Annotated in this window: 130 protein-coding genes, 1 tRNA gene, 4 pseudogenes, 1 riboswitch and 1 other annotated feature (2 of these 137 running past the window's edge); of the genes and pseudogenes, 24 read left to right on the top strand and 111 right to left on the bottom strand. The window is 42.9% G+C overall.

Going from position 1 to position 112,808, the window contains the following annotated elements:
• From QA442_RS09645 to QA442_RS09610, 8 genes are all read right to left on the bottom strand, one after another.
• A protein-coding gene (locus QA442_RS09645; RefSeq protein ID WP_095431660.1) for a bifunctional 2-methylcitrate dehydratase/aconitate hydratase crosses the window boundary here: on the bottom strand, positions 1-202 show its 5' end (the start). Its footprint begins 1,214 nt before the window's first position; the window shows 202 of its 1,416 coding nt (coding positions 1-202); it begins with the start codon at positions 200-202; its stop codon lies off the left edge, out of view.
• A 14-nt stretch (positions 203-216) separates the two neighbouring features.
• Positions 217-1,335 (bottom strand): citrate synthase, encoded by a 1,119-nt coding sequence (mmgD, locus tag QA442_RS09640; protein ID WP_095431661.1) that lies wholly within the window; start codon positions 1,333-1,335, stop codon positions 217-219.
• Between the two features lie 34 nt (positions 1,336-1,369).
• Positions 1,370-2,509 (bottom strand): acyl-CoA dehydrogenase, encoded by a 1,140-nt coding sequence (locus tag QA442_RS09635; protein WP_095431662.1) that lies wholly within the window; start codon positions 2,507-2,509, stop codon positions 1,370-1,372.
• A 26-nt stretch (positions 2,510-2,535) separates the two neighbouring features.
• Positions 2,536-3,399 (bottom strand): 3-hydroxybutyryl-CoA dehydrogenase, encoded by an 864-nt coding sequence (locus tag QA442_RS09630; protein WP_095431663.1) that lies wholly within the window; start codon positions 3,397-3,399, stop codon positions 2,536-2,538.
• A 24-nt stretch (positions 3,400-3,423) separates the two neighbouring features.
• A complete protein-coding gene (locus tag QA442_RS09625; protein ID WP_095431664.1) occupies positions 3,424-4,605 on the bottom strand; it encodes an acetyl-CoA C-acetyltransferase in 1,182 nt (393 codons plus the stop codon).
• A 127-nt stretch (positions 4,606-4,732) separates the two neighbouring features.
• Complete coding sequence (locus QA442_RS09620) at positions 4,733-5,464, bottom strand: glycerophosphodiester phosphodiesterase (RefSeq protein WP_095431665.1); 732 nt, start codon at positions 5,462-5,464, stop codon at positions 4,733-4,735.
• 77 nt (positions 5,465-5,541) lie between these two features.
• Positions 5,542-6,162: an N-acetylmuramoyl-L-alanine amidase family protein gene (locus tag QA442_RS09615; RefSeq protein WP_095431666.1), complete on the bottom strand. Its 621-nt coding sequence runs from the start codon at positions 6,160-6,162 to the stop codon at positions 5,542-5,544.
• A gap of 19 nt (positions 6,163-6,181) precedes the next feature.
• On the bottom strand, positions 6,182-6,478 hold the full coding sequence (locus QA442_RS09610; RefSeq protein WP_069150774.1) for a hypothetical protein: 297 nt from the start codon (positions 6,476-6,478) through the stop codon (positions 6,182-6,184).
• A gap of 307 nt (positions 6,479-6,785) precedes the next feature.
• Between QA442_RS09610 and QA442_RS09605 the strand changes: the two genes are divergently transcribed.
• Together QA442_RS09605 and QA442_RS09600 are read left to right on the top strand one after the other, a co-directional pair.
• Complete coding sequence (locus tag QA442_RS09605) at positions 6,786-6,938, top strand: hypothetical protein (RefSeq protein ID WP_141237718.1); 153 nt, start codon at positions 6,786-6,788, stop codon at positions 6,936-6,938.
• Positions 6,939-7,010: 72 nt separating this feature from the next.
• Positions 7,011-8,129, top strand: a complete 1,119-nt coding sequence (locus QA442_RS09600; protein ID WP_095431667.1) for an NADH-dependent flavin oxidoreductase — start codon at positions 7,011-7,013, stop codon at positions 8,127-8,129.
• A 215-nt stretch (positions 8,130-8,344) separates the two neighbouring features.
• Here the strand turns inward: QA442_RS09600 and QA442_RS09595 are convergent, their stop codons facing one another.
• The 28 genes and pseudogenes from QA442_RS09595 to QA442_RS09460 form a co-directional block, all read right to left on the bottom strand.
• Positions 8,345-8,524 (bottom strand): hypothetical protein, encoded by a 180-nt coding sequence (locus QA442_RS09595; protein ID WP_014664554.1) that lies wholly within the window; start codon positions 8,522-8,524, stop codon positions 8,345-8,347.
• A gap of 145 nt (positions 8,525-8,669) precedes the next feature.
• The gene (spo0A, locus tag QA442_RS09590; RefSeq protein ID WP_003226427.1) at positions 8,670-9,473 is read right to left on the bottom strand and encodes a sporulation transcription factor Spo0A; all 804 of its coding nucleotides are present in this window, start codon (positions 9,471-9,473) and stop codon (positions 8,670-8,672) included.
• Positions 9,474-9,748: 275 nt separating this feature from the next.
• Positions 9,749-11,029, bottom strand: a complete 1,281-nt coding sequence (gene spoIVB, locus QA442_RS09585; protein WP_069149849.1) for a SpoIVB peptidase — start codon at positions 11,027-11,029, stop codon at positions 9,749-9,751.
• Positions 11,030-11,203: 174 nt separating this feature from the next.
• Positions 11,204-12,934 carry a DNA repair protein RecN gene (gene recN, locus QA442_RS09580; RefSeq protein WP_095431668.1) on the bottom strand — a complete coding sequence of 577 codons (1,731 nt, stop codon included), beginning with the start codon at positions 12,932-12,934 and terminating at the stop codon, positions 11,204-11,206.
• Positions 12,935-12,970: 36 nt separating this feature from the next.
• A complete protein-coding gene (argR, locus tag QA442_RS09575; protein WP_003230265.1) occupies positions 12,971-13,420 on the bottom strand; it encodes an arginine repressor ArgR in 450 nt (149 codons plus the stop codon).
• Between the two features lie 96 nt (positions 13,421-13,516).
• Entirely contained in the window at positions 13,517-14,362 is an 846-nt protein-coding gene (locus QA442_RS09570; protein ID WP_095431669.1) for a TlyA family RNA methyltransferase, read from the bottom strand.
• The gene (gene dxs / locus QA442_RS09565) at positions 14,359-16,260 is read right to left on the bottom strand and encodes a 1-deoxy-D-xylulose-5-phosphate synthase (RefSeq protein ID WP_069839471.1); all 1,902 of its coding nucleotides are present in this window, start codon (positions 16,258-16,260) and stop codon (positions 14,359-14,361) included. The genes QA442_RS09570 and dxs overlap by 4 nt, the downstream gene beginning before the upstream one ends.
• Positions 16,261-16,435: 175 nt before the next feature.
• Complete coding sequence (locus QA442_RS09560) at positions 16,436-17,326, bottom strand: polyprenyl synthetase family protein (protein WP_095431670.1); 891 nt, start codon at positions 17,324-17,326, stop codon at positions 16,436-16,438.
• Positions 17,316-17,570 (bottom strand): exodeoxyribonuclease VII small subunit, encoded by a 255-nt coding sequence (locus QA442_RS09555; RefSeq protein ID WP_095431671.1) that lies wholly within the window; start codon positions 17,568-17,570, stop codon positions 17,316-17,318. The genes QA442_RS09560 and QA442_RS09555 overlap by 11 nt, the downstream gene beginning before the upstream one ends.
• The gene (gene xseA, locus QA442_RS09550) at positions 17,567-18,913 is read right to left on the bottom strand and encodes an exodeoxyribonuclease VII large subunit (RefSeq protein WP_041521376.1); all 1,347 of its coding nucleotides are present in this window, start codon (positions 18,911-18,913) and stop codon (positions 17,567-17,569) included. Before xseA ends, QA442_RS09555 begins: the two co-directional genes overlap by 4 nt.
• A gap of 138 nt (positions 18,914-19,051) precedes the next feature.
• The gene (gene folD / locus QA442_RS09545) at positions 19,052-19,903 is read right to left on the bottom strand and encodes a bifunctional methylenetetrahydrofolate dehydrogenase/methenyltetrahydrofolate cyclohydrolase FolD (RefSeq protein ID WP_003226403.1); all 852 of its coding nucleotides are present in this window, start codon (positions 19,901-19,903) and stop codon (positions 19,052-19,054) included.
• Positions 19,904-19,914: 11 nt separating this feature from the next.
• A complete protein-coding gene (gene nusB, locus QA442_RS09540; protein WP_003230256.1) occupies positions 19,915-20,310 on the bottom strand; it encodes a transcription antitermination factor NusB in 396 nt (131 codons plus the stop codon).
• 262 nt (positions 20,311-20,572) lie between these two features.
• The gene (gene yqhY / locus QA442_RS09535; protein ID WP_003230254.1) at positions 20,573-20,980 is read right to left on the bottom strand and encodes a fatty acid biosynthesis protein YqhY; all 408 of its coding nucleotides are present in this window, start codon (positions 20,978-20,980) and stop codon (positions 20,573-20,575) included.
• A gap of 20 nt (positions 20,981-21,000) precedes the next feature.
• Positions 21,001-22,353 (bottom strand): acetyl-CoA carboxylase biotin carboxylase subunit, encoded by a 1,353-nt coding sequence (accC, locus tag QA442_RS09530; protein WP_003230253.1) that lies wholly within the window; start codon positions 22,351-22,353, stop codon positions 21,001-21,003.
• An 11-nt stretch (positions 22,354-22,364) separates the two neighbouring features.
• Positions 22,365-22,847 (bottom strand): acetyl-CoA carboxylase biotin carboxyl carrier protein, encoded by a 483-nt coding sequence (gene accB / locus QA442_RS09525; protein ID WP_095431672.1) that lies wholly within the window; start codon positions 22,845-22,847, stop codon positions 22,365-22,367.
• A gap of 156 nt (positions 22,848-23,003) precedes the next feature.
• Positions 23,004-23,660 carry a stage III sporulation ratchet engulfment protein SpoIIIAH gene (gene spoIIIAH / locus QA442_RS09520; protein WP_003230250.1) on the bottom strand — a complete coding sequence of 219 codons (657 nt, stop codon included), beginning with the start codon at positions 23,658-23,660 and terminating at the stop codon, positions 23,004-23,006.
• A complete protein-coding gene (spoIIIAG, locus tag QA442_RS09515; RefSeq protein ID WP_095431673.1) occupies positions 23,661-24,350 on the bottom strand; it encodes a stage III sporulation protein AG in 690 nt (229 codons plus the stop codon).
• Positions 24,343-24,963, bottom strand: a complete 621-nt coding sequence (gene spoIIIAF, locus QA442_RS09510) for a stage III sporulation protein AF (protein ID WP_069839475.1) — start codon at positions 24,961-24,963, stop codon at positions 24,343-24,345. Before spoIIIAF ends, spoIIIAG begins: the two co-directional genes overlap by 8 nt.
• 13 nt (positions 24,964-24,976) lie before the next feature.
• On the bottom strand, positions 24,977-26,176 hold the full coding sequence (gene spoIIIAE / locus QA442_RS09505) for a stage III sporulation protein AE (protein WP_095431674.1): 1,200 nt from the start codon (positions 26,174-26,176) through the stop codon (positions 24,977-24,979).
• 18 nt (positions 26,177-26,194) lie between these two features.
• Positions 26,195-26,597, bottom strand: a pseudogene (gene spoIIIAD, locus QA442_RS09500) (stage III sporulation protein AD).
• A 6-nt stretch (positions 26,598-26,603) separates the two neighbouring features.
• Positions 26,604-26,810: a stage III sporulation protein AC gene (gene spoIIIAC / locus QA442_RS09495; protein ID WP_003153142.1), complete on the bottom strand. Its 207-nt coding sequence runs from the start codon at positions 26,808-26,810 to the stop codon at positions 26,604-26,606.
• A 22-nt stretch (positions 26,811-26,832) separates the two neighbouring features.
• Positions 26,833-27,348: a stage III sporulation protein SpoIIIAB gene (spoIIIAB, locus tag QA442_RS09490; RefSeq protein ID WP_014664569.1), complete on the bottom strand. Its 516-nt coding sequence runs from the start codon at positions 27,346-27,348 to the stop codon at positions 26,833-26,835.
• Complete coding sequence (gene spoIIIAA, locus QA442_RS09485) at positions 27,342-28,265, bottom strand: stage III sporulation protein AA (RefSeq protein ID WP_040082660.1); 924 nt, start codon at positions 28,263-28,265, stop codon at positions 27,342-27,344. The genes spoIIIAB and spoIIIAA overlap by 7 nt, the downstream gene beginning before the upstream one ends.
• A gap of 75 nt (positions 28,266-28,340) precedes the next feature.
• Positions 28,341-28,622 carry a YqhV family protein gene (locus QA442_RS09480; RefSeq protein ID WP_014664571.1) on the bottom strand — a complete coding sequence of 94 codons (282 nt, stop codon included), beginning with the start codon at positions 28,620-28,622 and terminating at the stop codon, positions 28,341-28,343.
• Positions 28,623-28,767: 145 nt separating this feature from the next.
• Positions 28,768-29,325, bottom strand: coding sequence for an elongation factor P (efp, locus tag QA442_RS09475; RefSeq protein ID WP_003226377.1), 558 nt, complete (start codon positions 29,323-29,325; stop codon positions 28,768-28,770).
• Positions 29,326-29,349: 24 nt separating this feature from the next.
• On the bottom strand, positions 29,350-30,411 hold the full coding sequence (gene papA, locus QA442_RS09470) for an aminopeptidase PapA (RefSeq protein ID WP_014664572.1): 1,062 nt from the start codon (positions 30,409-30,411) through the stop codon (positions 29,350-29,352).
• 2 nt (positions 30,412-30,413) lie between these two features.
• Positions 30,414-30,854 carry a type II 3-dehydroquinate dehydratase gene (gene aroQ / locus QA442_RS09465; RefSeq protein WP_014664573.1) on the bottom strand — a complete coding sequence of 147 codons (441 nt, stop codon included), beginning with the start codon at positions 30,852-30,854 and terminating at the stop codon, positions 30,414-30,416.
• 86 nt (positions 30,855-30,940) lie between these two features.
• Positions 30,941-31,477, bottom strand: a complete 537-nt coding sequence (locus QA442_RS09460) for a YqhR family membrane protein (RefSeq protein ID WP_279474208.1) — start codon at positions 31,475-31,477, stop codon at positions 30,941-30,943.
• A 225-nt stretch (positions 31,478-31,702) separates the two neighbouring features.
• On the opposite strand from QA442_RS09460, the gene QA442_RS09455 reads away from it, so the two are divergent.
• Positions 31,703-32,659, top strand: a complete 957-nt coding sequence (locus QA442_RS09455) for a DUF1385 domain-containing protein (RefSeq protein WP_279474207.1) — start codon at positions 31,703-31,705, stop codon at positions 32,657-32,659.
• 39 nt (positions 32,660-32,698) lie between these two features.
• Positions 32,699-33,094: an SA1362 family protein gene (locus QA442_RS09450; RefSeq protein WP_014664576.1), complete on the top strand. Its 396-nt coding sequence runs from the start codon at positions 32,699-32,701 to the stop codon at positions 33,092-33,094.
• On the opposite strand, the gene QA442_RS09445 is transcribed toward QA442_RS09450, so the two are convergent.
• The 3 genes from QA442_RS09445 to lipM all read right to left on the bottom strand — a co-directional run bounded on the left by QA442_RS09445 (position 33,091) and on the right by lipM (position 35,456).
• Complete coding sequence (locus QA442_RS09445; protein ID WP_279474206.1) at positions 33,091-33,966, bottom strand: patatin-like phospholipase family protein; 876 nt, start codon at positions 33,964-33,966, stop codon at positions 33,091-33,093. The two genes, QA442_RS09450 and QA442_RS09445, sit on opposite strands and share 4 nt — an antisense overlap.
• A gap of 125 nt (positions 33,967-34,091) precedes the next feature.
• Positions 34,092-34,520: a transcriptional regulator MntR gene (gene mntR, locus QA442_RS09440; RefSeq protein ID WP_014664578.1), complete on the bottom strand. Its 429-nt coding sequence runs from the start codon at positions 34,518-34,520 to the stop codon at positions 34,092-34,094.
• Between the two features lie 99 nt (positions 34,521-34,619).
• Positions 34,620-35,456: an octanoyltransferase LipM gene (gene lipM, locus QA442_RS09435; protein ID WP_014664579.1), complete on the bottom strand. Its 837-nt coding sequence runs from the start codon at positions 35,454-35,456 to the stop codon at positions 34,620-34,622.
• Between the two features lie 190 nt (positions 35,457-35,646).
• On the opposite strand from lipM, the gene QA442_RS09430 reads away from it, so the two are divergent.
• Entirely contained in the window at positions 35,647-36,027 is a 381-nt protein-coding gene (locus QA442_RS09430) for a rhodanese-like domain-containing protein (RefSeq protein WP_014664580.1), read from the top strand.
• Between the two features lie 35 nt (positions 36,028-36,062).
• Here the strand turns inward: QA442_RS09430 and gcvPB are convergent, their stop codons facing one another.
• From gcvPB to gcvT, 3 genes are read right to left on the bottom strand one after another with little or no spacing between them, the layout of a single operon-like run.
• Positions 36,063-37,529: an aminomethyl-transferring glycine dehydrogenase subunit GcvPB gene (gcvPB, locus tag QA442_RS09425; protein WP_095431679.1), complete on the bottom strand. Its 1,467-nt coding sequence runs from the start codon at positions 37,527-37,529 to the stop codon at positions 36,063-36,065.
• Entirely contained in the window at positions 37,522-38,868 is a 1,347-nt protein-coding gene (gene gcvPA / locus QA442_RS09420) for an aminomethyl-transferring glycine dehydrogenase subunit GcvPA (RefSeq protein ID WP_069149858.1), read from the bottom strand. The genes gcvPB and gcvPA overlap by 8 nt, the downstream gene beginning before the upstream one ends.
• Positions 38,869-38,896: 28 nt before the next feature.
• Complete coding sequence (gene gcvT / locus QA442_RS09415) at positions 38,897-39,985, bottom strand: glycine cleavage system aminomethyltransferase GcvT (protein WP_279474201.1); 1,089 nt, start codon at positions 39,983-39,985, stop codon at positions 38,897-38,899.
• Between the two features lie 171 nt (positions 39,986-40,156).
• Positions 40,157-40,258, bottom strand: a riboswitch (glycine riboswitch).
• Between the two features lie 168 nt (positions 40,259-40,426).
• Between gcvT and QA442_RS09410 the strand changes: the two genes are divergently transcribed.
• The 4 genes from QA442_RS09410 (at position 40,427) to sinR (ending at position 43,641) form a co-directional block, all read left to right on the top strand.
• Positions 40,427-42,100, top strand: coding sequence for a DEAD/DEAH box helicase (locus tag QA442_RS09410; RefSeq protein ID WP_069149860.1), 1,674 nt, complete (start codon positions 40,427-40,429; stop codon positions 42,098-42,100).
• Positions 42,101-42,120: 20 nt separating this feature from the next.
• A complete protein-coding gene (locus tag QA442_RS09405; RefSeq protein WP_095431681.1) occupies positions 42,121-42,915 on the top strand; it encodes a YqhG family protein in 795 nt (264 codons plus the stop codon).
• Positions 42,916-43,098: 183 nt separating this feature from the next.
• A complete protein-coding gene (gene sinI, locus QA442_RS09400) occupies positions 43,099-43,272 on the top strand; it encodes an anti-repressor SinI (protein ID WP_003230187.1) in 174 nt (57 codons plus the stop codon).
• Between the two features lie 33 nt (positions 43,273-43,305).
• Positions 43,306-43,641 carry a transcriptional regulator SinR gene (gene sinR, locus QA442_RS09395; RefSeq protein ID WP_003226345.1) on the top strand — a complete coding sequence of 112 codons (336 nt, stop codon included), beginning with the start codon at positions 43,306-43,308 and terminating at the stop codon, positions 43,639-43,641.
• Positions 43,642-43,733: 92 nt separating this feature from the next.
• Here sinR and tasA read toward each other — a convergent pair whose 3' ends face one another.
• The 3 genes from tasA to tapA all read right to left on the bottom strand — a co-directional run bounded on the left by tasA (position 43,734) and on the right by tapA (position 45,894).
• Positions 43,734-44,519: a biofilm matrix protein TasA gene (gene tasA / locus QA442_RS09390; protein WP_095431682.1), complete on the bottom strand. Its 786-nt coding sequence runs from the start codon at positions 44,517-44,519 to the stop codon at positions 43,734-43,736.
• Positions 44,520-44,582: 63 nt separating this feature from the next.
• A complete protein-coding gene (gene sipW, locus QA442_RS09385) occupies positions 44,583-45,155 on the bottom strand; it encodes a signal peptidase I SipW (RefSeq protein WP_014664587.1) in 573 nt (190 codons plus the stop codon).
• Positions 45,139-45,894, bottom strand: coding sequence for an amyloid fiber anchoring/assembly protein TapA (gene tapA, locus QA442_RS09380; protein ID WP_095431683.1), 756 nt, complete (start codon positions 45,892-45,894; stop codon positions 45,139-45,141). The genes sipW and tapA overlap by 17 nt, the downstream gene beginning before the upstream one ends.
• Positions 45,895-46,165: 271 nt before the next feature.
• Here tapA and QA442_RS09375 point away from each other — a divergent pair, with 271 nt between their 5' ends.
• A complete protein-coding gene (locus QA442_RS09375) occupies positions 46,166-46,492 on the top strand; it encodes a YqzG/YhdC family protein (protein WP_014664589.1) in 327 nt (108 codons plus the stop codon).
• A gap of 40 nt (positions 46,493-46,532) precedes the next feature.
• Here QA442_RS09375 and QA442_RS09370 read toward each other — a convergent pair whose 3' ends face one another.
• The 10 genes and pseudogenes from QA442_RS09370 to corA form a co-directional block, all read right to left on the bottom strand.
• Positions 46,533-46,712 carry a YqzE family protein gene (locus QA442_RS09370; protein ID WP_014480252.1) on the bottom strand — a complete coding sequence of 60 codons (180 nt, stop codon included), beginning with the start codon at positions 46,710-46,712 and terminating at the stop codon, positions 46,533-46,535.
• Between the two features lie 71 nt (positions 46,713-46,783).
• Positions 46,784-47,158, bottom strand: a complete 375-nt coding sequence (comGG, locus tag QA442_RS09365) for a competence type IV pilus minor pilin ComGG (RefSeq protein WP_040082643.1) — start codon at positions 47,156-47,158, stop codon at positions 46,784-46,786.
• Complete coding sequence (locus QA442_RS09360) at positions 47,159-47,539, bottom strand: competence type IV pilus minor pilin ComGF (RefSeq protein WP_095431684.1); 381 nt, start codon at positions 47,537-47,539, stop codon at positions 47,159-47,161.
• A 25-nt stretch (positions 47,540-47,564) separates the two neighbouring features.
• Entirely contained in the window at positions 47,565-47,906 is a 342-nt protein-coding gene (gene comGE / locus QA442_RS09355; protein ID WP_095431685.1) for a competence type IV pilus minor pilin ComGE, read from the bottom strand.
• Positions 47,890-48,321, bottom strand: coding sequence for a competence type IV pilus minor pilin ComGD (comGD, locus tag QA442_RS09350; RefSeq protein WP_095431686.1), 432 nt, complete (start codon positions 48,319-48,321; stop codon positions 47,890-47,892). The genes comGE and comGD overlap by 17 nt, the downstream gene beginning before the upstream one ends.
• Positions 48,311-48,607, bottom strand: a complete 297-nt coding sequence (comGC, locus tag QA442_RS09345; protein ID WP_003230162.1) for a comG operon protein ComGC — start codon at positions 48,605-48,607, stop codon at positions 48,311-48,313. The genes comGD and comGC overlap by 11 nt, the downstream gene beginning before the upstream one ends.
• 13 nt (positions 48,608-48,620) lie before the next feature.
• The gene (gene comGB, locus QA442_RS09340; RefSeq protein ID WP_095431687.1) at positions 48,621-49,658 is read right to left on the bottom strand and encodes a competence type IV pilus assembly protein ComGB; all 1,038 of its coding nucleotides are present in this window, start codon (positions 49,656-49,658) and stop codon (positions 48,621-48,623) included.
• On the bottom strand, positions 49,645-50,715 hold the full coding sequence (comGA, locus tag QA442_RS09335) for a competence protein ComGA (RefSeq protein WP_095431688.1): 1,071 nt from the start codon (positions 50,713-50,715) through the stop codon (positions 49,645-49,647). Before comGA ends, comGB begins: the two co-directional genes overlap by 14 nt.
• 212 nt (positions 50,716-50,927) lie before the next feature.
• A pseudogene (locus tag QA442_RS09330) lies at positions 50,928-51,346 on the bottom strand (CBS domain-containing protein).
• 62 nt (positions 51,347-51,408) lie between these two features.
• The gene (gene corA, locus QA442_RS09325; RefSeq protein WP_279474190.1) at positions 51,409-52,362 is read right to left on the bottom strand and encodes a magnesium transporter CorA; all 954 of its coding nucleotides are present in this window, start codon (positions 52,360-52,362) and stop codon (positions 51,409-51,411) included.
• 142 nt (positions 52,363-52,504) lie between these two features.
• On the opposite strand from corA, the gene QA442_RS09320 reads away from it, so the two are divergent.
• Positions 52,505-53,833: a hemolysin family protein gene (locus QA442_RS09320; RefSeq protein ID WP_095431740.1), complete on the top strand. Its 1,329-nt coding sequence runs from the start codon at positions 52,505-52,507 to the stop codon at positions 53,831-53,833.
• A 49-nt stretch (positions 53,834-53,882) separates the two neighbouring features.
• On the opposite strand, the gene QA442_RS09315 is transcribed toward QA442_RS09320, so the two are convergent.
• Positions 53,883-54,719, bottom strand: coding sequence for an STAS domain-containing protein (locus QA442_RS09315; protein ID WP_095431691.1), 837 nt, complete (start codon positions 54,717-54,719; stop codon positions 53,883-53,885).
• An 84-nt stretch (positions 54,720-54,803) separates the two neighbouring features.
• Here QA442_RS09315 and QA442_RS09310 point away from each other — a divergent pair.
• Positions 54,804-54,874 (top strand) — tRNA-Gln (locus QA442_RS09310).
• A gap of 66 nt (positions 54,875-54,940) precedes the next feature.
• On the opposite strand, the gene mgsR is transcribed toward QA442_RS09310, so the two are convergent.
• A complete protein-coding gene (mgsR, locus tag QA442_RS09305) occupies positions 54,941-55,321 on the bottom strand; it encodes a transcriptional regulator MgsR (RefSeq protein WP_014664601.1) in 381 nt (126 codons plus the stop codon).
• Positions 55,322-55,554: 233 nt separating this feature from the next.
• Here mgsR and QA442_RS09300 point away from each other — a divergent pair, with 233 nt between their 5' ends.
• Positions 55,555-55,800: a DUF2626 domain-containing protein gene (locus tag QA442_RS09300; protein WP_003226300.1), complete on the top strand. Its 246-nt coding sequence runs from the start codon at positions 55,555-55,557 to the stop codon at positions 55,798-55,800.
• Positions 55,801-55,839: 39 nt separating this feature from the next.
• Here QA442_RS09300 and QA442_RS09295 read toward each other — a convergent pair whose 3' ends face one another.
• Entirely contained in the window at positions 55,840-56,475 is a 636-nt protein-coding gene (locus QA442_RS09295) for an MBL fold metallo-hydrolase (protein WP_014480263.1), read from the bottom strand.
• A gap of 156 nt (positions 56,476-56,631) precedes the next feature.
• Here QA442_RS09295 and QA442_RS09290 point away from each other — a divergent pair, with 156 nt between their 5' ends.
• Positions 56,632-56,805, top strand: a complete 174-nt coding sequence (locus QA442_RS09290; RefSeq protein ID WP_003230141.1) for a DUF2759 domain-containing protein — start codon at positions 56,632-56,634, stop codon at positions 56,803-56,805.
• 31 nt (positions 56,806-56,836) lie between these two features.
• Here the strand turns inward: QA442_RS09290 and QA442_RS09285 are convergent, their stop codons facing one another.
• The 12 genes and pseudogenes from QA442_RS09285 to QA442_RS09230 form a co-directional block, all read right to left on the bottom strand.
• Positions 56,837-57,151, bottom strand: coding sequence for an MTH1187 family thiamine-binding protein (locus QA442_RS09285; protein ID WP_095431692.1), 315 nt, complete (start codon positions 57,149-57,151; stop codon positions 56,837-56,839).
• A gap of 2 nt (positions 57,152-57,153) precedes the next feature.
• Positions 57,154-58,209: a YqgU-like beta propeller domain-containing protein gene (locus QA442_RS09280; RefSeq protein ID WP_095431693.1), complete on the bottom strand. Its 1,056-nt coding sequence runs from the start codon at positions 58,207-58,209 to the stop codon at positions 57,154-57,156.
• Positions 58,210-58,276: 67 nt separating this feature from the next.
• Positions 58,277-59,407, bottom strand: coding sequence for a M14 family metallopeptidase (locus QA442_RS09275; RefSeq protein WP_095431694.1), 1,131 nt, complete (start codon positions 59,405-59,407; stop codon positions 58,277-58,279).
• 82 nt (positions 59,408-59,489) lie between these two features.
• Complete coding sequence (locus QA442_RS09270; RefSeq protein ID WP_095431695.1) at positions 59,490-61,406, bottom strand: LTA synthase family protein; 1,917 nt, start codon at positions 61,404-61,406, stop codon at positions 59,490-59,492.
• 116 nt (positions 61,407-61,522) lie between these two features.
• Positions 61,523-62,488, bottom strand: coding sequence for a glucose kinase GlcK (glcK, locus tag QA442_RS09265; RefSeq protein WP_014664607.1), 966 nt, complete (start codon positions 62,486-62,488; stop codon positions 61,523-61,525).
• A gap of 10 nt (positions 62,489-62,498) precedes the next feature.
• Positions 62,499-62,715 (bottom strand): annotated as a pseudogene (locus QA442_RS09260) (YqgQ family protein).
• A gap of 111 nt (positions 62,716-62,826) precedes the next feature.
• A complete protein-coding gene (gene yqgP / locus QA442_RS09255; RefSeq protein WP_095431696.1) occupies positions 62,827-64,338 on the bottom strand; it encodes a rhomboid protease YqgP in 1,512 nt (503 codons plus the stop codon).
• Between the two features lie 89 nt (positions 64,339-64,427).
• Entirely contained in the window at positions 64,428-64,601 is a 174-nt protein-coding gene (locus tag QA442_RS09250; RefSeq protein ID WP_003230126.1) for a hypothetical protein, read from the bottom strand.
• 66 nt (positions 64,602-64,667) lie between these two features.
• Positions 64,668-65,231, bottom strand: a complete 564-nt coding sequence (locus tag QA442_RS09245; protein ID WP_095431697.1) for a 5-formyltetrahydrofolate cyclo-ligase — start codon at positions 65,229-65,231, stop codon at positions 64,668-64,670.
• A gap of 84 nt (positions 65,232-65,315) precedes the next feature.
• Complete coding sequence (gene rpmG / locus QA442_RS09240; RefSeq protein WP_003153056.1) at positions 65,316-65,465, bottom strand: 50S ribosomal protein L33; 150 nt, start codon at positions 65,463-65,465, stop codon at positions 65,316-65,318.
• Positions 65,466-65,548: 83 nt separating this feature from the next.
• Positions 65,549-66,628: a glycosyltransferase family 4 protein gene (locus QA442_RS09235; protein ID WP_095431698.1), complete on the bottom strand. Its 1,080-nt coding sequence runs from the start codon at positions 66,626-66,628 to the stop codon at positions 65,549-65,551.
• The gene (locus QA442_RS09230; protein WP_040082621.1) at positions 66,625-67,095 is read right to left on the bottom strand and encodes a hypothetical protein; all 471 of its coding nucleotides are present in this window, start codon (positions 67,093-67,095) and stop codon (positions 66,625-66,627) included. The genes QA442_RS09235 and QA442_RS09230 overlap by 4 nt, the downstream gene beginning before the upstream one ends.
• A gap of 179 nt (positions 67,096-67,274) precedes the next feature.
• Between QA442_RS09230 and QA442_RS09225 the strand changes: the two genes are divergently transcribed.
• Both QA442_RS09225 and QA442_RS09220 read left to right on the top strand, forming a co-directional pair.
• A complete protein-coding gene (locus tag QA442_RS09225; RefSeq protein WP_014477348.1) occupies positions 67,275-67,628 on the top strand; it encodes a hypothetical protein in 354 nt (117 codons plus the stop codon).
• The gene (locus QA442_RS09220; RefSeq protein ID WP_040082620.1) at positions 67,625-68,089 is read left to right on the top strand and encodes an endolytic transglycosylase MltG; all 465 of its coding nucleotides are present in this window, start codon (positions 67,625-67,627) and stop codon (positions 68,087-68,089) included. The genes QA442_RS09225 and QA442_RS09220 overlap by 4 nt, the downstream gene beginning before the upstream one ends.
• A 30-nt stretch (positions 68,090-68,119) precedes the next feature.
• Here the strand turns inward: QA442_RS09220 and pstB (QA442_RS09215) are convergent, their stop codons facing one another.
• From pstB (QA442_RS09215) to QA442_RS09175, 9 genes are all read right to left on the bottom strand, one after another.
• Entirely contained in the window at positions 68,120-68,902 is a 783-nt protein-coding gene (gene pstB, locus QA442_RS09215; protein ID WP_095431699.1) for a phosphate ABC transporter ATP-binding protein PstB, read from the bottom strand.
• Positions 68,903-68,912: 10 nt separating this feature from the next.
• Positions 68,913-69,722 carry a phosphate ABC transporter ATP-binding protein PstB gene (gene pstB / locus QA442_RS09210; RefSeq protein WP_014664617.1) on the bottom strand — a complete coding sequence of 270 codons (810 nt, stop codon included), beginning with the start codon at positions 69,720-69,722 and terminating at the stop codon, positions 68,913-68,915.
• A 20-nt stretch (positions 69,723-69,742) separates the two neighbouring features.
• Entirely contained in the window at positions 69,743-70,627 is an 885-nt protein-coding gene (pstA, locus tag QA442_RS09205) for a phosphate ABC transporter permease PstA (RefSeq protein WP_040082617.1), read from the bottom strand.
• Complete coding sequence (pstC, locus tag QA442_RS09200; RefSeq protein ID WP_095431700.1) at positions 70,627-71,556, bottom strand: phosphate ABC transporter permease subunit PstC; 930 nt, start codon at positions 71,554-71,556, stop codon at positions 70,627-70,629. The genes pstA and pstC overlap by 1 nt, the downstream gene beginning before the upstream one ends.
• A gap of 67 nt (positions 71,557-71,623) precedes the next feature.
• A complete protein-coding gene (locus QA442_RS09195) occupies positions 71,624-72,526 on the bottom strand; it encodes a phosphate ABC transporter substrate-binding protein (RefSeq protein ID WP_095431701.1) in 903 nt (300 codons plus the stop codon).
• A 154-nt stretch (positions 72,527-72,680) separates the two neighbouring features.
• A complete protein-coding gene (gene pbpA, locus QA442_RS09190; protein ID WP_095431702.1) occupies positions 72,681-74,831 on the bottom strand; it encodes a penicillin-binding protein 2A in 2,151 nt (716 codons plus the stop codon).
• 113 nt (positions 74,832-74,944) lie between these two features.
• Positions 74,945-76,237 (bottom strand): MFS transporter, encoded by a 1,293-nt coding sequence (locus tag QA442_RS09185; RefSeq protein ID WP_014664622.1) that lies wholly within the window; start codon positions 76,235-76,237, stop codon positions 74,945-74,947.
• 105 nt (positions 76,238-76,342) lie between these two features.
• Positions 76,343-76,951, bottom strand: a complete 609-nt coding sequence (gene sodA / locus QA442_RS09180; RefSeq protein ID WP_069839500.1) for a superoxide dismutase SodA — start codon at positions 76,949-76,951, stop codon at positions 76,343-76,345.
• A gap of 178 nt (positions 76,952-77,129) precedes the next feature.
• Positions 77,130-77,612: a DUF456 domain-containing protein gene (locus QA442_RS09175; protein WP_014664624.1), complete on the bottom strand. Its 483-nt coding sequence runs from the start codon at positions 77,610-77,612 to the stop codon at positions 77,130-77,132.
• A 109-nt stretch (positions 77,613-77,721) separates the two neighbouring features.
• Here QA442_RS09175 and QA442_RS09170 point away from each other — a divergent pair, with 109 nt between their 5' ends.
• Entirely contained in the window at positions 77,722-78,474 is a 753-nt protein-coding gene (locus QA442_RS09170) for a DUF1189 domain-containing protein (RefSeq protein ID WP_095431703.1), read from the top strand.
• A gap of 433 nt (positions 78,475-78,907) precedes the next feature.
• Here QA442_RS09170 and yqgA read toward each other — a convergent pair whose 3' ends face one another.
• On the bottom strand, positions 78,908-79,336 hold the full coding sequence (yqgA, locus tag QA442_RS09165) for a cell wall-binding protein YqgA (protein ID WP_009967754.1): 429 nt from the start codon (positions 79,334-79,336) through the stop codon (positions 78,908-78,910).
• A 270-nt stretch (positions 79,337-79,606) separates the two neighbouring features.
• Here yqgA and QA442_RS09160 point away from each other — a divergent pair, with 270 nt between their 5' ends.
• Entirely contained in the window at positions 79,607-79,906 is a 300-nt protein-coding gene (locus QA442_RS09160) for a LysM peptidoglycan-binding domain-containing protein (protein ID WP_040082610.1), read from the top strand.
• A 122-nt stretch (positions 79,907-80,028) separates the two neighbouring features.
• Positions 80,029-81,162: a flavodoxin-dependent (E)-4-hydroxy-3-methylbut-2-enyl-diphosphate synthase gene (gene ispG / locus QA442_RS09155; RefSeq protein WP_095431704.1), complete on the top strand. Its 1,134-nt coding sequence runs from the start codon at positions 80,029-80,031 to the stop codon at positions 81,160-81,162.
• A gap of 25 nt (positions 81,163-81,187) precedes the next feature.
• Here the strand turns inward: ispG and QA442_RS09150 are convergent, their stop codons facing one another.
• Positions 81,188-81,577, bottom strand: a complete 390-nt coding sequence (locus QA442_RS09150) for a DUF308 domain-containing protein (protein WP_080478340.1) — start codon at positions 81,575-81,577, stop codon at positions 81,188-81,190.
• Positions 81,578-81,709: 132 nt separating this feature from the next.
• On the opposite strand from QA442_RS09150, the gene QA442_RS09145 reads away from it, so the two are divergent.
• Positions 81,710-82,291: a hypothetical protein gene (locus QA442_RS09145; RefSeq protein ID WP_069839501.1), complete on the top strand. Its 582-nt coding sequence runs from the start codon at positions 81,710-81,712 to the stop codon at positions 82,289-82,291.
• Positions 82,292-82,331: 40 nt separating this feature from the next.
• Here the strand turns inward: QA442_RS09145 and zur are convergent, their stop codons facing one another.
• A complete protein-coding gene (zur, locus tag QA442_RS09140; RefSeq protein WP_004398578.1) occupies positions 82,332-82,769 on the bottom strand; it encodes a zinc uptake transcriptional repressor Zur in 438 nt (145 codons plus the stop codon).
• Positions 82,770-82,905: 136 nt separating this feature from the next.
• Complete coding sequence (locus tag QA442_RS09135; RefSeq protein WP_014664630.1) at positions 82,906-83,787, bottom strand: YitT family protein; 882 nt, start codon at positions 83,785-83,787, stop codon at positions 82,906-82,908.
• A gap of 115 nt (positions 83,788-83,902) precedes the next feature.
• Here QA442_RS09135 and QA442_RS09130 point away from each other — a divergent pair, with 115 nt between their 5' ends.
• The gene (locus QA442_RS09130) at positions 83,903-84,157 is read left to right on the top strand and encodes a DUF2624 domain-containing protein (protein WP_014664631.1); all 255 of its coding nucleotides are present in this window, start codon (positions 83,903-83,905) and stop codon (positions 84,155-84,157) included.
• Between the two features lie 26 nt (positions 84,158-84,183).
• On the opposite strand, the gene QA442_RS09125 is transcribed toward QA442_RS09130, so the two are convergent.
• Together QA442_RS09125 and cshB are read right to left on the bottom strand one after the other, a co-directional pair.
• A complete protein-coding gene (locus tag QA442_RS09125) occupies positions 84,184-85,077 on the bottom strand; it encodes a deoxyribonuclease IV (protein WP_095431705.1) in 894 nt (297 codons plus the stop codon).
• 9 nt (positions 85,078-85,086) lie between these two features.
• Positions 85,087-86,403, bottom strand: coding sequence for a DEAD-box ATP-dependent RNA helicase CshB (cshB, locus tag QA442_RS09120; protein ID WP_041521384.1), 1,317 nt, complete (start codon positions 86,401-86,403; stop codon positions 85,087-85,089).
• Positions 86,404-86,571: 168 nt separating this feature from the next.
• Between cshB and QA442_RS09115 the strand changes: the two genes are divergently transcribed.
• Positions 86,572-87,309 (top strand): YqfQ family protein, encoded by a 738-nt coding sequence (locus QA442_RS09115; RefSeq protein WP_095431706.1) that lies wholly within the window; start codon positions 86,572-86,574, stop codon positions 87,307-87,309.
• Between the two features lie 122 nt (positions 87,310-87,431).
• The gene (locus QA442_RS09110) at positions 87,432-88,376 is read left to right on the top strand and encodes a 4-hydroxy-3-methylbut-2-enyl diphosphate reductase (RefSeq protein ID WP_095431707.1); all 945 of its coding nucleotides are present in this window, start codon (positions 87,432-87,434) and stop codon (positions 88,374-88,376) included.
• 22 nt (positions 88,377-88,398) lie between these two features.
• Here the strand turns inward: QA442_RS09110 and QA442_RS09105 are convergent, their stop codons facing one another.
• The 25 genes and pseudogenes from QA442_RS09105 to rpsU form a co-directional block, all read right to left on the bottom strand.
• Positions 88,399-89,520 (bottom strand): Nif3-like dinuclear metal center hexameric protein, encoded by a 1,122-nt coding sequence (locus tag QA442_RS09105; protein WP_095431708.1) that lies wholly within the window; start codon positions 89,518-89,520, stop codon positions 88,399-88,401.
• Positions 89,513-90,163, bottom strand: coding sequence for a tRNA (adenine(22)-N(1))-methyltransferase TrmK (gene trmK, locus QA442_RS09100; protein WP_231516580.1), 651 nt, complete (start codon positions 90,161-90,163; stop codon positions 89,513-89,515). The genes QA442_RS09105 and trmK overlap by 8 nt, the downstream gene beginning before the upstream one ends.
• 255 nt (positions 90,164-90,418) lie before the next feature.
• Positions 90,419-90,781 (bottom strand): cytochrome c550, encoded by a 363-nt coding sequence (gene cccA / locus QA442_RS09095; RefSeq protein WP_003230068.1) that lies wholly within the window; start codon positions 90,779-90,781, stop codon positions 90,419-90,421.
• 329 nt (positions 90,782-91,110) lie between these two features.
• Entirely contained in the window at positions 91,111-92,226 is a 1,116-nt protein-coding gene (gene rpoD / locus QA442_RS09090) for an RNA polymerase sigma factor RpoD (protein WP_003226225.1), read from the bottom strand.
• Between the two features lie 199 nt (positions 92,227-92,425).
• On the bottom strand, positions 92,426-94,237 hold the full coding sequence (gene dnaG, locus QA442_RS09085; RefSeq protein ID WP_136654224.1) for a DNA primase: 1,812 nt from the start codon (positions 94,235-94,237) through the stop codon (positions 92,426-92,428).
• A gap of 33 nt (positions 94,238-94,270) precedes the next feature.
• On the bottom strand, positions 94,271-94,765 hold the full coding sequence (locus QA442_RS09080; RefSeq protein WP_071578553.1) for a YaiI/YqxD family protein: 495 nt from the start codon (positions 94,763-94,765) through the stop codon (positions 94,271-94,273).
• Between the two features lie 253 nt (positions 94,766-95,018).
• A complete protein-coding gene (locus QA442_RS09075) occupies positions 95,019-95,831 on the bottom strand; it encodes a pyruvate, water dikinase regulatory protein (protein ID WP_014664641.1) in 813 nt (270 codons plus the stop codon).
• Between the two features lie 25 nt (positions 95,832-95,856).
• Positions 95,857-96,495, bottom strand: a complete 639-nt coding sequence (ccpN, locus tag QA442_RS09070) for a transcriptional regulator CcpN (protein WP_003237058.1) — start codon at positions 96,493-96,495, stop codon at positions 95,857-95,859.
• 132 nt (positions 96,496-96,627) lie between these two features.
• A pseudogene (gene glyS / locus QA442_RS09065) lies at positions 96,628-98,668 on the bottom strand (glycine--tRNA ligase subunit beta).
• Positions 98,661-99,548, bottom strand: a complete 888-nt coding sequence (gene glyQ / locus QA442_RS09060) for a glycine--tRNA ligase subunit alpha (RefSeq protein WP_040083765.1) — start codon at positions 99,546-99,548, stop codon at positions 98,661-98,663. Before glyQ ends, glyS begins: the two are co-directional and overlap by 8 nt.
• An 82-nt stretch (positions 99,549-99,630) precedes the next feature.
• Positions 99,631-99,805: a binding site (T-box leader), on the bottom strand.
• A gap of 39 nt (positions 99,806-99,844) precedes the next feature.
• Complete coding sequence (gene recO, locus QA442_RS09055; protein ID WP_014664644.1) at positions 99,845-100,612, bottom strand: DNA repair protein RecO; 768 nt, start codon at positions 100,610-100,612, stop codon at positions 99,845-99,847.
• Between the two features lie 36 nt (positions 100,613-100,648).
• Entirely contained in the window at positions 100,649-100,792 is a 144-nt protein-coding gene (locus QA442_RS09050; RefSeq protein ID WP_003230053.1) for a YqzL family protein, read from the bottom strand.
• A 147-nt stretch (positions 100,793-100,939) separates the two neighbouring features.
• Positions 100,940-101,845, bottom strand: coding sequence for a GTPase Era (gene era, locus QA442_RS09045; RefSeq protein WP_014664645.1), 906 nt, complete (start codon positions 101,843-101,845; stop codon positions 100,940-100,942).
• On the bottom strand, positions 101,826-102,236 hold the full coding sequence (locus QA442_RS09040) for a cytidine deaminase (protein WP_014664646.1): 411 nt from the start codon (positions 102,234-102,236) through the stop codon (positions 101,826-101,828). Before QA442_RS09040 ends, era begins: the two co-directional genes overlap by 20 nt.
• 118 nt (positions 102,237-102,354) lie before the next feature.
• The gene (locus tag QA442_RS09035) at positions 102,355-102,726 is read right to left on the bottom strand and encodes a diacylglycerol kinase family protein (protein WP_095431711.1); all 372 of its coding nucleotides are present in this window, start codon (positions 102,724-102,726) and stop codon (positions 102,355-102,357) included.
• Positions 102,707-103,180 (bottom strand): rRNA maturation RNase YbeY, encoded by a 474-nt coding sequence (ybeY, locus tag QA442_RS09030; protein ID WP_095431712.1) that lies wholly within the window; start codon positions 103,178-103,180, stop codon positions 102,707-102,709. The genes QA442_RS09035 and ybeY overlap by 20 nt, the downstream gene beginning before the upstream one ends.
• Positions 103,181-105,316 (bottom strand): cyclic-di-AMP phosphodiesterase PgpH, encoded by a 2,136-nt coding sequence (pgpH, locus tag QA442_RS09025; protein WP_095431713.1) that lies wholly within the window; start codon positions 105,314-105,316, stop codon positions 103,181-103,183.
• Between the two features lie 78 nt (positions 105,317-105,394).
• Positions 105,395-106,354 carry a PhoH family protein gene (locus QA442_RS09020; protein ID WP_014477373.1) on the bottom strand — a complete coding sequence of 320 codons (960 nt, stop codon included), beginning with the start codon at positions 106,352-106,354 and terminating at the stop codon, positions 105,395-105,397.
• Entirely contained in the window at positions 106,351-107,547 is a 1,197-nt protein-coding gene (gene yqfD / locus QA442_RS09015; RefSeq protein WP_095431714.1) for a sporulation protein YqfD, read from the bottom strand. Before yqfD ends, QA442_RS09020 begins: the two co-directional genes overlap by 4 nt.
• Positions 107,548-107,565: 18 nt before the next feature.
• Positions 107,566-107,847 carry a sporulation protein YqfC gene (yqfC, locus tag QA442_RS09010; RefSeq protein ID WP_003237082.1) on the bottom strand — a complete coding sequence of 94 codons (282 nt, stop codon included), beginning with the start codon at positions 107,845-107,847 and terminating at the stop codon, positions 107,566-107,568.
• A 56-nt stretch (positions 107,848-107,903) separates the two neighbouring features.
• Positions 107,904-108,323 carry a hypothetical protein gene (locus QA442_RS09005; protein WP_014664651.1) on the bottom strand — a complete coding sequence of 140 codons (420 nt, stop codon included), beginning with the start codon at positions 108,321-108,323 and terminating at the stop codon, positions 107,904-107,906.
• 24 nt (positions 108,324-108,347) lie between these two features.
• On the bottom strand, positions 108,348-109,343 hold the full coding sequence (floA, locus tag QA442_RS09000) for a flotillin-like protein FloA (RefSeq protein ID WP_014664652.1): 996 nt from the start codon (positions 109,341-109,343) through the stop codon (positions 108,348-108,350).
• Positions 109,344-109,364: 21 nt separating this feature from the next.
• Positions 109,365-110,678: an NfeD family protein gene (locus QA442_RS08995; protein ID WP_095431715.1), complete on the bottom strand. Its 1,314-nt coding sequence runs from the start codon at positions 110,676-110,678 to the stop codon at positions 109,365-109,367.
• Between the two features lie 130 nt (positions 110,679-110,808).
• Entirely contained in the window at positions 110,809-111,255 is a 447-nt protein-coding gene (locus tag QA442_RS08990) for a GatB/YqeY domain-containing protein (RefSeq protein WP_095431716.1), read from the bottom strand.
• A 14-nt stretch (positions 111,256-111,269) separates the two neighbouring features.
• Positions 111,270-111,443: a 30S ribosomal protein S21 gene (gene rpsU, locus QA442_RS08985; protein ID WP_003152957.1), complete on the bottom strand. Its 174-nt coding sequence runs from the start codon at positions 111,441-111,443 to the stop codon at positions 111,270-111,272.
• A gap of 172 nt (positions 111,444-111,615) precedes the next feature.
• Here rpsU and QA442_RS08980 point away from each other — a divergent pair, with 172 nt between their 5' ends.
• Positions 111,616-112,539 carry a Na/Pi symporter gene (locus QA442_RS08980; RefSeq protein ID WP_014664654.1) on the top strand — a complete coding sequence of 308 codons (924 nt, stop codon included), beginning with the start codon at positions 111,616-111,618 and terminating at the stop codon, positions 112,537-112,539.
• A gap of 37 nt (positions 112,540-112,576) precedes the next feature.
• Here the strand turns inward: QA442_RS08980 and mtaB are convergent, their stop codons facing one another.
• A protein-coding gene (mtaB, locus tag QA442_RS08975; protein WP_095431717.1) for a tRNA (N(6)-L-threonylcarbamoyladenosine(37)-C(2))-methylthiotransferase MtaB crosses the window boundary here: on the bottom strand, positions 112,577-112,808 show its end. The gene runs 1,124 nt beyond the window's last position; only the last 232 of its 1,356 coding nucleotides appear in the window; its start codon lies off the right edge, out of view — the gene reads right to left on this strand; its stop codon occupies positions 112,577-112,579.

The raw sequence follows: 112,808 nt of genomic DNA, 5'->3' as shown, positions 1-112,808 counted from the left end.
CTTTGCTTCCATTTGGCACAGTCGTTCCTGGAACAATCGGCCCAAGCAGCTTTGTGCACTCTGGATACCGCAGCGCCAAAATCCCGCAGCCCAGGGTATCCAGCAATACATGCCCCGCTGTTGTATACGCTTCGGAACTTGTAATCTCTTTCTCAAGCACATAGTCTGTGATTTCTTCGATAACACGATCCGTTTTCTGCATTCTGCCAGCTCCTTTCATGATTCTGTTTGATATCGCGGGCCCATGTAACTGACACGGGGACGGAAGAGTCGATTATTGGAATGCTGTTCAATCACATGAGCGCATAAACCGGATGTTCTCGCGCTGAAAAAGACAGGCGTATATAAAGGGATCGGTATGCCGAGCATCCAATAAACCGGGGCAGCATAGTAATCCAAGTTCGGATAGAGCCCTTTTTCCTTCTCCATCAGCCGCTCACCTGCTTCACACATCTCATATAAACGATGGTCACCGGCTTTATCGCATAATTGCCGCAGCGCTTCTTTCATCATGAGTGCTCTCGGATCCATTTTTTTCATATACACACGGTGGCCGAAACCCATGATTTTTTCTTTTCTTTTCAGTTTTGTTTGCAGAAGCTGCTCAAATTCAGACGTCGTTTTTGCCTCCAAAAGCATATACATTACAGCTTCGTTTGCCCCTCCGTGAAGATTCCCTTTCAGGGAAGCGACAGCTCCTGTCAAAGCGCCATAAAGATCCGAGTGAGTAGATGCGATGACTCTGGCCGCAAAAGTTGAATTCGGCATCTCATGCTCACTATACAGGACGAGCGACCGGTCAAAAATCTGTTCTTCCAATGAGGACGGCAATTTGCCTGTCATCATGTATAGAAAATTCGCACTGTAGGACAGGGATTGAAGCGGAAGAATCGGCTCTTTTTTATTGATGATCCTGTAGCTGGCAGCAGTGAGGGCAGGCATTTTCCCAAGAAGCTGATATGCGCGCTCCTTGTTAGCGGAAGGAGACCGATCATCAATTTGCCGATCATAACCGGCAAGTGCCGACAGGCCGGTACGCAGGCTATCCATTGGATGCGTGTGCTCAGGGAGCAGCTCAAGCAGACGGAGATGATCAGCAGGCAGGCTTGACGCACTGTTTATTTTACTTTCCAGCGTCTCTCTTTCACTTTCTTCCGGCAGCCTCCCTTCCAGCAATAAATGGACAAGCTCCAGATAACTTTTTGTTTTAGAAAGATCTATTAAATCATAGCCTCGTATCAAAATCTGGCTGAACTGCGTGTCAAGATAAGAAATGTGAGTTTCTGCCGCAATCACACCGTCCAACCCTGGAGAGTAGTGCTGTTTCTCCTCCATATCCTCAACCTCCGTTTTTGCGTTTTTTTGGTTATCAGGTCCCGCCAAGTAAATACTTGGAAATAATCAGTCTTTGAATCTCATTCGTCCCTTCATAGATTTGCGTCACCTTTGCATCGCGAAGCAGCCGCTCAACGGGGTAATCCTTCATATAGCCATATCCCCCATAAATTTGGACGGCGTCTAACGCCGCCTTCACCGCTGCATCGGAAGCAAATTGTTTAGCCATAGACGCCTCTTTTCCACATGACAGGCCGCGGTTATGGAGGTCTGCGGCGTGGTAGACAAGATGCCTTGCCGCCTCAGCCCTAGTCGCCATGTCAGCCAGCTTAAATGATATGCCTTGATTGGCTGCGATCGGCCTTCCAAATTGCACTCGCTGCTTCGCATAAGCAACGGCATGCTCAAGAGCCGCCTCTGCAATACCGAGCGCCTGTGCCGCAATGCCGATCCGGCCGACATTTAAATTCGCCATGGCAATGTTGAAGCCGTCACCCTCTTTGCCAAGCAAATTAGCTTCAAGCACTTCTGCGTTATCAAAAATCAGTTCCGTAGTATTAGAGCCATAAAGCCCCAGCTTTTTTTCTTTTTTCCCAACCGTAAAACCGGGTGTGTTTTTTTCAACGATAAAAGCCGAAATCCCGTGCCTGCCTTGATCCGGAGCCGTTAAAGCAAATGTGATATAGATATCAGCTGCTCCGCCATTCGTTATGAATATTTTCGATCCGTTTAATACGTATTTGCCGTTCTTTTTAATTGCCGTTGTGCGAAGGCTTCCGGCATCCGATCCTGAGTAAGGCTCCGTCAGTGCAAAGGCCCCTAAATGGTCTCCTGAAGCAAGCTTCGGTATATATTTCATCTTTTGTTCCTCATTGCCGAAGTACAGAATCGGATTTGTGCCGACCGAGGTATGAACGGAGAGAATCACGCCGACAGCCGCGCTGATTTTTGAAATCTCATGAATCGCCAAAATATAAGAAACAACGTCCGCCCCGGCACCGCCGTACTGTTCCGGCACCGGTATTCCCATCAGCCCGTGTTCGCCCATTTTTTTGATCAGCTGAAAGGGAAATTCGTCCGTTTTCTCCATAATTTCCGCAGCGGGAGCAATTTCTTTTCGGGCAAAATCACGCACCATTTTTCGCATCATGACTTGCTCTTGGGTTATATGCAACTCGGCCACCCCCGATGGAATTGACTTCAGGAAGTCCTCTCCTCATATTCATAAAAACCGCGTCCGCTCTTTTTGCCAAGCCAGCCTGCTTTGACATACTTGCGGAGCAGCGGGCAAGGACGGTATTTAGAATCGCCAAGGCCTGAGTGAAGAACTTCCATAATGGATAAACACGTATCCAGTCCGATAAAATCCGCTAATGTAAGCGGACCCATCGGATGATTCATGCCAAGCTTCATCACCTCGTCTATTGCCTCTGGCTTCGCCACTCCCTCATACACGCAATAGATGGCTTCATTAATCATTGGAAGAAGCACACGATTGGAAACAAACCCCGGAAAATCATTGACTTCAACCGGTGTTTTCCCCATCTTTTCCGCTAATGCCATAACATCTAAGGCCGTTTCCTCTGATGTAGCCAAGCCGCGTATTACTTCAACCAGCTTCATCACAGGGACGGGATTCATAAAATGCATGCCAATGACCCGTTGAGGCCGATTTGTCACAGCAGCGATCTCTGTAATAGGCAAGGAAGATGTATTGCTGGCCAAAATCGTATGAGGCGGGCAAATGCGATCAAGTGTTTTAAACATTTTGGTTTTCGCCGCCATGTTTTCAGCGATAGCCTCAATCACAATGTCCGCATGCTCTGCCTCCTCAAGCGTTTGAGAAATCGAAATGCGGCTGATGATACTCCTCACTTCCGCCTCGGTCCTTTTTCCTTTCTCAGCGTCACGGGCCAGCTGTTTCTTCAGCCGCTTCAATCCTGCCTCCGCAGCTTCCGGACTCACATCGTACATCCGCACATAAAAACCTGCGTCAGCAGCTGCTTGTGCAATGCCGCTTCCCATCTGACCTGCGCCAGCTACCATGATTTGTTTGATTTCCATTTAAATCCCCTTTTTCATCATGTTTTAATGAACCTGCACTAAGACGGCATCTCCTTGGGCTGCCCCACTGCAAATGGCGGCAACACCCAGTCCCCCTCCCCGTCGCTTTAATTCATAAACGAGCGTCATGAGAATTCTCGCTCCGCTCGCGCCGATCGGGTGGCCGAGCGCGATCGCACCGCCGTTCACATTTACTTTTTCAAGATCGAAACCTACGATTTTTTCACATGTTAACACAACAGAAGCAAACGCTTCATTTACTTCAAACAAGTCAATATCTTGGGCAGTTAAACCGTTCTTTTTCAGGAGCTTATTAATGGCAAACCCCGGTGCTGCCGCCAGTTCATGCGCTGGCATTCCCATAGTTGAAAAACCAAGAATTGTAGCCAGAGGCTGTTTGCCAAGCTCAGCTGCTTTTTCCTCCGACATCAGCACGAATGCGCCAGCTCCGTCATTGACCCCGGGAGCATTGCCGGCTGTGATCGAACCATCACTTGTATAAATCGGAGAAAGTTTCGCGAGCTGATCCAGGCTTGTGTCACGGCGAATCGCTTCATCCTTATCAACAACGTTTGATTTTCCTTTTCGACCGATCCAGTTGACGGGAACAATTTCATCCTGAAATTTCCCTTCATCGGCTGCTTTAGCTGCCCGCGCATGGCTTCTCAACGCCCATTCATCCTGCTCTCTTCGTGAAATTGAATATTCCTTGGCCGCTGTATTTCCGTGAACAGCCATATGCACTTCGTCAAATGCGCACATTAACCCGTCATACACCATTAAATCCCTAAGCTCGCCGTCCCCCATCCGTGCTCCCCAGCGTCCAGCGGGAATGGCATACGGAATATTGCTCATGCTTTCCATCCCCCCGGCAACAAGGATGTCCGCATCCTGCGCCCGAATCATTTGATCACATAAAGTGACAGCGCGAAGACCCGAAGCACAGACTTTATTCAGTGTTTCTGACGGCACACTCCAAGGCATTCCAGCAAGACGGGCAGCTTGACGGGAAGGGATCTGTCCTGAGCCGGCCTGGACAACCATGCCCATGACATTTCCTTCTACATCATCTCCAGAGACTCCAGCCCGTTGCAACGCCTCCTTCATCACAATGCCCCCAAGCTCGGCAGCTTTCACCTCTTTCAATACTCCGCCGAATTTGCCAAATGGCGTTCTTGCAGCACTTACAATGACTGTTTTCCTCATGGTTTCACCTCATTCAGAAGATAGACAGCGCTTACAAATTCTAGTTGTCTTCTATGAATGTATGCTTTGAAACGGGCACGAATGTATGAAAAAAGAAGGCTGTGTCAACAGCCTTCTTCTAAAGCAACTATTCATTTTTCAGCAATGCCGCAGCCTTTGCAGGAAAATCGGTAAACATGCCGTCTGCTCCCAGTTCAATGAGGTGCTTCATATCTTCCGGCCGATTGACTGTATACGGCCTTACCTTAATCGAACTGCTCCTCATTTTCTTCAGCACTTCATCTGTGACCCCTGGGCTGTTTAGCTTCGGGTGATAGCCGGTAGCTGGAATAGACGCGATATATTGATCCGGCTGATAAAGCACATCAGCAGTTAATACCGCCCGTTCGATATGGGGCGCAAGCTGAGCGCACAGTGCTACACTTTCATGATTAAATGTGGATAGGATGACTCTCTCCTCTATATTGAATCGCTTCACTGCCTCCAGCACTTTTTCTTCCATTCCCTCATAGCGAATCACGCTGTTTTTCAATTCAATGTTGATGAGAAAATCCTTTTTTACCGCCCACGAGAGCACGTCTTCTAATAGTGGCACTTTTAGATCGCTGTACGCCTGATCGTGACCTGCGGCCGCATTCGCAGTCTTGATCACATCATAGGCTGTATCCTTCACGAATCCTTTAAGCGATGTCGTGCGGTTAAGCCTTTCATCATGAATCACAACAATGCGTCCGTCTTTCGTCAGCTGTACATCAAGCTCTATCCCGTCCGCTCCGGCTTCAATTCCTTTTTCAAATGCAAGCATTGTATTTTCGGGAAAGTGTCCTGATGCCCCCCGGTGGGCAAAAATCTTTGTCATCGTTTCACCTCAAGCCCTAAGTTTTCTCCATTATACTTATTTTGTCGGATCCACTCTAGGATTAAGGCTATATTTATCTACTGATCATAATAAGAATCAATGCCGTTGACAATCGCATCTGCTGCCTTTTGCTGGTATTCTTCATTTCCCAGCTTGTCCGCGTCAGAGCTGTTCGTGATAAACCCAAGCTCCGCCAACACACTTGGCATTTGTGAATATGTAATGACGTAAAAGTCTGATTCTTTCACGCCCCTGTCTCTCGTTTGTAAGGATGAAACGAGCTGCGACTGAATATCGGCTGCCAGACGCCGGCTGTTTTCCCCTTCATAATCAGATTGAAAATACGTTTCTGTTCCTGAAGCTGAAGCAACCCCGGAATTTACATGAATGCTGACAAAAAGATCAGCGTGATTGGCACTTGCCTTTGCGACTCTGTCCTCCAAGGTCAGAAAATGATCGTCTGATCTGGATGCAACAGGATTGGCTCCCTCCTCTTTCAGCTTGTCCGTCACATGCTCTGAAACAGCCAAATTAATATCCTTTTCAAAGAGCCCGTTTCCGACTGCTCCACTGTCTTCACCGCCGTGTCCGGCATCAATATACACGGTTTTCCCTTCTATCGGCTCTGCTGCCTGTACACAAGGCGCGAGTGTCAAAGCCAATCCACACAGCGCCAAGCTCCTCCATAACATTCTCAACTTTCTCCCTCCGGTCTCTTTATGACGAATTCTTTCGCAGCTGAATATCTTCCAGCTGTAAAGTCCCATTATCCTTCTTTGTATATTTCACTAAAACTTTTGTCTGGTCTGGCAAGGATTCACATTCATCACGTTTATCCTTCGGAACTTGTATCATGGTTTCTTCTCCATTGAGAGAAACCGCAATCGTATGAGGATCAGCCGAGCCAATAAATTTTCCCTCTTCGGTAAACCTTGGTGCTGAGTCATCCGCACTTGCTACACTGCATCCCGAAAGAAAAAGCGCAGTAAATAGCAAAAGAACCGTTTGTTTCACACGATCACCTCTTCCTGATGTTTGGCTTTTATCTTTGACCAGAATGGCGGATTTGTAAAGACAACATGAATGCAGGCGATCAAGTTCCATGATTTTCAAAAGGGCTATACGACCCGATCATTTCCTGTTGTTAGAAAGATAACGAGCAGTTTTGTCTATGAGGATGGCTCTAAATGAGGCGCTAATTAGAAAAAATTAGCGGAAAGAAGCAACTTTTTATTCATTTTTAAAAATTTGTGAATTGGGTGAGCAAATGGTTTGACTGCTAGATCAGCCAGGCGTAACCTTTGAAAGGATATTTCCATTATTGAAAGAAGTTAACACCATGAAAAAATTCGTTCTGCTGCTGGCGGCCGCTCTCATCACATGCTCCATCGGCCACCAAATCAACGGCGGCTACAAAGGCCCTGAAAAAGAGCGGCGAAAATATCACTCTGCACTCAAGATATTCAGCCGGTAAAGCAGATCAATTGCATTAATTTTTACATATAGGCTAGAATATGTGCGAATCCAAACGAAAGAAGATGATCAAATGAATCCTAAGTATAAGCCGCTGTTTGAACCCTTCACGTTTAAAAGCGGTGTTACAATCGACAACCGGATCGCAGTCGCACCAATGACTCATTACGCTTCTAATGAAGACGGTACAATTTCTGAAGCAGAGCTTGACTACATCATCCCTCGTTCAAAAGAGATGGGAATGGTGATTACAGCCTGCGCAAATGTCACACCGGACGGAAAAGCATTTCCTGGGCAGCCGGCCATCCACGACGATTCCAACATTCCGGGTTTAAAAACATTAGCACAAGCCATTCAGGCACAAGGCGCTAAAGCCGTTGTGCAAATTCATCATGGCGGCATCGAATGCCCATCTGAGCTCGTTCCTCAACAGGATGTTGTGGGGCCAAGTGACGTGTTTGATAACGGCAAACAAATTGCTCGCGCATTAAAAGAAGAAGAAGTGGAAAACATTGTGAAGGCGTTTGGAGAAGCGACAAGACGCGCCATTGAAGCCGGCTTTGACGGTGTCGAAATTCACGGTGCAAACGGCTACTTGATTCAGCAGTTTTATTCTCCAAAAACCAATCAGCGCACGGACCGCTGGGGAGGAAGCGATGAGAAACGATTAGCCTTCCCTCTTGCTATTGTTGACGAAGTGAAAAAAGCCGCTTCAGAACATGCGAAGGGCGCGTTCTTAGTCGGCTACCGTCTGTCTCCAGAAGAACCTGAAACACCAGGATTGACAATGACTGAAACCTTTACGCTTGTTGACGCTTTAGGGGATAAAGAATTGGATTATCTTCATATTTCACTGATGGACGTGAACTCAAAAGCACGCCGCGGTGCAGATCCAACTCGCACACGCATGGACTTATTGAATGAACGTGCCGGAAACAAAGTGCCGCTGATCGCCGTCGGTTCCATCCATTCCGCAGATGACGCGCTGGCCGTCATCGAAAACAGTATTCCACTAGTCGCAATGGGACGAGAAATTTTAGTTGACCCTGACTGGGCGGTAAAAGTAAAAGAAGGCCGTGAAAAGCAAATCGAAACAGTAATCAAAGGCACAGATAAAGAAAAATATCATTTGCCTGAACCGCTATGGCAAGCCATTGTGAACACGCCTGGCTGGGTGCCTTATAAAGATTAATATGAAAAGACTGCCGAAACGGATTCGGCAGTCTTTTTTCCCTTTATATAAATAGTTTATGTACACACCGAAACAGCAAAAGAAAGAGCTCCCCACCTACTTCAAAAAGAAAATCTAGGAAAAGTCCATCACGCTTTCTTGTTTTTTTCTTTTTCATTCGTATGTCTCCTTTTTACATCAATACGCCTTACTTACGATTTTGCAGGAGAAAGGTTTCAATTTGATCCTGATTGTTTGTTTTTGATAATCCAAGCAGCGAGAACACATGAAACCATGACTGTAAATGAGATAAAGTCAATCAGGGTGCCTAGTAAGCGTGAATCTGTAATGATGTTCGAATTGACGCAAAGCGCAAGAATAAATAAAGCAATCAGCAGACCATATTTTTCAAACACATACCTCACTCCTTACGGAAAATAAATTTTTCATATCCATCACCTATGATAACAAATGTCCCCAAAAACAAAACGCCTCCTATTTATCAGCGCAAACCAATAAATAAAAGACGTTTGATTTAATTATCACATAATATCCACATGTTTAAGAAGCCTTATGTTCTAATCTAAGCTTATCCGCAACCATTGCAATGAATTCGCTGTTTGTCGGTTTAGCTTTTGTCATGCTGACAGTATAACCGAACAGCGAGGAAATGGAATCAATGTTTCCTCTGCTCCATGCCACTTCAATTGCATGGCGGATCGCTCTTTCTACACGGCTTGCGGTTGTGTTGAATTTTTTGGCGATGTCCGGATAGAGGACTTTTGTAATGCTGCCGAGCAATTCGATGTCATTGTATACCATTGAGATTGCTTCACGCAGATAGAGATAGCCTTTAATATGGGCTGGGACGCCGATTTCATGGATAATGCTTGTGATGCTCGCGTCGAGATTTTTCTTCTTTGGTTCAGGCTGGCTGCTGCGTATAATGCTGCTTTGCGATGATGGCGCACGATGCGTCACACTGCTGGCATTTCCGCTGACTTGGCGGATATGACCGACAAGGTTTTCCATATCAAACGGTTTGAGAATAAAGTAGGACGCGCCTAAATCGACGGCCTTTTTCGTGACATCTTCCTGTCCAAAGGCTGTCAGCATGATGACATTCGGCTGTTTTTTCAGATCTGATTCCCTCAGCCTCTCTAAAACCGCAAGTCCGTCTAAATGCGGCATAATAATATCTAATACGAGCACATCGGGATCTTTTTCTTTAAACAACGACAGGCATTCCTGTCCGTTATAAGCAACGCCGATCACTTCCATGTCTTCCTGTCCTTCTATATATTCACTCAACAGGCTTACCAGCTCTCGATTATCATCAGCAACACAAACTTTAATTTTCTCCACGTTTCTTCCTCCCCAAATGTAGTTAACAGGATTCACCCTTGCTACATGTTTACATTCGACAAAACCGCTATATACCCTCTAAAAAAATCATAATCACCAATATTAGTGGCATATCTTTGTTATTCTATGTTTTTCTCTGTTTTTCGACTAAAAATGAAATTTGACAAACAAGGAAACGTGAATTTGTCGAAAAATCTTCTTTTGTATATTTTACCGTATGTATTCTGAGAAGTGAAGAGGGATCAAAACAAAAAAACTGCCGGAAACTCCGGCAGTCAGCTTGCTTTTTCTTTTCCGTAAATATCGATTCCTGCTTCTGACAGCATCCATTCAATATGAACACCGTAGCCGCTTGTCGGGTCATTTACAAACACATGGGTGACAGCGCCGATCACTTTTCCATTTTGAATGATCGGGCTTCCGCTCATCCCCTGTACGATGCCCCCTGTTTCTTTCAACAGCCTTGGATCAGTAATTTTCAACACCATTCCTTTTGTCGCAGGGAATTTTTGCGGCGTTGTGCTGACGATTTCAATATCAAATTTTTCCACCTTGTCATCATCAATAACCGTTAAAATTTCAGCCGGCCCTTTTTTGACTTCAGTAGAAAATGCAACCGGCAGTGCTTGATCTGAAATATTGTTTTGAATCGGCTGATGCAGCGTGCCGAAAATCCCGAATGGGCTGTTTCTGTTAATATCCCCGATCGTTTTGCGTTCTGAGGAAAATCGCGCCAGTTTTTCTCCCGGATTACCGCCTGTCCCTTTTTCAATTGATGTCACAGTGGATTTAACGATTTCTCCATTCTCCACCACAATCGGTTTCTTTGTGTCCATATCGGAAATCACGTGGCCAAGTGCTCCGTATTTTTTTGTTTTCGGTTCATAAAAGGTCATAGTGCCAATGCCGGCAGCAGAATCCCTGATATATAATCCGATTCTGTATTTGCCTTCTTGTTCATCCTTTTGTGGAATCAACTTTGTTTTGATTTTTTGTTTGTCACGTTTGATCAGTAAATCTAAAGATTCACCAGTTTTTCCGGCCTTTTGGATAAATGGGGCTACATCGTTCATTTTTTCAATTTTCTGTCCATTCATTTCAATAATGATGTCGCCCGCTTCAATTCCGGCCGTTTCTCCCGGAGATTTTTTGCCTTCACTTGTATTGATTTGATGAAATCCGACGACAAGAACACCGACGGAATGAAGTTTTACACCGATTGATTGTCCGCCAGGTATCACCTTTAAATCAGGAAGAACTTGCACTTTTGTTTTTTTAATTGGAAATCCGGCAAGATCGTATACTAATTCTGACTCACCTGACTTTTTGCCTGTCACCTTAATTTCGTGCGGATCCTTCTTTACTGTAAACGCTTCTGACGATTCTGATGTCTGAGCGTTTACCGATAAACTTGTTTCAATCGCTTGTGTTTGGGTTTCAAATACTCTCATTTGCGTTGGAATCAGTAAATACTCTTTTAGCGGTTTGCATAAACCTACACTTAATAACGAAACAAGGAGAATTAAACCTACTGCTTTTCTGATGTTATCGGGCATTCACTACTTCACTCTCCTCGCTCCTATCCCACACCTTCTTTATGACTTGCTGCTACATCATTTAATTTTGCCTTTTGGAGGCTTATTTATAACTGTCATATGAAGAAAAACATTGGATATACTGATGAACGAATGGATGTAAACAAAAAAAATAAGCTGCGCTTTTCGCGCAGCTTACCCAGTTGTTTTGACTTGATCCGCTTGTTTTAAAAGTTCTTTCGCATGGCGTTTCGTTAAATCGGTTACCTCGACACCTGCAATCATGCGTCCGATTTCCACTATTTTTTCCTGCTTAGAAAGCGGCTTGACACGTGTCGTCGTTCTGCCGTCTTTTAACTCCTTCGCAATATAAAGATGCGTATCGGCCATGGCAGCCACCTGAGGCAAGTGTGTAATACAAAGCACTTGTGATCCTATTGACACTTTATGGATCTTCTCAGCGATTGCCTGTGCGACCCTGCCGCTTACACCGGTATCAACCTCATCAAAAATGATCGATGTCACATCCTGCTGTGAGGAAAAAATGCTTTTTATGGCAAGCATCACCCGTGACAGCTCTCCACCTGAAGCGACTTTCGAAAGAGATTTCAGCGGCTCGCCTGTATTGGTTGAAATTAAAAACTTCACCAGATCGATCCCTTGTTCAGTCAGCTGAACAGGCTGGCCGTTTACAACCGGTGCCTCTTCATTGCGTGACGCTTGTCTGATTTTGAATTCCGTATCAAACGTTGATTTTTCCATGTACAGGCTTTTTAATTCCCGATGAATCTCATCAGCCAGTTTTTTCGCCCATGTTTTCCGGATTTGAGAAACATTTGCCGCTTCCACTGCGACATCCTTGCCAACGGAGTCAAGCTCCTTTTTCAGACTTTGGAGGTGGCTGTCCCTGTTTTCAATTTGGTCAATTTCTTCTTCAATTTTAGAAGCGTATTCCAAAATGTCCTCGACAGTGGCACCGTATTTTCGTTTCAGCTGTTTGATTTCATTGAGCCGCGTCTCAATATAGTTCAGGCGTTCTGGATCATATTCAAGCTCATCCAGCATATTTCTCATCTGAAATGTAGCGTCCTCAAGCAGATAGTAGGAGTTCGAAACACTCTCAGACAGTTTTTTCAGCGGTTCGTTAATATCAGATATATCTTCAAGCTGGGCTGATGCCATTCCGACCCAGTCCAATCCGCTCTGTTCACTGCGAAGCGCATTATATGCATTTTGCAGCGATTCATATATCTTCTCAAAGTTTGAAATTTGCTGACGCTCTTCTTGAAGCTGTTCATCTTCGTTGATCTCAAGCTTCGCTGATTCGATTTCTTCGAGCTGAAATTGAATGAGATCAAGGCGATGGGCCATTTCCTGTTCGCTTTCAGAAAGCTGTTTTAGCTTTTTGAGCAGCTTCATATACCGATGGTACCCTTCCTGATACGCTTGGAGCGCGCTTTCCACTTCGGCTCCGGCAAACTTGTCCAAGAGCTGGAGATGATTTTCGTCTTCCATTAACAGCTGGTTATCGTGCTGCCCGTGAATATCTAATAAAAGCCTGCCGATCTCTCTTAGCGAGGCAATCGTGACAAGCTTGCCATTGACACGGCAAACGCTTTTCCCGCTCGTGCTGATATCTCTTCTCATGATGATCATTTCGTCTGAAACGTCGATTCCCTGCTCAGCGCATACGCCTAAAACGGGATGGCCGCTCTCCAAAAGAAACAGCCCTTCAAGTTCGGCTTTTGCTTCCCCATATCTAACAAATTCAGATGATCCGCGGCCTCCGACTAAAAGAGAAATGGCATCTATGATGATGGATTTGCCGGCTCCGGTTTCTCCTGTTAAAACCGTAAGCCCGCGTTCAAAAGAAACCGTCAGTTCCTCAATAATCGCAAAGTTTTTAATCGATAGTTCAGCTAACAAACAGCATTACACCTCTTATCTTTGTTAGTTTTTCTGTTACAGCAGTTCAAGCAGCCTGTTTTTTACGCCTTCTGTATCTTCAGGAGTCCGGCAAATAATTAAAATCGTATCATCTCCGCAAATGGTCCCCATCATTTCATCCCAGTCCAAATTGTCCATCAGCGCCCCGATTGCCTGGGCATTGCCCGGCATCGTTTTCAGCACAATCATATGGCTTGCTGAGTCTATTTTCACAAATGCGTCCATCAATGCCCGCTTTAGCTTTGAAAGCGGATTGAAACGCTGGTCCGCCGGAAGACTGTATTTGTAAGAACCATTATTCGTAGGCACTTTTACAAGGTGAAGTTCTTTAATATCCCGTGATACCGTTGCTTGCGTCACTTTGTAGCCATCCTGCTTCAGCATGTCGACCAATTCATCCTGCGTTTCGATTTCATTGCTCGTAATGATCTCTCTGATTTTAATATGCCTCTGGCCTTTGTTCATGTAAGCACCTCTATTTCCAGCTTATCTGTTCTTTTATGTTATATGATTCTCTGCACATTGTACATGAATGCAGAAAAAAGGAATAATAGCGCACTATTATTCCGGTACATCTGCTTTTTTTTCTTTTAACGTCTTATGTGCCTCTTCTACAACGCGCATGATCTCTTCTTCCGGCAGTTCCTGACCTGCCTGTCCCTCTCCCGGCCAATACAAATGAAGGAGAAACTCAATATTTCCGTCTCCTCCCGTGATCGGAGAAAATGACAGGCCTTTACAGATATAGCCTTCAGCGGCAGAAAAACTGATCATTCGCTTGAGCACATCAGCATGCACTTTAGGATCTCTGACAATCCCTTTTTTGCCGACCGATTCCCGTCCCGCTTCAAACTGAGGCTTAACAAGAGCCATGCAGTCGCTGCCCGGTACGAGCAATGTTTTAAGGACAGGAAGGATGAGCCGCAGGGAAATAAAGGACACATCTATTGTGGCAAACTCCGGCATGCCCTTTGTAAAGTCTGCCGGTGTTGCATAACGGAAGTTCGTCCGTTCCATCACGACGACCCGTTCATCCTGTCTGAGCTTCCACGCAAGCTGATTATAGCCTACATCCACAGCGTATGACTGTTTAGCTCCATTTTGCAAAGCGCAGTCCGTAAAACCGCCAGTGGAGGAGCCAATATCAATCATAATTTTATCTTTGACAGAGACGGGAAATTCCTTCAGCGCTTTTTCGAGCTTTAAACCGCCCCTGCTCACATACCTCAGCGGGTTTCCTTTGACGGTTAACGGAAGGTCGCGGTCAATTTTTTCTCCGGGCTTGTCCAAGCGGTTTTCGTTTGAATAGACGATCCCCGCCATAATGGCTCTTTTGGCTTTTTCACGCGTTTCCGCCAGCCCTCTTTCCACTAATAATACATCTAATCGTTCTTTCTTTGACGTCATGATCCAATTCCTTTGTGTGTCTTTGGCGGCATCAGTAATCTAATACGGTTTGCCACCTGCTGTTTTGTCAGTCCAATTTCCTCTAGAAGCGCGGTTACGCTTCCGTGTTCAATAAACCGATCAGGGATACCCATTCTGTCGATCGGTGTATGATATTCACCTTGATCATGAGCGAATTCTAAAATCGAGCTTCCGAAACCGCCTTCTAAGACCGCTTCTTCAATTGTTAAAATGGGCAAGCCTTCTTTTAGGATACTCTTCATCATCTTTTCATCAATCGGCTTAATAAAACGCGCATTCACAACGCGCACCGAAAGGCCTTCTTTCTGCAGCTCTTCGGCTGCCTCAATCGCCATTTCAATTGTTGTACCGAATGTTAAGATGACAGCATCGTTCCCTGGACGCAGCACCTCCCACGTACCGATCGGAATCGTTTTCAACTGTTCATCCATTTTTACGCCGAGTCCGTTTCCGCGCGGAAAACGCATCGCTATCGGACCTTCGTCATAGCTAAGTGCTGTATGAACCATGTGCTGGCCTTCATTTTCGTCTTTCGGCATCATTAAGACCATGTTTGGAATGTGACGCATAAACGCAATATCAAACACGCCTTGATGTGTCTCTCCATCTGCGCCAACGAGTCCTGCACGGTCAATTCCAATAAACACATTGGCGTTTTGGCGGCAGATGTCATGAACGACTTGGTCATATGCCCTTTGCAGGAAGGTTGAGTAAATTGCCAAAAACGGCTTCATACCCTGCATTGCCATAGCTGCAGCCATTGTTGCGGCATGCTGTTCTGCGATTCCTACGTCGAACATCCGGTCAGGGAATTCCTTTGCGAACCCTTCAAGCTTTGAACCGACAGGCATAGCCGGCGTAATGGCTACAATGCGTCCGTCCTCGCGCGCCATTCGCTGCACAGTTCCACTGACAAGGCCGCTCCATGAAGGAGCTGCGGCTTTCGGTTTTACAAAGTCACCGGTATTAATTTTGTATGGTCCGGTACCGTGCCATGTTCCAATTGTATCGGTCTCAGCCGGTTTGTACCCCTTCCCTTTTTTCGTGATGACATGCAGGAGAACAGGGCCTTTCGTTTTTTTGGCGTATTGAAGATTCTCAATCAGCTCATGATAAGAATGTCCGTCCACCGGGCCCAAATACGTAAAACCAAGCTCCTCGAAAAACATTCCGGAGACGAGCATGTATTTCAGGCTGTCTTTGACCCGTTCAGCTGTCGCGGCAAGCTTGCCTCCAACTGCCGGAATCTTTCTAAATAAGTATTCAAGCTCATCTTTGACCCACTGGTATTTCCCCGCAGTGCGAAGCCGTCCGAGCATAGAATGAATGGCGCCGACATTTGGTGCAATACTCATTTCATTATCATTAAGAATGACAATCATGTCTTTTTTCTCGTCGCCGATGTGATTAAGGGCTTCAAGCGCCATTCCGCCGGTCAGCGCGCCGTCCCCAATAATCGGAATAATATATTCATCCGTTCCTTTAATATCACGCGCAGCTGCCATTCCCATCGCGCCTGACAGAGAAGTCGAGCTGTGCCCGGTTTCCCAAACATCGTGCTCGCTTTCGCTCCGCTTTGGAAATCCGCAAAGCCCTTTGTACTGGCGAAGCGTCGCAAATTCTTTTCCGCGACCTGTCAGCAGCTTATGGACATACGACTGATGGCCTACATCCCATAAAAACTTGTCTTTCGGGCTGTTAAATTCCTTATGCAGTGCAACAGTAAGCTCTACGACACCTAAGTTTGGGCCGATGTGGCCGCCGGAAGCGGATAAACTTGTAATTAAAAACTGACGGATTTCATCACTTAATTTCTCTAATTCATCAATGGACATGTTTTTTAAAAACGACGGGTCCTGTATTGATAAAAGATCCAAAGCGGATCAACTCACTTTCAGCATGAATTTCTGCAATGACACATGTCTTCCAGAATGCCGAGCTGGACAATCATCTCGGACATAAAAAAAGACAAACGCGCTTTCCTTTTCATTTTTCATATAAACTGCTTACATTTTACCATATCTCGTGCAGCCGCTTCAAATTAGGATCGTTTTAGTGATCTCTTGCCGCAATTAAATCACAAAGCTCATACAAAAGGTCTTTTTGAAGAGAGAGTCCGCCGATTAATCGCTTCGCCTCTTTTATATGAGCATCCAATTTACGTTTGGCCCCTTCCAGTGAAAGAAGTGACGGGTAAGTCGATTTGTCATTTGTGGTATCCGAGCCGACACGTTTGCCGATTTTCTCTTCACTGCCTTCTAAATCTAAAATATCGTCTCTGATTTGAAAACCGATTCCAATGTGGCTGCTGAAGGTACGCAGGGTTTCAATATCTTCCTCAGGTGCATCCGCCAAAATCGCGCCGGCGATTACGCAAAAACCTAGAAGCTTTGCAGTTTTCCGTTCATGAATGGATTCGAGCTCTTCAAGCGTTACTTGGCGGTTTTCCGCTTCCATATCAGCGACTTGCCCCCCGACCATGCCCTCGGTGCCTGCCGCTGAAATCAGTTCATTGACAAGCCGAAGGCGCTTTTCTGCTGACACCTTGTCTGACACGTGGGAGGTGATGAGCTTAAAGCTTTCCGTGAGCAGTCCGTCACCCGCTAATACTGCTGTCGCTTCACCAAATACTTTATGATTTGTCGGCTTCCCGCGGCGCAAATCGTCATCATCCATGCATGGAAGATCATCATGAATTAGCGAATACGTGTGAATCATTTCGACAGCACAGCCGACCGGAATGCCGTCTTGTTCGCTTTTTCCATATGCGTTTAATACAGCTAGTACAATCAGAGGACGCAACCGCTTTCCGCCGGCCTCTAGAGAATACAGCATAGATTTCTTTAATGAGTCCGGCATATCAAGCTTTTCTGTATATACAAAAAGCTGATTTTCAATTATTTTTTTCCGGTCCGCCAGAAAACCCGTTAATTTATTTGTCACCTTTGTCTTCCTCCTGAACACTGAAAGGTGCCAGTTCGCCGTCTTCTTTTAAAATGAAGTCCATTTGCTTTTCGACTTTTTGCAGCTTTTCATGGCACATTTTTGATAAAGCCATGCCTTCTTGGAAATAGTTAATCGCTTGCTCTAGAGGCACATCCCCCTCTTCAAGCTTTGAGACAATGCTCTCAAGCCCTTTCATCGCTTCTTCAAAAGTCATGTTTTCATTGTTTTTCACGTCTGTCATTTTTCTTCCCCTCTCTTTTCTAATACTTCACAGGCCAGCACGCCATCCGTCAGCTTGACTTCTAGCCGATCCTTCTCTTCTATCTGATTGACACTTTTAATGAGTTTATCTTCTTTATAAGCAAGACTGTATCCTCTTTCCATCACTTGAAGAGGACTTAGTGCATTCAGCTTGCCAAGAACTGTTTGGAATTGGGAATGCAGCTGCTTCATTTGGATATTCATATTTTTTCTCAGCTGATTTGTCTGTTCCTCGTAGCGTGTTTTCGCTTGCTTCAGCTGTTCATGAGGATGCAGCGCCTCTAATCTGTACGTTTCCCGCTCCAACTGTCTGCTTTTCCGATCTAAAAGAGCGGTCAACTGTGCTTGAAACTGCTGGTACGCGAGGTCAAACTGCTGCTCTTTTTGCGCATACAATCGCTTTGGAAAACGAAAGGCATAGGACGATTGCAGCGTTTGAATCCGTTCTTTTTTCTGGCCGAGATGCTGCTGCATCGCTCTTGTCATCCTGACTTCCGCTGTTTTTGTCCGTTCGATTAAATCAGTGGTATGAGGCACGGCAATCTCAGCTGCCCCTGTCGGCGTCGCTGCTCTGATATCTGCGACAAAATCACTGATCGTAAAATCCGTCTCATGCCCAACTGCCGATATAATTGGAATATTGGAAGCAAAGATTGCGCGAGCTACAATTTCTTCATTGAATGCCCACAGTTCTTCTATCGAACCGCCGCCTCTCCCGACAATTAATACGTCGCACATCTCTTTTTCATTTGCTTCTTCAATGCGCGTAACAATGGATCTGCTCGCATTTTCGCCTTGTACGAGCGCTGGAAGAACAATGACTTTCACAAGGGGATATCTTCTTTTTAGAGTTGTAATAACGTCTCTGACAGCGGCACCCGTTGGAGATGTCACAACCCCGATTGTGGCTGGAAATGCGGGGATTTGTTTTTTGTAGCGGTCGTCAAATAAACCTTCTCCGGCAAGTTTCTTTTTTAATTCTTCGTACGCTAAATAAAGCGCTCCGACCCCGTCAGGCTGCATTTCTTTGGCGTATAATTGATAGTTTCCGCTCGGTTCATATACGGAAATTCCGCCTCTGACCAGCACTTTCATACCGTTTTCAGGTTTAAAAGGCAGACGCTCGCTTTGTCTCGCGAACATCACCGACTGCATTCTTGCGTTTTCGTCTTTCAAAGTGAAATAAATGTGGCCTCGTGTGTGTATCTTTACATTCGATAATTCGCCTTTAATCCAAATATTTTCTAGGTGAGGATCTACATCGAATTTTCGTTTTATATACTTTGTCAGCGCTGAGACGGTAACATACGCTGCTTCACCCATGTCTAAAAACTCCTCTCCTAAGCATTCCTGCACCATAACTAAAGAAAACCCGCCCTGGCTTTAGGAGCCTGAAGAAGCGGGTATCGTGCTCATATTCAAGGCGGGCAATACGCCCCGCCTGTGAATATCTCCAATTATCTATGATAACGTACGTTTCGCAGATTTAACAGTATTATGCGCAAGCATCGTGATGGTCATCGGACCTACTCCGCCTGGAACCGGCGTGATGAAGGACGCTTTTTCCTTTGCCCCTTCAAATTCAACGTCTCCGCAAAGCTTTCCGCTTTCCAGACGATTAACGCCGACGTCAATGACAACAGCGCCCTCTTTGATCTGGTCTGCACTGATGAAGTTGGCTCTTCCCACTGCCACCACCAGGATGTCCGCTTTTTTCGTATGCTCAGTAATATTTTCTGTTCTTGAATGACAGTAAGTAACCGTCGCGTTTTCATTTAATAAAAGCTGGCCGACAGGTTTGCCGACAATGTTGCTTCGGCCGACTACAACAACCTCTTTACCGGAAAGGTCGATATTGGTTTTCTTCAAAAGCTCAACAATTCCATGAGGCGTGCAAGGGAGAAACGTATCTTCACCAAGCAGCATTTTCCCTACGTTTAACGGATGAAACCCGTCTACATCTTTATCAGGAGAGATACGTTCGATCACCGCTTTTTCAGAAATATGGTCTGGAAGCGGAAGCTGAACGAGAATCCCGTGAAACTCAGGATCTTGGTTATATTGATCAATAATAGAAAGCAGTTCAGCTTCTGTGAGGCTGCTGTCAAATTGATCGAGCTTGAAATTCATTCCCATTGTTTCTGCCGCTTTTTTCTTTCCTCGCACGTAAGAGTGAGAAGCAGGATCATCTCCAATCAAAATAACCGCCAGTCCGGGAGTGACGCCTTGCTTTTTAAGCTCTTCTACCTCTTTTGCCAATTGTTCGCGTTTTTCTCTAGCCGTTTCTTTTCCGTCGATGATTGTTGCAGTCATTTTCTTTCCTCCTATGATTGTTCAATATCAGATTTAATGTTAGAAAGAACCCCGTTTACAAACTTTGTCGCTTTGTCATCACCAAACCGTTTTGCCAGCTCAATCGCTTCGTTCATGGAGACATTCACCGGAATGTCTTCGGCATATGCCATTTCATATGCTGCCAGGCGCAAAATCGCACGGTCAACATTGGCAATCCGATCGAGCTTCCAATTCACCAGATGCTTGGAGATCATTTCATCCAGCTGGTCTTGGTGTTCCAATACCCCGTGTACAAGCTGTTCAAAGAAAGGATCTGTTTTTTCTTCATCCAGTGCGTGTTCTATGGCTTCATTCACTGCAATATCGCTGACATCAATTTGAAATAGTGCCTGCAAAGCTTTTTCTCTTGCTGTTCTTCTTTTCATTTTCTTTCTCCTTTGATCCTCTTTATCCGCTTGTCGTTAAGCCACAAAGAGATCATAACATATTTTTTTCGTATCCGCATATTGAAATCAAGGTTTTTTACCCTATTGCCGAATATTTTCTCACACCTTAATATGATTATTCGGATTTCACGTTCATGAAGAAACTCGGCTATGTAAGCCGGCTTTCTTCATGCTTTGAAATAAAGGGTAACGTGTAAAAAAACCAAAGGGCCGCCCTCCCCTTGGTTTCGTGTTAAGCCATTTACATTTCTTCGTCGATTTGGACTTCTTGGGCTTTTGTGTCAAATTGAATGCCGACGATGTGAATATTGATCTCGTTAATCGAAAGAGACGTCATATTTAATAAGGTTTGACGAATGTTTTCCTGAACGGATGCTGCAACTTTCGGAATCGAAACGCCAAATGTAACGACACAGTATACATCGATCGTAATTCCGTCATCCGCCAGGTCGACTTTGACACCTTTGCCATGATTCACTTTGCCAAAGCGCTCAACGACGCCTGTCGCAAAGTTTCCGCGCATTTCGGCAACCCCATCAACTTCTGATGCTGCAATGCCGGCAATGACCTCAATGACCTCCGGTGCAATCTCAACCTTACCCAAATGCGTATCTTCGTGATCCATTTTAAGCAAGCTGTTGTCTTTCATTCAATTCACCTCCGTAAAAATTATGAGCCCATTACATCATATGTTTCTAAAAATTTCGTATTAAACTCTCCGCTCACAAATGTTTCGTGTTCAAGCAGTTTTAAATGGAAAGGGATTGTTGTCTCAATGCCTTCGATGACGAATTCGCTCAATGCGCGCTTCATGCGGGCGATCGCTTCATCCCTCGTTTTTCCGTATGTGATTACCTTTGCAATCATGCTGTCATAGTACGGTGGGATGGAATAGCCAGGGTACGCAGCTGAATCGACACGGACACCAAGACCGCCAGGAGGCAGGTACATTTTAATTTCACCAGGTGACGGCATGAAATTTTTGCTTGGGTTTTCTGCGTTGATTCGGCATTCGATGGCCCAGCCTTCAAATTCAACATCTTCTTGCTTGAGGCTCAGTTCCATTCCTGATGCCACTTTGATTTGTTCCTTGATCAGGTCAGTGCCCGTCACCATTTCTGTGACTGGGTGCTCCACCTGGATTCTCGTGTTCATTTCCATGAAGTAATAGCGCTGTTCATTGTAGTCATAGATAAATTCAACTGTTCCAGCACCTGTATAGCCAACCGCTTTTGCAGCCTTTACTGCTGCATCTCCCATTTGCTCCCTGATTTCTGAATCAAGGGCAGGAGATGGTGATTCTTCCAAAAGCTTTTGCAGGCGTCTTTGGATCGAGCAGTCGCGTTCGCCCAAATGGATCGTATTTCCGTAGTTATCAGCAAGCACTTGGATCTCAACGTGGCGAAAATCTTCTATGTATTTTTCGATGTATACACCTGGATTCCCAAATGCAGTTGCCGCTTCCTGCTGTGTAATCTTAATGCCATTAATCAGTTCCTCTTCAGTGCGGGCAACCCTAATTCCTTTTCCGCCTCCGCCTGCGGTGGCTTTTATAATTACAGGATACCCAATTTCATTAGCAAGCGAAACCGCTTCTTCCACATTTTCTATAATTCCCTGTGAACCCGGTACGATTGGCACGCCGGCCTGTTTCATCGTTTCCCGCGCAACGTCTTTTGTTCCCATTTTTGAAATGGCGTCAGCGCTCGGGCCGACAAACGTGACATTAACTTCTTCACATAATTCAGCGAAATCAGCATTTTCAGCTAAAAATCCGTATCCCGGATGAATGGCGTCCGTGCCAGTCAGCTTTGCAACACTCACAATATTTGTAACATTTAAATAGCTGTCTTTTGATGCTTTCGGTCCGATACAAAAAGCTTCATCGGCCATTTGAACATGAAGGGCATCTTTATCAGCTTCTGAATAAACAGCGACAGTCTCAATTCCGAGCTCTCTGCAGGCTCTGATGATTCTGACAGCAATTTCTCCTCTGTTGGCGATCAATAGCTTTTTAATCATGTTAAGTCTCCTTACTCCGCTTTTACAAGAAATAGAGGTTGTCCGTATTCGACCAGCTGGCCGTTTTCTACTAATACTTCAACGATTTCGCCTTTCACTTCTGCTTCGATTTCGTTGAAAAGCTTCATCGCTTCTACAATGCAGACAACTGTGTTTTCATTTACTTTTGAACCGGCTGTTACATACGGGCCAGCTTCCGGTGATGAAGAAGCATAAAATGTTCCTACCATTGGTGAAGTGATTTTATGCAGATTCTCATCTTGCTTTGGTGCTTCTTGGGCAGGTGCAGGCGCTACTTGCTGCGCTTGCGGCTGAACTGCCTGCGGAGCCTGTGCCTGTACAGGTGCTGCCGGCGCCTGCTGCATGACTTGAACAGTGCCTGCTTCGTGTTTTTTCAGTTTTAAGGATACACCTTCATTTTCATATACGAATTCGTCAATTGTAGACTCGTCAATTGCTTTAATCAGCTCGTGGATTTCTTTGATATTTAACATTCAATCGCACTCCTATGTATGAAATTTCTTTTTTTATAGGTTACTACTAAAAGTACATACTATGTTCATCTTACAGGAGCGGACTTTTGAATTCAACTCTAATATGATAGCAACGCAAAAAGCCCGCTTGTTTAGCGGGCTTTTTTCTCCTCATTCTTATTTAGAGGGTTCAAATGTGACAGCGACATCTTTCATTGTTTTGATTTCTTTTGCGACAAGGTCTATAATGGCTGTCGCCTTCGATTTGGAGTGTTTGTCTGATTTGACCGTAATATTGATTTTATCTCCTTCAGCATTGACGAGCGCATCCTCGTAACCTTGTGTTTTAATCAGCGTTTCCAGCTGTTTTTCTGTCCCTTCCACTTCACTGAGAGCCGTCATTTTATCGTATGCTTCGCTTTTCTCCTTGGCTGTTGCATCATCGCTTGACACAATGGCATTCAGCTCTTCTCTTTCTTTGCTTCTGGCATCTTCTAAATCAAGACGGTACGTCGTAAATAGATCATCATCGGCTGTTTCCGTAACAACAGTTCCTTTTTCACTGGCTTCAGCGGATGTTTCCTTGTCTGCTGATGAATCTTTCGTTCCCTTTGTTCCATCTTCTTTTCCTTTTTCAGTTTCTGTACCGCTTTTTTCCTTCGTGTCTTGCTTGGCAGGCGCTTTTTCAGTTGCGACCTCTCCACTGTCAGACGCGCTTTTTTCACTTTGCATTTGCACGGCGTTTTTGCTTTCCGGCGACATGATATAGTAGACGCTTAACACCACGACAAGACTGAGCATTGTTAATAGCCAAACGGTTTGTTTTTTAAGCATTTATGAATCCTCCTTTATTTTTTTAGGGGCAACCGCAACCCGGTGGCTTGGAACATCCAGGACCCGTGTCACCGCTTCAATAATGGTTTGTTTTATTTGAACGTTGTCCACTCCTTGAGCAACAACGAGTACACCGCGTATATCAGGTTTTTTCGTTTGGACGACGACAGGTGTTTCTTTATCGCCGTTTTTGATCATGACGATTTCTTCCTCCGATGTCTGGTCTGTAACACTTCTTGTTCCGCCTTCTTTGTCTGTTTCTTCAGTGGTCGTATTTTTATTTGATTTGTTTTTTTCATATACTTTCAGGGACGTTGCATCAACATTCACGACAACCGAGACATCATCCACTCCAATGATTGTTTCAAGAATTTCTTTCAGCTGATTTTCGTATTCTTTTTCATAATCATCGATCGAGTTTTTAGGCTCATCAGATTTTGAGGCTTTAAACACTTCAGCTGTTTTCTCTTTGCTGCCTTCAGAACTTTGTGAGGATACGGCCGTTATTGTTTTGGCGTTTTCTGTTTTCTCGGGTGAAGAAAACAACTGGCTGACAAGCATAAAGGAAACTCCGAGAACAAAAACGAACAGAAAGTAATGATATTTGGTCAGCTTCGGCTTTTCGCCGTCCTTCGTTTGTCCCGGAAGAAACTGCTTTTTCAATACATTCCATAATCCGTTTTTATTCATTGCTGACACTCTCCCCGCCTTCCATATGAACCGTAATTTTCTTACGTCCGATTTCCCAAATGTCCGCGAGCTGGGTTTGGATCTGTTTGGCTTCTTTTTGTTCGGCTGCTTCTTTCGTTACGTATGCATGATCTGTATCAATGTGGACCGGCGCGACCGTTTGGACCGTTTTTTCAGAAGACGGGGCCATATACACGCTGATTGTTTTAATATCCTCTTCTGAATCTACCTTTTCTCCTGCCGTGAGTTTGATGCTGCCTACTTTATATTCATCATGACTGAATCTCTCCTCCGCTTTCTTTTTTAGTTGGACAGCCATTTCTTCTAGAATATATGCGCGCTGGGAAGCTTGTATTTCTATTTTTTTTGAATTGATTTGATTTTTTATGTCGGCGGACTCTGATTGTTCGTTTTTTGTGAGGTATTCAAAGATGACTTCGGGATCTGTCTTGAAAAGTTTAAAAATTGGCGTAAGCATGACGACAATCAAGAGCAGGCTGACTACCATTTTTGCATACTTTTGCATGCTGGAGCTTGGCAGCAGCATATCAATCACAATTGCAAATAGGATAAACAACACGATGGTGGTAAGCCATTCTGTTAAAAAACTCATTCGCCTGCCTCCTTTATTTCATCATCATCGTGAGGTTCCCGGCTGTGATTATGACAGTAAGGCTTAAAAAAAACATGAGGGACACAATGGCGAGAGCTGCAAAAATATAGATGACGCTTTTGCTGATGACGTCGAGGCAGGTGATGACGGGCCCGCCTCCAAGCGGCTGAAGAATCGCGGCTGCCAGCTTATAAATAAAAGCGAGGGAAAGCACTTTGATTGCCGGAAATGCCGCGATACAGATCAAAATAGCGACACCCAGAATCCCTACCGTATTTTTCAGCAGTAAGGAGGCGCTGATTACTGTATCTGTTGCGTCTGTAAACATCCGGCCAAGCACTGGAATAAAATTTCCGGTTATGAATTTAGCCGTCCTGAGCGTAATGCCGTCTGTCACTGCAGCTGAGGCTCCCTGAACAGAGATGACGCCGAGAAAGATGGTAAGAAAAACAGCCAGGGCTCCGATGGCGATATTTCTGAGCAGGTTGGCCAGCTGCGTTACTTTGTATTGTTCGGTCATTGTGCTGACAATGCTCAGAATCGCTGATAAGAAAATCAGCGGCATGACGATATTTTGAATCAAGAGGCCGCTCGTGTTCATCAGAAAGAGGATAACAGGATGAAAGAAGGCAGCAGATACAGCTCCGCCTGAGGAAGCCAAAAGCGCCAAGAGGAGCGGAATGAGTGCCAGGATAAAGCTGGTCATCGTCTGAATGGCCTCAGTTGCATAATTGATTGCCACATGAAAGCTGTTCAGCGCAAGGATAATCAGCACCATGTACACAATTGAGTAAGCGACCTTACTGACAGTGCTTTGCTGAAACGCATTTTGCAGGAGCTGCAGAATGACGCAAAAAATCGTGAGCAAAATCAATGTGCCCAGCAGCTTTCCGTTGGCAAGCACTTCATGGAACAAATAAGAAAAGAGAGCTTTCAGCCATTCTTGCGGTGAGAATGATTTATCGCCGTTGATAAACTCGATTAAGCTGCCTTTTTGGCTTTCCGGCAGCAGTCCGCCGTATTCTGTCATAATATCATTCCAAAATTCCCCGATCTTATCTGTTTCAAGCGAGGCTGCTGTCCTTTCCGCTAATTGCTCGGCCGTTTCAGCATGATCTTCCGTTTGTTCGTCATTACCGGATGCTTGTACAATTTCTGCACGCCCTGCTATGATCAGCACGGCCAAAAGCAAAACCCATTGAAAACGCTTCAATCTACCGCCTCCTTTCGGTTATGACATAGAAGGTATAAGTCCGAGAATCGTTTCAATAATGACGGTTAAAATAGGCACAGCCATAACGAGAATTAAAATTTTCCCCGCCAATTCTATTTTCGAGGCGATGGCTCCTTGACCTAAGATCTTTTGTGAGCTGTGCCCCGAATTCAGCAATATAGGCGATTCCGATAATCTTTAAAATGGTTTCAACATAGACCATGTTGACATTTGCATTAATCGCGATTTTTTCTATCATTCGTATAATGTCGTAGATTTGGTCTACTAAATAAAGAAAAATGGCACAACCGGCAAAAACGACGATTAAAAAAGCAAAAGTCGGCTTTTGTTCTTTTACTATTAAAGAAAGGAAGGTGGCGATCAGCCCTAAACCTACAATTTGAACAATGTCAATCTGCAAGCCCCCCTATCCTTGGAATAAAAACACAGCTTTTATCTTTTTAAATAGGTCATCTACAATCGTGGCGACCATAAATAAAATATAGATAAAACCTAACAGCGTCACCCACTGAGCGTATTCTTTCTTGCCCATCTGATCCAATATCGTGTGTAAAAAAGCGACCACGATTCCCACTCCGGCGATTTGAAATATGACATTCACATCTACTCCCATTTTATTTTTGCTCCCCTCATGTTTACATCAATAGAAGAATGAGTAACAAGCCCGCTAAAAAGCCCAAACTTTTTATCATCTTTTCGTTTTTCGCTTGCGCCTGCTCAGCATCCGCTTCTGAGGCTTCCAAATGTGTCAGCGCCAGCTTGATGTGCTTTTGCTGTGAGATTCGATCATGAATCCCGAGCGTCTCGCCAAACTGTTTTAGCACCTCGTATTCGCTTTTTTTCAAAGACATGGTGTCCCAAACTTTTTTTAAGCTTTGCTCCCACGCCGTTTTCGCGGAATCGCTTCCCTTTTCCAGCTGATCACTGAATGCGGAAAAAAGAGCTGAAACAGGCTGTGCGAGCTGCTTGGCAATCTGCTGTGAAGCGATATGAAGCGGTGTATGACCGTACATGATTTCAGCCTCGAGGGATTGAAGCGCCGCACGCAGCTGGCGGATTTGCCGCGGCCGTTCTGTATAAATCTTCGCCATCTCAAAACCTGTCCATGTTGTCGCTACCACAATGAATACTGCGCCCAGCAGCTTCAGCATGTTTTCACGCCCGTCGTCCTAGACAGCACATGTCCGTCTTTGTCATAAATACGGCTCACTGTTCCCGGCCCTTTTGCTCTTGATAATTCCAAATAGCGGTCAAAGGCTCTTTCTTCCCACAATCGCTTCAATGAAGGCCGCTTCATGAGATCGGATATGCTCCAGCCATGCGCCGATACGATTACTGAAACACCTGCATGCAACGCCTCCAGAAGCGCATCTGTATCTTCCATACGCCCGATTTCATCGACAATCATCACCTCAGGACTCATGGATCGAATCATCATCATCAGCCCCTCAGCCTTCGGACAGGCGTCTAATACGTCAATTCTCTGTCCAAATTGATGCTGCGGAATGCCGCGCAGACATCCGGCAATTTCTGACCGTTCATCGACGATGCCTGTCTTTACGGGCAGCATGCGGTTTTTGCCGGTGCTCGAGAGCCTCGCAAGGTCCCGAAGAAGTGTTGTTTTGCCGGTTTGGGGCGGCCCGATAATCAGCGTATTCAGCCAGCTGGTTTGATATAAGTACGGAAGCAGCGGCTCCGCAATCCCCAGCTTTTGCCTGGCAATTCGTATATTAAAAGATGCGATGTCACGGAGTCCTTTCACACCTCCGTTTTCCGTAATGACTCTGCCTGCCAGTCCGACTCTGTGACCGCCTCTGATCGTGACATACCCTTTCTTCAGCTCTTCTTCAAGAGTATACATGCTATAGTTGCTGAGCCGGCTCAGGATCAGATGGGCATCCTCGGCCGTACCCGCATAGGATAAAAAAACAGGTTGTCCTTTTCGAATCAATTCAATGGGGCGGTTGACCCGGATTCTGACTTCTTCGATTTCCAGCCATTGTTGTTCCGGTATTTCAGAAAGGGCGTTTTTCATGGATTCAGGGAGAACCTCAGCGATTTCATTCAACAGAGCCTCCTCCTTTCTACCGATTGGCTTCTTTAAAATGTATGACGTGAGGCAGACTTTATGACAAGCCTCTCCTTATTTATGAACACCCGCCAAAATCAAAACAACACCCGTGAAAATCAGAATCAGCTTTGCATACGAAAGCTGCCCGGCAATTTGGTAGATTCCGACTGTCATCGTGATGATAAAAATCAACGGCCCTACAATAGCAAGAATGCTGTTAACCACAACCGCCTTCCGGACATCGTTTGTCACAAGCATGATAATGGCTGCAGTCAGCTCAATCATAGAGGATAAAACTCGTAATCCCGCCATTGTTAAAACAGTAGAATTGATATTTCCAAGAAAAAATTTCATAGCACTCTCCCAACCTCCTGTTTTTTTATATGATATGCTCTAGCTTGCTGAAGTAGTCTTGTCATTTTCGTATAAAAGAAAGATTCTGTTTTTGGGCACAAAAAAAGCCTGCTCCCGATTTGGGAACAGACTTCTTTTTTTCTTTCTATGCTCTTGAAACGTAAGAACCGTCTGATGTATTGACAACAAGTGTGTCGCCTTCATTCACAAAGAACGGCACGTTTACAACAAGCCCGGTTTCAGTTTTCGCAGGTTTTGTACCACCTGATGCTGTATCACCTTTAATACCAGGTTCAGTTTCAACAACTTTCAGCTCAACTGTGTTTGGAAGTTCGATACCAAGTGTTTCATCCTGGTACATCATGATATGCACAGACATGTTTTCAAGCAGGTATTTTAATTCTTCTTCGATTTGAGTTGCGCTCAGTTCAAGCTGCTCATAAGAAGAAGTATCCATAAATACGTGCTGATCTCCGTTTGCATATAGATATTGCATTGTTTTTGTTTCGATTTGCGCTTTCGCTACTTTTTCACCAGCGCGAAAGGTTTTTTCCTGAATGGCGCCAGTGCGAAGGTTGCGAAGTTTAGAGCGGACAAATGCCGCACCTTTTCCAGGTTTTACGTGCTGGAAGTCAACGACGCGCCAAATGCCGCCATCTACTTCGATTGTTAATCCTGTACGGAAATCGTTAACTGAAATCATGTTTAATGTCCTCCTATATTACAATCACAAAATAATAAGTTCTTTTGGGGAATGGGTGATTGTCCGGTTGCCGTTTTCTGTAATCACGATGTCATCTTCAATACGGACACCGCCTGTTTCTGGTATGTAAATGCCCGGCTCCACTGTGACCACCATGCCCGGTTCAAGGATAGCTGAAGATCTGACGGATAATCCCGGCGATTCATGAACTTCCATGCCGAGCCCGTGCCCGGTTGAATGACCGAAATATTCACCGTAGCCTTTTGCCGCAATGTGATCCCTTGTGAGGGCGTCAGCCTCTTTTCCTGTCATTCCCGGCTTAATATGTGCGACGCCGAGCGCCTGAGCATCAAATACAACCTGATAGATCTCCTTCAATTGATCACTGGGCTGACCTACAGCGACCGTACGGGTAATATCAGAACAATATCCTTTATAATAAGCGCCAAAATCAAGCGTAACAAGGTCTCCGCTTTCAATCAGTTTGTCACTGGCCACACCGTGAGGAAGGCTTGACCGAAGGCCCGAGGCGACAATCATATCAAAAGAAGAGCTGTCAGCTCCCTGGCTTCTCATATAAAATTCCAGCTCATTGGCAACAGCGATTTCAGAAATGCCGGGTTTCATAAACGTCAAGATATGTTTGAAGGCATCATCTGCAATCTTCGCAGCTTCCTCTAATATCTTAATCTCTTCACTAGACTTAATCAAGCGCAACTTTTCCACGGATTCAGCCACAGGCACTAATTCGGCCTCACTGATAACGGCGCTGTATGAAGCGTAAGTGCCATATGTCATGCTGTTCTGTTCAAAGCCGAGACGCTTGATGCCGAACGATTCCACAGTGTCGGCAGTGGTCTGAATCAGGCTGCCGCCATGTTCAATGATCTCAAAACCTTTTACCTGAACCTTTGCCTGCTCTGTATAACGAAAATCCGTAATAAACGCTGCTTTGTCACCCGATATAACAGCCAAACCCGCAGAACCTGTAAACCCTGTCATATAGCGTACATTCGTGCTGCTTGTAATCAGCATGCCGTCAATTCCCAGCTGTTCAAAAAGGTTTCTTAATTTCTCTAGCTTCATCCTTATTCTCCCCCTTGCTGGCTTAATAAGTAGCGAACAGCAAGCTTGTAGCCTTCAGCTCCAAGACCGACAATCTGCCCTTTCGCAACCGGAGCGATAACCGACTGATGCCTGAATTCTTCCCTGGCGTATAAGTTTGATAAATGCACCTCAACCACAGGAAGACTTATGCTTGAAACAGCATCCCTGATCGCATAGCTGTAATGGCTCAGGGCGCCGGGGTTCAGAACAATCCCGCTGTATTGCTCCTCAGCCTCATGTATCGCATCGATCAAATCACCTTCGTGATTAGACTGGAAGAAAGTGAGCTGGATATGTAAGGCTTCAGCAAATTGAAATAAATCTGTTTCAATATCGGTCAGCGTCTGGCGGCCGAATACTTCAGGCTCACGCTTCCCAAGCCGATTGACATTCGGTCCGTTCAAAATCAAAAAATGAGGCACATAATCTCTCCTTTTCGCGAGGGTTTCTCATGCAAAAAATGTTCACTTCTCGTGAACATTTTATCATACTGGAAAAGGTTTATACACTATTCTCTATGCATTCCCAGCGCACGTGCCAGCTTTTCCGAATTCAGCTCATTGTATTCAAATGAAATGGAATACCCGACAAACAGCCCGTAAAGCAAATAAATGCAAATCGTCGTAATAATGGTATCTGATGTCAGTTCGTTCACCGTGCGCACATCTGGAAAAATCGGATTAAAAACAAAAAACACGAGCAGCCAAAGCACCAAGCCGTATAAAATACCCGGCCACATTGTTTTTAAACGTTTCAATAGAAGAAAATAAAGAAACGCTGCGCCAATTGAAATTATTCCAATCAAAATGATGCTGATCACCGTTCCTAGTCCATGTTTTTTCCACTCTCCGAGCACAAACGGCTGCAAAATCATATTCGGACTGATTTCAGAAAAATGAAACAAATATGCGATATAAGCAACGAAACTCCATAATACGCCTCCGCAAAAACCTGTTGCTGCCACCCTGCCGGCCATCGAAACAGGCGGCCCTTGCTTCTCATTCAATTCTTCATTTTGTTCTGTATCTTTTTCGCTTGTCATCATGGCACCTCCAGTTAAAGTGTGCCCAAAAAATGAAATGTCAATAAAAAAGCTCACACTTTTTGACAGCTGCGAGTAAAATTTGAAAATAACGGGTATAATGCATGTAGAAAAAGCAAGGCTATGGCAATTTTTCAGCCTGTCAATCTAGAGGTTTAGCGCTGTTTCCTGTACAATAGAGTGAAAGGAAATGGTTAGCAATCCTAAAGAAATAGGCAGGTTGATAATATGTCAAAACATAAAATTCCGCCCGCTTACGGCGGGCAGGCTGTTGTGGAAGGCGTTATGTTTGGCGGAAAGCATCATTACGTTACAGCCATCAGAAGAACGGATGGAAGCATGAACTTTTTTAAGCTTCCCCGCAAACACAATCCGAAACTGAACATCGTAAAAAAGATACCGTTTTTACGGGGGATCGCGGCCATTATCGAAGCGAGTGCAAACGGCACAAAACATTTGAATTTTTCAAGCGAACGTTACGGGCTCGATCCATCTGAAGACGAGACACTTGAGCAGGAAGAAAAAAAATCGTCTGGACTGTCTATGTATCTCAGCCTCGCGGTTATCGGCGTCCTTTCATTTTTGTTCAGTAAATTCGTATTTACATTGGTTCCGGTTTTCTTAGCTGAACTGACAAGGCCGATTTTTTCATCGGACATAGCTCAAATCGCGGTTGAAAGCCTGTTTAAGTTGATTTTGCTGCTCGGTTACATCTATTTTTTGTCCATGACACCGCTCATTAAAAGAGTGTTTCAATATCATGGAGCCGAACATAAAGTCATAAACTGTTATGAACAGAATTTGCCAATTACTGTGGAGAATGCCCAAAACCAATCTCGGCTTCATTACCGCTGCGGATCAAGCTTTATTTTATTTACGATTATTGTCGGCATGTTTGTTTATTTACTCGTTCCGACAGATCCGCTTTGGCTGCGTGTGATAGATCGTGTCGCACTGATACCGGTCGTACTTGGTATATCCTTTGAAGTTCTGCAGCTGACAAACAAAGTGCGTGATATTCGCGGTCTGAAATTACTAGGGTACCCGGGACTTTGGCTTCAGCTGTTAACTACGAAGGAACCTAAGGATGACCAGGTTGAAGTTGCCATTGAAAGCTTTAACGAACTTCTCAGACTCGAAGAATTGTCTGAGCAAAATCAGAAGCCTTCTCACAACGTCATCTAAAATCCGTTGCCCTGCTACTACTTTCGGAGGTGGACAGTTATGAATCATCGTGTACAACCTATTGTTGCTGTATTAATTGCGCTGGGAGCGTTCGGTTTTCTCTATGTGCTGGTAACCAATCCCGGGGAAATGGCAAAAATGGCGGTTACCGTCATCGTGGCAGGTATCATTATTTATTTTATTGTGAAATATGTAATGAATCGAAATGCGGGCAGCGAAGGAGCAGCCTTTAAAAAAGCGGCGAAACAATCGCGGCGCCGGATGAAAGAACAAAAAGCAAAACACCGCGCCGGACATAAGGGACGTGTCAGCCACCTGCGAAGCGTTCCGAGCGCCAGCAAGCCTAAGCCGATGATTCTCAAGAAAAAAAGCCAGACTCAGCTGACTGTTATAGAAGGGAAAAAAAATAAAAAGAAAAACAGAGCGCTTTTTTAATAGGTCCACTGCTTTAAAAACAGCTCTGTCCGTCTTTTACCTAGCTCAATCAGGGCTAGTTTTTTTTGTTGCGTTAAATGAAAATCAGTCGCCATTACGTCATCAACAGGGAGAAAAATAATATTTTGTTCATAGCGTGATGCTATGTGTCTTGCGTCATGGGCATCCTTCATCGTTTCAAACAGGGCGCCGAATAGTTCGAAGGCGTTGCGGATATTTTTTTTCGGACGTTCCCTTTCACGCGGCGCAAGCGTCACACCGATCACAGGCCGCTTTCTTTCCTTTGAAAACAGCCAGATGGGGAAATTGCTTAACACACCACCGTCAACAACCGTGGCGGTGCCTGTGTCCGTTTTTAATTTTATCGGTTCAAAAAAATACGGAATGCTGCAGCTCATTCTGACCGCTCTGGCAACCGGGAACATATCGGGATTTAACCCGTAACGGGGCAAATCGTCCGGCAAAACAATCATGGTGCCGTTTGTCAGATCAGAAGCAATAAGGCGCAGAGACCCTTTCTGCAAATCGCCGAAAACCCTTATGCCTTTCGCTCTTAACAGATCAGCAATCCATTTTTCTATCGTATCGCCTTTGTATAATCCAAGACGCCAGTATATGGACACCCACTGGAGCATTTTTAAGGGGAGAAAAGAGTACCTCTGATCCAGCAATTTCTCTCCGTCCACTTCTTCAATTAAAGCGTGGATTTCCTTACTGGTGTAACCTGACGCAATGAAAGCGGCAATAATGGCCCCCGCGCTTGTACCCGCAACCCTTTTAAAACGGTAGCCTTTTTCCTCAAGCACTTCATAAGCACCTGCAAGCGCAATGCCTTTTACTCCTCCGCCGGAAAACACACCGTCAATATACATCTCATTCCCTCCCCCTCCATCCGATCGTTTATTACCATTTTAAGAAAACACGCGAAGAAATAGACCAACGAATGACGGGCGGCGCAGCGCATCAAAAAAAGACGGCCTCCTTTGAGACCGCCTTTTTACTGATTATGATGTTCTGTTTTCTTTTGGATTGATTTCAGATCTTTTTTACGGGTATCATCTTCTTCAAAATATTGAACAAGATCCCCGATGCGATCAATGCTGTTCCAGCTTAAATGATGTTCGATTCCTTCGACATCGTTATATATTTTCTCTTCATCAACACCAATGATTCTTAAAAACTGCTCAAGCAATTCATGTCTGTAAACCAGCCGTTTGCCTATTTTTTTCCCTTTAGACGTTAACACGAGACCGCGATATTTTTCATAAATTAAATATTCGTCTTTATCTAGTTTTTGAACCATTTTTGTTACAGAGGAGGGATGGACTGCCAATGCTTCCGCGATATCGGAAACTCGTGCATATCCTTTTTCTTCAATCAGCATATAAATCTGTTCAATATAATCTTCCATACTTGGTGTTGTCATCGAAACCCTCCCAAAAAGCACCTTAACTTTATAAACCATTACAAGTTTACACTAATGAACTTGAAAAAACAAGGATGCTCCGCGGGTCAAAAGCCCTGTTTACCGCTTATAATTCCATTCATCTGAAGCATACTTTGTTTCAGCCAAGTGATGAACGAAATCAAGCTCTTCCTGAGAAAGTTCGTATGGCTCCAGATGAATGTTAAGACCTGTTTCAAATCCTTCTTTAAAGGCTTTACGAGCCTCATCCATCGTCACCCGTTTTTCGGTGAGTTCATTAATGGCAACCGCTTTATTTTTGAAATTGCGCTGCATCCGCTCTCTTACTCTTTCACTTGGATATAAGAACAGATCGAACAGCTTGTCCTCATCTAAATCAAGAAGAATGGAGCCATGCTGAAGAATCACGCCTTTTTGTCTCGTTTGCGCGCTTCCCGCCACCTTGCGACCCTCAACCACTAGCTCATACCACGAGGGCGCGTCAAAACAAACGGATGACCGCGGATTTTTTAAGCTTTCTTTTTCTTTTTCGGTTCTCGGGATGGCAAAGTAGGCGTCCAGTCCGAGATTTCTAAAGCCTTGAAGTATGCCTTCTGAAATAACCCGGTATGCCTCAGTAACAGTCGCCGGCATTTCGGGGTGCTCTTCCGAAACAATCACGCTGTATGTCAATTCCTGATCGTGCAGAACGCCTCTCCCTCCGGTCGGGCGTCTGACGAATCCGAGATTATACTTATGTACTGCTTCAAAATTGATTTCCTTTTTAATATTTTGAAAATACCCTACAGAAAGCGTCGCCGGATTCCAGCCATAAAAACGGATAACCGGGGGAATTTTCTTCTCGCTGTGCCAATATAAAAGCGCTTCATCAAGCGCCATATTGAATGCAGGACTTGCATTGCCTGAGTCTATAAACCGCCAAGTTTCTTTTTGCATTTTAAGACCTTCCTTACCATTTTAATAGAATCAGTTTATCAAACTGCCGGGAAAATGAAAAATATTTTAGTTCCATTATAGATGACAATCACGCTGTGCTTTACTATAATAGTATTTGTCGAAAACGGCTCTATGACCTTGTTTTATGAAGCAGGGTTTTGATTTTATATGCTAAAGGAGTAGAATCACATTGTCTAATATGATCGTTTTGATTATTTTTGCTGCATTTATTGTCTATATGATTGCTTCATATGTTTATCAGCAGCGTATTATGAAAACACTTACCGAAGAAGAATTCCGCGCGGGTTACCGCAAAGCGCAGCTTATTGACGTTCGTGAACCGAATGAGTTTGAGGGCGGACATATTTTAGGCGCCCGCAACATCCCGCTGTCCCAGCTGAAACAGAGAAAAAATGAAATCCGTCCGGACAAGCCTGTTTACCTATACTGCCAAAACAGTGTCCGCAGCGGACGCGCGGCACAAACCCTGCGCAAAAACGGCTGCACTGAGATTTATAACCTAAAAGGCGGCTTTAAAAAATGGGGCGGAAAGATTAAAGCGAAGAAATAAAGCAAAACAGCTGTCTGGCAGACAGCTGTTTTTATTTATTTCTCTTCCGCCTCGTATCTGAGCACCGGGTGTCTCGCCGCTTTTGTTTCATCCATTCGTTTTACAATCGTTGTATGCGGCGCCTCCTGAACAAGCTCCGGATTCTCCTCCGCTTCTTTTGCGATTTGAATCATAGCATCAATAAACGCATCCAGTGTTTCCTTTGATTCTGTCTCTGTCGGCTCAATCATGATGCATTCTTCAACATTAAGCGGAAAATAAATTGTCGGCGGATGATAGCCGAAATCAAGCAGCCGTTTTGCAATATCAAGCGTACGCACTCCCAGATTTTTCTGCCGCTTCCCTGACAATACAAATTCATGCTTGCAATGGCGGTCAAACGGAAGATCGTAATAAGGCGCGAGCTTTCTCATCATATAGTTGGCGTTTAACACTGCGTTCTCAGTAACAGCTTGTAACCCGTCAGGCCCCATGGAACGGATGTACGTATACGCTCTGACATTAATGCCAAAGTTGCCGTAATACGGCTTCACGCGGCCGATCGCATGAGGGCGGTCATAATCAAACGTAAAGCGCCCTTCTTTTTTGACTAAAACGGGTTTTGGCAAATACGGAATCAGATCTTGTTTTACGCCGACAGGGCCTGAGCCGGGGCCTCCGCCGCCATGAGGGCCTGTGAATGTTTTATGCAGGTTGAGGTGCACCACGTCAAATCCCATATCCCCAGGTCTCGCTTTGCTTAAAACGGCATTTAAATTAGCGCCGTCATAGTACAATTTCCCTCCCGCTTCGTGAACAATCTCCGCCATCTCTGTAATCTGTTCCTCAAACAAGCCGAGCGTGTTCGGATTCGTCAGCATAAGAGCTGCAGTTTCTTCATTCACTGCTCTTTTTAAATCCTCTAAATCAACAAGTCCATTTTCATTCGATTTCACCGTAACGGTTTCAAAGCCTGCTACTGTCGCTGATGCAGGATTCGTCCCGTGCGCGGAATCAGGGACAATGACCTTCGTCCGCTTGAAATCCCCGCGCGCTTCATGATAGGCGCGGATCATCATCAGCCCCGTCCATTCACCGTGCGCTCCGGCAGCAGGCTGAAGCGTTACTTCATCCATTCCCGTTATTTCTTCAAGGTGCTTGCTTAAATCATATAAAAGCTCTAACGCGCCTTGTACCGTGCTTTCATCCTGAAGGGGGTGAATCGCAGCAAAACCGGGAATACGCGCGATTTTCTCATTGATTTTCGGATTATATTTCATCGTGCAAGAACCGAGCGGGTAAAAGCCGGAATCCACCCCGTGATTGCGTTTGGAGAGCGCCGTATAATGGCGCATGATATCCAGCTCTGAAACCTCCGGCAGCGCTACGTCTTCGTCACGAATATAGGTGTCTGACAAGAGGCCCTCCAATTCGATTTCCGGTACATCGAGCTCCGGCAGACTGTAGCCGATACGGCCTTCTCTGGAAAGCTCAAAAATAAGTGCCTGATCCTGATTACTCATGGCGATCCCCCAATTCCTGAATGAGTGCGTCAATTTCTTCTTTTGTTCTCAGCTCCGTTACAGCAACCAGCATATGACAGTTTAGCTCCGGGTACGTCAGCCCAAGATCATATCCGCCAATCATTCCTTTTGCCAGCAAACGCTGGTTCACAGCTCTCACTGGTTCCTTCAGTTTGATGACAAATTCATTAAACATCGATCCGTCAAACATAACGGTAAGGCCTGCTTTTTTTGCTTCTTGCTTTGCATAGTTGGCTTTTAAGAGATTTTGGCGGGCTATTTCTTTTACACCGTTTTTTCCAAGAGCAGTCATGGCCACTGATGCCGCCAGCGCATTTAACGCTTGGTTCGAGCAAATATTTGATGTTGCTTTATCCCGGCGAATATGCTGCTCCCTGGCTTGCAATGTAAGCACAAAGCCTCTTTTCCCGTTTTCGTCTTCCGTTTGCCCGACGAGGCGGCCCGGCACCTTTCTCATCAATTTTTTCGTAACGGCAAAAAAGCCGCAGTGCGGGCCGCCGTATGCTGAAGGAATGCCGAAAGGCTGCGCATCACCGACGACGATATCAGAGTGAAACTTGCCAGGTGGCGTGAGGAGGCCCAGCGCAAGCGGGTTGGCTGATACAATAAACATGGATTTCCCTTGATGAGCGATAGGCTCAATATCCTGTAACGGCTCAATCCGGCCAAAAAAATTCGGGTATTGAACGATCACTGCGGCTGTGTCCTCGCAAACGGTTTGGCGCAAAGCATCAAGATCTGTAACGCCATCTGCAGCGGGTACTTCAACAACTTCGATATACTGACCTTTTGCGTACGTTTTCAGCACTTCCCGTGATTCAGGATGCACGGTTTTTGACACAACGATTTTTTTCTTTTTCGTGTGGCCTGAAGCAAGCATTGCTGCTTCTGCCAAAGCTGTACCGCCATCATACATAGAGGAGTTGGCGATATCCATTCCCGTCAGCTCACAGATCATCGTTTGGAATTCAAAAATCGCCTGAAGCTCTCCTTGTGAAATCTCTGGCTGATAAGGCGTATATGCGGTATAAAACTCAGAGCGCGAAATGACATGATCCACAATGACAGGCTGATAGTGGTCATATACACCCGCTCCCAAAAAAGAAGCATATTGTACGGTATCACGATTTTTAGAGGCCAGCTTTGTCAGTTCTCTTGTTAATTCCGTTTCTGATTTCGCTTTTTTGATTTGATACTCTTTTTTATATTTGACGTTCTCCGGTATATCAGCAAATAAATCATCGACGCTGCTTACGCCGATCGCGGCAAGCATTTCCTGTTTATCCTTTTCTGTTGCGGGCAAATAACGGTGCTTCATGTGTTGACTCCTCTCTCCAAGAAAAATATTAGCGTTTATAAAATGGTGTTTTGACAACCTTTGCTTTCACTAATTTTTTGCGAATCTCTACATCTACAACAGTCCCGATATTACTCGCTTCCGAAGCAATTAAGGCAAGGCCGACGTTTTTCCCTAATGTGGGTGACTGCGTGCCGGTTGTCACCTTTCCTACGGATTTGCCATTATGAAAAACTTCATATCCGTGCCGCGGTATCCCTTTGTCAATCATTTCGAGACCGACAAGTTTACGCTTCGCTCCGTTTTCTTTTTGTTCACTCAATACTGATTTCCCGAAAAAGTCAGACTCCTTTTTGTGCTTTACGGCAAAGCCTATACCTGCTTCAATCGGTGTAATATCCCGGGTCAGCTCCTGACCATACAGCGGGAGCTTCGCTTCAAATCGAAGCGTATCACGTGCACCGAGACCACATGGAATCAGTCCATATGCATCCCCTGCATCAATGATTTTTTTCCAAATATGAACAGCATCATCACTGCGGCAGTAAATTTCATACCCGTCTTCACCCGTATAGCCAGTTCGGGAAATAAGTGCTTTGCAGCCGCTAATATCGGCTTCATCCATAAACGCAAACGGCTTTAAGGCAGACACATCTGCAGCTGTCAGATTTTTTAAGATTGCTTCTGCTTTCGGCCCCTGTACAGCCAAGAGCGCGATTTGATCTGACTGATTGTCAATCTGCACATCACCTGCTGCATGTTCTTTCATCCAAGCCAAGTCTTTATCTATATTAGAAGCATTAATGACAAGCAGATAGCGGTTTTCTCCTTTTTGATAGATAAGCAAATCATCGACGGTTCCGCCATCCGGATAACACATCGCCGTATATTGAGCACGTCCCGGTGTTAACACAGAAACATCATTTGTCACCAGCCTTTGCAAAAAAGACAGACTGTCGTTTCCTGATACTTCGATTTCTCCCATATGGGATACATCAAACAAACCGGCTGCAGTTCGGACAGCCTCGTGTTCTTTTTTTATAGAAGAAAATTGGACAGGCAGCTCCCAGCCACCGAAATCAATCGTTTTTCCTCCATATTCATTATACAGGTCAAATAACGGCGTTCTTTTCAGCATCTAATTCCTCCCCTTTTTCAACGGCGCAGCTAAAAAACATACAAAAAAGGACAGAGAAACACCTCATGTAAAATGAAGGTTCTCTGTCCTGGCACCTGAAAGTTTACTTTGCATACGCAAAGACGTCCCCTTTGGTGGTTTGCGCATCCGCGCAAACACTCTCCAGAGTTGCGTCGAGCAAGAGTTCTTTTGCCTGAGAGATTCACTCAGCAGTTTGCTCCTTCGGCGCCTGTATCCCGAGGTTTTCGGTCAGGTCTCTCCCCTTGCTGTCATTCGCTCATATTTTCATGCTGTTGTGGACATACTATAGCAATATCTTACATCAAATACATACTCATATCCTACCATCATCACTATATGCTGGGCAACAGCAATTTGGGCAGATTTTTCTTATATTGTTCATCTTAAGAATCGAAGAATAAGAAAGGCGGTTTCAAAGCAATGAATGCAGAAATGATCTACGATGCAAAATGGCCTGAAGAATTTGCTGAAAGGCTGAAAAATGATGGCCCTTGGGCAAACTGGGAACTGTACAAACTCTCTGCAGAAATCCAGAAAACATTAGCAATTCCAGAGTTTGAAGGCTTACGGGCTCCTTTATACCTGCCTTCCTTTACGCCGCTCCCACACCAGCTTGAGGTGGCGCAAAAAGTGGTTGAAAAAATGAACGGGAAAGCGATTTTAGCAGATGAGGTCGGTCTCGGAAAAACGGTTGAAGCCGGTTTAATTTTAAAAGAGTATATGATTCGCGGGTTAGCAAAAAAAATTTTGATCCTTGTGCCCGCTTCCCTTGTGTCACAGTGGGTCAAAGAGCTTCAGGAAAAATTTTTGATTCCGGCTGTTGAACAAAAGAAAAGTTATGTGTGGGAACAATGCGATATTGTCGTCTCATCAATCGATACCGCGAAACGCTCGCCCCATCGCGAAATCGTTCTGTCTATCCCATATGACCTTGTCATTATTGATGAGGCACACAAACTGAAAAATAGCAAAACGAAGAACTATGAATTTGTCCGGAATCTCGTAAAAAAATATTGCCTGCTTCTTACCGCGACGCCAATTCAGAACCGTATTGAAGAGATTTTCAATTTGGTGTCCTTACTAAAACCGGGCCATTTAGGCAGCCAGAATCACTTTCAGGAGGAGTTCGCCAACAAGAAAACCAGTTTAGAAGCGCATGAACATTTAAAAGATCTTGTGAATAAAGTCATGATCCGTAATAGGCGGCATGATACCGGGCTGAATTGGAAACAGCGCCATGTTGAAACAGTGCCGATTGAATTTTCTCCTTCAGAGCAGGCCCTTTATGATGAAATTTCCCGCTTGAAGGAAAGTATCAATAAGCCGGCCAGCATGTTCTCAATTATGACCTTGCAAAGAGAATGCTGTTCGAGCAGAGAAGCGGTATATATGACGCTGAAAAAAATGCTTGATCAAAAAGAGAAACAAGCACCTGCCATTGATGAGCATACGATTTCAGTTTTAATAGAGCGCATCAATCAAGTGACACAAAATTCTAAAGCGCTTCAAGTCGTTGATTTAATCAAAAAGATTGACGATAAGGTCATCATTTTTACAGAATACCGGGCAACCCAGATTTATTTGCAGTGGTTTCTTCAACAAAACGGGATCAGTTCTGTGCCGTTTAGAGGCGGATTTAAACGCGGGAAAAAAGACTGGATGAAGGACCTTTTCCGCGGAAAGATTCAAGTTCTTATTGCAACTGAAGCAGGCGGTGAGGGGATTAACCTTCAATTTTGCAATCACATGATCAACTATGACTTGCCATGGAACCCGATGCGACTTGAGCAAAGAATCGGAAGAATTCACAGGCTCGGGCAGGAGCGTGACGTGCACATTTATAACATGGCAACAAAACATACGGTGGAAGAGCATATTCTAAAGCTTTTATATGAAAAAATTCATTTGTTTGAAAAAGTGGTTGGCGAACTTGATGATATTTTAACGAAAATTCAAGTGAACAATTTTGAAGAACACCTTCATGACATTTTGTATCACTCAGCAACAGAAGAAGAAATGAAAATAAAAATGGATAACTTAACCTCATTTTTGTCTTATAAAAAACAGCAGCCTGCTGAAAAAAGAGGATCTTAGCCTGTAAGGAGGTTTTAGTAGTGAGACAGCGAGAGGTTCACGATTTTCTGCTGCGTTTTTTTCAAGCAAACAGCTGCCAAATCGTCGATCAAGGCTTAGGCTATATGACAGTACAGCTTACAGTTGAAATGGACAAACAGATCATGAACCGCCCTTTCTATTGGCATTGGCGTGAGAAGACAGGCGGTGATCCGAATCCAATGAAAATCACCTTTATTACAGATAAAGAAAATGCGCCAAAAGACCTTGATGGCGAATTTATATATTTTGGGGCCCCGCGCCTTTTTCAAATATTTAAAGCTGTTAAACAAAATGGGAGATTTACCAGAATGTATGAGAAAATTGAATCAGCCGGAGCCAAAGTCCCACTTCAGCCTTGGCTTGGTATAAATGTCACGATTTCATACCAGTCCGACATGAAAAAGGATAAGCTATTGTCACTAGGTCTTCACCTAGTCTCTGGAACGATTATTGAAGATTTTCAAAGCAAGCTGACCCAGCTTTCACTGACTTCTCAAATATGTGACTATTGCTTTACTATTTCACCTATGATCAAACCAGAAAGCGGGCTTAAACGTATGGAAAACTATATTTCCAAATCCGCTATGCAGGAGCCGTACGACTGGGCGGAACAGGCGGTTAACAGGTGGAGAAATGATATGACATTGCTTGATAAGTTTTACGAGCATATAGAAGAAAAACCAGAAGAATACCATCTAGAAAAACAGGCGCTGAAAACGTTGTATCAACCAAAGATTTCAGTTGAAATTGAAAATGGCGGATTGTTTTATCTGCAAAATAATATTTCAAGCTAACTTTTTTACCATTCGACACCGTTCTCGTTTTTTTTAAGAAAATGCGATTATAATAAAAGTATATTGGAAAAAAATTCTGGTAATTGTAATGGCAAATGACTTCCAGAGACTAATGAAGCATAAAATGAGTCATGGCCGGACTGGCTGAAATACATAAACAAGTATTTTAGGAGGAGAAACTGCATGAAAAATGCAAAACAAGAGCACTTTGAATTGGATCAAGAATGGGTTGAATTAATGGTGGAAGCCAAAGAGGCAAATATCAGCCCGGAAGAAATACGAAAATATTTACTTTTAAACAAAAAGTCTGCTCATCCTGGTCCGGCAGCCAGAAGTCATACCGTAAATCCTTTCTGAATGTGCTATAATATCACAAGGAAGGTGATGACATTGATTGGCCAGCGTATTAAACAATACCGTAAAGAAAAAGGCTACTCACTATCAGAACTAGCTGAAAAAGCTGGGGTAGCGAAGTCTTATTTAAGCTCAATAGAACGAAATCTACAAACGAACCCCTCCATTCAATTTCTCGAAAAAGTCTCCGCTGTTCTGGACGTCTCGGTTCATACTTTGCTCGATGAGAAACATGAAACCGAATACGATGGTCAATTAGATAGTGAATGGGAGAAATTGGTTCGCGATGCAATGACATCCGGGGTATCGAAAAAACAATTTCGTGAATTTTTAGATTATCAAAAATGGAGAAAATCCCAAAAAGAGGAGTAGTGCCTGAGCAGAGGCACTAACTCCTCTTTTGTCAATAAACATCGAGACGGCCCAGTATATTGTATACTGGGCCGCCTCTTTTTATTGCTGTTTTAATTTTTATCCTCGCTGTGCGCTTTTTCATTTTCTTTCACGTAACCGTCTTTATCAGTATGGTCCTTTTTGATTGTCAGGCCGTTCCACTGTGTAGCTTCGAACGAGAATTGAAGCTTAATGGAGTTGCCTTGGTATTTATTTTGAACCATAAGCCCGTTTTCATCTTTTGTTTTATCATCTTTGAATTGGATTTCCATTTGAACCTGATCGAAATCAGTTGGTGTTTTTGGAACACCATCATATTCAGGAGCGGTTTTACCGTCAATTGTTGCTACATTGACTTTACCGCTTGCATGTAAGAATTTAGGGTCAATTTGTTTTTTAATTTTTTCAGCAGCCGCTACATCATTTTTAGCAGACATCAAATACAAGTCTTTAAGGTTCGCATCATCTAAAATAATGTTTTTCGGGTAACCATTGCCGCCCTCTTTTCCAACTGTCAATAATGTCACTTCAAACTGGCTGAGAAAATCTTCCGGAGAAGTATTGTTGCCGCCGTTTGCTTTAAAATCTCCATAATTAAGTGCCATTAAAACTTCTTTGATCGCAAGTGAGCCGTTATTTTCAAATTGGAAATCCTTTGTCAACTTATCTCCCGGCTTTAGATTTGATAAGTTCACACTCGCTGAATTCTCTTTGGCAGATAAATCAAGCGTACCTGATGCAAAAGTAGCATCCTTTGATTTAATATCGTTAAATGCTGCCCATGTTCCTCCTCCAACTAAAGCTAATCCTAATGCCGCAGAAGCAACTCCTAAACTCAATTTCTTTTTCATACCCATGGCTAACTCCCCTTTTATTGAATATTTTTATATCGAAACCTGTTGCCAGGTTTACAACTGAGGTTAAGTGGACATGGTGCTGTCCTTTGTATCTGTTTCCAAGGCTTTTGTCTTTCTTTCAATTTCTCTGATGGCGCTGGTGATCGTCACAAAAGCGTACACTAGCAGCATCACGCCGGGAACAATTAATAAAATTGCCGTTCCAATCGGCTGGCTGGCAAAATGAAGCATATAGCCGGCATATGGAAGCTGAAAACCTGTGTATTGCGCGCGAACATTTTCGTCGGATACAGGCGCTGAATCGGCTGCAGCATTATTATCACCTTTTGTTTTAAATAACAAATGGTCTTCTTGCTTAGTGATGCCAACAATTCTGTGAGTAACCGCCGTATTTGCATCCTGCATAAATGTAATAACATCACCTTTTTGGAGCTCTTTCACATCAGTGATTTCTTTGACCAATATTAAGGAACCTGTATTGAACTCCGGCTCCATCGAACCTGACAGAACTGATTTCAACGTGTACCCAAACACTGCCGGCTCTCCCCCGGATGAACGTGTTGAAATCACGACAAGTGTCAGCACTATAATAAGAGTAAAGATGATCACATAAAGAATATTACTGATCAGCTTCATTGCTTTTTTCATCCTCTTCCCCGCTTTCCTTCTGATCTGTTTGAGTTTCATTTTCTTTTATTACAGCTTCTTGAGATGTTTCTTCTTTAATTGTTTTTTTCTGTATATCCTTTTGTGTTGTTTCCTTGTTGACGTGCGACTTCGTTTCTTTTTTAGGAACTGTCGATTTTTCATCGCATTTTGCAAGCGTCATAGGCTCCGACCACTCAAATGTACTGCCGTCTGCCGGGTAGCCGGCCGGTTTATATACTTTAAATGCATAAATGCCGGGTTTCATTTTTTTCTTCGTCTCAATTTTATAAAGTGAATCGCCAATTTGATTGGAGACAAACCCTTTTTCGATCACATTCCCATTCTTTAACGGTTTGCGGGCATTTTCCAGCTTATGAAGCTCCCACTTCCACTTTGATTTCTTAAGTTTCTCACCTGTATTTTTGAGCTCAGCAAATAAGGTAATAGGTGAGCATACAGTCCCTTTCGTATTTGTTTGATCTGATATGTGCAAATCACTTTGATCCCAGCGTTTATCATAATGGCAGTTTTTATCTGTATGCTGAAAGTCTTTACACGTTTGAAGTGAGACATCCAACGTTTCAATATCATGAAAAGCAGCGCTTGTATCATCGGAAAATTGTAAGCATATTGCGGCAGTCAGACTGAAAATGACTGAAAGCTGAAAAATAAGCAGCACTTTCAGTTTTGTCTTCGCCTTTTGCTGATTGCGAAACAATCGAAACATATCTTACCTCCTGTAAAACACTGTAACTTGATATGATAATCGTTCTCTTTAAAGAACTACACAAATAGAGTATAATCAACGATTTATAGATTTAAAAACATCAAAATCGACCATTTTGTTCGTTTAAAAGAATGATTTCGCCATATTACAAAGTCTCGCTCCATATTGCTCATGTTTTCAATTTTTTAGAAATTTTTGGGATTGTTATGTGAGAAATTAAATGCATATCCCGCTCTAATTTGGTAATAATAAACAAAGAAAGGGTGACAGCATGATGATCAAACAATGTGTGATTTGTCTATCTCTTCTCGTCTTCGGCACCGCTGCCGCTCACGCAGAAGACGCACCGCTCGTAACCGCCCGCCACATGTCCAAATGGGAAGAAATCGCTGTAAAAGAAGCCAAAAAAAGATACCCGCTCGCACAGGTACTGTTCAAACAAAAAGTATGGGACCGCAAAAGAAAAGATGAAGCAGTAAAGCAATACCATTTAACTTTGAGGGAAGGGTCAAAAGAATTCGGTGTTTTTGTGACGATTTCATTTGATCCTTATAGCCAAAAGGTCAATAAAATTGCCATTTTAGAAGAATATCAATAAGGTCCTCCATTTTTGAAGGACCTTATTCGTTAATTTGCGGTTATTTTTTCCGCTTGAGCCAAAGACGGAAGCCATAGGGTAAAATACCGAACCACTGCTGGGAAGCGGGCGTTTTTGTTTCTTTCCGCACCTCTTTTCGTTCTTTACGCTCATCTCTCGGAGTATCTATATATTTGACAAATTGCTGCGTCATATATTTCACATAATCATTCGTTTTCACGTGATCACCTCATCATTCAATTATTATGAAGTGTTATCTCATATGACTTTTTTTATACCCTTTCGACTGCTTTATTCTGTCCAGCTCAGCATTTTTTTCTTTTTTTGATCAAACACGATCAGTGCAGTTCTTTCTGTTCCCGACTCCGTTAACACTTTTAAGTTGATTTCTTTTTGCTCTTTTATCGATGTATCGCGAATGTAATAAGAAACCTGTCCATATGGAAATTGCTGCGTACCCTTCTGGCCTTTCTGTTGCTCAAGAACATGCCGAATTGAAAGAAGCGCACCATTCTGAAGCAAATTCTCTCCTGTGTATAACTCTTTCGTTTCCTTCTCAAACATGCAGCGTGAAATATATTGAGCAGCAGTAAAGTTCACGATTAACAGCACAAGTGCTGACACAAAAAGAACAGCTGGATAAATAAACCCTCTCGTACGGTACATTCACCCTCCTCCTAAATACGAATAAACCGGAAAAGAAGTTTGATACACTTTTTTCTCACTCTCAATTTTCAGCAAAACAATACCATTTTCAATATCAGCTTTCATAGCTGTAATATGATCTAAAATGGGAACATGCCCTTTGCCATCCACTCTTTTTCTTACCATAGAATGATAAACTTCAAAACGGATGTCTTGCCCGGAAAGGTTGGTGCAAATTAAAACGCTCCCATGCTCGACTGTCTTAACTGCCTGTGACTCCTTGCATTCATTCATCATCTGTTCTATCGAAATCATCCATTCTTGCTGTGTAAAACCGTCATGATCCTGCTGTCGAGATAAAAACAAATGGAAAATCGTCGCTAACGATCCTGATATGAGCAAAAAGACAGAGAGAGAAAATAATACGTTAAGAAGCGTGTAGCCATTCTGTCTGCAGAATGCTGAGGCAAAATGATTTTTCTTTATAAGCTGCCGCTGAGATGCATACGTTTTGATATTCGCCCTCCTCCTCCCACGTCATAGCATAAGTATGGTTGTTCATCGTTTTTGACGCGGCTCCTTCACCAGTCATGACATATTTGCTAATGCTCTCATTCATCATCTGATAACCGATTTCTCGTGATTCAGCCATATTTTCATCAGCTATCAGCTTGTTCCACAAGGGGACAACTGTCAGCAGCACAAACAGCCATAGGCTTAGCGCAGACATTGTTTCTATTGTAGAAAAACCTTTACTTCCTATCCACATTGACTTTCCCGCTCCCTAAATAAACTGTTATGTCATAAGTCGCATAGCCTTTTACTTGTATTTTTCCGCCTGCATTCGGGTGCCCTTTCTCATTAAACTCCAAACGGTCTTTTAATGTCAGCGGTTTTATAAAAAGTCCCGTTGTATAAGGACGTTTAATTACCGTATCACCCATGACTAATTGATATTCTTTTTTGTGAAAGAGAATTTTTGTTCTTTGTTGACTGGAAATCGCAGTCTGCTGTGCGAGCATCATATCTTTTTTCAGCTGCCATGCTGCTTGTCGGACAGCTGTATTCTCATAAGCAGGAGGAAGTGTGGTGAAGACAGCAATTAGGAGGATAGAGGCTATACTTAACACAAGCAAACTTTCTAAAAGGGTAAACCCCTCCTCCTCGTTTAATTTAATGTTCAACCTTAACTTCTCCGCCAGTGATGATAATGCGCTTCCCATTTGGACAAACAGCATCCTTTTTCACATAGCCCTCTGACTGCAAATCGGCAAGGCTCGGAGTTTGTCCTTCATGATCAAGCTCAAAAGCAGTCATTTGAGCTTTAACCATGTTTTGTAAGCCTTCACAGCCCTTTTTTTGAATGGTTTGATTATGTTTTGTCACGTTCGGTATTGTAATTAAAAGCAATATCGAAATAATGAAGAGCACGATCAACATTTCAACAAGTGTAAATCCTTTTTCATTCATCAGCCTCTTCCTTTCACATTTGATTCATCATCTGATACATAGGCAAAAGCATAGATAAATACACAATTAAGATCATTGCAGCAACAAATCCATAAATTATCGGCTGAAGGATGCCTGTCCATTTTTGCGCCTTGTGCTCCAGCCGCTGCAATATGAACTGGCTGTATGTGAAAAGTTCACGATCTAGACGGCCGCTCAGCTGGCCATGGGATATGACTTTTGAAAAATCAGTTTCAAAAAAGGGGCTCCCACAAATAGCCGCTTCAATTGATTCACCGGCTTTTAGCCGTTCAATCACGTGTTCTGCCTCGCAACGGTAGAAAGGGAGAAACGTTTGATGTTTAAATGCATGAAGGCTGTCATAAATGGAGAGGCCTGATTTTAAAAGGCTGCTTAGCTGCAAAGAAAAAAAGTAGCTGTTAAACAGCCTGACAAGCTTTCCGACAAAAGGAATCCTGACACAAATAAGCATTTTCCTAGCAGGTGATTTTTTCTTAAACACAAACCAATAATAAATCCCGATACCAGCTGAAAAAAGAATCAGCAAAATGATCACAAGATCAATATGCTGAAAAAAAGCAAAAAGCATATCGGTTGAACGTGAGGTTTCCATATTCATCGATTGATAGATACCGGAAAATTGAGGAATGATGATGGACTGTAACATATAAAACATGACAGCAACGGTGAAGATGAGGAAAAGCGGATAGCGCAGCACCCTTTTCAGCTGGTCTGCCTGTGCAATTTTTCGTTCAAGCAGCTCTCCGCTCTGGATCATGGAGGCAGGCAGTTCACCATGTGTTTCAGCAAAATAACAAATACCTACAGCTTCCTTATGAAATGACAAACGCTTTAAGACTTGATAAAACGGAGTCCCTTCCCTCAAACGAGTGACCGTGTCAGTCAAGTCAGCTGACTGCCTCTTATTCATCTGAAGTTCCATCAGGCGCAATCCATCCAGAAGTGTATATCCGCTTGCCGTCATTTCTCCGAGCCGCTTTAATAACCGGGCCTGATCCTTTAACGGCCAGGTTTTTCTAATCTTTTTCATGATAAACCCACCGGTCATAGTTGTTTGTCGTTAAATAGCCGAGCGCAATTCCTTTTCTGATAATTTGACGAAGTGTTTGATATTGGTAATTTGCATGATTTCCTTTTGCCTCCTGGATACATTGCTGAAGGTTTTTCCCATAAAGAAGCTCATAAACGCTAGCTCTTCTGGTATTTCGTGACTGACGGCAATATACTGATGAACATCCGTTTTCACAAAATGGACAAGCCAAATCAACCAAGCGCTGAGCCGCTATTGCAATGACGGTCTGTTCAATTTCATTCATATTGATACCGAATTCAAGCAGCCTGTAAATTGCGCCCTTTGCATCTCTCGTATGAAGGCTCGTCAGTACCAGATGTCCCGTCATCGCTGCCCGCACCGCAATTTCAGCTGTTTCCGCATCTCTGATCTCACCTAAAATAATCATATCGGGGTCATGGCGCAAAATTGCCTTCAGACCTGCGGAATAAGTTACACCGGCTTTTTCATTCACCTGAACCTGAAGAACGTCTTCGTCCCTAGTTTCAACAGGGTCCTCTAATGTAACAATATTTCGATTAAAGTGTTTTTTTGCGTATTGAACGAGAGAGTATAATGTGGTAGTCTTCCCTGAACCAGTCGGCCCGGTAAAAATGAGCATGCCATGGGAGTGTTTTAAAAATGAGAGTAATGTGGCTCCTGTCTTTGGAAATAACGACAGTTTATCAATCGAAGGGATATTGTATTGAGGCATCACTCTGATCACGAGGCTTTCTTCATTAATTGTGGGAAGCGTTGACATTCTTAAATGAACATTTCCCTCTTTCAGCTTTAACGTAAGCGAACCGTTTTGCGGCTTTCGCCTTTCCCCTATGTCCATTGCAGAAAGAAATTTAAAATGTGAAATCAGTCTTACGCACTCTTCTTTTTTCATGTTCCTTTTTTTTAGCAAGGCATGATCGACCCGAAAATGAATGATAGCGTCTCGCTCCCTCGGCACGATGTGAATATCAGAAGCCTTTGTTAGATATGCCTCTTCAATCAAGTTTTTGCTTATCTTTTCTATTGAATCCAATTTGATTCCCTCTCCTTTCCATGCGTATTGTAGAAAAAGAAGAGGCGGTAATCAAACAGGAAAAACGTGATTTTGTGAAGGCGTTATATACTGAAAAATCAATTCCTGCTGGCAAAAAAAAGACTTTCAGCTGGAATGTACCCCCTTTCATTATTATTTTCCCAATATAAAAAAGCAGACATGGTCACCATGCCTGCTTCATTCCATTTTCATTATGCTGTTTTAGAAATTTCACTTAATGCTTCTCCGGCTTTTTGATCAGTATCTTTCTCAACAGAAAGATCGCCTAAGGCAACGATACCGGTAATGTGCCCATTTTCAAGGATCGGTAAACGGCGGATTTGATGCTCAGCCATAAGCTGCCCCGCTTCTTCAGCAGACATATCAGGGTGGCCCGACACGATGTCAGTGCTCATGATATCACTTGCTTTTGCATCCATCTGATTTTCAGCTAAGCATCTCGGCATCTCGTCACAATATCCCGATCAGATACAATCCCCTGAAGCGTGCCATTTTCACAGATTGGAATAGAACCGACATTGGAGTCTCTCATCTTTTTCGCTAGTTCCGTGATTGAAGCGTTTGGCTCACAGCATTCTACATTCTTCGTCATGATGTCTCTTATTTTCATGTACATTCCTCCTTTACCGTGTTCTATTTATTCTTTATCCGCTGCACAAAATATGAAACATCTTATAAGGTCCGCCTTTTTCGAGATTTCCTTTTCTTCTTCCGCTCCTGAAGCATATCTCCTGTCCAGCCTTTTTTCCTCAAATATAGGTAGATCAGAACCGTAGATGTGACAATCAATAAGAGAGAAAAGAGGTATCCATATTTCCAATTCAGCTCCGGCATTACTGAAAAGTTCATTCCCCATAAGGCGCCCAGAGCTGTAATCGGCGTAAATAGCGTCGTGAAAATGGTCAATGCTTTTACAATTTCATTCCCCCTGTGTGAGGTAATGACTTCCTCTGAATGCAGCAGATTGTTCAGCTCCCCTTCAAATTCGCTGATGTATGTAAATCCTCTGTCAATTTTCTGGTGTGTCCGCTGATAATCCTTTTTCCCTTCATCTTGAGGTAAAAAGGTTTCTTTCAATGCCATTTCAATTTTTTTGGCGCTTAATATTAAATTTTTCCAAATCATCAGTTCATGGCACAGAAGATGGACACGGTTTAAAATGCTTTTGCTATTGTCATCTTTAATTTGCCATCGCAACTTTCTCAGCTTTACTTCAAATTCATCGACACCGATTAAATACGCATTCATTAGTTCACCGAGAAGAATTAAAAACCCCTCTATCGCATTGTCCGCTCTTTCCATTTGCCGGACAACTTCTTTTCCTTTAATCTCTCTCAAAATCGCAAAGTCAAAGTTGATTGTGAAAAAATATTGCCTTGTGATATAAAAGTGAAAAACAGTATGGTCTTTTTCTTCACCAAGCCCCTGATCATAAACAATCGACCCAAATACCGCTTCATTTTCCGTTTCAGTTGTATCTACTCGCAAAAAATTAACGTGATGGTTATTTTCAAACCACTTTTCACACTGAGGCCAGTGAGAAAAATGGATTAGATCTCTTGCCTTACTTCTTTCTTGAGGCCCCATTTGGTACCAAAACCAATCTTTTCCCGTATGTGCCTTCATGTCAAGCTCCTCCAAACTTTTGTTCTTTATACCTTTAATTGCCCAATAAAGGCGTCACTAAACCATTGTGCGGCTTTAACCATGTTTTGTGAGCATTTTCCGGTGGTATGGAATGAGGAAAGACATCGGAAAAGGGAGGTGCATGCCTTCCTTGGAGAAGGCAGTTGTTTTGGAATTTGTCAATTTACTAGCAGTCGCTATTCTCATTTTGTTAACAGGATTTTTTGTCGCCATAGAATTTTCAATTGTAAAAGTGCGGCGATCCAGAATTGATCAGCTTGTCGCAAAAGGAAAGAAAGGTGCTAAAGCGGCAAAGCATATCATCACTCACCTTGATGAATATTTATCAGCCTGTCAGCTGGGCATCACAGTCGCAGCTTTAGGATTGGGATGGCTTGGAGAGCCGACGGTGCAAACGCTGCTTCGGCCGCTTTTTCATAAAGCAGGCTTAAATGAATCGCTTACCCACCTACTTTCACTCATCATCGCGTTTTTAGCGGTTACGTATTTAAATGTCGTGATCGGGGAGCTGGCGCCAAAGAGTTTCGCCATTCAAAAGGCTGAGAGCATTACTTTGTTGTTCGCTAAACCGCTTATTTGGTTTTATAAGATCATGTTTCCATTCATTTGGCTGCTGAACCACTCTGCCCGATTGATTACAGGAGTGTTCGGACTGAAACCGGCATCAGAGCATGAGCTGGCATATACAGAAGAAGAGCTGCGGGTCCTATTGGCTGAAAGCTATAAAAGCGGTGAGATCAGAAAAAGTGAACTAAAGTACATGAATAATATCTTCACCTTTGATAAACGAATGGCAAAGGAAATTATGGTGCCGCGAAATGAAATGGTCAGTTTATCACTAGATGAAGGCTCCATTTCGAATCTTCAGGAAACAGTCAAGCAAACAAAATATACGCGGTATCCAGTTGTAAGAGAGGATAAAGATAACGTCATTGGCGTGATCAATATGAAAGAAGTGTTGTTTTCCATGCTGACGAAAGATTTTTCACTCAAAAAGCATCAAATTGAACCTTTCGTTCAGCCTGTTATCCATGTCATTGAGACGATTCCTATTTATAAACTACTGCTGAAAATGCAAAAGGAACGCACTCATATGGCGATCCTAATAGATGAATACGGCGGGACTTCCGGTTTGGTCACTGTCGAGGATATTATCGAAGAAATTGTAGGAGAAATCCGTGATGAATTTGATGCGGATGAAGTGCCTCATATACGCGAACTTGGAAAGGATCATTACTTGTTAAATGCAAAATTATTAATCAGCGATGTTAACAGCCTGCTTGGAACCGATTTATCAGAGGCTGAAGTAGACACCTTGGGCGGCTGGTTTTTGACACAAAACATAGATGCTGAGCCTGAAAGTACCATAGAATATGATGGCTACTCTTTTAAGGTAAAAGACATCGACAGCCATCACATTTTATTTATAGAAGTAAAAAAAGCTGAATAGCCTGAGAAAGGCTGTTCAGCTTCTACTTTCAGAATGAATGGCAAAAGCATCAACACTCTTTTATTTTAAATCCTTTATTGGCCAGAGCTTTAGCAAGACTTTGCTCGGTTTTCACATTCGAAAAATCCAGACCCAGCTTCACGACAGTTTGGGCAATTTCCGGCCTGATTCCTGAAATAATCGTCTCAATCCCGAGCAATTTGGTGCTGTCAATCACTTTAAAAATTTGATAGGCCACCATGGTATCAACGATAGGAACGCCAGAAATATCTAAAAATAAATACGAGAGCTTTAACGCTGAGCACTGCTCCAGCACCGACTCCAAAATCGTCCTCGCTCTGTAGGTATCAATTTCACCGACAAGCGGAAGAATCCCTATTCCCTCAGTAATCGGCATAATCGGCGCACTCAATTCATTAATCATTTCTTTTTGCGCGTTTAATTGTATTATGGTCACCTGATGATATTCCTCCGTAAACACTTCGATGATCCTATCAATGTTTTGATTCAAGATCCGGCTCCATTCATAAAAATCCTGAATGCTGATTTCTTGAGAAGAAGCTTCGCTGAATTTTTGAATCCATTCAAACATAATGTGCCTGAAGGCATTAAACTGGCCGACACTTTCTGTTACCGTCACTTCATGAACGGCACGGTCTCTAGCGCATTGAAGAGACCATCGATTGAGCTCCTCCGTTATGTCTTCTTTTCCAAGGGATTTTGCTACGATGGTCACCAATAATTCATGTTGGTCTTTTAACTTTTGTGCTAGTTTTTGCTGATCTTTCGCCGAATACAGCCAGCTGCCTTTTGACGTACAAACTTCCAGCCATTGTTGCGTGATATCTTCTTTGTGCTCTGTTAAGTGCTGATCAAGAGCTACCATCTTAATGAGTTACCTCCTGTTTTTGAAAATTATGCTTTATATGTATAACGCATCTGCCTTTACACATACTATGTTTACATTCAATGGGCTATAGCCAAGCGGTAAGGCAATGGACTTTGACTCCGTGATCGTTGGTTCGAATCCAGCTAGCCCAGTTTCTGAACAGGTGAAAAACCGAAGATAAGCTGATTCGTATAAATCAGCGGATCTTCGGTTTTTCATCATGCAGATTGATGAACCGTTTTCTTCTTTGATAATTTCAACAGTTCTCCCGGATTGTAACCGATCACCAGCTTTTTGTTATCCACTAGAATTGGGCGTCGCAAAAGCTTTGGCTTCTCGATTAAAAGTTCCAGCACCTCATTTACCGTCATTTCTTCGATGTTTAAATTTAAATTTTTGAAGGTCTGGCTTCGTGTCGCTAAAATTTCATCAATGCCTTCTGTCGTTAACGATAAGATGTACTTTAATTCATCTATTGTCGGGGTTTCTCTGAATAAGTGCCGTTCGTTAAATTCAATTTGATGTGCTTTAAGCCAATGTTTTGTTTTTCGGCATGACGTGCAGCTTGGGTATGAGTAAAAAGTTAATTGTTGTTCCATTGTTTATTTTCCTCCTCAGTTAACCATCTCTTTGTAGAATAACTACCCGGATCATTTTTCATTTAAACCATTTACAGAACTTTTTTCGGATTATTTTTTAAAAAATATTCATACAATAGAGAACGCAATCAAAAGGACAAATTCCATTTGTATATTAATCATGAAAATGTTTACATTTCTAGGTGTGATCTATTATAATAACAGTCAGAGGGACTCTCGGGAGGGGATAAAAAATGAATCGCATGTTCCGGGTGTTAGGATTTTGGACGGGAATTTTTGCAGTCATGTTTTATTTAGGTGATATGAAAGATGCTTCCCTTTTATTTTTTGGACAGACGATTTTATTTGTGTTCCTATCGTATTTGAACTTAACTGAACGCATGTATATTTATATTTTTGGCGCTTATTTAACGATTTTCTTCGCCGGCTTTACATATTACTCGATTTTTATTATGGTGCCCGGCGGCGGAGGCCATTAAATGCAAAAAGAGACAAACCTTATCGGTTTGTCTCTTTTTTTACAATGAAAACCCATTTAAAAACGGATTTTGATCCTGCTCAGTCAGTACGTCTGTTTCAGGTCCATGGCCGCTTAACACCAGTGTATGTTCCGGCAGCGTAAGCAGTTTTTCATGAATGGATGTCAACAGCGTCTCTTGATCGCCGCCTATTAAATCCGTACGCCCTATACCGCCTTGAAACAGGACATCTCCGGAGATGACCAGGTCTGCGTCTTTCACATAGTAAGACACACTGCCTGGTGAATGTCCCGGCGTAAATAATGTTTCCAAATGAAACGGCCCGATATTCAACTCACCGTCGCCTTCAATCAGATGATCTGCAGGCTTAGCTGTAACCTCTATCCCTCGCAGCATGCCGGAGCCGTTTAGAGAGGCATCCGTAAGCCAATTTTTTTCATTTTGATGTAAGTAAACAGGAATATCCCATTTTTCTCTCACTTCATCAAGCGCCCCAATGTGGTCAAAATGGGCATGTGTAAGCAAAATGGCTAAAGGCGTCAGCCCTTTTTCTTTTATGTATTGATTGATTTTATGTCCTTCGCCGCCCGGATCAAAAATCAGGCATTGATCATCACTGATGAGAAAATATGCGTTCGCTTGAATCGGCCCTACTGGCATTCGTCTCCATTTCACTATTATCACCTCTTTCTTTTTTATGCTCTTATTATGAGGGTTTTTAAAAAAAGATTCAAACAATCGCAATGAAAACGCTATCGACAAACCTATAAAAAACAGGTAGAATAAAACTGGAAAGAATTGCAGGTTTTTCAATGTAAAGGGGGCTGTGTTATGTTACTTGTCGTGATTTTCGGCCTTGTCGCTCTTTTCGCTTTATGGGGAGTCTTGCGTTCTGTTAGAAATAAAAATATACTCGGGTTTTTATTAGCCGGCGCCACCTTATTTGTCTTTGGCTGGTTTACCGTGATGACCGTCATAAACAGCGGCTATCCAACCGCACATTAAAACCTGTATCCGATGGGATACAGGTTTATTTTTATGGCTGTAAATGTTTATTGACACTTTCTATTTTGCTCTCAAGCGTCGTTTTTTTGTCACGTCTGTCATCAATGCGGATATTCGTTGCCACTCTGTGCAATCCTTTTTGAAATGGCGCTTCGTGAATGGCCTGAATGACTGTGAAAAGGTCACTGAGTTCACCTTCAATCAGCGTATTCATCGGTGTCAGCTGATATTTGATTTTCCCTTCAGCTTGATATCCTTCTAAAATCTTTTGCACATCGGACACGTATGCACTGACACTTGGTGTTTCCGTACCGATTGGGATAATGGTCACATCTGCGATAGCCATCGTTACTCCATCTCCTTTTGATCAATAATGAGTTGCTTCGTTTTATGTGATTTCAATAAAATGATTTGCTCAAAATGAAAGCCGTATAACGCATATTTCCCGTTCGGAGATATTTGAATCGGCTCCATTTCCCGCAGAGAGACAAGATCTTTTGTCTCACCCGATGCCACATTGATTGCAGCAAGCTTATAAGCATCACCGCTTTGTTTGAACGTATAAAACAGGCCTCCCGCTTCATCATAGTCATACTCCATTGGAGCAAAACTTGTATATTTCGTTTGGAGCGGCCATTTCACTGTAACAGGTGATTTTGTATGCGGCGTTTCAAACTGATACGTCCCTTTCTCTCCGGAAGCTGACTTCACAGTAAAACTCATTTGATGGAAAGAATCGAAGAACAGAACGTTATCCTCAAGCTTTTGCTCCGTCTTAGAGGCTGTATTAAACGTATATAAAGGCCCTGTTTTTTCGTCTCTTCCCTCTTTTACATAATCAAATGTATTTTTGGATGTCCAATGAATGAACGGAACCTGTACCGGACTTAAGAAAGACTCGTCTTTTTTAGCATTCACCTGATATGTATGGAAATCCCAGTTCTCACTGAATTCCGTCACCATTATTTGATAAGGATCATACTGATTCCAAGCAGCCTCCAGTTCATATGTTTCGTAATCTTTTTCGTAAAGCGGCTCTCCTTCTGAATTAAGCAAAACCACTGCTGTCTTTTGGCTATGTGTGATTTGCAGCAGAATCATCTGCTCCCTCTCATTGATTTTAACATCAACGATTTGACCATCCGTTTGATAAAGCTTTTTCGCTTTGCCTGTAAAGATACGGTACGCGAAAAGCTCTGTTTTCGTCGGATTAGACGCAGTATATAAAATGGTGCTGTTATTCAGCCAGCCTTCCGCCCCGTCCGCTTTTTCCGCGGAAAGCGGTATGATATCTTTATCCTCATCTTTTGACGCCGATGCCTGTTTTTGCTGCTGATGAGATGGTTCGCATGCCGATAAACTAAAGAGCAATGCCGACAGCAGAATGAAACAAACTGATCTCATCAGCCTTCCCCTCCGATCCTCTTTATTGTCTCATATTTGCTTCGGCAGAAAAAAGAAAAAGTTTTAGTTACTCATGAAAAAATAACGCTCTCCACAAGATGCCGTTTGTGGCGTTATATATATGTGAAAACTGCTGAAACGGCAAAGGATTTCGGCCTTTTCCAAGTTCCACCGTGTACCCTTCTTTAAAATAGTGGTGAATAAACCAATCGCGAAATCCCGCGTAACTGTCTATATCCCTTACTCCCTTATAAATGTTCCCGCTTACCTCCTCAAAATCCTTTATAACAGCGGCAGATTCTTCAGGCTCAAGGCCTTTATAGCCCCAATAAATTTCTTCCCCTTGAGTATGGAGAGCCATCAGTCTGTCAGGCGGATTCTCCGTTATCAGCCGGTACATCGCAATGGATTCCGGCTCTGTAAGCGGAGAGATTCCCGGAAAATCGCGGTAACTGGGTGCAGTCGGTTTTCGGTATTTTTCAATTTCCCATAACGAAGGGAATTGCTTATTTAAATCAACCCCGTTTATGTTCGCCTTCCATTCATTAAAATTCGGACGATGTTCATTTAGCCTTTCGAGCTCATCTCTTCTGGCTCCCATAACTTCTGATCCGTTTAAGACAAGATCAACGCCATCCGGATTGACAAGAGGAACGAGGGATAAGGATGTGCTGCTAAACAGCTGTATGGGAGAAAAGCCGAAGAAGGGCGAGTTGCGGCATAATGACATACAGTATTCCTTAAACCATTTTAGCAGGACAGACGTAGTAATCCACTCATTCGCATGAAATGATGCATTCATATGGACCTTTTTTACGGTATGCTCCCCACCAGCCTTCAGCTCCCAGATAGGCCTTCCGAGTACAGAACGGCCAATTTCCCTGCATGAGACAAACGGAAACACATCAATGATCTTCTTTATTTCCTCTTCAACAGCTGAATCATCGTAGATTTTCTCTTGCTCAATCCAGTTATCAGAAAAGTCCAGCTGCCGAGGCTGTAAAAAACGCTTTATGTCCTGTATGGTTTGAAGCTCTTTGCCACTATGCTCTTCTATCACATAACCAGGGCAATACAATTGGTGTTCCTGTGCGGTACAATTTGCACGTCTAAGCAATTCCTCGTCTATCTTCAGCTCTCTCGCCACTCTGGACAAATTGTTCTTGATCTCAGGCTTCACCGTAATAAACGCCATCATCATCCCCCTTTTTTGTTACTATATGACAGCGCATTTAAAAAAAGAAAGCCTCCCGCTCACTTTGATGCGGGAGACATTGTAATTACGATGCTTGATCAAGCATTTGTTTTTCTTTCCGTTTTGACGAATTGTCCAGCCTTTTCTGATCATAAAATCGCAACAAATCTCCATAAATGATTTCATCAGAAAGTGATAGCTCTTGTTTCGCTTTATCAGCAAATGCTTCGCATTGTTGTGTCTCTTCTAACGGTTTTCCCGTCTCTTTGTCATAACACGCACCGTCTGTATATACAACCTGATCCGTGATAAAGCTCCCGTCCCGTAGCACCGTAAAGTCCAGTTTTTCGTCCGAAAGCAGATCGTTGCCAAATTGAATTTGATCTTTCGTATCAATTCCTAAAAGATTCATCAGCGTCGGCCTGATATCAATCTGCCCGCCTACTGTTTCAATGGTTTGCGGCTTTTTATCGGTAATACCCGGAATATGAATGACAAGCGGCACTTTTTGGAGCTGCACCTCTTCAAATGGGGTTATTTCTTTTCCTAAAAACTGCCCCATCGCTTCATTATGGTTTTCCGATATACCATAATGGTCACCGTATAATACAATAACAGAGTTGTCGTATAACCCGTCTTCCTTCAGCTTTTCGATAAACCGTTTCAGCGCCTCATCCTGATATCGCACTGTCGGAAAATACTTATTTAGCGTCTGGCTGCTTGAATCATATTCATCAATCAATTGATCCCCTTCACCAAGATCAAATGGGAAGTGGTTCGTCAGTGTGATCAGCCTCGAGTAAAACGGTTGAGGCAGATTTTTCATCAGCTCTGAAGACTGCTCAAAAAATTCTTTATCCTTAAGTCCCCAGCCGACTGAATTTTCGTCAGTTACATCATACGAGTTAATATCAAAAAACGAATCATATCCAAATGAGTCGTACATTAAATCCCGATTCCAAAAGCTTTTATTATTAGCGTGAAGCACCGCTGAATAGTATCCGCTGTTTTTCAAAATTTCAGGAGCGGCCATATATTGATTGCCCGCATTCGTAAAAAACACGGCACCTCGTCCGAGCGGATACAGTGAATTGTCCACGATAAATTCAGAATCCGAGGTTTTCCCCTGGCCTGTTTGGTGGTAAACATTATTAAAGTTGTAGCTCTGTTTTATAAAGTCATTCAGAAAAGGCGTGATTTCTTCTCCATTCACTTTTTCATTAATCACGAAGCTTTGCGTCGACTCTAAGGATACGAGAATGACGTTCCTTCCTTTTGCAGCGCCGAATAAGCTTTTGTTGGCGTCTTTCGCATTAGCGGTTACGTAGTTTTCAATTTCCGTCAGGCTGTTGCTATCTGCCAACGCTCTCTGTGCGGATTGCTTTGACTGAAGAACACCGTCGTAAATATGAAAATTAAACAGACTAATGTTTTTAACGAGCATTTCTCTGTCAAATGAGCGTGTCAATAGCTGAGGTCTTTCCGCCTCAGACAAGCCCAGATTGAAGAAATAAACAGAAGCAACGAACAAAAAATAAGCCGCCCGTTCATTTTTCGTAGAGGGAATGTCCGATTGAAAAGCTTTTTGCCGGATGTGAAGCCATATTAAAACCACAATATCTACACCCAATAGGAGGTCTGTCGGTTCAAGAAGTGTTCCGATGCTGCTTCCGAGATCACCCATATTGCTCGTTTGAAAAAGAACAGGGATTGTTAAGAAATCATTGTAAAAACGGTAAAAAACCATATTAGCCAGCAATACAAACGTGACTAGACAGCTCATCGCGATCATGTAGCGATTTCTGTTTTTGCCTTTTAAAAACAGGCTGAGGCCAAAAATAAGCAACAAAAAACTCAATGGGTTGATAAACAGAATAAATTCCTGTGTTAGATTGTCGATTTTAATATGAAAACTGGTTTTGTAAACAGCATACGTTTTCAGCCACATCAATAAAATGGCAATCAGCATAAATGAAATCTTCGAAAAAAACGTTTTTCGCATTTCAACCTCCTATGCAGCACGCTCAAAAAAATCAGTCAATTCCCAACATTCTCATTAACACATCAAATTAAATCTTAACCTGAGCACAACAAAAAATCAATTTCATTTACACAATTTTAACAATTTTGGTGTTTTAGCCATTCGTTTTTAGCGATCCAAGCGCCTCCAATAACGCCGGCATCATTTCCAAGCGCTGCGATTGAAATATCAGCAGCTTGGGCTGCCCGCGGAAACGCGCATTTGCGGAATGTTTTCTCGACTTTTGATCTCAGCAGCTCTCCGGCTCTCGATACGCCGCCGCCAAGAACGATTTTTGACGGATTAAGCGAGCTTGCCAAATTTCCGAGCACCAAACCAAGGTGCTTGGCTACATAATCAACCACCTCAAGGGCAATTTCGTCATTTTCACCAGCCGCTTCAAACACATCCCGCGCTGACAATTGTTCAGTTGCTTTTAAACGTGTCGTCTGCTTAGCATTCGCTATTTTTTCTTTTGCAATTCTTACAATTCCTGTTGCCGATGCAATGGTTTCGATACAGCCCGTCTTGCCGCAGTTGCAAGGCGCTCCGCCTTCAGGGATGCTGCAAATATGGCCGATTTCTCCGCCAGCGCCATTTATGCCATGTACAATTTCACCATTTGCAATGATGCCGCCGCCAACTCCTGTGCCAAGCGTCACGAGAATGACGTCCTTCGCGCCATCACCCGCTCCCTTCCACATTTCCCCGAGCGCAGCAATATTCGCGTCATTTTCTATCACTGCTGGGATGCCGGTCTCTGTCTCCAAATGGTTTTTTAACGCGTAATTTTTCCATCCTAGATTTACGGTTTCATAAACAACTCCTGCCGCCATATCTACAGGACCTGGTGCGCCCATTCCGATGTATTTAATGAGGTGCTTCGGTTTTTGCAGCTCATCCAGCTTGCTGTCGATTGTTTTTGCAATTGTAACGGTAATGGTGTCGCCGGTTTTATCAGTCGGGACTTCCCATTTATGCTGAATTTCACCATATTGATTAATAAAAGCGAGTTTAATCGTCGTTCCTCCCAGGTCAATGCCCGCAAACCAAATCTCATCCATGTTTATCACCTTAGCCTTTATAAAAATCTCTTAACATTTTTTGTTTGTTCCAATTCTTTTCGAAGGACAGCTGCCGCTCTGGCCCACTGCTCCTTTTCAATCATGTGGTTCATGTATAATTCCTTTAATTCATCTAACATAAACTCAATTTCAAGCTCTCTGTCTCCAAAATAAACAATGTGGCCAAACGTTTTTAACAGCTGCTGCACATCATAAAATGTATTCATTTTTCCTCACCATTTCTTGATCTTAACTTATCATAAGCGTATTCATATGGAAGCGGTCCGTCAAGAAGAAAACGCTGACAAAAAAGCATGCCCCCTTATCCTATTCAACCTTTATGATTGTTTATTGTTTTCAATTTGCTGCTGGAGCTCTTTGTAGCGCTTCTCCTTCGGCTTCAGTTTTACAGCCGTCCGGATGGCCTTTTCTGCTTGGTCCAGCTCATTTTTTTCCACATACAATACGGCTAAATTGTAATATGAAGCATGGTCTTTAGGTTCTTTTTTCACTGCTCGTTCCAAAAGGGAAATCGCCTGATCGTATTCGCCGAGTTGAATATCAGAAACCGCCAAGATTTTCAACAGATCGGCAGAAGCATCTTTTTGCTCTGCTTCTCCGTTTAGCAATTCCGTTACTTCTTCATACTTTCCTTCCTGATAAAGCTCACTTGCCTGCTGAATCAGCGCTGACTCCTGGTGGGAAGGCGAATGCAATCCGTAATATAAAAATCCAGCCGCCAAAGCAATCAGTAAAACCGCTGACAACAATCTTTTTCCCAAGGCTCCGGCTTTGGGCAGCCCCAGTGCTGCAGCGGCGAAAAAGCCGCCAATCAAGCCGCCAATATGTCCCGAATTATCAATATTCGAAACCGCAAAACCAAAGCCCAGATTGATGATAATAATGACAATAATATTGGTTCCTATAGTTCTCAAAAACATTTTCCGATTTGACAAAGCTACATACAGCAGTGCGCCTAAGCATCCGAATATGGCTCCTGATGCGCCTGCTGAAGGATACGGGCTGAACACAAAGCTCGCAATCGAACCCGTAATGCCAGCCGCCAGATAAATCAGCAGAAACCTGCCCGATCCATACATGCGCTCAACCGCTGTACCAACCGACCATAAAGCCAGCGTATTAAAAGCTAAATGCGCTATGCCAATGTGAAGCAAGATCGGTGTCAGAAGACGCCACCATTCTCCTTGTGCAATCAGGCTGTTTTCCTTTGCTCCAAAAGCGACCAGCGTCTCCGTATTTGTGCTGCCCCCGTTTATTTCGAGCACGAAAAACATCAGGACCTGAAGCGCAATAAATAAATATGTAAAAATGGGTTTTCCGTTTTGAAAAACCGCCGCTTCAGTTTTTCTCTGTTCTTCTTGTTTCTGCACTAACGAAAGGAAGCGTTCCCTTGCCATTTGCGTGTCTTCAAACGAAACGTGTTCTTCTGTACGAAATGATGGAAAAACCGCTTGAAGATCATCTCGAAGCATTGATCCTCTAACGACCACAGACTCAACTGACACAGTTCCCTTCTCAAAAGGTTGTTTGGAAATTTCTTGCCAGTCATCAACAGGGGCTTCAGTTGAAAAAAACACATTCAGCAGCTTCATCCTTCGTCTGTCCAATTGATTTCTGACTCTTTCTACTCGTTCGGCCTGCTCTTCGATGTCTCTAACCATTTCTTGACGGAAATCAAGATCGTGCTTATAAAGACGAACTAGATCATAAGGGGACTTGTCCGGCGCTTCCAGCCATATTTCATCTGACTCGCCGGCTTGTATGACGCCATACCCGCTTTTCACCAGGTGCGTTGCCACTTTCCAATATGTATACTCCAGCAAAAACATATTTACCGCTCCAATAGTTTTTTTTCATTATAACAGCTGGCGGTCCGAAACGCCTACTGAAAGCAAAAAATCCCGTTTTTCACGGGATTTTAGAAAGCTTGCTGTATAAACTTATTGCGGATAAACGGAATTCTTAAAAACAAATGGATAAAAGACCGCCTGATTCCTGGCTGGCTGAGTACAGTATTCATAAGACGGTAGCGATTTTGATAAAACATGACGGCAGAAACAGCAAAAATGGCATAAATCAAAAGTTTTTTCATGATATCCCTCCTGCCAATAGGGTTTGTTATTCTACCTGATTTATTCTCGAAAAAGAGGCAGGAAAGTTATGAATAACAAGAAATGATGCGATCCTCTGTTATCAGCTTATGTACCGGCATGTCATGCGGCAGACGGGGTACGTGTGCAAACAGCTGGCACTCGAAAAGCAGAGAGACTGACTTTCCTTCATATTTACTTAAAAAACGATCATAATAGCCGCCTCCAAAGCCGATCCTAAACCCGTTAACATCAAAACAAACACCTGGAACGACCACCAAGTCAATTTGTGATGGGTTTACTTCTTTTGTTTTTTCAATTATCGGCTCAAGGAGTCCAGCGTAAACGGTTTCGAGCTGATCATCAGTCTGATATGCGCGAAATTGCATTTTCTTCGTGTCCGGATGGCATTTTGGGATGCAAACTTGCTTTCCTTCCTCCCAAGCCTGCTCAATGACAGGACGCGTCGGTATCTCTAGTCCTCTGGAAATGGTGACGGCAATGGTGCTGGCATTTTGCCAGTCCGGCAGAGAAAACAAATACTTATACATACGGTCCGTTTTTTGAAGCAGATCTTCATTTGGTAAAGCAGACAGTGCCGCCATCGTCTGTTTTCTTAATTGTGATTTCATCTCTCATCCCCCTCGGAATAGAAAAAAAGCCAGAACCTTTTTCAAAGCTCTGGCTTTTTTCTTACACCTCAAACAGCAAAGCTGTTATTTTGTTTCACGGTGTAACGTAGATTTTTTATCACGTGGGCAATATTTTTTAAATTCAACGCGGTCTGGATTGTTGCGTTTGTTCTTTTTAGAAATATAGTTACGCTCACCACATTCAGTGCAAGCCAAAGTAATATTAACGCGCATTATTTTCCCTCCAAACTAAAATCATTTACTTATTCAGACTTATATATAATACCACTATAATGGACGGAATGCTAGGCTGTTTTTCAATGAATTGCTGAATTATTGATGATACGCTCATAAAGCTGCACATATGATGCCGTAATGAGTCGGGGGTGGTGGAGCTTAAACACTTGTTGTCTGCCAGCTTCTTTTATCCGGCGGGCTTTTTCCCGGTCTTTTAAAAAACGGTCCAGCAGATCAGCCGCTTCCTGTACGAGCGTAAAATCAGCGATGATTGCCGTTTTGTCATGAACGGCATAATCACAAAAACCACCCGACTGAGAAACGACAGTCAGCACACCTTGTTCCATGCTTTCCTGTGCGGCAAGCCCAAACGGTTCATAAGAACTAGGAAAAACTGCCATTTCACAGTGAGACAGTAACATTCTAATGTCTTTCCCATTCAGAAACGGCAGGAACATGACTCGATCCTCTAGGTTCAGTGCCGCAGCCAATTTCTCATAGGAGGACAAAGACGGACCCTCCCCGGCCAGCACTAGATAGAGGTCAGGCTGCCGCTGCTTCAAGATGGCAAACACCTTTAACAGCTGAGAAAATCCTTTTTCCGGAACGAACCTTCCATATGAAAAGAGGAATCTTCTATTCATGCTCCTTGGGATTTTCCTCTCCTCTTCCTCCATAGATACAGGGCTCGGGATAACGGTTATTTTTTTATGCGCTGCCTTATTAAGAGACCGCTTCATAAATGTGCTTAATACGATCAATGCATCAGCGGATTCTATAAGGAGCTGTTCGGTCTTGAGCCTGTAAGGGTGTGGGACTTCTCGGCACACCCTCTTCCTTTCGCTTTCAAGACCGTGGATTGTCGCAGCAAGCGGAAGGCCAAGCCGTTGTTTCAAATACTGGGCGGCAGGGGCTGTTGTGTCATCATGCGCATGAATCAGATCAAAGTGTTCATTGCCGGATAACACCTGGCGAACCATTGTAAAGTTAGCATCGGCTATGTAATCTTCAAACTTCGCATATGAAGACAACTGCCCTCTCGGAGTACAAACCGTCATGTTGATATGAGGATTTAAATAGGAAATGAGACGGTTTAAATGGACACCGAGCCCGCTTTTCGGGCCATCGGGATGTTCGAGTGAAAGCATGAGAATGTTCACCGTTCTTTTTCTCCTTCTCCATAACAGGTGTATGCAGAAAATTGCGCCTCCCACCTGGTATGCGCCTCCTCAATCTGAAAGCTGTTTATATGACGAATCCCATTTTCTTCAAGATAGATGTCGTCTGTGCAGGCAAGCTTGAGAGAGACATTCATGGAGTTAACCATTCTGTATTCAGCCCGATATACAGCATCACCAGCCGCCTGTCCAATCGTCCATTCCCCTTTATCATACGGTGTGCGTTTAGTCCTGACCGCTTCGTTATCTTTTCTTTTGATGACAATGCGCAATTCTTTCATCATATCCTGCGTTTTTTCGAAAAGGACCGCTTCAGCCAGCCGCATTGTTTCTTCTGAGATTTCCCAGCATACGGTCAAGGTGTGAGCGTTTTGAATGTTCATGTCGAATGTGTCCCTAAAAAAAGACAGCTTATGTCGTATATTATAGGGAAATGGGTGTTTATCCATGGACTCCTAACATTCTCCTTTCCTATCGTTCACTTAGTGATCCTATTAAACCATTACATAGAGAAGAAGCAAAGAAAGATTTCTCGACAAAATCTCGTTTTTTTCGCGAATTCCTTTAGAAACTATTGGTTTTATGGTATAAAAAAGAAGGATAAAAAAAGAATAGAAGGTGATGAAACGTGGAAATTGCTATTATTGCGTTGTTTATCGTCAGTATAGCGCTAATTGCATTCTCATATTCTCAAAGAGACCCGATGAAAGATGTAGAACAAGAGCTCGAAACTCTGCAGCTTTCTGCGATGCAGGAAATTTACAAGCTCAAAAAGAAAATGACCGTGCTTGAGGAAGAATTACTGGAAACAAACCTTGTCATCCGCAAATCAAAGCAGAGTGACATCAATCAAAAAATCGCTAAACAAATACTTTCTAAATATAATAACGGCATGTCCGCTGAAGCGATTGCTAAAGCTGAGCATGTATCAGTGGAAGATGTAAATACGATTATCAAAGATAACGAGAAGGTGCTCGTATGACAAAACGGGGCATTCAGGCATTTGCTGGCGGCATCATTTTAGCTACAGCCGTTCTTGCAGCTGTTTTTTATCTGACTGACGAAGACCAGGCCGCTGCTGTAAAAGAAAATAAAACAGTAACCGAACAAGACGTGAACAATTACCTTGATTCTAAAAAAATGGTTTCTGTGAATCGCGATGAATATCAAAAACTTCTCGATTCAAAAGAGAAATCCTTGACCAATGACAGCGGATCAGACACGAAAACAGACAAGGTCAAAACGTACAAACTGAAAATTAAAGACGGCATGAGCACTGCAGATGTATCTGCTCTTCTTGAAAAAGAAGGCATTATCTCCTCGGCTCAAGACTTTAATGACTATGTCATTGATGCTGGCTATCACAAAGAAATCCGTGCCGGCGAGTTTAAAGTAAAATCAGATATGAGCTTTAAAAAGCTCGTAAAAACGTTAACACGATAAAAAACAGGCTGAAGACTCAGCCTGTTTTTTTCAACCAAACTTTCCTGTAATGTAATCGAGGGTTCTTTGGTCCTGCGGGTTAGAGAACATTTTATTCGTATTGTCGCATTCAACAAGCTCGCCCATATAGAAAAAGGCGGTTTGATCAGAAACCCTTGCTGCCTGCTGCATGTTATGCGTGACAATGACAATCGTATATTTATTCTTCAGCTCAAGAATGAGTTCTTCAATTTTTCTTGTTGAGATTGGATCTAATGCAGATGTCGGTTCATCCATCAGCAAAATATCTGGATTGGTCGCAAGTGCCCTGGCGATACAAAGACGCTGCTGCTGGCCGCCTGACAAGGAAAGAGCGGACGTATGCAATCGATCCTTCACCTCACCCCATAGCGCCACGTCTTTCAATGATTTTTCCACAATTTCTTGAAGCTTCTTTTTATTTTTGGTGCCGTGGACTCTCGGTCCGTAAGCTACATTATCAAAAATAGATTGGGGAAACGGGTTCCCTTTTTGGAATACCATACCGATATTTTTTCGCAAATCCACGATATCCACTTTATCTTTTAAAATGTTGCTGCCATTATAGTTCAGCTCACCTGCAAGCTTTACATTCGGCGTCATTTGAATCATTAAATTCAATGTTTTGATAAAGGTCGATTTCCCGCATCCCGATGGCCCGATAATCGCCGTGACCTCGTTTTCATGTATGCTCAAATTGATATTTTTTAAAGCATGATGCTGTCCATACCATAAGTTCATTCCATTGACTTGATAGACTTCCTGTTTCATTACAGCTTCGGTAGCAATGCTCATTGCCGCCCTCCTATCCGAATTTCCCGTTAATATAATCCTCTGTCTTTTGCTGTTTCGGACTCGTGAAGATCTGTTCAGTCTGTCCATATTCTACAAGCTCGCCATTTAAAAAGAATGCCGTCCGATCAGAAACCCGCAGAGCCTGCTGCATATTGTGTGTGACTATAATAATCGAGTATTCTCTTTTCAATTCTGTTATTAATTCCTCTATTTTTGCATTTGAAATCGGATCAAGCGCTGAAGCTGGTTCATCAAGTAGAAGAACAGCCGGCTTCATCGCAAGCGTTCTCGCAATGCACAAACGCTGCTGCTGGCCGCCGGATAACGAGAGTGCGGATGAATGTAAACGATCCTTCACCTCATCCCAGAGCGCTGCTTTTGTTAAACTCTCTTCCACAATTTGATCTAAGGCCGCTTTATTACGCTCTCCGGCATATTTCAATGCATGTGTGATATTTGCATAGATCGATTTCGGAAAAGGATTTGGTTTTTGAAAAACCATTCCGATTTCTCTTCTCAAGCTGACGACGTTAATATTGCCGCCCAATATATTTAATCCTTCATAAAGGATTTCACCTTCAGCTCTTGCAGAAGGAATTAAATCATTCATTCGGTTAATATTTCTCAAAAAAGTAGATTTTCCGCATCCCGACGGCCCAATTAAAGCAGTCACCGCATTCTTTTCAATATCCATGTTCACATGATGAACCGCTTGTTTATTTCCGTAAAAAATAGACAGGTCTTTGACTTCAAGCACGTGGTTCTGCTTCGGAACAATAACAGCTCGCTCAGGTTTTTCTTTTACCATTTGTTCAGACATGTTTTTCGCCTCTTTCCGTTCTAATTTGCCGTAAGCTTTTTGTAGATCATCGTGCCAAGCCATCTCGCTGCGAGATTAAACACAAGAACAGAAATCACCAGCACAGCAGAACCTCCGTTGGCAATCGCTTCAGCATCCGGAATTATTCCTTGTGTATTTACGTTCCAAATGTGAACCGCAAGTGTTTCAGCGGGCCTGAAAATATTAAGCGGCGATGTTTCCGAAAACGGATTCCACTCCGTAAAATTAAGACGCGGTGTTGTCAGGCCGGCTGTAAATAATAATGCTGCCGCTTCTCCGAACACTCTTCCTGACGCTAAAATGGCTCCAGTAATGATAGAAGGGATCGCACTTGGAATTAAAACGGTTTTTACGGTATGCCAGCGTGATACACCTAAAGCGAGAGAGGCTTCCTTCAGATCCTTAGGGACTGAACGAATCGCGTCTTCTGTCACACGCACCATCACGGGAAGGTTAAAAACAGTTAACGCAAGCGCCCCGCCTATGATCGTATATCCCCAGCCTGTTAAATTGACAAACATCAATAATCCAAACATCCCAATGACAATAGACGGGAGAGATGAAAGCACCTCGATACATGTTCTGATGAAATCAGTCACTTTATTATTAGGCGCATACTCAGCCATGAACACTCCGCCTCCCACACCGAGCGGGATTGTAATCAGCATCGTAATCAATAAAATATAAAAGGAGTTAAACAGCTGGTCTCGTATGCCTCCTCCGGCTGCAATGGCGCTCGATTTTGTCGTAATAAAATGAAAACTGAGCTGAGAAACACCGTTTATAATAATATAGGAAAACAAACCTACTAAAATGGCAGCGATAATGGCTGCACACAAACCAAACATTCCGGTCGCCAGTTTATCTGTTATTTTGCGGTTCATTACACTTTCCTCCTAGATGACAAGTAGCGAATAAGCAGGATGAATAAGAATGACATCCCCAGAAGCACAAGCCCCATTGACCACAGCGTATTGTTTTCAACACTTCCGTATGTGGTGTGGCCCATATTCAGCGTGATGATTGTTGTCAGCGTTCCCGCAGTGTCAAACAGGCTTTCCGGCAACACTCTTGTATTTCCTATAACCATCTGAACAGCCAAAGCTTCACCGAACGCCCGAGCCATGCCTAACACAACAGCTGTCATTAATGTTGGAAAAGCCGCAGGCACAAGTACTTTTCTGATCGTCTGCCATCTTGTCGCACCAAGCGCGTAAGAACCCTCTCTTAAGCTCTTCGGAAGAGAAGCCATTGCGTCAGCAGAAATCGATGTGATGGTCGGCAGAATCATGACGGAAAGGACAATCGTTCCCGCCAATAAACTGTGTCCTGTCCCGCTCGATTTAAACTGGGCGATAAACGGCACCAATACTGTAAGACCTATGAATCCATAAACAACAGATGGAATGCCGACTAAAAGCTCAATCACAGGCTGCAGCACTTTTTTTCCCCAAATCGGGGCAATCTCTGTCATAAAAATCGCTCCTGCAATGCCAAGCGGTGCAGCGATCAGAGCAGAAAGAATCGTTACTGCAAATGAGCCAAAAATAAATGGCAGCACTCCGTATTTCGGATCACTATCTGTAGGATTCCAATTTAAGCTCGTTAAGAATTCAATTGGGCTTACACCATTTACAAGAAAAGATTGCAGCCCCTTAACGCCGAGGAAAATGGTGATCGCCACAGATGCCGCAATCATAATGAGCGCACATGCTGTCACCATCATTCTTCCCCGAACTTCATCCAATTGCCGATTTTGCCTTGAGCTGATTAAACGCTCGCTCACAGACATATTTTCTCTATTGTTTATCATTTTTTACACTCCTATGAATGTGTTAAGAGGAGAAACGGTTGTCCCCGCACTCCTCTTTTTATTCAGATCAGCTTTGCTTCCCTTTGGCATCACGTGTCACTTTCATATCAGTAACCGGAATGTAGCCTTGGTCAGTAACAATGCTTTTTTGGATGTCTTCACTCTTTAGATAATCGAGAAATGCTTTAGCTAAACCTGTCGCTTCACCTTTTGTATAAGAATGCTGATAAGCCCAGATTGGATACTCGCCAGTTGCAACATTTTTCGCTTCAGGTTTAACTCCGTCAATAGATAGCGCAGTTACTTTGTCATCTGTTAAATATGAGAATGCAAGATATCCAATCGCTCCCGGAGTATCAGCAATGATCTTTTTCACTGTGTTGGAGGAATCTTCAGTAATGCCTTCTGCAGGTTCTGCTCCATCAAGCGCATACTTCACAAATGTAGCACGTGTGCCAGAAGAATCAGGACGGTTTACAAGTGTAATCTTTTGGTCTTTGCCGCCAAGCTCTTTCCAGTTTTTGATTTTGCCAGTGAAGATTTTTTTCAATTCATCTTTTGAAATATCCTTCACACCAGCATTAGGGTTTACAGCTGCTGCCATACCAACTACTGCGACTTGATGATCGACAAGCGCTTTTGAATCGATGCCTTCTTTTTCTTCAGCAAAAACGTCTGAATTCCCGATCTGAACAGCTCCTTCTGAGACTTGAGAAAGCCCTGTTCCAGAACCGCCAGCTTGTACCTGTATATCAGCATCAGGGTTTTCTTCCATAAATTTTTCCGCGGCAGCAAGCACTAGCGGCTGCATAGCCGATGAACCAGAAATGGTTAAAGAACCTGATGCCTTTTCTTCTCCTTTTGCAGAATCGCTATTCGATTTTTTACTTTCTCCTGCATTTCCGCATGCAGCTGCAATCATCATAAAAGCAGCCATCAGAAGCATAAGCACCAATTTGTTTTTTTTCATTTCCTGAATTCCCCCTGCGTATAATGTGTAATTTGTCCTACACGTATAGAGTAAAGGTTCTATGTAAAAAGGGTTTGAATCGAATGTTAAGGTTTTGTAAATCAATGCGTTTTTTTGTATAAAAAAAACGCCCACATTATGTGAGCGTTTCTTTTTAGTTATCAGAAGACGTTGTGTTTTCTGCATTTTCTTCGATTTTGTTTTTATTCTTTTGCTGAGTATCTTCTTTGTCCTGCTTCGATTTCAGCTCAAAATATTTATCCAATACTTCTCTGCCGATTTCGTTTGTAATAGAGTATCTTTGATTGTAATCAATGTAAGTCCAAGGAACTACGACAGAAATAGCAATCTCAGGATTGTCAGCTGGTGCATAAGCCACAAGCGTCGTATTATATGTGTCTGTTCCTGTTTTTGATTTATCCGGTCCGTCGTAAAATGATTGGGCTGTTCCTGTTTTTGCAGCTGGTTTATACGATGCTGAAGCCAGTTGACCTGCAGCTGTCCCTTTAGTGGCAACCCGTCTAAATCCGGCTTGGACCTCTTCAATATAGCTACTCTTCATATCGACTTTATTCAATACTTCAGGCTGAACAGAATCAACGACTGCGCCGATCCCTTTTTTCGCATTTGAATCTCTGACTTCTTTTACAAGCTGAGGCTTCATGCGGTAGCCACCATTTGCTATGGTGGAGACATATTGAGCCAATTCCAGCGGTGTATAAGTATCATACTGTCCAATGGCGAAATCAAGCAAGAAACCAGATAATCTGCTTGTACCTTTATATCCCGTCATTTCATTTGGTAGATCAATTCCTGTTTTTACTCCTAAGCCGAATTGACTGAAATAATTTCTGAAGGTATCAAATGCAGAAGTATCCAAAGGCAATGCTTGGTGAGGTTTATATTCACCTTTACCAACTGCAATAGCAGTTTTAAACATAAAAACGTTTGATGACTTCTCTAATGCAGTTTGAATACCAACCGGTCCTAAGTTTTGCCAAGATTTTTTCCCTCTTTTATCCTGGCCGATATACAATGGTTCATCCTTAAATACGGTATTCAAATTAATCGCTCCAGTTTGCAGACCGGTCAAAACGGTTGCACCTTTTACAGCTGATCCCATAGCGTAGGATGAAGTCATGGCTCCTAATGCATAATCATCAAACTTATAGGCTCCATTTTCTCGTTTAATCTGCTTCCCTGCCATTGTCAGCACTTCGCCGTTTCTAGGGTCCATCATGACAACGAATGCACGATCCAACAATTCGGTACTAGGTCTTGCTTTAGCAGCTTTAAGTTTTTTCTCAATAATTTTCTCGACTGATTTTTGCAAATCAATATCAATTGTAAGTACAAGATCTTTCCCGGCTTTACCTTCAGATACCGTTTTTGTTCCCGTGACATTGCCTTTTGAATCTGTGATATTTTCGACTTTTGCTTTTTGGCCCTGCAGAAGGCTTTCGTATTGGTATTCCAGATAACTTTTTCCGACCCTGTCATTTCGGCTGTAGCCAAGCGACAGATAATGTTCGAGCAAGTTGGACGGCAATCCTTCATCAGAGCTGGAAACACTTCCGAGCACTGAGCGAAGAAGGTTTTTATACGGATATTCACGTTCCCAATCAGACGTGACGTCAACTCCAGGCAGTTCGTCTAAATGTTCACTTACCACTGCCATTTCCTTCGCTGATACATCCTCATTTTTAATATATTGAGGGGTCAAAGCATAGCCTGAATCCATCCGCCTTTTGATAGCAAGGATCTGCATATCTTTATCCGTCAATTCATTCAGCTGCTTATCAGTAATCCGTTTTAGCTGAAGCTGGTATAAATCGTCATCGGATAATTTTTTGTCTTCAACCTGCTGTCTTTCTTTAGAGCTAATCAGCTTTTTTGCTTCTTTCGGTCTAGTCAAAATCCAATAATCTTTTTTATCCCGTTCTGTTACTTTTTTTGTATCGACTTTGATCATGTCAGACAGCTTTTTTGCGATCTTTAAGCGCTGTTCTTGCGTGGTCGATTTAGATCTTGTGTATGTGATTGCATTTAAAGCCTTATTTGTCACAATGGCATTAAAGTTTCGATCATAAATTTTCCCGCGCGGCACCGCCGAGCTAACTTCACTTTGTTCCTGCTTATTCGCTTGATTTTTGTAATCATCGCCTTGCACGATCTGCTTGATGCCCAATTCCACAATGATCCAGGTGAATATAACAAAGGCAGCTAAAAATAAAATATTCAGCCGGATCGGAAGCGACTTCTTTTTCTCTTTATGATTTTGTTTTTTTGGTTTATTTCTCCTCATAACATCACCTTTTTCTATTTACAGAAAGAAAAGACACTCAGTAAGAGTGCCAGTTTTCATTTTAAAGGTTTTTTCGACTTTTTTCTACAGATAACCCCTTTTTGGCAAAAAAATTATCTCTCGCCTTTTAAAAGGGTCGGTTCTGTTACCCGTTTTTGGCCGTCTTCTTCCATGGTTTCATTTTCCCCTTCCTTCTCCTTAAAACGGATATCCTTGACAAAGTAATAAATCAAAGGATGTCCTATACCTAATATCGCAAGTGACAAAGGAATTCCCACGTCCTCTTTCAGAAGGGCCACGATCAGGAGGAAGCATAAAATCGAAACAATTCTGCCGGCGTTCAAAAACATTTCCCTTAGCACGATATATTCAATTCTTGCTTTTCTGGCATGCCTCGCGCGCCCTATCACATCATATGTAAGTGATACATACGGCACAAGCAACAGAGGATAGCCGATGGCAATAAAAACGCCATACGTTAATAATGTCGAAAAGCTCATATGGAACAGAATCAAAAACAGCGCGCCATACAAAATAAGTCCGCCCAGCAAAATCGATTTTTTTCTGGCCTTTTTCTTAATCAGCCTGGATGCAAAGTAGTAGGCAAAGAAGGAAACAGCTGAATTGACAAGACCGAATGTACCGAGAGCAAGTTCGCTGTTTGTCTCAATAAATACAAACACACTGATTAAAAAGACAAAAATCCCTTCTCTCAAGCCCTGAAAAAAATGCGCATTCGTAATTCTCCGCCAATTCATATTGCTATGGCGCTCTCCAAATACTTTGCTCAGCATAAAACGGCCCTTTGATTCTCTCCGTTTTAAGAAAAAGCTCATCACGACAGCGAGGGCAAATAAGCTGAGGGAGAGACTGAAAATGACTGTATAACCCGTATTATTTTCAAGCCTTGAGATCACAAATCCCGCTACAATCGGGCCGATCATTCCTGCAGAGGAAGACAGAATGCCCATAAACCCGTTGAAAAAGTCTCGCGTATCCGGCTCTGTTATTTCAAAGGTCAGCACGTTAAACGCTAGCCAATAAAAGCCATAGCCCACTCCGAGCACCGCTCCGATCAGCACGAGACGGCTGGCCGCCGTTTCTCCGGCTAAAAGCACACTTAAATAAAAGGCAGCTAAGAAAATGACGCCGAATCTTAAAATAAACACCCTGTCTATTTTTTTGGCTAACCGTCCAGCCAAATAAAAGGTTATCGGCTGCATTGTCACAACGGATAAATTATATATCGCCAAATCAATAAATTTCCCTGACTGCTTCCAAAGATACACATTAACAAATGTATTGGACAGTGCAATTCCCAGCGAGTAAAGCCCGCCAATGGTCAGCAGAAAGAGTAACCCTTTGTTTACGTCTACATCGCCTATCACTTTTTTTAGTTTGCTCATTACTGACTCCCCTTTACTATCCCTTAGTCTGTCTCACTCAAACCGAGATATGTAAAAAGAAGACATAAAAAAACAAGGTCCTTTTTTAGGACCTTGTTTGTGTCATTATTTTGCTTCGCTGTATAGACGAGCCACTTCATCCCAGTTTACAACTTTCCAGAAAGCTGAAATGTAATCAGGACGGCGGTTTTGATAGTTAAGATAGTAAGCATGCTCCCAAACGTCAAGACCTAAGATAGGCGTTTTGCCTTCTGAAAGCGGAGAATCTTGGTTTGGCGTGCTTGTGATTTCAAGTTTGCCGTTGTTCACAACAAGCCATGCCCAGCCAGAACCAAAGCGTCCAGCCGCTGCAGCTGCGAATTGCTCTTTGAATTTGTCAAAGCTTCCAAATACACTGTTGATCTCTTCAGCAAGCGCGCCAGTCGGTTCGCCTCCGCCGTTTGGAGATAAAAGTGTCCAGAATAATTTGTGGTTCGCGTGTCCGCCGCCGTTGTTGCGGACTGCAGTGCGGATGTTTTCAGGAACAGAATCAAGATCTGCAACAAGCTCTTCAACTGATTTGTTTGCAAGAGCAGTGTTTCCTTCAACCGCTTTGTTTAAATTTGTAACGTATGTGTTGTGGTGTTTCGTATGGTGAATAGTCATAGTTTCCTTGTCGATATGCGGTTCTAAAGCATCGTACGCATATGGTAATTCTGGAAGTTCGTAAGCCATGATAATTCCTCCTTAATATATATGTACTGAAATGCCGCTTCACAGCGAGCCTTTCTTCATTCAATGTAACAAAAGAATGCATTGTAATCAATGAAAAAGCTCACAATTTGGCTCATTTCAGCGGACATATTTCACTTTAACCGATATTCAGCCCCATTAAACCTGTCCCCAGCATTTCTTATAGGACCGTCCATAAAAAATATCCGATCATTAAAAGCTGTATAATGCCCTTTGCAATGACCCCTGTTAAAAAACCAATGAGTGAACCGAGGCCAATTTTAAACGCTGACTTTAAGTCCTTCTGATGGACGATAAGTTCTGCACAAACAGCACCGATAAACGGACCCAATATGATCCCTGCAACCGGAATGACAAAAGGTCCAATTAATAAACCGATCGTGCTTCCCCATATGGCGGCCTTGCTTCCTCCGAACCTTTTCACTCCAAGCAGATTAGACACGTAATCTGCCGCGAATAATACTGCAGCAAAAACTGCCTCAACGAGCCAGAACATATAGGAATACGGACTGAATGAAAATAAAAATCCGTATAATATGAATCCGGCAACAATAAATACTACACTCGGAATAACAGGATACACCAGCCCGATAAAGGCGATGATAAAAACCGCTGCAATTAACAGCCAATACAACATATCCATAGCTTCCATCCTCCCATTTTACTCTGTCTCCTTCATATCTTCCTTGTATTCACACGCATGCAACGATACAATAAGCAACATATATTAGATTAGCTAGGAAGTGAAGATAGTGAATGTGTTTCAGCTTTTCATTAAAAGTACATACTCTCCCCGTGATATTGCAAAAACAAGATTTCAAGGAATCGGTAAAGCGATTCTTTATGTATTTTTGCTCTCTGTCCTGTTTGCAATCCCTACCGCTTATTATGTAAGTACAGGGACCGTAAAATCAATGAATGGCTTTAAAACTGTTTTAAACAAAGATTTCCCTGATTTCACAATTTCAAACGGCAAACTTCAAACGGATGAGAAAAAAGCCACGGAATCTCAGGCAAATGGTTTCGTTATCGTGTTCGATCCGACAGACGCCTATGGCACGAAACAAATTGAAGCAAAGCAAAACGCGATCGGCATCCTTCAGAACAAATTTGTTTTGGCCATTGACGGACAAGCCCAAGAAATGCCTTACTCAATGATGCCGTCAGAGTTACAGAAAAAAGATGTCATTGCAGGTTTAAACCAAAATAAAGCGATGATCGTAACTGTTCTCTCAGCACTTATTTTTCTCGTAACAGCAGCGGGGAAATTTATTGAAGTGTCATTCTTAGCGCTTATCGGGTTAATCATTAAGAATCCGCAGAAAAAACATCTATCCTATCATCAGCTTTGGAAGCTTTCTGCTTATTCCATCACCCTTTCGACTGTATTCTTTACAATCATGCGGGCGTTAGAAGCAACCGTTCCAAGTGAATTTTTGCTTAACTGGTTTGTCAACTTTGTCATCCTGTTTCTCGTTTTAAAAGAGATTCCGTCCAAAAAGTAATTAATAAAAATTAAATTATATTATTTGTATCCTTTAAGTAGAGAGTGTGAAAGCATTTGCATTAACTTTTTACTTAAGGGATATTTAATAAAATGTATAGAGTTTAAACAGCTACATTAAAAAAAGCTCTACAATCACTCAAGAACAAGCTCTGGACAATAATTTCAGAAGTAGTAAGATGTAACATGAAAGGAGTTCTTAAAGCATTTGACATATGTTTTTGGACAAAATATGAATAACGTTAAATTTTAACTATATACTAGTTAAAATCATATGATTACCTCGACAAAATATTTTGTATCCTTTCACAACCTATTTACATAAGATCGTTGCAATTTAAAAAGCTAGGTACCAATAGGGCACCTAGCTTTCAGAATTAAATCATCAACAAGTTAGAATTATCTTCTTTCCTTCTATCCTCATTGTTAAACTGTTATCTTTTTTGTGGATTTATGTATACAAATGCAGCTCCCTTAGCTTTTCCCTTATACACTGATAAACCTACTGCCCAAGGTGTTCCTGTCGGTTTTGGTAATTTACTGAAGTAAAACTTTTTGGTTGGAGTTCTACTTGAAAAGTACCCCGAATATTGCGGGCCAATGTCCCCACCCTCAACTATAGATACACCAAAGCTCTTATAATTAAGTTTACCGCATTTTCCATTTGTTTCGGCGTAAGCATCAATAGATGTTGCACTCTTAGTATATGTATAAGCATCTGTAATAACTCTTATTTTACAACCAGAAATACCACTTACCGGTTGCCAACCACTACTTGCAGCCTCTGCTTTTTCTTTAGGTGCCACTACTAAAGTTAACATAAGTAGCAAAATTAAAAACACTGAAAATTTCCCTTGCTTCATTTTGTAGATCCTCCTTTAAACTATTACATAATTATCCTAACAAATCTATAGTTCATTGTAAATAATGGAATACGAGTTTTATATTATAAAAGCCTCTTTTTGATCTAATTTTGCACTATTTTCTATCGAAGTTAATGTTTAGTCGAAGAAATCCTGTCAAAAAAGCTCCTGTATAAACTGAGACTGCATTCGCAGTCTCTTTTCTTTTGTCATGATTCTAAATGGACAAGCATACTATGGTATAAAATTTCGTATGCGGGAGGAAAAGCGATGAAGCGTCTCACCTTAGTATGCAGTATTGTTTTTATTCTTTTTATTCTTTTTTATGACCTTAAAATTGGAACGATACCCATTCAGGACCTCCCTGTCTATGAAGCATCAGCAAAAACTGTTTCACAAGAACCAGCATATAAAACAGTGAAGGTAAAGCCGGGTGATACGGTTATGTCGATAGTCGGGTCTGCAGGTTCCCCAGACGACATAGTAAAGGATTTTGAAGCATTGAATCCGAATGTGAAAGCCAACGCCATTCAAGCCGGAACAGCATACAAATTCCCGGTCTACCCTTAATTTAACGTTAATTTCTTGTCAGTTCGGCGAAGACACTGTTACAATGTAATTTGTAAAATAAATTCACATAAACCATACTAGAATTGTTATATCTAGAAGCGGCAACTACAATTAAGGAGCGATTGCAAGTGAGTGAAATCACACATCGTACAAAAACGCGTCCCGTCAAAGTGGGACCTTTAACAATAGGCGGCAACAATGAAGTTGTCATCCAAAGCATGACAACAACAAAAACACATGATGTAGAAGCAACGGTTGCGGAAATTAACCGTTTGGCTGAAGCCGGATGCCAAATTGTTCGGGTAGCATGTCCGGATGAACGGGCGGCAAACGCCATTGCGGATATTAAAAAGCGCATTACCATCCCTCTCGTTGTTGACATACATTTCGATTATAAACTTGCGTTGAAGGCCATTGAAGGCGGCGCAGATAAAATCCGAATCAATCCCGGCAACATCGGCCGTCGCGAAAAAGTGGAAGCGGTTGTTAAAGCGGCCAAAGACAAGGGCATTCCGATCAGAATCGGAGTAAACGCAGGTTCACTTGAAAAACGGATTTTAGAAAAATACGGTTACCCGACAGCCGACGGAATGGTAGAAAGTGCACTTCATCACATTAAAATTCTTGAAGATCTTGATTTTCACGATATTATCGTCAGCATGAAGGCATCTGATGTGAACCTTGCGATCGAGGCCTATGAAAAAGCGGCAAAAGCGTTTGACTACCCGCTGCACCTCGGCATCACCGAGTCAGGAACACTGTTTGCCGGCACAGTAAAAAGCGCAGCAGGGCTCGGCGCCATTTTAAGCAAAGGCATCGGAAACACCCTGCGCATTTCATTAAGCGCAGACCCTGTGGAAGAGGTAAAAGTAGCAAGGGAGCTTCTGAAATCTTTCGGTTTAGCCTCCAATGCTGCCACACTCATTTCATGCCCGACTTGCGGCCGTATTGAGATTGACCTGATCAGCATTGCCAATGAAGTGGAAGAATATATCTCTAAGATAAAAGCGCCGATTAAAGTGGCTGTTCTCGGCTGCGCTGTAAACGGACCTGGTGAAGCGAGAGAAGCTGATATCGGAATCGCCGGCGCACGCGGTGAAGGACTGCTGTTCCGGAAAGGAAAAATTGTCCGTAAGGTTCCCGAGGAAACGATGGTTGAGGAACTCAAAAAAGAAATTGACATTCTTGCTGAGGAACACTATGCAAAGCTTGAAGCTGAAAAAGCAAATTTAAAAGAAGCAACACAAAAAGCTTGACGGGAACCCGTCAAGCTTTTTTGTGTTAGAAAAATGGAATAATAAATATTCCAAGCACTAATGAAACGACACCGATACCCATTGCCCAAGCACCCAGACCTTGAGCACCTCTTCTTCTTGCGATATAGCCGACAATAATACCGGCAGCTCCCAATAAAACAGGCAGTACAAACAATGAAATAATGGACAAGGCTAAAGCAATATATCCTATTCCCCGTCCTTCATTGACATTGCCGCCGCTACGATCGTTATCTCGGTCATTGCTGCGGTCAGCAGCACGATAAGGCTCTGCAATTTCAGCAGCTGTTTCCTCAAAAAAACCGTCATTGTCGCGGGTAATATTTGTTCCTTCAGATCCATGATCAACATAGTAACTGTTGTTATCACGCTTTTCGTAATCGTATGCCACCTTCAATTCCCCCTTCTGTTTTATTAAAGGAGCTTTTATAGTTTGATCCATTTTGCCTGATTCATGTTTGCTAAACTTTTCTGTTAATGTCAATTGTTTATGTTACACTTGAAAGGATGAAACTGAAGGAGTGTGGGCATGTTACGCTTAGGAATAGATATTGACGGCACAATTACGGCTCAGGATACATTCGTCCCTTATTTGAACCGTTCGTTTAATCTTTCCATTTCATTAAACGATATGACGGATTATGATTTAACAAAACTGTTAAACATTACCCAGGAAGAATTTTGGGATTGGATGAATCAAAATGAAGCGATTATATATAAGGAAGCATTGCTTGCACAGCATGCAAAACAGTCACTTGACCTCCTCAAAGAGGAGCACAAGCTTATTTATATTACAGCGAGACGGACTCATTTAACTGATGTTACCTATGAATGGTTTGACAGACAAAACATTCATTATGATCACATCGAACTCGTTGGCGGTCATCACAAAGTTGAAGCGGTCAAAAACCATAACATCGACCTGTTTTTTGAAGACCATCATGGAAACGCCATGATGATTGCGAAGGAAGCCGGAATTCCGGTGATTTTGTTTAATTCCCCTTATAATCAGCTTCCGATTGATTCAAGCATAATCAGAGTGAACAACTGGCTGGAAGCCGTCCAATGGATAAACAACAACAAGCACCATTTGATACGTGTCAATAACTAAAAAAGGAGCCCAAACCGGGCCCCTTTTTCATATATATTCATTACGCAGTAGTGTTTTCTTGGTTTTCCGCTGTACAATCAGGGCAAGTGCCGTAAATCTCAAATTTATGCCCGCTGACCTGATAGCCATCCAAATCATCACAAAGCTTGTCCATCGGACATGATTCAATTTCCTTTGTTTTGCCGCAGGCAAGACAAATAAAATGATGGTGGTGATGAGTGAATGAACACTTAAAACGGAAGAGCTTTTCACCAGACAGCTCAGTTGTTTCCAAAATCCCAAGTTCTTCATATAAAGAAAGATTTCTGTAGATTGTATCAAAGCTTAAGCCTGGATAATCATCATTTAATGCAGACAGTACGTTTTTAGCGGTAAGATATCTGTCTGAATCAGCAAAAAGCTGTAGCATATCCTCCCGTTTGTTTGTATATTTATATCCGTTTTCTTTTAGTAGGTTCAGCGCTTCTTGTACGTTCATGAAGGGTCCCCCTTTTCGCTTTGCTTAAGAACGTATCCCATGTATGAAAAAGAAAATGGCAGCTGTCTGTCAGCAAGCCATTTTCTTTACCGCAGATAAAATTATACCCATAAAATGAATAAAAGTAAATGAAAGCCTAGTGGATTGCGTTTTTGAATTTTCCGCCTCTCGTTTCATGAGTATTCATAATTGTGATGAATGCATTTTGATCAACTTCAAACACGATTGATTTGAGCTTTGTCACTTCCAGCCTTGTGACAACCGCGTAAATCACGTCCTTTTCTTCGTCCGTATATCCGCCTTTGCCCTTCAGCTTCGTTGTTCCCCGGCCGAGACGGTGCAAAATAGCATCCGAAATCTCATCATACTGATCAGATACAATAATGACCGCTTTTGTTTCATCAAGCCCTTGGATGACGGCATCAATGGTTTTCATCGCAATGTAATAAGTCATGAAAGAGTACATCGCTTGCTCAGGACCAAACTCAAAACCAGCCCAAATGAAAATGAATACATTGATGAGCATAACGAACTCACCCACTGAAAAAGGCAGCTTTTTCGTCAGCAAAATACCGAGGATTTCAGTGCCATCCATTGAACCTCCGTTTCGTATAACGAGCCCGACGCCAAAGCCGAGCAAAAGACCCCCGAACACAGTAGCCAAAATAGGCTGGGTTGTAAAGGCTTCTACATGGTGAAGTGAGGATTCAATAACGGCAAGCCCGACAATCCCTATAAACGTAGAGACAAGGAAGGTCTTACCTATATATTTATATCCGAAGATCATAAAAGGAATATTTAATATGACAACGAAAAAAGCGAAATTCAGAAAGGGGTTTGATATAAAGAGGTGGTCTAAAATAAGTGATACACCGATGATCCCGCCATCAATAAAATCATTGGGGATTAAAAATAATTCGATACTTACAGCCGCAGATGCAGCTCCTGCCAGAATCATAAAGACCCTGAAAATAAAATGGGAAAATGTTTCTCTCTTATGTTGTTTTGTTGGGGTCATAAAATCTCCTTTCCTGCAATAACTATTTTAAATACATTATAAATCTATTTTACCATTAAACACTGACACATTTTACTGATTTGCCCATACATTAAGTCTGGAGGTGGAATGATCGATGATTTTATTTCAAAGAATTATTTTGCAGCGGCTTAATCAGGCTACTGCTGACGATTTGCTGAAGTACTCAAAACAATACGGAATCAGCTTAACAAGATCGCAGGCCGTTGAAGTGGCGAACCTGTTAAACGGCAAAAATGTAAACATCTTTAATGAGAGTGAACGGATGCGGCTGTTGAAACAAGTAGAGACAATTACATCGAAAGAAACAGCTCAAACCGTTAATGAACTATTCAAACAATTCACAAGCTAAAAAATGGGGGTGTTATCCCCCATTTTTTATTGCTGTAAAATCTTTTCGAGCAATGTATCATCAAATTGTTTTTCTTTCAGCATTTCGATCTCAAAACGGTATGGCGGTTTTTTGTTCTTTTTATCCTCACCGACATACGGTGTTTCTAGAATTTTAGGAATGTCTTTTAACTGCTCATGGTGAACAACATATTGCAGAGCGTCAAAACCTATTTCACCAAAGCCGATATTTTCATGGCGGTCTTTTCTCGCGCCTTTGACATTTTTGCTGTCATTAATATGAAGCACTTTAATACGGTCAATGCCGACGATTTTATCGAACTCACTCAGCACCCCGTCAAAGTCCTCAACAATGTTATACCCGGCATCATGTGTATGGCACGTGTCAAAGCACACTGACAAATGCTCATTGTGTGTAACGCCTTCGATAATCTGTGCAAGTTCCTCAAAGCTTCTGCCGCATTCTGATCCTTTACCTGCCATTGTTTCTAATGCAATCTGGACATTTTGTTTTGGATCAATCACTTCATTTAAACCTTCAATAATTTTTTTGATGCCGGCTTCAGCTCCTGCCCCTACATGAGCGCCAGGATGAAGGACAATTTGCTTCGCTCCGATGGCCGCTGTCCGTTCAATTTCAGAACGAAGAAAATCAACACCCAGCTCAAAAGTGGACGGATTTGTCGTGTTGCCAATATTAATAATATAAGGCGCATGTACGATAATCTCGTCAATGCCGTTTTCTTGCATATGTGCCCGACCTGCTTCTATATTTAAGTCTTCAATTTTCTTTCGGCGCGTATTTTGCGGTGCGCCTGTATAGATCATAAACGTGTTCGCCCCATAAGAGACTGCTTCCTGGCTTGCTGCCAGAAGCATATGTTTTCCGCTCATAGAGACGTGTGAGCCTATTCTCAACAACAGGTTCCCCTACTTTCTTTTCTTAGATTGGTTTCTTCTCTGTTTTTTCTTGATTTTCTCCATCTCATAGCTCATTTTCTTTTTATATCCAGGCTTAACCTTCTTCGGCTTTTTCACGAGACGATGAGCAATTTCATCTGCTTCGTTCGGCGTTTTTTTACGCTTTTTGCGGCGCTGGCGGTCATCGCCTTTTTTCCATTCGCCCTTTTCAAGCTCTAAGTAATCAAATTCGATGCCCATTTTCTCAAGTTTTACTAATGCATCCTCATCAGAAAGCTCATAAATGGTCATCGCTTGTCCTGATGAGCCGGCTCGGGCCGTTCTGCCCACACGGTGAACATAGAAATCGAGATCATCCGGCAGCTCATAGTTGATAACATGGCTGACACCTTTAATATCAATGCCTCTTGCAGCAAGGTCAGTTGCAATGACATAAGTGAATTCTAAATCATTAATCTGCTTCATGACTTTTTTCCGCTCACGTGGTGTTAATCCGCCGTGCAGCAGGCCGATTTTCATGCCTTTGCCAGTCAGATACTGGGCAATATGATCAGCCGTGTTTTTCGTGTTGGCAAACACAATCCCCAGGTATGGATTCAGATGCGACATGATGTCAAAAAGGAGCTTGTCCTTGTCACGATGTTTCGAAGGGATAAGGATATGCTCAATTTTCGCAGCAGTCACCTGCTTTGGCTCCACATGGGCGTATTTTGGATTTTCCATGTATTTCTTTAAAAATGGTTTCAGCTTTTCCGGTATGGTCGCTGAGAACACAAGCATTTGCAGATCCTCAGGCATACGGGAACCGATGTAATCTACATCTGCAAGGAATCCCATGTCCAGCATTAAATCCGCTTCATCAATAACAAGAGCTTCCGCTTTATGAACACTTAACGCCTGTTCTTTGATTAAATCAGCAATCCGTCCGGGTGTACCGACAACAAGATGCGGCTGTATTTTCAATTTATCAATTGATTTTTGTTTGTCGGTGCCTCCGATAAAACATTTCGAGCGAATCTGACTTCCTTCTTCACCCTGCGTGATTTTAAGCGCTTCCTGATAAATCTGGTTGGCAAGCTCTCTTGTCGGAGCCGTAATAACAACCTGAACGACATCCTTAGCAGGATCGATTTTGTTTAATAAAGGCAGTAAATAAGCGTGGGTTTTTCCAGTTCCCGTCTGAGACTGGCCGATGACGCTTTCTTTTTTTAGCACTGCAGGAATCAGCCTTTTCTGGATATCAGTCGGTTCGTAAAAACCAAGGCGATGTACTGCATCTATAATAAACGGTTTCAATTCATAAAGTTCAAATTTCGTTTCTTTCATTTTTCCCAGCTCCTTAAAGCGGCACATTATGTGTCCATCATCACATTATACCCGATTTCGCTTAAAAACACCACGTTTGCAAGGCGTTTGTTTTATTCAGTTATGTAAAGCAAATACCGCAGCCCCTGCATATTCTAATAGCAGAGAGAGCTGAAAGGAGGTACAAGTATGTTTTCACCGCAGCAGCCAATGAGAAATTATCCACAGCCCGGACCGCCCCGCCCTATGCCAAATCAGCGAATGATGGGGAGAAGACCGCCTAATATGCGAGGGCCTTCATTTGGAGCACAGCAGCAAGGTTTTCAGCAAGCGGGACAATTTCTTCCTCAGGCAAATGCCGGAGCGAGAAATGGTGCGGGCGGAGGCTTAAAAGGGATGCTGTCAAAGTTCCTCCCCGGCGGAGGAGGCGCTGGCGGCGCCGGCGTTCCCGGCGTTCCTGGAGCAGGTGCAGCAGCGAGCGGAGGTGCAGGTCTGCAAGGCATTCAAAATATCGCCAATCCTGCATCTTTATCCAGTATGCTTGGAAATGTGCAAAAAGTACTCGGCATGGCGCAGCAAGTCACCCCTATGATCCAGCAGTACGGCCCTTTAGTCCGCAATCTGCCGTCATTGATGAAGCTGTACAGCCAATTAAGTAAAAGTGATGATACAGAGACAGAGAGCGATGAGGAAAGTAAAAAACAATCGGATTCAGATGAATCATCAGAAAAAGAGAAAGAAGCTGAAACAAAAACCTCAGACGGGAACAAAAAATCAAAACCAAAAAGTTCTTCTCTGCCTAAAAAATCAAAAACACCTGACAATAAAGAGCAAGAATCAAAAACATCTGGTCCGAAGAAAAAAGAAGCTGCCTCTCCTGCCCCAAAAAGAACATCAGGCAGTTCAAAACCGAGATTATATATTTAACATTCTTTGATATCTGAAGTGAGATTGGCTATAATGAGATCAGAAGAATGCAAGAATAGAGCCGTTTGATTACGGCTTTTTATATTGCCTTTACTCACTTCAGTATTGGAGGACAACCGAAAATGGACGTAATTAAAATTTCGCCGCGCGGCTATTGCTATGGCGTTGTTGATGCTATGGTCATTGCCAAAAATGCGGCACTAGATAAAAGTTTGCCAAGACCCATCTATATACTCGGGATGATTGTTCATAATAAACACGTCACTGATGCGTTTGAAGAGGAAGGGATTTTTACATTGGACGGCGCTAACCGTCTGGACATTCTTAAGCAGGTTGAAAAAGGAACTGTCATTTTCACTGCGCACGGTGTTTCTCCCGAAGTCAGAAGAATCGCAGAAGAAAAAGGATTGGTTGCAATTGATGCTACATGTCCGGATGTGACGAAAACTCATAATCTAATCTTAGAGATGAAAGAAAAAGGATATCACGTGATCTATATCGGCAAAAAAGGGCATCCAGAGCCTGAGGGAGCCGTTGGCGTAGCGCCGGAAATCGTTCACTTAGTTGAAACAGAAGAAGATGTAAAAAACCTTGATATCCAAGCAGATAAGTTAATCGTGACGAATCAAACAACCATGTCTCAATGGGATGTTCACGACATTATGGAGCTTGTCAAAGAAAAATATCCTCATGTCGAATATCACCAAGAGATTTGCCTTGCTACTCAAGTGCGGCAGGAAGCTGTATCAGAGCAGGCGAAAAAAGCGGACTTAACAATCGTTGTCGGAGACCCGAAAAGCAACAATTCAAATCGGCTTGCACAAGTGTCAGAGGAAATAGCCGGCACAAAAGCATACCGGATCGGCGACTTAAGCGAATTAAAGCTTGAATGGCTGAAAGGCGTTAATACCGTTGCAGTTACAGCGGGAGCTTCAACACCTACGCCGATCACAAAAGAAGTCATTCGCTTTTTGGAGCAGTTCGATCACGAAGATCCATCAACTTGGACAACTGATCACAATGTACCGCTCAAAAAAATACTTCCAAAAGTAAAAGCAAAAAACTGAGGCTGTAAAAGCCTCAGTTTTTTTATAGAAATGTAAATGGATTTGTATCTGTTTCAGAAACAAAGATATTCACGTCATATTTTTTATCATTACACATTGATGTCAGTTTTCTCGTGACGCCTTCTTTCATGATTTTTTCCGCATAATGACCCGGATCAACCACATTCAGGCCAAGCATCATCGCATCATGGGCCACATGGAAATATAAATCTCCTGTAACGTAAACATCGGCGCCCTTTCGTTTTGCATGGTGAATATACTTGTTTCCATCTCCTCCAAGAACAGCTACCGTTTTCACCATACTGTCAGCATCCCCCACCATTCTGACACCATTGACATCAAGCTTGTCTTTCACATATAAAGCAAATTCCTTGAGCGTCATCTCATTTTTAAGGGTTCCGACACGGCCGAGCCCTTTTTCGGCGGGAGACTGTTCAACAGGATAGATGTCGTAAGCGACTTCTTCGTATGGATGGCTTTTTATCATTGCATTGATAACAGCTTTTTCGATGCTTTTAGGAAATACAGTCTCAAGCCTTACTTCATGAACAAGCTCAAGCTCTCCTACTTCACCGATAAAAGGCTTAGCTCCGTCCAATGGCTTGAAGCTGCCGATCCCTTCAGACGAAAACGCGCAATGGCTGTATTCGCCGATATGGCCGGCGCCAGCATTTCCAAGCGCGGCTCTGACCTGCTCTTCATATTCCTTCGGCACGTAGACGGCCAGCTTTTTTAGAGGATCCGTATAAGTAGGCGCCAGCACTTCCGTCTCACGCAGCTCTAGTGCTTCAGCAAGCAAATCATTCACGCCGCCGTCCGCAACGTCTAAATTTGTATGAGCTGCATAAACAGCAATATCATGCTTCAAACACTTTTCAATTAACCTTCCGGCAGGCTGATCTGTTGAAATATGCTTTAGCGGCCGAAAAATAGGAGGATGGTGTGCAATAATCAAATCAACCTCTTTTTCAATCGCTTCATCGACAACGCTCTCCAACACATCAAGTGTAACCATCACATTTTTAATCGGTTTATTTAAGGTGCCGATTTGCAGGCCGATTTTATCTCCTTCGACCGCATAGGCTTTCGGGGAAAATTGTTCAAACAGCTGGATGATCTGCTGCCCATTAACGCTTTTAGCCATGATCGATTACCTCCTTTAACAGCTCCATTCGATCGGAGAGCTCCTTTAATTTTTGTTTGTTTTGCTCTGTGCCTGCGGCTTGTCTAATCTGCTCATAAATGTTTTGAGTGTGCTGAAGCTCTTGTGTCCACTTTTTCAAAAAGACAGCATTTTTTTCTTTTGCCAAAAAAGGGCCAACGAGCATTCCGGCTGATAAAGAAATACCGGCATAAGCCGCATCTCTGTCTCCCGCTTCGGCTACCAGCACCTCATAGCATTTTCCGTCCTCTTCAAGGATTACCTCATCTATCAGCGCATATCCTTCTTTATAAAGCCACTCCCTGATATGAACAGCATGAATATTCGGTTGTAAAATAAGGCGTTCCTTCCCCGTTAATTTGTCTTTACCCGCTTCTAAAATGTGAGCGATCAAAGCCCCGCCCATTCCGGCAATCGTAATGGCATCAGCTTCACCTTTTTTAATCACTTCCAGTCCGTCTCCCTGTCTTACAGAAATACGCGAGTTTAAACCTGATTTTTCAACCTGCCGCTTTGCAGACAAAAACGGGCCGTCTGTTATTTCTCCGGCAATCGCTCCGCTGGCTTTATGATTCAGCACCGCATAACAAGGAAGGTATGCGTGGTCAGACCCGATATCGGCCATCACCGCTCCATTCGGTATGTATTCCGCTACTGTTTGCAATCGTTTAGATAATTTTAATTCATTCACTTGTCATCACAACTTTTCTCAATCATTTTTTCCTTTACTATCATATAAAAAATCAGCCCGGAATCCAAGCTGAGCGAATGATTTTTAGTTTGTTTCTTTTGATTCGGGTCTGCACGCGGCAGTCAAAAATAAAAGGCTGTCGAGAACATCTCGGCGGCCTGTAAATGTATAAAGACAAAAATGGTTCTTTTATTTAATTTTTGACACCCACTCTGCCATATCATCCAGCTTATCTGCCGGAACAAGACCGGAAGGCATTCCATTACCGCCTTTTTCGATCTTTGTTTTAATTTCAGCGACATCTTTCTTATCCCCTACACCTTTTAAACTCGGACCCGAAACACCTTCATAATTTTCACCGTGGCATGCGATGCAGTTTGCCTTGTAAATTTCTTCTGGTGAAGCGTTTGCATCTTTCTTTTCAGCAGATTTGCTTTCTCCTCCGCTTGCAATCTCCCGAGAGTCATCAAGTCCTTTTACTGATAAAAAGAAAGTTAGACCAATTCCTAAAACAGCGATCAGTAAAAATGGAATAAGCGGGTTCCATTTCATTTCCCTTCCCCCTTTTTGATCCTTCCCCCTATGTAAACACTTCTAATTCTAACTTATTTTAACAAAAAGTAAATGGATTGCTATACAAAAGTTTTTTATTCACACTTTATACAAAATTGAATAGAGACATGCCTATTTCTCTAATATCCTTTTTATTCTATTGTATAATGTATTGTATACGCTTACAATAGAAAATATGGAATTAGATTTTGAAATTTTTCATCACAATGTTCATTTGCAAATGACATCATTTTTCAGTAAAATAAAGGCATATTATCCATATATCTTTTTTAAAAAAAGAAGAACGGATCTGCAAGACCCGTTCCATCTTATTCGAGGAAATCTTTCAAACGTTTACTTCTGCTAGGATGTCTTAGTTTCCGCAACGCTTTGGCTTCGATTTGTCGAATACGCTCTCTCGTCACTCCAAATACTTTGCCGACCTCTTCTAATGTTCTTGTACGGCCATCATCAAGACCGAATCGAAGACGCAATACATTTTCTTCACGATCAGTTAACGTATCAAGTACATCTTCCAGCTGCTCTTTTAACAGCTCGTATGCGGCGTGATCTGAAGGTGAAGTTGCTTCTTGGTCTTCAATAAAATCACCAAGGTGTGAGTCATCCTCTTCACCGATCGGTGTTTCCAGTGATACCGGCTCTTGTGCAATCTTTAAGATTTCGCGTACTTTTTCAGGCGTTAAATCCATATCTTCCGCAATTTCTTCAGGTGTTGGTTCTCTGCCTAAGTCTTGAAGCAATTGACGCTGCACACGGATTAATTTATTAATGGTTTCCACCATATGAACGGGAATCCGGATCGTTCTCGCCTGATCGGCAATAGCGCGTGTAATCGCCTGTCTGATCCACCACGTAGCATACGTACTGAATTTATAACCTTTGCGATAATCAAATTTTTCAACGGCTTTCATCAGACCCATGTTTCCTTCTTGGATCAGGTCAAGGAACAGCATACCGCGTCCGACATACCGTTTTGCGATACTGACAACAAGCCGCAGGTTCGCTTCAGCCAATCTGCGTTTAGATTCTTCGTCACCTTCTTCAATCTTTTGAGCGTAGGCGATTTCTTCTTTTGCAGATAGAAGGTTAACCCGACCGATTTCTTTTAAATACATACGAACTGGGTCATTGATTTTAACGCCAGGCGGTACACTTAGGTCATTAAGGTCAAATTCTTCTTCGGCTTTGGCAAGCTGCTGAATATTAGGATCTTCTGTTTCTTCATTCTCACTAATTAATTCAACACCTTGTTCACCTAAAAATTCATAATACTCATCCATTTGGTCTGATTCAATTTCAAAGCTGGACATACGCTCAGCGATTTCTTCATATGTCAAAACGCCACGTTTTTTACCAGACTCTGTTAATTGCTCTTTTACTTGGTCGAATGTTAATTCTGTCTCGTGGGTTTGTTTATCAGCCATTATGGATCCCTCCTTCCAAAGCTTGCAACGAATTCTATAAGCGGTATGATTCTTATTCGGTCCATTCAGGCGTTTTCTATATGAACTGCCTTTAACAAATGTGCGAATAATGAAATGACAATTCATGATGAGGTTAAGCGATCTATTTGCTCCTCCGCAAGGAATCATTGCCAATAAATGCTTCTCATCAGTTTTCCAGTTATTTTAAAGATCGGTTCAATGTAACGATTTCTTGAGCCAGAGAAGCAGCTCTTAAAAAATCTTTTTGCCTTTCGGCTTCGGCTCTTTCCGCCTCTTTTTCTTTTATCATTGACCAATTTCTTTGATTCAACACTTTTTTTACATAATCTGATAACTCAGCTTCGCTAAGCTCTTGATTAACCTGAAGCATTAATATATCAGACAAGAGCTGGCTTATATGATCATCTGTCACCCTGGCCATCAGATGCTGGGGCGTCAGCTCGGCTCCCTCTTCATAAAAAGCATAAAGATAAGCGGCTAATGCTCGGTGCTCATCAATATTAAATTGAAACCCTACCCGGTCAATCACTTTTTTGATGACGCTCCGATCTCGAAGCATGTGAGCGAGTAACAGCCTTTCTGCATTTTCATACGCCGGGCGCAAACGTTTTTGCCTTGCTTTTGTCGTCAAATGCGCTCGCCGTGTTTTTGTTTCACCGCCATTGTCAGCAGGTTTGTTTTGCTTGCTGAAAACAGACAGCTGCTCAGTTAAAGACTCCTGGGAAAGCGAAAACTCTGAAGCAAGCTGTTTTACATAGACTTCCTGCTCTAGAGACCCTGAAAGCGTGCTGATTTCTTTCAGTACGTCTTTAATGTAAGCCAGGCGATCGCCTTCATCGGACAGGTTCTTTCCTTTTCGGAAATATTGCATTTTAAATGCCATTACGGTGACACTGGCGTCAATAATGTCGTTTTTAAATTTTTCCCCGCCGAATTTTTTGATGTAATCATCAGGGTCCAATCCGTCAGGAATCATTGCAACTCTGACTTTGCACCCTTTTTTTTGCAGAAGCTCCGAAGCTTTTAAGGTGGCTTCATAACCGGCTTTATCAGAGTCATAGCAAAGAATGATTTCTTCGACGTTTCTTCTCAGGATCTTGACATGATCATCTGTAAGAGACGTTCCCATCGTGGCTATGCTTTCTTTTACACCCGAGCTTACAGCCGATATGACATCGGCAAACCCTTCAAATAAGACTGCTCTTTCCTGCTTTCTGATATGAAGTCGGGCCTTATAGAAATTGTAAAGCAGTTTACTTTTATGAAAAAGCGGGGTTTCAGGACTGTTCATATACTTAGGCTGCTGGCTGCCAAGAGCCCTGCCTGAGAAAGCAACAACAGCCCCGTGATGATCATGGATCGGAAACATGACACGGTTTCTGAAGCGGTCGAAATATCCGCTTCCGTCTTCGCGTCTGATCAGAAGACCCGCTTTTTCCATTTGCGCCTCACGAAATCCCCTCTTCACAAGGAATTTCGTGATAAAGTCCCAAGAATCAAGAGCATAGCCAATCTGAAATTCATCAATCAGCTCTTTCGTAAAGCCCCTGGAGAGCAGATAATCCAGTGCCTCTTGACCTTCTTTTGTATTTATTAACAAATGATGGTAAAATTTCTTCAGGAGCTCATGTGCCTCAGCCATTTTTTGATCCCCAGAAGACTCTGGCCGGGCTTCGGAATGGACTGTTATATCATCTGGAAAATCAATTTGGTATTTGTCAGCAAGGTGAGAAACCGACTCAGCAAATGAATAACCTTCCATCTGCCTTAAAAAAGAGAAAACATTGCCGCCCGCTCCGCAGCCAAAGCAATGAAAAATCTGTTTGTCGGGCGATACGGAAAACGAAGGTGTGCTTTCTCCATGAAAAGGACAGAGTCCAAAGTAGTTTCGGCCTTGCTTTTTTAATTGAACATAATCACCTATGACTTCAACGATATCTGCCGACTTTTGCACCTGATCCACAATTTCATCTGGTATCCGATTTCCCATCTTATAACACTCCGTCGTACATTATTCGATGCTTTAGTGCAAAATCCCTTCATCGTTCGACAGGATTTTTTGCAGCAGTGTAATAAATCGTTCTCGATCTTCTTTATTCAATTTTTTAGGCCCTTTGGCGTATACGCCTTTTCTCCTTTGTTTGCCGGAAAAATGACGGCTCTCAAGAGCAAAATCAATCGTGTCTTCTTTGTAAAGACGACCTCTTTCCGACATAACGGAGACATTTCTGTTCAACAGCAGAGATGCTAATCCGATGTCCTGCGTCACAACAATATCTCCCGGTTTTACGTGATTTGCGATATATAAATCAGCAGCTTCTTTATGAGGATCAACATACTTCCATTTTTCTTCATTGCTTCTGGAAAGCTGATAATGTTCAAATGAAGCGACAAAAAGAACTTGAACTTCATACTCGGATGCTGTTTGTAAAATTTCATCTTTTACCGGACAAGCATCAGCATCGACAAAAATCGTCTTTTCTTGTTCATTAAGAAGAGTAATTCTCCATCCCTCCATTAAACTCCTGCATAAAAGCAAGCAAAATCGCACATCCTTTATTATTGCGGATGTATATGAATTTGTCGAAAAATTTCCGGGAGAAATTCTTGACATCTTACCCATAATAGTTTATTCGTATCACACGATCCTTAAACCTAAAATTAATCATTTTATCACAATTTTTTATTATAATACAAACTTCGCAAAGAAGCTATTGTTTTTCATTATTCCCTTTTGGCATAGCCAAAAACCCAGGATAGAGCGTCCTGAGTTATAAGTTTTTTGTTTTGAGATGATGGATAATATTCGCTGTTTCCTCAACCGCTTTATTTGAAACATCAACAACCTGGCAGCCGATCCGATCCACAATCTTTTCGAAATACTCCAGTTCCTCTTTGATTCGGTTGATATTTGCATAAATCGCTTTATCATTAAGCCCCAGTGATTTTAAGCGTTCTTTTCTGATATGATTCAGTTTATCAGGGCTAATCTTTAAGCCGATGCATTTTTTCGGATCAACGTTAAAAAGTTCTTCCGGTGGATCAACCTCAGGTACAATCGGAACATTGGCAACCTTCAGGCGCTTGTGTGCGAGATATTGAGACAGCGGTGTTTTAGACGTTCTTGAGACGCCGATCAAAACGATATCAGCTTTTAAAATCCCTCTTGGATCACGTCCATCATCGTATTTAACTGCAAACTCGATGGCCTCCACTTTTTTGAAATAGTCTTCATCAAGCTGGCGGACCCGCCCCGGTTCGTATTTCGCTGTTAAACCGTAGGCCGTTTCCATTTTATCAATTAACGGGCCGATAATATCATAATATAAAACATTTGCTTTTTCCGCTTCGGCTATCAAATATTCTCTGATTTCCGGCACCACGAGTGTAAAACAGATAATGCCGCCGTCTGCCTTTGCAAGTGAAATCACTTCATTGATAGTGCCTATATCTTCAACATAAGGAATTCTTCTTACATGTGTATCATCCGCCGATCCGTTAAATTGGCTGAGTGCTGCTTTTACTACCAATTCGGCCGTTTCACCGACGGAATCCGATACAACATAGATGATGCGGTTATTCATATTATCCCCCCGTTAGTTTGCAATCTTATAGGATTTCATTTTCCGATAAACTGACAAGTATTTTTGTCATATTTGTTTTTGTCACTCTGCCGATTACTTCAAAGCCTTTATCGGTATCTTTGATGACAGGCAGCGCATCAATTTGTTTTTCTATTAAGTGCTTTGCAATGTCCATTACATAATCCTCACGTCTGCACACCGTAATGTTCGGCATCCTTGTCATGATGATGTGAACAGGGACCGATGTAAGCTCCTGCTGGCCAATGCTCGCTCTGAGCAAGTCCTTTCGTGAAAGCACCCCGACTAAAACAGCATCGCGGTCCACCACAAACAGAGTACCTACATCTTCTAAAAACATGGTGCAAATCGCATCGTACACAGAAACGTTTTCGTGAATCACTACGGGGATAGATTGAAAGTCTTTCACCTGAAGCTTTTTGAGTTTATCCGCCAAAAGCTGTGTGCCGGTTTTTCCCGTATAGAAATAACCGACTCTCGGGCGCGCCTCGAGGAATCCTGACATGGTGAGTATGGCTAAATCCGGACGCAATGTCGCCCTGGTAAGGTTCAGCTTTTCTGCAATATGCTCCCCTGTAATCGGCCCGTTTTCTTTTACAATCTGCAAAATATGTTCTTGCCGTTTATTTAGTTCGATCGTACTCACCACCTTTTCACTTCATAGCTATGTAAAGAAATAATAATCCATATTATAGCGTAAATATCTTGTAATCAAACAAAAAACTTATAAATGGGGAAAAGACGATTACCGATCACACAGCAACCGCCTTTTCTCTCTTTATTTTACAATAAGGGCATTCATATTCGCAAAGGACTTGATCTCATCCGCCAAGCTTACCATTTGCGCTAAACGATTTGCCTTTAATGCCTCATTATCCGCTATAACCATTGTATGGTCGAAGTAAGCATCAATCGGTTCTTTTAAGGCTGCAAGTGAAGCAAGCGCCGCCTCATAATCTTTTTTGCTGAAGTTTTCCTGCAGATTTTGCTTCGCTGTTTGGTAGGCATCAAACAGCTTTGCTTCGTATTCATTTTCAAACAGATCAGGCTGAATGTCTCCGCGGACTCCTTTTTTGCTGATAGAGATCACTCGGCCTAACGCTTCAGCTGTTTCCTTAAAGCCAGGTGCACCAAGCTTTTGTTCCAGTACTTGCGCTTTATGCAGCGCTGAGTATGGCCTAAGCTCAGAGCTTTCCAGCACGGCGTCGATAACATCATGTCTGATTTGTTCAGCATTCAAGACATATTTCAGGCGCTGAGTGAAGAAATCCAGCAGTTCATTTTCTTTATCAGTTTGAACGAAAGTAAGCAGCTCTTCAAATGAAATTCCCCAGTTGCGGTCAAGAAGAATCGCAACAATACCGCTTGCCTGGCGGCGCAGTCCGTAAGGGTCCTGAGAACCGGTCGGAATAACGCCGATTGAGAAGAATGAAGCGATTGTGTCAAGCTTATCCGCCATTGCTACAACAGCTCCTGTAAAAGTAGAAGGCGTTTCTCCGCCAGCTGATCTAGGCATATAATGTTCATTGACTGCCGCAGCCACAGCTTCATCTTCACCAAGCATTCTCGCATACTTTTCGCCCATAATTCCTTGAAGTTCAGGGAATTCATATATCATATGCGTGACAAGGTCGAATTTAGAAATTTCAGCAGCTCGCTTCACATGTTTTAATGTATCTTCATCAGCCTGAAGACGAACGGCAAGTTTCTCTGCGATTGATGTGACTCTTCTAACCTTATCAGCAAGAGAACCAAGCTCTTCATGGAAAACGATATTTTCAAGCTTCTTCACATTTGCATCAATGTTTAGTTTCTGATCTTCTTTGTAGAAGAATGAAGCATCAGACAAACGCGCGCGCAGCACTTTCTCATTGCCTCGGGCCACATTTTCGATCGCGTGGCTGTTGCCGTTTCGGACTGTGATAAAGTGAGGCAGCAAGTCACCGTTTTTGTCTTTGACAGGGAAGTAGCGCTGATGCTCTTTCATTGTCGTGACAAGCACTTCCTCAGGAATTGACAGAAACTCAGATTCAAATGAACCGTAAAGAGCTGTCGGGTATTCTACTAAATGATTCACTTCATCAAGAAGGTCTTCGTCAACCGGAATGCTCCAATTGTGTTCTGCAGCCATTGCCTCCAGCTGAGATTGAATCATTTGCTTTCGGACGTTAGGATCAGCAATAACATGCTGTTCTTTCAGCTGCTCTTCATAAGCTGAAGGTGATTCAATTGATACTTCATGTCCGAGAAAACGGTGTCCCTGTGTTGTTCGTCCAGATTCAACGTTTGTGATCGAAAATGGAATGACATCCTGTCCAAATAAAGCGACAATCCATTTGATTGGTCGGATATAACGCAAATCTTCATTTCCCCAGCGCATGTTTTTCGGGAAATGCAAGCTTGTAATTAAACCGCTCAGTTCTGGCAGAAGCGATTTCGTTTCTTGGCCGGCTTGGAATTTTTGCACGAATACATACTCTGTGCCTTTTACTTCTTTGATGTACAGGTCTTCCACATTCGCGCCTTGGCCTTTTGAAAATCCGATTGCCGCTTTTGTCCAGTTTCCGTCTGCATCTAGGGCAATTTTTTTCGCAGGTCCTTTTGCTTCCTCTTTTATATCATCCTGCTTTTCTGCAACATCCTTAACGAACACAGCAAGACGTCTCGGTGTATTGAAGAGCTTCACTTCACCGTGAGTAATATTTTTTTCTTTAAGCCAGCCTGTCAGCTTCTCGCCAAGCTGAACCATGCTTTCATTCAAAAAGCGCGCCTAAGATTTCCTCTAATCCGATCTCTAAAAGTAAATCCTGTTTACTCATGAGAAGAACCCTCCCCTTTAAGCATTGGGAACCCTAGTTTTTCTCGTTCCTCATAATAGGTTTTTGCTACTTTTCTAGCTAAATTCCGCACTCTTGCGATATAGCCCGTCCGCTCGGTAACAGAGATCGCACCTTTGGCGTCAAGCAGATTGAAGGTGTGCGAGCACTTCAGCACATAGTCATATGCTGGATGAACAAGTCCGTTATCCATTTGCTTGATCGCTTCTTTTTCATATGTGCTGAACAGTTGGAACAGCATATCGACGTCTGACGTTTCAAATGTATAAACCGAATGCTCATATTCAGCCATCATGAATAAATCTTTTACTGTAAACCCTGTCGTCCATTCCAAGTCGAAAACATTTTCTTTATCCTGGATATAAGACGCGAGACGCTCGATTCCGTACGTAATTTCAACTGAAACCGGTTTACATTCAAGTCCTCCGACCTGCTGGAAATACGTAAATTGTGTAATTTCCATTCCGTCAAGCCATACTTCCCAGCCAAGACCCGCACAGCCTAAAGACGGATTCTCCCAGTTGTCTTCAACAAAACGAATATCGTGCTCAAGCGGATCAATTCCGAGAGCCCGCAAGGAATCTAAATACAGCTCTTGAATGTTATCAGGAGACGGTTTGATAATGACCTGGAACTGATGATGCTGATACAATCTGTTTGGGTTCTCCCCGTATCGGCCGTCTGCAGGGCGTCTTGAAGGCTCTACATAAGCCACTTTCCACGGCTCAGGGCCGATGCTGCGCAAAAATGTATACGGGCTCATCGTGCCGGCTCCTTTTTCTACATCGTAAGCCTGCATAAGCACACAGCCCTGACTGGACCAATGCTTTTGCAAGGTAAGAATCATGTCTTGAATATTCATTTCAAGCACCTCCACTTTTCTTTCATAAAATGACTGCGGCAGCAACCAAAAAACTCCCGTCTCTATGCTTGCCTGCCGCAAACATAGGGACGAGAGTTCTCCCGCGGTTCCACCCTAGTTGCTGAGAAGAAAATCCCAGCCTCTTTTTTAAAATTGCTCAAGAATGCCTTTCGTTGCGTGCTCATCCTTAGCTTACACCGCCCTAAGGTCGCTTTCATGAGGTAAACGCAAGTACTTCTTTCTCTCACTGCAACATATTTTATAATAAATGATCATATAAAAAGATGGACCAAATGTCAACTTTTGTTTTCACCCATAAGATGTTTCATGCTTTCCATTTGATCTAAAAAGCGCTTTGATTTTAAATATAACCCTGAATATTCTTCGTAATACAAATCAATCACTTGCTTTAATTCAGCTTTTGTTTCCTCTTTTAAGGACACATTGCCCAGCCTCGACAGATCGAAGTAATAAAAGAGTCTCAACAGCCTTGCTGTTTGCGGTTTAATCGGAATCCTGTAAGGATCTTTTTCAAAACAGCGATGGCATATAAAACCATTATCACGGACAGAAAAGTGAAAAGTTCCGTCTTGGCTTTTACAATGTACACAATGATTCAGCTCAGGATACAGCCCCATGACACCGAGCATCTTCATTTGAACAATGAAGGTGATAACATCCGGATCTGTTCCTTCATTCAGCTGTTTTAGTGATTCTAATATAAATTCAAATAAATAAGGATTTGGCTTTCTTTCCTCTGTGCCTCTGTCGACTAATTCAGCAATATATGCGGCATAGGCTGTTAAAAACAAGTCTTCCCTGATGCCTCGCATGCTGAGGATCATTTCCCCCTGCTGAAGCGTTCCGAGGCCTGATGTTTTTTGCATTAAAAATGAACCATACAAAAAGGGCTGGCTGACTGCTGATAAACGGCTGTTCGGTTTTTTGGCGCCTCGTGCCATAACACCTATTTTTCCGTGTTCTCTTGTCAGTAATGTTACGATTTTATTCGTCTCTCCGTAATCATTTGTGCGAAGAACGATCCCTTCACATTTTGTCAGCATTTCCGCACCTTCCTAAAGCAGGAGCGGCCAAGAGGTTTATAAAATTGGATAATCAAATCGGGCTAGCTCATCTTCTAGTTCTTCGGGTCTTTCCATGTTCTCTTTTTCCAGTTCTTTAAAAAGAAGATACGTATCAACATTTCCTGTTTGAGAAAATACGTTCCAGGTAAAATTCAACACAAGAAACCCACCTTTCTGTAGTTAAACTAGCTTACCTAAATTCCAAATTCTTACCTTTATCTTGACCAGATGTCCTCCATTTCATGTTAAACAAAATTTGCTAATGTATCCCTGTTCCTGTGAGATAATGTCCCACACGGCAAGAGATTAATATTCGTCCTCTTTAAAGCCAAAATCGCGAAGCTGGGACATTTTATTGCGCCAGTCTTTCTGCACTTTCACCCACAATTCAAGGTAGACACGGGAGCCTAACAGTGCTTCAATATCCGCCCTCGCTCTTTTTCCGACCTCTTTCAGAAGGCTTCCTTTTTTACCAATCACGATGCCTTTCTGGGAATCCCGCTCGACCACAATCGTTGCCGCTACATGCACAGAACCGTTGTCCTGCCCTTTGATGGATTCGATGGCCACCGCAATGCTGTGCGGGATTTCTTCTCTCGTCAAATGCAGCACCTTTTCCCTGATTAATTCAGAAATGATAAATCGCTCTGGGTGGTCGGTGACCTGATCACTCGGATAGAATTGCGGCCCTTCCGGCAAATACGCTTCAATCTGAGCGAGCAATGTTTCGATATTATTTCCTTCTAGAGCAGAAATCGGAACAATTTCCTTAAAAGGATAACGTCCGCGGTATTCGTCAATTAACAAAAGCAATTGGTCGGGATGAATTTTATCAATTTTGTTTACGATTAAAAATACAGGCGTAGACATCTGCTGCAATTTCTCAATGATGAATTCGTCGCCTTTCCCGTAGCCTTCCTCGGCATTGATCATAAACAAGATCAAATCAACTTCTTTTAATGTATTTTGCGCCACTTTCATCATAAAGTCCCCGAGCTTATGCTTAGGTTTATGAATCCCTGGTGTGTCAATAAAAATGGTTTGTGATGTGCCTGTCGTTAATACCCCTTGCACCTTGTTTCTCGTCGTTTGGGGCTTATCGCTCATGATCGCGATTTTTTGCCCTATGACTCTGTTCAAAAATGTAGACTTTCCTACGTTTGGTCTTCCAATAATGGATACAAATCCTGATTTAAAGCTTTCGTTCGTCATGTAAATCCTCCGATGAAAATGCGCCTGGCAATAATTCTTCCACAGTCATTTCTTTTATTTGTCCTTGTAAATTAGTCAGTACGACTACAACGTCCTTTGTGCAAAGCTCAGAAATCACCTGGCGGCAGGCTCCGCACGGAGATACCGGTCCAGGGGTGTCAGCCGCAACGGCCAGCATCTGAAACTCTGTATCCCCTTCAGAAACAGCTTTAAATAAAGCGGTACGCTCAGCGCAATTGCACATGCTGTATGCAGCGTTCTCAATGTTGCAGCCTCTGTACACTTTTCCATCCTTGGTAAGAAGAGCGGCTCCTACTTGGAACTTGGAATACGGCGCATATGCCATATCACGCGCTTTTAAAGCTTCTGTTATTAATTCTTGTCTGTTCATGTGTACATTCCTCTCTTACCTATAATGGTACCGCTATCACTTTATATTTTACATAATCGCGCGCTTTTTTTCACGCCCATTTCTAAAAATGTAAAATAAATGTAAGAATTTTCTGCCATTACAGCTTTGGCAAAAAAATAAGTAAACCAATGATACACGAAATGACGGCAAAAACGCAAACAGCCCCGGCGGCAGCGTCCTTGGCCGCTTTAGCAAGAGGGTGATGTTTGTCAGTTATTAAATCAACCGTATGTTCAACGGCTGTATTTAAAAGCTCAAGCGAAAACATTCCGCCAATCAAAAGGAATATAATCACCCACTCTATCGTGCTGAGTCCTACAAGGAAGCCGCAAATGAGAACAACGCAGGCGGCTGCGGCATGAAATTGGAAATTCCGCTCCGTCCGCGCTGTTTTCCAGATTCCCCGGCCTGCATGCACGAAGCTTTTGTAGAATCGCTTCAGCTCATTTCTATAATCTCTTGAGTCCATAAGCGTCCAGCAAATCCTTTTGCTTAGTAAACATCTCCTCTTCTTCCTCTTTCGTCATATGGTCATATCCTAAAAGGTGCAGAAATCCGTGTACGGCAAGAAATCCGAGCTCTCTTTTAAAAGAATGATTATACTCCTCTGCCTGCTCTCTTGTGCGATCGGCACTGATGATAATGTCACCTAAAACCGGAGGCATCTCGGCGCCCACGATTTCGACCTCGCCTTCTCCCTCTTCTTCAAGAGCAAATGAGATGACATCTGTCGGTGTATCCTTTCCCCGGTATTCTTTGTTAATCTGCTGTATGTCATCATTGGTAACGATCGTGACAGAAACCTCAGCCTGATCCTGAACGCCTTCACGCTCAGCAGCAAATTGAAGCAGATTTTCTACTTCTTTGAGCATCTCTTCTGAGACGCTTCCTGTTTCATCAACGATATCAATCAGTAAACTCATCTATTTCACCTTCTTAGTAGCCTCCGGATATTCAATCCGGGAGTGGAAAATTCCTTTTAATGTTGCACAGAGCGTTTTTGCGATTGTATCCAGCTCTTTAAATGTCAAATCGCATTCACTGAACTGTCCGTCCTGAAGCTTATCGGATATAATACCCCGGACAAGCTTTTCAATTCGTTCAGGATTTGGGTTATGCATGGATCTGACGGCCGCTTCAACACTGTCGGCCACTGATATAATTGCGGCTTCCTTTGACTGCGGCTTCGGCCCCGGATAACGGAACTCTTCCTCTGTAATCTGGTCGCCTTTTTCCTTCGCTTTATAGTAAAAAAACTTTAAAAGCGAGGTTCCATGATGCTGCTCAGCAATATCGACAAGCTCTTTCGGAAATTTATAGCTTCTCAGCATGTTCGCACCGTCAGTCGTATGCGAGATGATAATATTTTTACTCAGCTGAGGAGACAGTTTATCATGCGGATTGTCAATATTCATTTGGTTTTCAATAAAATATTGCGGGCGCTTTGTTTTTCCGAGATCGTGATAATATGCGCCGACTCTTGCAAGCAAACCATTAGCCCCAACCGCTTCACAGGCTGCCTCTGATAAATTGGCGACCATTACACTGTGATGATATGTACCTGGTGTTTCTGTCAGTATTTTGCGCAATAGCGGATGGTTAGGATTAGACAGCTCGAGCAGCCTCATGGTGGATAAAATGCCAAAGCCTGTCTCGAAAAACGGCATCAGGCCGATGATCAATACCGATGAAGCAAACCCCGACACAACACCCATGAGCATTAACGTGCCGATTTCAAGACCCGAAAGTGCGGTGTTCTGGATCAATAATAAGGAAAGAACAACAACCATATTAATAAACGCAACGAAAAGTCCGGTCTGCAAAATCTTTGACCTTGCATTATGTTTTCCTAAAAATAAAACGCCTGAAATACCGCTAATCAAATAATAAATTCCTATGACATAATTGAACGTTCCTGTCACACCCTGATTAAACATCATACTCCCGCAAATCGCAAGAATGATACTTCCCAAAATGGCAATGCGTTCATTCATCAGCAGTTTGATTAAGATGGCCCCGGCCGCAATGGGAACCAGATAGCCGATATTATTATATTCCATCTTCTGAAACAAACTGACAACCTCCATGATCACTAGCAAAAGTGTTGTGATAATAGAGAATAGCAGAATGGATTGGTTTTTAAACTTCAGATTTTGTTTCTGTTTTTCAAAATAATATACAAGTGTTGCAATGAACAGTCCGATCATAATCAATAGCCCGCTGATCGGCTTAAAGAGATTTGAGTTATTTAATAACCCGGTCAGCTCAAGTTTTCTGTACACTTCTCGATCAATAAGGTCATTTTCTTCCACGAGCACTTGCCCCTGTTTGATTTGAACTTGCTGGACATTGTCTGACGCTTCCTGCCGCTTTGCCTCTGTTGCTTTCGGATCGAAGACGTAATTCGGAATAATAGCAAAACGCCCGATTTCTGTCGCAGCTCCCAAGTATTTAGATGGAATAGAATTGCTCTTTAGCTCTTTTTCTACTTTATCCTTTGCATCAGATAGCTTATCCGAAGGGATTTCACTGCTCATGACCGTATTTACCGCGGTAATGACCGTATCTCTGACAAAAGAAAAGTCTTCACTGTCTGCTTTCAGCAATGTCTTGATGGAGTCCTCGGATATGGAATCATTCACATCTGACGTCAATTTATCCTTTACGGATTTGACCATTGATTTTTCCGATGGGGATTTGCTGCTTTCTTCCGATGATTTTTTCACTTCACTGATACTGTCGAATATTGATGACACAAGGTCTATCCGATTATCTGTGTATTCTTTTTTTAATGTATATTGATCCTCAACCGCGTCCTCAGCGGCTTGCTTTTTTTCCTCCGTGGCTTTTTGATCTTCCACGGTTGCCGGAGCATAAATGGTCTTGTCGCTGACTGAAAACAGGTCCAAATCAAGTGTTTCCGGCTTAACATGTACAAAGAGCAAAGCAAACATAATGGCAGCCAGCAGAAGATACAGCAGTACATGCATGGAGCGGGCATTTTTAAATTTGCTCCATTTTTTTGAGCTGCTTTTGGTCTTAGCCTTCTTTTTCAACACAAGAACCTCCTCTTGAAACATCAAGCCCACAAGCAATCATAAAAATGACCCGATAACGCGCGATCGGGTCATTCAGCATTAATTTTGCTTATCGTATGCTTCAATAATTTTCGCAACAAGCGGATGTCTGACCACGTCTGTCTGGTCTAGCTCAATCATAGAAATGCCGTCTATTCCTTTCAGCATCTCCTTCGCTACTGCAAGTCCCGATTTGACGCCTTTCGGCAGGTCAATTTGGCTAACGTCACCTGTAATGATCATTTTAGAGCCAAAACCCAGTCTCGTCAAAAACATTTTCATTTGAGCAGGCGTGGTATTCTGTGCTTCATCAAGTATAACATAAGCATCATCGAGCGTCCGTCCCCTCATATATGCAAGCGGAGCAATTTCAATGATGCCTCTTTCCATCAGACGTTCTGTATGATCTGCCCCAAGCACATCATGGAGAGCGTCATACAACGGGCGCAAATAAGGATCTACTTTTTCTTTTAGGTCACCTGGGAGAAAACCGAGGCTTTCACCGGCTTCCACGGCAGGCCTTGTTAAAATGATTTTTTTAATATGTCCGTTTTTTAAAGCATGGACTGCTTTTACGACAGCCAGGTACGTTTTCCCGGTTCCCGCCGGACCAATGCCGAATACAAGGTCATTCCGCTTCATAGCGGCCACGTATTCCCGCTGTCCCATTGTTTTTACACGGATTGATTTTCCTTTTGCGTTTTTTGTAATTTCTTCTTCATACATGCTTTCAAAGTATTCAAGTTCATTCTTCTTTGCCATTTTGATGGCGTAAATCACATCACGTTCAGAGATCTCTATCCCCTTGCGAATTAAAGCGAGGAGTGATCCCAGCAGCCTGTCTGCAATCTGAAACGATTCATCATCGCCTGAAACATAAATCGTCTCGCCGCGCGTAATGATATTTACATTCAGATCTTTCTCCATCAATTTCAAAAAAGAATCTTGGTTCCCGAAGAGTGAAAGCGCCTCGTCCGGGTTTTTCAGTTTTTGATTCATCGCAAGTAAATGTTCTGTCATTCTTCAGTCTCCCTGACAATAGGTGTGGTTTGAACGATATCTTCTATAACTTGGTAGAGAATAATCAACTTTACTTTACCATTCTCAACAGTCTGGTGCAAAACTTTTTCACTTTTCACCTCGCCGTTTTCGCCTATTTTATCCTCTACATCCTGTTTACCCAATTTAATGCCTTCTTGAACTGCTTCTTCTTTCGTATATTTTCGCAAAGCCTCTTCACTTTCTCTTGTTTGCTCTTTGACATAGGATACAGGGAGCTTAAATCCGAGAAAATGAAGCGAGTGCTTTTCTTGTTCTGTTTTTGGATGCTTCAATTCCTCTTTTTTAAACGTCATCCCCCAGATCGGGATTGCCAACGAGCCAAAAGAAAGCTTGTGCTTTGTCCTTACTTTGCCCGTATAGACGTTAAATAATGTTTCAAGCGGGACTGTCACTTCTGATCTATACCAGGTTTCTCCGTAAATTTCTGCTTTTGAGGCGACTTCCTGCTCATGGTCTTCGCTGCCGATCAGTCCCGAAACAAGCAGCTGCCCCTTTTCAACATGATCGTGTATGGCGGCCATGGGCTGCCCTTTTTGCACAAACATTCTCGTAATCGTTGCTTTCTTTTTGGCGACAATATTGCGCGGGCTAACATACTTTTCTTTTTCGGGCTCATTTTTCTCCACGACTTTCATGTGAATGGTCGTCCCCTTCAGATCAACGCCGACCCAGGTGATATTGTCTATTCCATTGGTTAATGATTTCTGTATTTTTTCGGGCGACATCATTAAAAACTGCAGACGGCCCTTTTTAACACCGATTTCATTAAGATGCTGCCTCATTTGATGCTCTGTTTCAGGCTTAGCGCCTGTCACATCAATTTTCCACACCATATTGGAAAGCAGAAACAAAAGGATGAAAAAAATCGCAAAACCGATCGTAAACCCTATATTCAGCTTTGATTTCAGCAATAGGAAGGGAAAACCCTTCCGATTGATAAATCGGGCTTTACATTTAAATTTACTTCTCACCCGCCGAAAGGCATGTACATCCTGAAGCTGTATATATAACGATACGGCTTCTTTCTTTTTTTTGACATGAAAGACTGGAATCCCCTGTCTTGTGCATTCATTAAGGAGCCGCTCAATCCCTCTTCCCGTCAATTCAAGCTGGACCTTACCCGAAAAAAAAGACAGCCATTTATTTTTCACAACATTTCCCCCTCGGCTTTATGACTCAACATATCGAACGACATCAATCGTACCCTCCAAAAGTATTTCTTCCGGAAGAATCGCCTTGATGACAAAATTTTTACCAGATATGATGCACTGGCCCTGCTTCAGCATCAGCCTCACTTCATTCTCGCTGAAAAGCAAAAGACCTCTGTGGTTTTCTATGTAGATATGAAGTCTGCCAACCATTGTAATCCTCGGCAGATCCATCATAACGTCCGGGGGAATTTCCAATGCTCTTGTCAGCCAAGCTTTCACACGATTCTTTCTTTGCCCCATACAAAAAGAACCCCCTTTCATCTCATATGTATGATTTGAAAGGAGGTTCTAACACTTTAATTTTTACGGGCCGGGCGCATCGTATGATGAGGTTTTTTCGCCCTTGGAGGTCCGAATACCTCTCCTAGAACGATCCCCTGTACCACGGTGTCTTTATTCACCTGGAGCATTTTTTGTTTTGTGTATACCGCTTTTTGTTTGGCAGCAGCAAGATCTCGTTCCAGCCCTTTCAGATTTCTTTCTGTTTCCCTGCGTCTTTCTTCCGCTTCCCGTCTTGCCTGTTCCATGCGGTTAGGAATAGGTGCAGGAGCTTCTTCTTTTGACTGCTTCTTTTGAGGGGAAGCAGTTTGCACCTGTTGAGGTATTTTTCTTTTTTGGCTGTTTTGCTTTTCTTCTTTGCTCTTTTTGCCGAAAATCGCAGAAATAATTCCGATGATCGCTGCAATAATAAGCGGATTGGTCAGTAGATCTTCCATCAGCGTTCTCCCTTCTTAGAGAGATTATGATTTGCGGTCTTCATCCGACGGGTCTTTCGTCAGCTTGCCGAATGAATCACGCATATCTGTGTCAGCATCAATGTTCTTGATATTCATGTAATCCATGACGCCAATATTCCCTTCACGCAAGGCCTCGGCCATCGCAAGCGGCACTTCCGCCTCGGCTTCTACCACTTTCGCGCGCATTTCTTCTACGCGGGCGCGCATTTCCTGTTCTTGAGCGACAGCCATTGCACGTCGTTCTTCCGCTTTTGCCTGCGCGATGTTTTTATCAGCCTCGGCCTGATCAGTTTGTAAAATCGCACCGATGTTTTTACCGATGTCAACATCAGCAATATCAATCGAGAGAATTTCAAATGCCGTCCCTGAGTCCAATCCTTTTCCTAGTACCGTCTGAGAAATCATGTCGGGGTTTTCAAGCACTTTTTTGTGATTTTCGGATGAACCAATTGTAGAGACGATCCCTTCACCGACACGGGCAACAATAGTTTCTTCTCCCGCTCCCCCGACGAGACGCTCGATATTCGCTCTTACTGTGATTCTCGCTTTCGCTTTCACTTCAATCCCGTCCATGGCCACACCGGCAATGAACGGCGTTTCAATGACCTTAGGATTAACGCTCATTTGAACAGCTTCCAATACATCCCGGCCGGCAAGATCAATGGCAGCACAGCGCTCGAATGTGAGTTCAATGTTCGCGCGCTGGGCGGCGATAAGCGCGTTGACAACTCTGTCAACATTACCTCCGGCCAGGTAGTGGCTTTCTAGCTGATTTGTTCCGACATTAAGTCCCGCTTTATGCGCTTTAATCAGCGGGTTAACCACCCGATTCGGTATGACTCGGCGAAGCCTCATCCCAACCAGGGTGAAAATGCTGATTTTCACTCCGGCTGCTAAAGCTGAAATCCAAAGCATTACAGGCACAAATGTAAAAAATACAGCCAAAACAATGATCGCGACTGCGACAATTGCCAGAATCATAAATGTTGACGGATCCATATAACTTCTCCTCGTTTCTATTTAAATTTCTCTCACGACAATACGTGAGCCTTCTACTTTAATCACTTTTACTTTCTTATCTTTTTCTGTAAACGATCCCTCCGAAACAACGTCAAGGCGTTCATCGTCAATAATGACGGTACCGGAAGGACGCAGCGGTGTAGAGGTTATACCCACCTTTCCCATTAGGTCCGTCCGCGTTTGATTTGATACGTAGCCGCTCTCGGTATTTGTAGAATCATTTAATATCAATTTTCTAAAGAATTTCATACGCTTTCCCAACACCCTTGTCAGTAAAATAAAAGCTGTAATTGAAACAGCTGTGGCGATCAAGAGAGAAACCGCCATGACAGTGAAGCTCCCCGCGGCTAAAAACAGGCTCACAATAATCGACCCCAAGCCAAGTAAACCAATGATTCCTCCAGGAAGGAAAATCTCAAGCAGGATGAGGATCACCCCTGCGATAAAGAGGAGAACCGTCTCATACCCGGCAAGGCCTGCTGCGAGATGACCGTAGAAAAACAGCAATAACGCAATGAATCCAGCCGTTCCAGGGAGGCCGACACCCGGGGAAAAAAGCTCTACTGTCAGACCTAAAAAAGCGATAGTCAGCAGAATGGGGACAATGACCGGACTCGTCAGCCATCTTGCTGTTTTTTCCGCAAAGCTTTCCTTTGCATAGCTGATCTGCGCTTTTTCGAACCCAAGCTTCTTTACGAGCGCGGATACATTGCCAGCCGTGCCTTCTGAATAGCCTACCTCCATCGCCTTGTCTGCGTTAAGTGTCAGCAGATCTCCCTTAGGCGCGCCGACTTCCTTGGCATCTATATCCGGGTCAGCCATTGCGAGCGCATATTTTGGATCGCGATTATTTTTCACTGCGGCATCTTCCATCTCTGCCAGCCAAAGTGATTCAGCTTTTTGGTCAGCGGCATTGCCTTGGCCATCAATAATCGCGGCGGCTCCCATTTTTCCGCCAGGCGCCATATAAATGTGATCGGCTTGCAGCGCAATGTATGCACCAGCAGACAACGCGCGTTTGTTTACATATGCAGTTACGGGGATCTCGCTTTCGGTGATCACATCCGCCATATCAATAGCAGATTTGACTAATCCCCCCGGTGTATTGATATCAAGAATAATGTGGGCTGCATGTGCATCCTTTGCATCTTGTAACGAACGGGACAAAAACGAGGCGAGACCCTGTTCGACATTTTTCTCAACCGGGATCACATATACAGTTTGTTTTTCTGCTTTTGCGTTCAGCTGTACGCCAAATAAAGAAAGTAAAAATATACTCAAAAGAACAGCACGGAATCCTTTGATTTGAAGCAAGGGCTGTGTATCCCTCCTTCCTTTTATAATAAGTGCCTTCTCTTCATACGTAACAAATGTATCAAAGGTTTCATTTTTTTATGTATAAAAAAAGACATCTCTCTTAGAAAGATGTCCTTTTCTTTGCCATTTAAGACAGTTGACTGCTCACAAGCTTATTAATTAAACTTCCGTCAGCTTTACCTTTTACTTTAGGCATAATTGCCCCCATCACTTTGCCCATGTCCGCTTTTGAGTTCGCACCGACCTCTGCGATGGTTTCATTTACGATTGTACGCAGCTCTTCTTCTGACAGCTGCTCAGGTAAATAAACTTCTAAAATGTCCAGCTCTTTTTGAACTTTATCTACTAAATCTAAACGATTAGCGTTTGAAAATTCCTGGAGGGAGTCTTTACGTTGCTTAAGTTCACGAGAAAGGACAGTGAGTTCCTCATCCTCGGTCAAACTGTCTTTCTTAAGCTTAATTGCTTCATTTTGAAGTGAAGCCTTAACCATTCGAACGACAGTCAGTTTGTCTTTCTCACGGTTTTTCATATACAGCTTCATATCCTGGTTGAGACGCTCAAGAAGACTCATAAATCCACCCTCTTTTAGAATTTGCGTTTTCTAGCAGCTTCAGACTTTTTCTTGCGCTTTACGCTAGGCTTTTCATAAAATTCACGCTTTCTTGCTTCTTGCAAAGTACCTGTCTTTGATACACTGCGTTTGAAGCGACGAAGAGCATCTTCAAGCGATTCGTTTTTTCTAACGACCGTTTTTGACATTCTCTTTCCCTCCCTCCGAATACACCAATCGACTACCTTTAAGTTACACATATAAACATGTACTTTGACATTATAATATAAGCCATCAGTCAGGTCAACTAAGTGAGTTCACTTTTCCGTCATGAGTGAGACTGCCTGTCTATATAATGATGGAAAGGGGTTGGTGAATAGGATGTTGATTCTGATCAGTTTTACAGCTCTTATATTATTCTTTCTCGCAGGCATGAATATGCTTCGAAAAGGCTTAATATCGATGGCGTACTCAAAAATTGAAGACCGTTTGCTATTATTTACGGACCACCCGTTAAAAGCGTTTCTTATCAGCATTGTATTTACGGGGATACTTCAGAGCAGTTCAGCCTTTATGGTCATTGTCATCGGCTTTGTCAGTGCAGGCGTTCTTTCTTTTAAGCGGACGATACCGATGATTCTGGGGACAAATGTTGGCTCTACTTTTACAACTGAATTTATTGCCATCAAAATGGATATTTTGATTTGGGTTCTTTTAATAGGCGGTTTATTGTTTTTTCTGACTGGCAGGTATCCTTTAAAACAGCTGGGAACAAGCTTCCTCGGATTGGGCATCATCTTCTTTTGCATCAGTGGATTCAGCCATCTTGCCGGGCCGCTGACAAAGCTGAAAACGGGAGCCGACGTTTTATACCACGTTAACGATTCAAACTGGTCAGCTTTGCTCATCGGAATGGTGTTAACTGCCATCATTCATTCCAGCTCTGTCTGTATCGGCATTTTAATGAGTTTTATGAATGAAGGGATTATCGGGCTGACACAGGCGATGAGCGTTGTGCTCGGGTCAAATATCGGGACATGCATTACAGCTGTCATGGCGGCTGTATCCGGCGGATATGCGGCGAAACAGACAGCGTATGCCCATGTGGTGTTTAATGTGCTAGGCGTGGCTCTAGTATTGCCTTTTCTGACCGCAGCGACTGGCTTTGTAGAACAGTTATCACCCGATCCCGCCCAAAGGATTGCTCATTTCAGCCTTTTATTTAATGTAGTGACAGCTCTTTTATTTCTTCCGCTTACAAACTTGTTTTACCGATTGATTCACCTTCTTATCCCAGCTAAATAAAAAACCGGGACATTTTAAATGCACCGGTTTTTTTAGGTTAAGAAGACAAACGCATATGTTCAGTTACTTCATCCTCTACAACACGGACAAATTGCCCTTCGTTGTAAGGATAACCTGCTTTTAGGATTTTGACTTTTACAATTTTGCCGATCATATCTTCCGTACCTTTGAAAACAACCTTCATATAATTGTCTGTGTAACCGACAAACATATTTTCTTCTTCTGTTTCCTTAAACGCTTCCTCAGGGATAATCTCAAGCACTTCATTT

The organism is Bacillus stercoris (genome assembly GCF_029772985.1).
Taxonomy (GTDB): Bacteria; Bacillota; Bacilli; order Bacillales; family Bacillaceae; genus Bacillus; species Bacillus stercoris.
Note: the sequence above shows the minus strand (reverse complement) of the source record. Positions and strands in the feature narration are given on the sequence as shown.

Excerpts from the sequence above, each read along its gene's own strand:
- mmgD (WP_095431661.1), bottom strand. The coding sequence starts at position 1,335 with ATGGAGGAGAAACAGCACTACTCTCCAGGGTTGGACGGTGTGATTGCG.
- QA442_RS09630 (WP_095431663.1), bottom strand. The coding sequence starts at position 3,399 with ATGGAAATCAAACAAATCATGGTAGCTGGCGCAGGTCAGATGGGAAGC.
- QA442_RS09625 (WP_095431664.1), bottom strand. The coding sequence starts at position 4,605 with ATGAGGAAAACAGTCATTGTAAGTGCTGCAAGAACGCCATTTGGCAAA.
- QA442_RS09620 (WP_095431665.1), bottom strand. The coding sequence starts at position 5,464 with ATGACAAAGATTTTTGCCCACCGGGGGGCATCAGGACACTTTCCCGAA.
- QA442_RS09600 (WP_095431667.1), top strand. The coding sequence starts at position 7,011 with ATGAATCCTAAGTATAAGCCGCTGTTTGAACCCTTCACGTTTAAAAGC.
- spoIVB (WP_069149849.1), bottom strand. The coding sequence starts at position 11,029 with ATGCCCGATAACATCAGAAAAGCAGTAGGTTTAATTCTCCTTGTTTCG.
- argR (WP_003230265.1), bottom strand. The coding sequence starts at position 13,420 with ATGAACAAAGGCCAGAGGCATATTAAAATCAGAGAGATCATTACGAGC.
- QA442_RS09570 (WP_095431669.1), bottom strand. The coding sequence starts at position 14,362 with ATGACGTCAAAGAAAGAACGATTAGATGTATTATTAGTGGAAAGAGGG.
- QA442_RS09555 (WP_095431671.1), bottom strand. The coding sequence starts at position 17,570 with ATGACAGACGTGAAAAACAATGAAAACATGACTTTTGAAGAAGCGATG.
- xseA (WP_041521376.1), bottom strand. The coding sequence starts at position 18,913 with ATGGGTGAAGCAGCGTATGTTACCGTCTCAGCGCTGACAAAGTATATA.
- folD (WP_003226403.1), bottom strand. The coding sequence starts at position 19,903 with ATGACTGCAACAATCATCGACGGAAAAGAAACGGCTAGAGAAAAACGC.
- nusB (WP_003230256.1), bottom strand. The coding sequence starts at position 20,310 with ATGAAAAGAAGAACAGCAAGAGAAAAAGCTTTGCAGGCACTATTTCAA.
- yqhY (WP_003230254.1), bottom strand. The coding sequence starts at position 20,980 with ATGAAAGACAACAGCTTGCTTAAAATGGATCACGAAGATACGCATTTG.
- accC (WP_003230253.1), bottom strand. The coding sequence starts at position 22,353 with ATGATTAAAAAGCTATTGATCGCCAACAGAGGAGAAATTGCTGTCAGA.
- accB (WP_095431672.1), bottom strand. The coding sequence starts at position 22,847 with ATGTTAAATATCAAAGAAATCCACGAGCTGATTAAAGCAATTGACGAG.
- spoIIIAH (WP_003230250.1), bottom strand. The coding sequence starts at position 23,660 with ATGCTTAAAAAACAAACCGTTTGGCTATTAACAATGCTCAGTCTTGTC.
- spoIIIAG (WP_095431673.1), bottom strand. The coding sequence starts at position 24,350 with ATGAATAAAAACGGATTATGGAATGTATTGAAAAAGCAGTTTCTTCCG.
- spoIIIAF (WP_069839475.1), bottom strand. The coding sequence starts at position 24,963 with ATGAGTTTTTTAACAGAATGGCTTACCACCATCGTGTTGTTTATCCTA.
- spoIIIAC (WP_003153142.1), bottom strand. The coding sequence starts at position 26,810 with ATGGGAGTAGATGTGAATGTCATATTTCAAATCGCCGGAGTGGGAATC.
- spoIIIAB (WP_014664569.1), bottom strand. The coding sequence starts at position 27,348 with ATGCTGAAGCTGCTGGGCGCAGTATTCATTGTGGTAGCGACAACATGG.
- QA442_RS09480 (WP_014664571.1), bottom strand. The coding sequence starts at position 28,622 with ATGAAATTTTTTCTTGGAAATATCAATTCTACTGTTTTAACAATGGCG.
- efp (WP_003226377.1), bottom strand. The coding sequence starts at position 29,325 with ATGATTTCAGTTAACGATTTCCGTACAGGATTAACAATCGAAGTAGAT.
- papA (WP_014664572.1), bottom strand. The coding sequence starts at position 30,411 with ATGAAGCTAGAGAAATTAAGAAACCTTTTTGAACAGCTGGGAATTGAC.
- QA442_RS09460 (WP_279474208.1), bottom strand. The coding sequence starts at position 31,477 with ATGATGACAAGCGAAAAAGATACAGAACAAAATGAAGAATTGAATGAG.
- QA442_RS09455 (WP_279474207.1), top strand. The coding sequence starts at position 31,703 with ATGTCAAAACATAAAATTCCGCCCGCTTACGGCGGGCAGGCTGTTGTG.
- QA442_RS09450 (WP_014664576.1), top strand. The coding sequence starts at position 32,699 with ATGAATCATCGTGTACAACCTATTGTTGCTGTATTAATTGCGCTGGGA.
- QA442_RS09445 (WP_279474206.1), bottom strand. The coding sequence starts at position 33,966 with ATGTATATTGACGGTGTGTTTTCCGGCGGAGGAGTAAAAGGCATTGCG.
- mntR (WP_014664578.1), bottom strand. The coding sequence starts at position 34,520 with ATGACAACACCAAGTATGGAAGATTATATTGAACAGATTTATATGCTG.
- lipM (WP_014664579.1), bottom strand. The coding sequence starts at position 35,456 with ATGCAAAAAGAAACTTGGCGGTTTATAGACTCAGGCAATGCAAGTCCT.
- gcvPB (WP_095431679.1), bottom strand. The coding sequence starts at position 37,529 with ATGAGTAATCAGGATCAGGCACTTATTTTTGAGCTTTCCAGAGAAGGC.
- gcvPA (WP_069149858.1), bottom strand. The coding sequence starts at position 38,868 with ATGAAGCACCGTTATTTGCCCGCAACAGAAAAGGATAAACAGGAAATG.
- gcvT (WP_279474201.1), bottom strand. The coding sequence starts at position 39,985 with ATGCTGAAAAGAACGCCGTTATTTGACCTGTATAATGAATATGGAGGA.
- QA442_RS09410 (WP_069149860.1), top strand. The coding sequence starts at position 40,427 with ATGAATGCAGAAATGATCTACGATGCAAAATGGCCTGAAGAATTTGCT.
- sinI (WP_003230187.1), top strand. The coding sequence starts at position 43,099 with ATGAAAAATGCAAAACAAGAGCACTTTGAATTGGATCAAGAATGGGTT.
- tasA (WP_095431682.1), bottom strand. The coding sequence starts at position 44,519 with ATGGGTATGAAAAAGAAATTGAGTTTAGGAGTTGCTTCTGCGGCATTA.
- sipW (WP_014664587.1), bottom strand. The coding sequence starts at position 45,155 with ATGAAGCTGATCAGTAATATTCTTTATGTGATCATCTTTACTCTTATT.
- tapA (WP_095431683.1), bottom strand. The coding sequence starts at position 45,894 with ATGTTTCGATTGTTTCGCAATCAGCAAAAGGCGAAGACAAAACTGAAA.
- QA442_RS09375 (WP_014664589.1), top strand. The coding sequence starts at position 46,166 with ATGATGATCAAACAATGTGTGATTTGTCTATCTCTTCTCGTCTTCGGC.
- comGG (WP_040082643.1), bottom strand. The coding sequence starts at position 47,158 with ATGTACCGTACGAGAGGGTTTATTTATCCAGCTGTTCTTTTTGTGTCA.
- comGE (WP_095431685.1), bottom strand. The coding sequence starts at position 47,906 with ATGTGGATAGGAAGTAAAGGTTTTTCTACAATAGAAACAATGTCTGCG.
- comGC (WP_003230162.1), bottom strand. The coding sequence starts at position 48,607 with ATGAATGAAAAAGGATTTACACTTGTTGAAATGTTGATCGTGCTCTTC.
- comGB (WP_095431687.1), bottom strand. The coding sequence starts at position 49,658 with ATGAAAAAGATTAGAAAAACCTGGCCGTTAAAGGATCAGGCCCGGTTA.
- corA (WP_279474190.1), bottom strand. The coding sequence starts at position 52,362 with ATGAAGGCACATACGGGAAAAGATTGGTTTTGGTACCAAATGGGGCCT.
- QA442_RS09320 (WP_095431740.1), top strand. The coding sequence starts at position 52,505 with ATGCCTTCCTTGGAGAAGGCAGTTGTTTTGGAATTTGTCAATTTACTA.
- QA442_RS09315 (WP_095431691.1), bottom strand. The coding sequence starts at position 54,719 with ATGGTAGCTCTTGATCAGCACTTAACAGAGCACAAAGAAGATATCACG.
- mgsR (WP_014664601.1), bottom strand. The coding sequence starts at position 55,321 with ATGGAACAACAATTAACTTTTTACTCATACCCAAGCTGCACGTCATGC.
- QA442_RS09300 (WP_003226300.1), top strand. The coding sequence starts at position 55,555 with ATGAATCGCATGTTCCGGGTGTTAGGATTTTGGACGGGAATTTTTGCA.
- QA442_RS09290 (WP_003230141.1), top strand. The coding sequence starts at position 56,632 with ATGTTACTTGTCGTGATTTTCGGCCTTGTCGCTCTTTTCGCTTTATGG.
- QA442_RS09285 (WP_095431692.1), bottom strand. The coding sequence starts at position 57,151 with ATGGCTATCGCAGATGTGACCATTATCCCAATCGGTACGGAAACACCA.
- QA442_RS09280 (WP_095431693.1), bottom strand. The coding sequence starts at position 58,209 with ATGAGATCAGTTTGTTTCATTCTGCTGTCGGCATTGCTCTTTAGTTTA.
- QA442_RS09275 (WP_095431694.1), bottom strand. The coding sequence starts at position 59,407 with ATGATGGCGTTTATTACGGTGAAGCCTGAGATCAAGAACAATTTGTCC.
- QA442_RS09270 (WP_095431695.1), bottom strand. The coding sequence starts at position 61,406 with ATGCGAAAAACGTTTTTTTCGAAGATTTCATTTATGCTGATTGCCATT.
- glcK (WP_014664607.1), bottom strand. The coding sequence starts at position 62,488 with ATGGATGAGATTTGGTTTGCGGGCATTGACCTGGGAGGAACGACGATT.
- yqgP (WP_095431696.1), bottom strand. The coding sequence starts at position 64,338 with ATGTTTTTGCTGGAGTATACATATTGGAAAGTGGCAACGCACCTGGTG.
- QA442_RS09250 (WP_003230126.1), bottom strand. The coding sequence starts at position 64,601 with ATGAAAAAACTTTTGATTTATGCCATTTTTGCTGTTTCTGCCGTCATG.
- QA442_RS09245 (WP_095431697.1), bottom strand. The coding sequence starts at position 65,231 with ATGAAATCACAATTAAGAAAACAGACGATGGCGGCACTGTCTGCTTTA.
- rpmG (WP_003153056.1), bottom strand. The coding sequence starts at position 65,465 with ATGCGCGTTAATATTACTTTGGCTTGCACTGAATGTGGTGAGCGTAAC.
- QA442_RS09230 (WP_040082621.1), bottom strand. The coding sequence starts at position 67,095 with ATGGATAAACACCCATTTCCCTATAATATACGACATAAGCTGTCTTTT.
- QA442_RS09220 (WP_040082620.1), top strand. The coding sequence starts at position 67,625 with ATGACAAAACGGGGCATTCAGGCATTTGCTGGCGGCATCATTTTAGCT.
- pstB (WP_095431699.1), bottom strand. The coding sequence starts at position 68,902 with ATGAGCATTGCTACCGAAGCTGTAATGAAACAGGAAGTCTATCAAGTC.
- pstB (WP_014664617.1), bottom strand. The coding sequence starts at position 69,722 with ATGTCTGAACAAATGGTAAAAGAAAAACCTGAGCGAGCTGTTATTGTT.
- pstA (WP_040082617.1), bottom strand. The coding sequence starts at position 70,627 with ATGAACCGCAAAATAACAGATAAACTGGCGACCGGAATGTTTGGTTTG.
- pstC (WP_095431700.1), bottom strand. The coding sequence starts at position 71,556 with ATGATAAACAATAGAGAAAATATGTCTGTGAGCGAGCGTTTAATCAGC.
- QA442_RS09195 (WP_095431701.1), bottom strand. The coding sequence starts at position 72,526 with ATGAAAAAAAACAAATTGGTGCTTATGCTTCTGATGGCTGCTTTTATG.
- pbpA (WP_095431702.1), bottom strand. The coding sequence starts at position 74,831 with ATGAGGAGAAATAAACCAAAAAAACAAAATCATAAAGAGAAAAAGAAG.
- QA442_RS09185 (WP_014664622.1), bottom strand. The coding sequence starts at position 76,237 with ATGAGCAAACTAAAAAAAGTGATAGGCGATGTAGACGTAAACAAAGGG.
- sodA (WP_069839500.1), bottom strand. The coding sequence starts at position 76,951 with ATGGCTTACGAACTTCCAGAATTACCATATGCGTACGATGCTTTAGAA.
- QA442_RS09175 (WP_014664624.1), bottom strand. The coding sequence starts at position 77,612 with ATGGATATGTTGTATTGGCTGTTAATTGCAGCGGTTTTTATCATCGCC.
- yqgA (WP_009967754.1), bottom strand. The coding sequence starts at position 79,336 with ATGAAGCAAGGGAAATTTTCAGTGTTTTTAATTTTGCTACTTATGTTA.
- QA442_RS09160 (WP_040082610.1), top strand. The coding sequence starts at position 79,607 with ATGAAGCGTCTCACCTTAGTATGCAGTATTGTTTTTATTCTTTTTATT.
- QA442_RS09145 (WP_069839501.1), top strand. The coding sequence starts at position 81,710 with ATGTTACGCTTAGGAATAGATATTGACGGCACAATTACGGCTCAGGAT.
- zur (WP_004398578.1), bottom strand. The coding sequence starts at position 82,769 with ATGAACGTACAAGAAGCGCTGAACCTACTAAAAGAAAACGGATATAAA.
- QA442_RS09135 (WP_014664630.1), bottom strand. The coding sequence starts at position 83,787 with ATGACCCCAACAAAACAACATAAGAGAGAAACATTTTCCCATTTTATT.
- QA442_RS09130 (WP_014664631.1), top strand. The coding sequence starts at position 83,903 with ATGATTTTATTTCAAAGAATTATTTTGCAGCGGCTTAATCAGGCTACT.
- cshB (WP_041521384.1), bottom strand. The coding sequence starts at position 86,403 with ATGAAAGAAACGAAATTTGAACTTTATGAATTGAAACCGTTTATTATA.
- QA442_RS09115 (WP_095431706.1), top strand. The coding sequence starts at position 86,572 with ATGTTTTCACCGCAGCAGCCAATGAGAAATTATCCACAGCCCGGACCG.
- QA442_RS09110 (WP_095431707.1), top strand. The coding sequence starts at position 87,432 with ATGGACGTAATTAAAATTTCGCCGCGCGGCTATTGCTATGGCGTTGTT.
- QA442_RS09105 (WP_095431708.1), bottom strand. The coding sequence starts at position 89,520 with ATGGCTAAAAGCGTTAATGGGCAGCAGATCATCCAGCTGTTTGAACAA.
- trmK (WP_231516580.1), bottom strand. The coding sequence starts at position 90,163 with ATGGCCGATATCGGGTCTGACCACGCATACCTTCCTTGTTATGCGGTG.
- cccA (WP_003230068.1), bottom strand. The coding sequence starts at position 90,781 with ATGAAATGGAACCCGCTTATTCCATTTTTACTGATCGCTGTTTTAGGA.
- rpoD (WP_003226225.1), bottom strand. The coding sequence starts at position 92,226 with ATGGCTGATAAACAAACCCACGAGACAGAATTAACATTCGACCAAGTA.
- dnaG (WP_136654224.1), bottom strand. The coding sequence starts at position 94,237 with ATGGGAAATCGGATACCAGATGAAATTGTGGATCAGGTGCAAAAGTCG.
- QA442_RS09080 (WP_071578553.1), bottom strand. The coding sequence starts at position 94,765 with ATGGAGGGATGGAGAATTACTCTTCTTAATGAACAAGAAAAGACGATT.
- QA442_RS09075 (WP_014664641.1), bottom strand. The coding sequence starts at position 95,831 with ATGAATAACCGCATCATCTATGTTGTATCGGATTCCGTCGGTGAAACG.
- glyQ (WP_040083765.1), bottom strand. The coding sequence starts at position 99,548 with ATGAATATTCAAGACATGATTCTTACCTTGCAAAAGCATTGGTCCAGT.
- recO (WP_014664644.1), bottom strand. The coding sequence starts at position 100,612 with ATGCTGACAAAATGTGAAGGGATCGTTCTTCGCACAAATGATTACGGA.
- era (WP_014664645.1), bottom strand. The coding sequence starts at position 101,845 with ATGACGAACGAAAGCTTTAAATCAGGATTTGTATCCATTATTGGAAGA.
- QA442_RS09040 (WP_014664646.1), bottom strand. The coding sequence starts at position 102,236 with ATGAACAGACAAGAATTAATAACAGAAGCTTTAAAAGCGCGTGATATG.
- QA442_RS09035 (WP_095431711.1), bottom strand. The coding sequence starts at position 102,726 with ATGGACTCAAGAGATTATAGAAATGAGCTGAAGCGATTCTACAAAAGC.
- ybeY (WP_095431712.1), bottom strand. The coding sequence starts at position 103,180 with ATGAGTTTACTGATTGATATCGTTGATGAAACAGGAAGCGTCTCAGAA.
- QA442_RS09020 (WP_014477373.1), bottom strand. The coding sequence starts at position 106,354 with ATGACAGAACATTTACTTGCGATGAATCAAAAACTGAAAAACCCGGAC.
- yqfC (WP_003237082.1), bottom strand. The coding sequence starts at position 107,847 with ATGGGGCAAAGAAAGAATCGTGTGAAAGCTTGGCTGACAAGAGCATTG.
- QA442_RS09005 (WP_014664651.1), bottom strand. The coding sequence starts at position 108,323 with ATGGAAGATCTACTGACCAATCCGCTTATTATTGCAGCGATCATCGGA.
- floA (WP_014664652.1), bottom strand. The coding sequence starts at position 109,343 with ATGGATCCGTCAACATTTATGATTCTGGCAATTGTCGCAGTCGCGATC.
- QA442_RS08990 (WP_095431716.1), bottom strand. The coding sequence starts at position 111,255 with ATGAGTCTTCTTGAGCGTCTCAACCAGGATATGAAGCTGTATATGAAA.
- rpsU (WP_003152957.1), bottom strand. The coding sequence starts at position 111,443 with ATGTCAAAAACGGTCGTTAGAAAAAACGAATCGCTTGAAGATGCTCTT.
- QA442_RS08980 (WP_014664654.1), top strand. The coding sequence starts at position 111,616 with ATGTTGATTCTGATCAGTTTTACAGCTCTTATATTATTCTTTCTCGCA.